Source organism: Kordiimonas lipolytica (assembly GCF_001550065.1).
This window is the reverse complement of record NZ_LRUB01000011.1, coordinates 172,294-287,636: the sequence shown is the minus strand read 5'-3', so window position 1 is coordinate 287,636 and position 115,343 is coordinate 172,294. Positions and strand designations below refer to the sequence as shown.

The 115,343-nt window shown below is 55.3% G+C and carries 104 protein-coding genes (2 of these 104 only partly in view); 47 read left to right on the top strand and 57 right to left on the bottom strand.

Going from position 1 to position 115,343, the window contains the following annotated elements; translation table 11 throughout:
- The 3 genes from KORM41_RS05870 to rplM form a co-directional block, all read right to left on the bottom strand.
- A protein-coding gene (locus KORM41_RS05870; RefSeq protein ID WP_068145956.1) for a DUF2059 domain-containing protein crosses the window boundary here: on the bottom strand, nt 1-178 show its 5' portion. Its footprint begins 317 nt before the window's first position; the window shows 178 of its 495 coding nt (coding positions 1-178); its start codon is at nt 176-178; its stop codon lies beyond the left edge, outside the window.
- Nucleotides 179-339: 161 nt separating this feature from the next.
- On the bottom strand, nt 340-819 hold the full coding sequence (gene rpsI / locus KORM41_RS05865) for a 30S ribosomal protein S9 (protein ID WP_068145954.1): 480 nt from the start codon (nt 817-819) through the stop codon (nt 340-342).
- A gap of 5 nt (nt 820-824) precedes the next feature.
- On the bottom strand, nt 825-1,283 hold the full coding sequence (gene rplM / locus KORM41_RS05860; protein ID WP_068145951.1) for a 50S ribosomal protein L13: 459 nt from the start codon (nt 1,281-1,283) through the stop codon (nt 825-827).
- 279 nt (nt 1,284-1,562) lie between these two features.
- Between rplM and KORM41_RS05855 the strand changes: the two genes are divergently transcribed.
- Together KORM41_RS05855 and KORM41_RS05850 are read left to right on the top strand one after the other, a co-directional pair.
- Complete coding sequence (locus tag KORM41_RS05855) at nt 1,563-2,573, top strand: NADP-dependent oxidoreductase (RefSeq protein ID WP_068145948.1); 1,011 nt, start codon at nt 1,563-1,565, stop codon at nt 2,571-2,573.
- A gap of 12 nt (nt 2,574-2,585) precedes the next feature.
- Entirely contained in the window at nt 2,586-3,725 is a 1,140-nt protein-coding gene (locus KORM41_RS05850; protein ID WP_068145946.1) for a nitrilase-related carbon-nitrogen hydrolase, read from the top strand.
- Nucleotides 3,726-3,734: 9 nt separating this feature from the next.
- On the opposite strand, the gene cutA is transcribed toward KORM41_RS05850, so the two are convergent.
- Nucleotides 3,735-4,076, bottom strand: a complete 342-nt coding sequence (gene cutA, locus KORM41_RS05845; protein ID WP_068145943.1) for a divalent-cation tolerance protein CutA — start codon at nt 4,074-4,076, stop codon at nt 3,735-3,737.
- Nucleotides 4,073-5,101 (bottom strand): COX15/CtaA family protein, encoded by a 1,029-nt coding sequence (locus KORM41_RS05840; protein ID WP_231727163.1) that lies wholly within the window; start codon nt 5,099-5,101, stop codon nt 4,073-4,075. The genes cutA and KORM41_RS05840 overlap by 4 nt, the downstream gene beginning before the upstream one ends.
- Nucleotides 5,102-5,205: 104 nt before the next feature.
- On the opposite strand from KORM41_RS05840, the gene KORM41_RS05835 reads away from it, so the two are divergent.
- The gene (locus KORM41_RS05835; protein ID WP_068145937.1) at nt 5,206-5,571 is read left to right on the top strand and encodes a truncated hemoglobin; all 366 of its coding nucleotides are present in this window, start codon (nt 5,206-5,208) and stop codon (nt 5,569-5,571) included.
- Here KORM41_RS05835 and KORM41_RS05830 read toward each other — a convergent pair.
- The 7 genes from KORM41_RS05830 to panB all read right to left on the bottom strand — a co-directional run bounded on the left by KORM41_RS05830 (nt 5,568) and on the right by panB (nt 12,740).
- Entirely contained in the window at nt 5,568-6,368 is an 801-nt protein-coding gene (locus KORM41_RS05830; protein ID WP_231727168.1) for an ABC transporter permease, read from the bottom strand. The two genes, KORM41_RS05835 and KORM41_RS05830, sit on opposite strands and share 4 nt — an antisense overlap.
- The gene (locus KORM41_RS05825) at nt 6,313-7,047 is read right to left on the bottom strand and encodes an ABC transporter ATP-binding protein (RefSeq protein WP_068145931.1); all 735 of its coding nucleotides are present in this window, start codon (nt 7,045-7,047) and stop codon (nt 6,313-6,315) included. The genes KORM41_RS05830 and KORM41_RS05825 overlap by 56 nt, the downstream gene beginning before the upstream one ends.
- Complete coding sequence (locus KORM41_RS05820) at nt 7,047-7,949, bottom strand: ABC transporter substrate-binding protein (protein ID WP_231727162.1); 903 nt, start codon at nt 7,947-7,949, stop codon at nt 7,047-7,049. The genes KORM41_RS05825 and KORM41_RS05820 overlap by 1 nt, the downstream gene beginning before the upstream one ends.
- 153 nt (nt 7,950-8,102) lie before the next feature.
- Nucleotides 8,103-9,554 carry a ribosome biogenesis GTPase Der gene (der, locus tag KORM41_RS05815; RefSeq protein WP_068145924.1) on the bottom strand — a complete coding sequence of 484 codons (1,452 nt, stop codon included), beginning with the start codon at nt 9,552-9,554 and terminating at the stop codon, nt 8,103-8,105.
- 30 nt (nt 9,555-9,584) lie between these two features.
- Entirely contained in the window at nt 9,585-10,931 is a 1,347-nt protein-coding gene (locus tag KORM41_RS05810) for an outer membrane protein assembly factor BamB family protein (protein WP_068145921.1), read from the bottom strand.
- A complete protein-coding gene (locus KORM41_RS05805) occupies nt 10,928-11,677 on the bottom strand; it encodes a tetratricopeptide repeat protein (protein ID WP_068145918.1) in 750 nt (249 codons plus the stop codon). Before KORM41_RS05805 ends, KORM41_RS05810 begins: the two co-directional genes overlap by 4 nt.
- A 211-nt stretch (nt 11,678-11,888) precedes the next feature.
- The gene (panB, locus tag KORM41_RS05800; protein WP_068145915.1) at nt 11,889-12,740 is read right to left on the bottom strand and encodes a 3-methyl-2-oxobutanoate hydroxymethyltransferase; all 852 of its coding nucleotides are present in this window, start codon (nt 12,738-12,740) and stop codon (nt 11,889-11,891) included.
- Between the two features lie 235 nt (nt 12,741-12,975).
- Between panB and KORM41_RS05795 the strand changes: the two genes are divergently transcribed.
- Nucleotides 12,976-14,010 carry an acyltransferase family protein gene (locus KORM41_RS05795; RefSeq protein WP_068145910.1) on the top strand — a complete coding sequence of 345 codons (1,035 nt, stop codon included), beginning with the start codon at nt 12,976-12,978 and terminating at the stop codon, nt 14,008-14,010.
- A 106-nt stretch (nt 14,011-14,116) separates the two neighbouring features.
- Here KORM41_RS05795 and guaA read toward each other — a convergent pair whose 3' ends face one another.
- Both guaA and aspS read right to left on the bottom strand, forming a co-directional pair.
- Nucleotides 14,117-15,664 (bottom strand): glutamine-hydrolyzing GMP synthase, encoded by a 1,548-nt coding sequence (guaA, locus tag KORM41_RS05790; RefSeq protein ID WP_068145908.1) that lies wholly within the window; start codon nt 15,662-15,664, stop codon nt 14,117-14,119.
- A 93-nt stretch (nt 15,665-15,757) separates the two neighbouring features.
- Entirely contained in the window at nt 15,758-17,542 is a 1,785-nt protein-coding gene (gene aspS / locus KORM41_RS05785; protein WP_068145903.1) for an aspartate--tRNA ligase, read from the bottom strand.
- A gap of 172 nt (nt 17,543-17,714) precedes the next feature.
- Here aspS and rnd point away from each other — a divergent pair, with 172 nt between their 5' ends.
- Entirely contained in the window at nt 17,715-18,878 is a 1,164-nt protein-coding gene (gene rnd / locus KORM41_RS05780; protein WP_068146135.1) for a ribonuclease D, read from the top strand.
- 52 nt (nt 18,879-18,930) lie between these two features.
- Here the strand turns inward: rnd and KORM41_RS05775 are convergent, their stop codons facing one another.
- From KORM41_RS05775 to KORM41_RS05750, 6 genes are all read right to left on the bottom strand, one after another.
- Nucleotides 18,931-20,289, bottom strand: coding sequence for a glutamine synthetase family protein (locus KORM41_RS05775; RefSeq protein ID WP_068145900.1), 1,359 nt, complete (start codon nt 20,287-20,289; stop codon nt 18,931-18,933).
- Between the two features lie 87 nt (nt 20,290-20,376).
- Nucleotides 20,377-21,885 carry a Ppx/GppA family phosphatase gene (locus KORM41_RS05770; protein WP_068145897.1) on the bottom strand — a complete coding sequence of 503 codons (1,509 nt, stop codon included), beginning with the start codon at nt 21,883-21,885 and terminating at the stop codon, nt 20,377-20,379.
- A gap of 5 nt (nt 21,886-21,890) precedes the next feature.
- Nucleotides 21,891-24,113 carry an RNA degradosome polyphosphate kinase gene (locus KORM41_RS05765; RefSeq protein ID WP_068145895.1) on the bottom strand — a complete coding sequence of 741 codons (2,223 nt, stop codon included), beginning with the start codon at nt 24,111-24,113 and terminating at the stop codon, nt 21,891-21,893.
- Between the two features lie 64 nt (nt 24,114-24,177).
- Nucleotides 24,178-24,843 (bottom strand): P-loop NTPase family protein, encoded by a 666-nt coding sequence (locus KORM41_RS05760; RefSeq protein ID WP_068145892.1) that lies wholly within the window; start codon nt 24,841-24,843, stop codon nt 24,178-24,180.
- Between the two features lie 33 nt (nt 24,844-24,876).
- A complete protein-coding gene (locus KORM41_RS05755) occupies nt 24,877-25,947 on the bottom strand; it encodes an AI-2E family transporter (RefSeq protein WP_068145889.1) in 1,071 nt (356 codons plus the stop codon).
- A gap of 25 nt (nt 25,948-25,972) precedes the next feature.
- On the bottom strand, nt 25,973-27,094 hold the full coding sequence (locus KORM41_RS05750; protein WP_068145886.1) for a DUF2066 domain-containing protein: 1,122 nt from the start codon (nt 27,092-27,094) through the stop codon (nt 25,973-25,975).
- Nucleotides 27,095-27,259: 165 nt separating this feature from the next.
- On the opposite strand from KORM41_RS05750, the gene purM reads away from it, so the two are divergent.
- On the top strand, nt 27,260-28,372 hold the full coding sequence (gene purM, locus KORM41_RS05745; protein WP_068145883.1) for a phosphoribosylformylglycinamidine cyclo-ligase: 1,113 nt from the start codon (nt 27,260-27,262) through the stop codon (nt 28,370-28,372).
- A 3-nt stretch (nt 28,373-28,375) separates the two neighbouring features.
- Nucleotides 28,376-29,026: a phosphoribosylglycinamide formyltransferase gene (gene purN / locus KORM41_RS05740; RefSeq protein WP_068145880.1), complete on the top strand. Its 651-nt coding sequence runs from the start codon at nt 28,376-28,378 to the stop codon at nt 29,024-29,026.
- Nucleotides 29,027-29,044: 18 nt separating this feature from the next.
- Here purN and KORM41_RS05735 read toward each other — a convergent pair whose 3' ends face one another.
- From KORM41_RS05735 to ndk, 3 genes are all read right to left on the bottom strand, one after another.
- Nucleotides 29,045-29,548, bottom strand: a complete 504-nt coding sequence (locus tag KORM41_RS05735; RefSeq protein ID WP_068145877.1) for a hypothetical protein — start codon at nt 29,546-29,548, stop codon at nt 29,045-29,047.
- A gap of 83 nt (nt 29,549-29,631) precedes the next feature.
- Complete coding sequence (locus tag KORM41_RS21710) at nt 29,632-30,696, bottom strand: EF-hand domain-containing protein (protein ID WP_068145872.1); 1,065 nt, start codon at nt 30,694-30,696, stop codon at nt 29,632-29,634.
- A 251-nt stretch (nt 30,697-30,947) separates the two neighbouring features.
- Complete coding sequence (gene ndk, locus KORM41_RS05725) at nt 30,948-31,370, bottom strand: nucleoside-diphosphate kinase (protein WP_068145870.1); 423 nt, start codon at nt 31,368-31,370, stop codon at nt 30,948-30,950.
- 149 nt (nt 31,371-31,519) lie between these two features.
- On the opposite strand from ndk, the gene KORM41_RS05720 reads away from it, so the two are divergent.
- Both KORM41_RS05720 and KORM41_RS05715 read left to right on the top strand, forming a co-directional pair.
- Nucleotides 31,520-33,424, top strand: a complete 1,905-nt coding sequence (locus KORM41_RS05720; protein ID WP_068146132.1) for an ABC-F family ATP-binding cassette domain-containing protein — start codon at nt 31,520-31,522, stop codon at nt 33,422-33,424.
- A 53-nt stretch (nt 33,425-33,477) separates the two neighbouring features.
- Nucleotides 33,478-34,332 carry a DUF417 family protein gene (locus KORM41_RS05715; protein ID WP_068145866.1) on the top strand — a complete coding sequence of 285 codons (855 nt, stop codon included), beginning with the start codon at nt 33,478-33,480 and terminating at the stop codon, nt 34,330-34,332.
- On the opposite strand, the gene KORM41_RS05710 is transcribed toward KORM41_RS05715, so the two are convergent.
- The 4 genes from KORM41_RS05710 to KORM41_RS05695 form a co-directional block, all read right to left on the bottom strand.
- Nucleotides 34,256-35,131, bottom strand: coding sequence for an alpha/beta hydrolase (locus KORM41_RS05710; RefSeq protein WP_068145860.1), 876 nt, complete (start codon nt 35,129-35,131; stop codon nt 34,256-34,258). The genes KORM41_RS05715 and KORM41_RS05710 overlap by 77 nt on opposite strands.
- Nucleotides 35,132-35,253: 122 nt before the next feature.
- Nucleotides 35,254-35,715, bottom strand: a complete 462-nt coding sequence (locus tag KORM41_RS05705; protein WP_082719778.1) for a GNAT family N-acetyltransferase — start codon at nt 35,713-35,715, stop codon at nt 35,254-35,256.
- A complete protein-coding gene (locus KORM41_RS05700; protein WP_068145858.1) occupies nt 35,712-36,161 on the bottom strand; it encodes a DNA polymerase III subunit chi in 450 nt (149 codons plus the stop codon). Before KORM41_RS05700 ends, KORM41_RS05705 begins: the two co-directional genes overlap by 4 nt.
- Before the next feature lie 5 nt (nt 36,162-36,166).
- Nucleotides 36,167-37,627: a leucyl aminopeptidase gene (locus KORM41_RS05695; RefSeq protein WP_068145857.1), complete on the bottom strand. Its 1,461-nt coding sequence runs from the start codon at nt 37,625-37,627 to the stop codon at nt 36,167-36,169.
- Nucleotides 37,628-37,905: 278 nt separating this feature from the next.
- On the opposite strand from KORM41_RS05695, the gene KORM41_RS05690 reads away from it, so the two are divergent.
- The 4 genes from KORM41_RS05690 (at nt 37,906) to rsmA (ending at nt 43,359) form a co-directional block, all read left to right on the top strand.
- Nucleotides 37,906-40,086 carry an LPS-assembly protein LptD gene (locus tag KORM41_RS05690; protein ID WP_068145853.1) on the top strand — a complete coding sequence of 727 codons (2,181 nt, stop codon included), beginning with the start codon at nt 37,906-37,908 and terminating at the stop codon, nt 40,084-40,086.
- A gap of 99 nt (nt 40,087-40,185) precedes the next feature.
- A complete protein-coding gene (locus tag KORM41_RS05685; RefSeq protein ID WP_082719776.1) occupies nt 40,186-41,472 on the top strand; it encodes a peptidylprolyl isomerase in 1,287 nt (428 codons plus the stop codon).
- 13 nt (nt 41,473-41,485) lie between these two features.
- Nucleotides 41,486-42,502 (top strand): 4-hydroxythreonine-4-phosphate dehydrogenase PdxA, encoded by a 1,017-nt coding sequence (gene pdxA, locus KORM41_RS05680; RefSeq protein WP_068145848.1) that lies wholly within the window; start codon nt 41,486-41,488, stop codon nt 42,500-42,502.
- Nucleotides 42,499-43,359 (top strand): 16S rRNA (adenine(1518)-N(6)/adenine(1519)-N(6))-dimethyltransferase RsmA, encoded by an 861-nt coding sequence (gene rsmA, locus KORM41_RS05675; protein WP_068145844.1) that lies wholly within the window; start codon nt 42,499-42,501, stop codon nt 43,357-43,359. Before pdxA ends, rsmA begins: the two co-directional genes overlap by 4 nt.
- A gap of 16 nt (nt 43,360-43,375) precedes the next feature.
- Here the strand turns inward: rsmA and gmk are convergent, their stop codons facing one another.
- The 7 genes from gmk to fabD all read right to left on the bottom strand — a co-directional run bounded on the left by gmk (nt 43,376) and on the right by fabD (nt 49,592).
- Nucleotides 43,376-43,993: a guanylate kinase gene (gmk, locus tag KORM41_RS05670; protein ID WP_231727161.1), complete on the bottom strand. Its 618-nt coding sequence runs from the start codon at nt 43,991-43,993 to the stop codon at nt 43,376-43,378.
- A gap of 67 nt (nt 43,994-44,060) precedes the next feature.
- Nucleotides 44,061-44,948, bottom strand: a complete 888-nt coding sequence (locus KORM41_RS05665) for a YicC/YloC family endoribonuclease (protein WP_068145839.1) — start codon at nt 44,946-44,948, stop codon at nt 44,061-44,063.
- 87 nt (nt 44,949-45,035) lie between these two features.
- Nucleotides 45,036-45,941 (bottom strand): endolytic transglycosylase MltG, encoded by a 906-nt coding sequence (gene mltG / locus KORM41_RS05660; protein WP_197420981.1) that lies wholly within the window; start codon nt 45,939-45,941, stop codon nt 45,036-45,038.
- A 143-nt stretch (nt 45,942-46,084) separates the two neighbouring features.
- Entirely contained in the window at nt 46,085-47,356 is a 1,272-nt protein-coding gene (gene fabF / locus KORM41_RS05655; RefSeq protein WP_068145832.1) for a beta-ketoacyl-ACP synthase II, read from the bottom strand.
- Between the two features lie 109 nt (nt 47,357-47,465).
- The gene (locus tag KORM41_RS05650) at nt 47,466-47,699 is read right to left on the bottom strand and encodes an acyl carrier protein (protein WP_068145829.1); all 234 of its coding nucleotides are present in this window, start codon (nt 47,697-47,699) and stop codon (nt 47,466-47,468) included.
- 196 nt (nt 47,700-47,895) lie between these two features.
- Complete coding sequence (gene fabG, locus KORM41_RS05645; RefSeq protein ID WP_068145827.1) at nt 47,896-48,633, bottom strand: 3-oxoacyl-[acyl-carrier-protein] reductase; 738 nt, start codon at nt 48,631-48,633, stop codon at nt 47,896-47,898.
- 20 nt (nt 48,634-48,653) lie between these two features.
- Entirely contained in the window at nt 48,654-49,592 is a 939-nt protein-coding gene (gene fabD / locus KORM41_RS05640; RefSeq protein WP_068145825.1) for an ACP S-malonyltransferase, read from the bottom strand.
- Nucleotides 49,593-49,834: 242 nt separating this feature from the next.
- Here fabD and rpsF point away from each other — a divergent pair, with 242 nt between their 5' ends.
- From rpsF to KORM41_RS05620, 4 genes are all read left to right on the top strand, one after another.
- The gene (rpsF, locus tag KORM41_RS05635; RefSeq protein ID WP_068145822.1) at nt 49,835-50,242 is read left to right on the top strand and encodes a 30S ribosomal protein S6; all 408 of its coding nucleotides are present in this window, start codon (nt 49,835-49,837) and stop codon (nt 50,240-50,242) included.
- Nucleotides 50,242-50,472: a 30S ribosomal protein S18 gene (gene rpsR / locus KORM41_RS05630; protein WP_068145818.1), complete on the top strand. Its 231-nt coding sequence runs from the start codon at nt 50,242-50,244 to the stop codon at nt 50,470-50,472. Before rpsF ends, rpsR begins: the two co-directional genes overlap by 1 nt.
- A 24-nt stretch (nt 50,473-50,496) precedes the next feature.
- Complete coding sequence (rplI, locus tag KORM41_RS05625; RefSeq protein WP_068145815.1) at nt 50,497-51,114, top strand: 50S ribosomal protein L9; 618 nt, start codon at nt 50,497-50,499, stop codon at nt 51,112-51,114.
- Nucleotides 51,115-51,371: 257 nt separating this feature from the next.
- Nucleotides 51,372-52,898 carry a replicative DNA helicase gene (locus KORM41_RS05620; RefSeq protein ID WP_068145811.1) on the top strand — a complete coding sequence of 509 codons (1,527 nt, stop codon included), beginning with the start codon at nt 51,372-51,374 and terminating at the stop codon, nt 52,896-52,898.
- Between the two features lie 51 nt (nt 52,899-52,949).
- Here the strand turns inward: KORM41_RS05620 and KORM41_RS05615 are convergent, their stop codons facing one another.
- The 4 genes from KORM41_RS05615 to KORM41_RS05600 form a co-directional block, all read right to left on the bottom strand.
- Nucleotides 52,950-53,234, bottom strand: a complete 285-nt coding sequence (locus tag KORM41_RS05615) for a hypothetical protein (protein ID WP_068145807.1) — start codon at nt 53,232-53,234, stop codon at nt 52,950-52,952.
- A 126-nt stretch (nt 53,235-53,360) separates the two neighbouring features.
- Nucleotides 53,361-53,699, bottom strand: a complete 339-nt coding sequence (locus KORM41_RS05610; RefSeq protein WP_068145804.1) for a ferredoxin family 2Fe-2S iron-sulfur cluster binding protein — start codon at nt 53,697-53,699, stop codon at nt 53,361-53,363.
- Nucleotides 53,696-54,853: a cysteine desulfurase family protein gene (locus tag KORM41_RS05605; protein ID WP_068145801.1), complete on the bottom strand. Its 1,158-nt coding sequence runs from the start codon at nt 54,851-54,853 to the stop codon at nt 53,696-53,698. The genes KORM41_RS05610 and KORM41_RS05605 overlap by 4 nt, the downstream gene beginning before the upstream one ends.
- 19 nt (nt 54,854-54,872) lie before the next feature.
- The gene (locus KORM41_RS05600; protein ID WP_068145797.1) at nt 54,873-55,991 is read right to left on the bottom strand and encodes a cysteine desulfurase family protein; all 1,119 of its coding nucleotides are present in this window, start codon (nt 55,989-55,991) and stop codon (nt 54,873-54,875) included.
- Between the two features lie 169 nt (nt 55,992-56,160).
- Between KORM41_RS05600 and KORM41_RS05595 the strand changes: the two genes are divergently transcribed.
- The gene (locus KORM41_RS05595) at nt 56,161-56,808 is read left to right on the top strand and encodes an alpha/beta hydrolase (RefSeq protein WP_068145794.1); all 648 of its coding nucleotides are present in this window, start codon (nt 56,161-56,163) and stop codon (nt 56,806-56,808) included.
- A 5-nt stretch (nt 56,809-56,813) separates the two neighbouring features.
- On the opposite strand, the gene KORM41_RS05590 is transcribed toward KORM41_RS05595, so the two are convergent.
- Both KORM41_RS05590 and KORM41_RS05585 read right to left on the bottom strand, forming a co-directional pair.
- Nucleotides 56,814-57,395 (bottom strand): PAS domain-containing protein, encoded by a 582-nt coding sequence (locus KORM41_RS05590; protein ID WP_068145791.1) that lies wholly within the window; start codon nt 57,393-57,395, stop codon nt 56,814-56,816.
- A 77-nt stretch (nt 57,396-57,472) separates the two neighbouring features.
- Nucleotides 57,473-58,633 (bottom strand): anhydro-N-acetylmuramic acid kinase, encoded by a 1,161-nt coding sequence (locus tag KORM41_RS05585; RefSeq protein ID WP_068145788.1) that lies wholly within the window; start codon nt 58,631-58,633, stop codon nt 57,473-57,475.
- 122 nt (nt 58,634-58,755) lie between these two features.
- On the opposite strand from KORM41_RS05585, the gene tyrS reads away from it, so the two are divergent.
- Nucleotides 58,756-60,006: a tyrosine--tRNA ligase gene (gene tyrS, locus KORM41_RS05580; protein ID WP_068145785.1), complete on the top strand. Its 1,251-nt coding sequence runs from the start codon at nt 58,756-58,758 to the stop codon at nt 60,004-60,006.
- A gap of 84 nt (nt 60,007-60,090) precedes the next feature.
- Here tyrS and KORM41_RS05575 read toward each other — a convergent pair whose 3' ends face one another.
- Nucleotides 60,091-63,390 carry a YhdP family protein gene (locus KORM41_RS05575; RefSeq protein WP_156431908.1) on the bottom strand — a complete coding sequence of 1,100 codons (3,300 nt, stop codon included), beginning with the start codon at nt 63,388-63,390 and terminating at the stop codon, nt 60,091-60,093.
- A gap of 101 nt (nt 63,391-63,491) precedes the next feature.
- On the opposite strand from KORM41_RS05575, the gene KORM41_RS05570 reads away from it, so the two are divergent.
- From KORM41_RS05570 to KORM41_RS05550, 5 genes are all read left to right on the top strand, one after another.
- Complete coding sequence (locus KORM41_RS05570; RefSeq protein ID WP_068145778.1) at nt 63,492-66,416, top strand: bifunctional [glutamine synthetase] adenylyltransferase/[glutamine synthetase]-adenylyl-L-tyrosine phosphorylase; 2,925 nt, start codon at nt 63,492-63,494, stop codon at nt 66,414-66,416.
- Nucleotides 66,417-66,449: 33 nt separating this feature from the next.
- A complete protein-coding gene (gene bcp / locus KORM41_RS05565; RefSeq protein WP_068145775.1) occupies nt 66,450-66,914 on the top strand; it encodes a thioredoxin-dependent thiol peroxidase in 465 nt (154 codons plus the stop codon).
- Nucleotides 66,915-66,922: 8 nt separating this feature from the next.
- The gene (locus KORM41_RS05560) at nt 66,923-67,750 is read left to right on the top strand and encodes a ferritin-like domain-containing protein (RefSeq protein ID WP_068145772.1); all 828 of its coding nucleotides are present in this window, start codon (nt 66,923-66,925) and stop codon (nt 67,748-67,750) included.
- A gap of 137 nt (nt 67,751-67,887) precedes the next feature.
- A complete protein-coding gene (locus tag KORM41_RS05555; RefSeq protein ID WP_068145770.1) occupies nt 67,888-69,147 on the top strand; it encodes a M23 family metallopeptidase in 1,260 nt (419 codons plus the stop codon).
- A complete protein-coding gene (locus KORM41_RS05550) occupies nt 69,125-69,580 on the top strand; it encodes a bactofilin family protein (protein WP_068145768.1) in 456 nt (151 codons plus the stop codon). Before KORM41_RS05555 ends, KORM41_RS05550 begins: the two co-directional genes overlap by 23 nt.
- A gap of 75 nt (nt 69,581-69,655) precedes the next feature.
- Here KORM41_RS05550 and prfB read toward each other — a convergent pair.
- The 3 genes from prfB to KORM41_RS05535 all read right to left on the bottom strand — a co-directional run bounded on the left by prfB (nt 69,656) and on the right by KORM41_RS05535 (nt 74,595).
- Nucleotides 69,656-70,784, bottom strand: a protein-coding gene (gene prfB, locus KORM41_RS05545) for a peptide chain release factor 2 (RefSeq protein ID WP_156431907.1) whose coding sequence is annotated in 2 segments (ribosomal slippage) — nt 69,656-70,714 and nt 70,716-70,784 — 1,128 coding nt in all. Because the reading frame shifts where the segments join, the coding sequence is not laid out codon by codon here.
- A 42-nt stretch (nt 70,785-70,826) separates the two neighbouring features.
- Complete coding sequence (locus KORM41_RS05540; RefSeq protein ID WP_068145763.1) at nt 70,827-73,352, bottom strand: penicillin-binding protein 1A; 2,526 nt, start codon at nt 73,350-73,352, stop codon at nt 70,827-70,829.
- 88 nt (nt 73,353-73,440) lie between these two features.
- On the bottom strand, nt 73,441-74,595 hold the full coding sequence (locus KORM41_RS05535; RefSeq protein WP_231727160.1) for an N-acetylmuramoyl-L-alanine amidase: 1,155 nt from the start codon (nt 74,593-74,595) through the stop codon (nt 73,441-73,443).
- A 548-nt stretch (nt 74,596-75,143) separates the two neighbouring features.
- Here KORM41_RS05535 and KORM41_RS05530 point away from each other — a divergent pair.
- The 3 genes from KORM41_RS05530 to KORM41_RS05520 all read left to right on the top strand — a co-directional run bounded on the left by KORM41_RS05530 (nt 75,144) and on the right by KORM41_RS05520 (nt 80,278).
- Entirely contained in the window at nt 75,144-77,951 is a 2,808-nt protein-coding gene (locus KORM41_RS05530) for an Rne/Rng family ribonuclease (protein ID WP_068145759.1), read from the top strand.
- Between the two features lie 150 nt (nt 77,952-78,101).
- Nucleotides 78,102-79,490 carry a M48 family metalloprotease gene (locus KORM41_RS05525; protein WP_068145756.1) on the top strand — a complete coding sequence of 463 codons (1,389 nt, stop codon included), beginning with the start codon at nt 78,102-78,104 and terminating at the stop codon, nt 79,488-79,490.
- Nucleotides 79,491-79,504: 14 nt separating this feature from the next.
- Nucleotides 79,505-80,278, top strand: coding sequence for a DsbA family protein (locus KORM41_RS05520; RefSeq protein WP_068145753.1), 774 nt, complete (start codon nt 79,505-79,507; stop codon nt 80,276-80,278).
- Nucleotides 80,279-80,346: 68 nt separating this feature from the next.
- On the opposite strand, the gene thiS is transcribed toward KORM41_RS05520, so the two are convergent.
- Nucleotides 80,347-81,336 (bottom strand): sulfur carrier protein ThiS, encoded by a 990-nt coding sequence (gene thiS, locus KORM41_RS05515; protein WP_068145750.1) that lies wholly within the window; start codon nt 81,334-81,336, stop codon nt 80,347-80,349.
- 127 nt (nt 81,337-81,463) lie between these two features.
- Here thiS and aroQ point away from each other — a divergent pair, with 127 nt between their 5' ends.
- From aroQ to aat, 4 genes are read left to right on the top strand one after another with little or no spacing between them, the layout of a single operon-like run.
- Nucleotides 81,464-81,922, top strand: a complete 459-nt coding sequence (aroQ, locus tag KORM41_RS05510; protein WP_068145745.1) for a type II 3-dehydroquinate dehydratase — start codon at nt 81,464-81,466, stop codon at nt 81,920-81,922.
- Nucleotides 81,923-81,944: 22 nt separating this feature from the next.
- Nucleotides 81,945-82,430: an acetyl-CoA carboxylase biotin carboxyl carrier protein gene (accB, locus tag KORM41_RS05505; protein ID WP_068145741.1), complete on the top strand. Its 486-nt coding sequence runs from the start codon at nt 81,945-81,947 to the stop codon at nt 82,428-82,430.
- Between the two features lie 9 nt (nt 82,431-82,439).
- The gene (gene accC / locus KORM41_RS05500) at nt 82,440-83,792 is read left to right on the top strand and encodes an acetyl-CoA carboxylase biotin carboxylase subunit (protein WP_068145739.1); all 1,353 of its coding nucleotides are present in this window, start codon (nt 82,440-82,442) and stop codon (nt 83,790-83,792) included.
- 15 nt (nt 83,793-83,807) lie between these two features.
- Nucleotides 83,808-84,467, top strand: a complete 660-nt coding sequence (gene aat, locus KORM41_RS05495) for a leucyl/phenylalanyl-tRNA--protein transferase (protein WP_068145736.1) — start codon at nt 83,808-83,810, stop codon at nt 84,465-84,467.
- Here the strand turns inward: aat and KORM41_RS05490 are convergent.
- The 3 genes from KORM41_RS05490 to KORM41_RS05480 are packed head-to-tail and all read right to left on the bottom strand — an operon-like array spanning nt 84,404 to nt 85,764.
- Complete coding sequence (locus tag KORM41_RS05490) at nt 84,404-84,892, bottom strand: DUF2155 domain-containing protein (RefSeq protein ID WP_082719773.1); 489 nt, start codon at nt 84,890-84,892, stop codon at nt 84,404-84,406. The two genes, aat and KORM41_RS05490, sit on opposite strands and share 64 nt — an antisense overlap.
- Nucleotides 84,889-85,335 (bottom strand): outer membrane lipid asymmetry maintenance protein MlaD, encoded by a 447-nt coding sequence (gene mlaD, locus KORM41_RS05485; protein WP_068145732.1) that lies wholly within the window; start codon nt 85,333-85,335, stop codon nt 84,889-84,891. The genes KORM41_RS05490 and mlaD overlap by 4 nt, the downstream gene beginning before the upstream one ends.
- 33 nt (nt 85,336-85,368) lie before the next feature.
- Nucleotides 85,369-85,764 (bottom strand): NADH:ubiquinone oxidoreductase subunit NDUFA12, encoded by a 396-nt coding sequence (locus KORM41_RS05480; protein ID WP_068145729.1) that lies wholly within the window; start codon nt 85,762-85,764, stop codon nt 85,369-85,371.
- A gap of 490 nt (nt 85,765-86,254) precedes the next feature.
- On the opposite strand from KORM41_RS05480, the gene KORM41_RS05475 reads away from it, so the two are divergent.
- From KORM41_RS05475 to KORM41_RS05465, 3 genes are all read left to right on the top strand, one after another.
- A complete protein-coding gene (locus KORM41_RS05475) occupies nt 86,255-89,920 on the top strand; it encodes a vitamin B12-dependent ribonucleotide reductase (protein WP_068145727.1) in 3,666 nt (1,221 codons plus the stop codon).
- A gap of 235 nt (nt 89,921-90,155) precedes the next feature.
- Entirely contained in the window at nt 90,156-91,994 is a 1,839-nt protein-coding gene (locus tag KORM41_RS05470; RefSeq protein ID WP_068145724.1) for a putative bifunctional diguanylate cyclase/phosphodiesterase, read from the top strand.
- Nucleotides 91,995-92,069: 75 nt separating this feature from the next.
- Complete coding sequence (locus tag KORM41_RS05465; protein WP_068145722.1) at nt 92,070-92,744, top strand: DUF4389 domain-containing protein; 675 nt, start codon at nt 92,070-92,072, stop codon at nt 92,742-92,744.
- A gap of 227 nt (nt 92,745-92,971) precedes the next feature.
- Here KORM41_RS05465 and KORM41_RS05460 read toward each other — a convergent pair whose 3' ends face one another.
- Nucleotides 92,972-93,964: a glycerophosphodiester phosphodiesterase family protein gene (locus KORM41_RS05460; protein WP_197420976.1), complete on the bottom strand. Its 993-nt coding sequence runs from the start codon at nt 93,962-93,964 to the stop codon at nt 92,972-92,974.
- Between the two features lie 147 nt (nt 93,965-94,111).
- Between KORM41_RS05460 and KORM41_RS05455 the strand changes: the two genes are divergently transcribed.
- Together KORM41_RS05455 and KORM41_RS05450 are read left to right on the top strand one after the other, a co-directional pair.
- On the top strand, nt 94,112-94,540 hold the full coding sequence (locus KORM41_RS05455; RefSeq protein ID WP_068145717.1) for a hypothetical protein: 429 nt from the start codon (nt 94,112-94,114) through the stop codon (nt 94,538-94,540).
- Nucleotides 94,530-95,474, top strand: a complete 945-nt coding sequence (locus KORM41_RS05450; RefSeq protein WP_068145713.1) for a sterol desaturase family protein — start codon at nt 94,530-94,532, stop codon at nt 95,472-95,474. Before KORM41_RS05455 ends, KORM41_RS05450 begins: the two co-directional genes overlap by 11 nt.
- Nucleotides 95,475-95,477: 3 nt before the next feature.
- On the opposite strand, the gene KORM41_RS05445 is transcribed toward KORM41_RS05450, so the two are convergent.
- Entirely contained in the window at nt 95,478-96,866 is a 1,389-nt protein-coding gene (locus KORM41_RS05445) for a methyl-accepting chemotaxis protein (protein ID WP_156431906.1), read from the bottom strand.
- Nucleotides 96,867-97,139: 273 nt separating this feature from the next.
- Here KORM41_RS05445 and KORM41_RS05440 point away from each other — a divergent pair, with 273 nt between their 5' ends.
- From KORM41_RS05440 to KORM41_RS05430, 3 genes are all read left to right on the top strand, one after another.
- Nucleotides 97,140-97,550 carry a glycoside hydrolase family 18 protein gene (locus tag KORM41_RS05440; RefSeq protein ID WP_068145708.1) on the top strand — a complete coding sequence of 137 codons (411 nt, stop codon included), beginning with the start codon at nt 97,140-97,142 and terminating at the stop codon, nt 97,548-97,550.
- 133 nt (nt 97,551-97,683) lie between these two features.
- Complete coding sequence (locus tag KORM41_RS05435; protein ID WP_068145705.1) at nt 97,684-100,614, top strand: Tn3 family transposase; 2,931 nt, start codon at nt 97,684-97,686, stop codon at nt 100,612-100,614.
- A 536-nt stretch (nt 100,615-101,150) separates the two neighbouring features.
- A complete protein-coding gene (locus KORM41_RS05430; protein ID WP_197420974.1) occupies nt 101,151-102,479 on the top strand; it encodes an APC family permease in 1,329 nt (442 codons plus the stop codon).
- A gap of 247 nt (nt 102,480-102,726) precedes the next feature.
- On the opposite strand, the gene KORM41_RS05425 is transcribed toward KORM41_RS05430, so the two are convergent.
- The 4 genes from KORM41_RS05425 to KORM41_RS05410 all read right to left on the bottom strand — a co-directional run bounded on the left by KORM41_RS05425 (nt 102,727) and on the right by KORM41_RS05410 (nt 107,214).
- On the bottom strand, nt 102,727-103,179 hold the full coding sequence (locus KORM41_RS05425; RefSeq protein WP_197420973.1) for a potassium channel family protein: 453 nt from the start codon (nt 103,177-103,179) through the stop codon (nt 102,727-102,729).
- 154 nt (nt 103,180-103,333) lie between these two features.
- The gene (locus KORM41_RS05420; RefSeq protein ID WP_068145695.1) at nt 103,334-104,215 is read right to left on the bottom strand and encodes a copper resistance protein B; all 882 of its coding nucleotides are present in this window, start codon (nt 104,213-104,215) and stop codon (nt 103,334-103,336) included.
- A gap of 20 nt (nt 104,216-104,235) precedes the next feature.
- Nucleotides 104,236-105,930 (bottom strand): copper resistance system multicopper oxidase, encoded by a 1,695-nt coding sequence (locus KORM41_RS05415; RefSeq protein ID WP_068145691.1) that lies wholly within the window; start codon nt 105,928-105,930, stop codon nt 104,236-104,238.
- Between the two features lie 351 nt (nt 105,931-106,281).
- Nucleotides 106,282-107,214, bottom strand: a complete 933-nt coding sequence (locus tag KORM41_RS05410) for a site-specific integrase (protein WP_068145688.1) — start codon at nt 107,212-107,214, stop codon at nt 106,282-106,284.
- 194 nt (nt 107,215-107,408) lie between these two features.
- Between KORM41_RS05410 and KORM41_RS05405 the strand changes: the two genes are divergently transcribed.
- The 3 genes from KORM41_RS05405 (at nt 107,409) to KORM41_RS05395 (ending at nt 109,431) form a co-directional block, all read left to right on the top strand.
- Nucleotides 107,409-108,431, top strand: a complete 1,023-nt coding sequence (locus KORM41_RS05405; protein WP_068145685.1) for a DNA-binding protein — start codon at nt 107,409-107,411, stop codon at nt 108,429-108,431.
- The gene (locus KORM41_RS05400) at nt 108,428-108,655 is read left to right on the top strand and encodes a hypothetical protein (protein ID WP_068145683.1); all 228 of its coding nucleotides are present in this window, start codon (nt 108,428-108,430) and stop codon (nt 108,653-108,655) included. The genes KORM41_RS05405 and KORM41_RS05400 overlap by 4 nt, the downstream gene beginning before the upstream one ends.
- A 194-nt stretch (nt 108,656-108,849) precedes the next feature.
- On the top strand, nt 108,850-109,431 hold the full coding sequence (locus KORM41_RS05395; RefSeq protein ID WP_068145681.1) for a glycoside hydrolase family 18 protein: 582 nt from the start codon (nt 108,850-108,852) through the stop codon (nt 109,429-109,431).
- Nucleotides 109,432-109,469: 38 nt separating this feature from the next.
- Here the strand turns inward: KORM41_RS05395 and KORM41_RS21705 are convergent, their stop codons facing one another.
- Nucleotides 109,470-109,637, bottom strand: a complete 168-nt coding sequence (locus KORM41_RS21705; protein WP_156431905.1) for a hypothetical protein — start codon at nt 109,635-109,637, stop codon at nt 109,470-109,472.
- Between the two features lie 203 nt (nt 109,638-109,840).
- On the opposite strand from KORM41_RS21705, the gene KORM41_RS05390 reads away from it, so the two are divergent.
- Both KORM41_RS05390 and KORM41_RS05385 read left to right on the top strand, forming a co-directional pair.
- Nucleotides 109,841-111,022 (top strand): thiolase family protein, encoded by a 1,182-nt coding sequence (locus tag KORM41_RS05390; RefSeq protein WP_068145679.1) that lies wholly within the window; start codon nt 109,841-109,843, stop codon nt 111,020-111,022.
- Between the two features lie 40 nt (nt 111,023-111,062).
- Complete coding sequence (locus KORM41_RS05385; RefSeq protein WP_068145675.1) at nt 111,063-112,196, top strand: acyl-CoA dehydrogenase family protein; 1,134 nt, start codon at nt 111,063-111,065, stop codon at nt 112,194-112,196.
- Nucleotides 112,197-112,294: 98 nt separating this feature from the next.
- Here KORM41_RS05385 and KORM41_RS05380 read toward each other — a convergent pair whose 3' ends face one another.
- On the bottom strand, nt 112,295-113,125 hold the full coding sequence (locus tag KORM41_RS05380) for a patatin-like phospholipase family protein (protein ID WP_082719770.1): 831 nt from the start codon (nt 113,123-113,125) through the stop codon (nt 112,295-112,297).
- A 136-nt stretch (nt 113,126-113,261) separates the two neighbouring features.
- Between KORM41_RS05380 and KORM41_RS05375 the strand changes: the two genes are divergently transcribed.
- From KORM41_RS05375 to KORM41_RS05365, 3 genes are all read left to right on the top strand, one after another.
- Nucleotides 113,262-113,825 carry a DUF1579 family protein gene (locus tag KORM41_RS05375; RefSeq protein ID WP_068145670.1) on the top strand — a complete coding sequence of 188 codons (564 nt, stop codon included), beginning with the start codon at nt 113,262-113,264 and terminating at the stop codon, nt 113,823-113,825.
- Between the two features lie 17 nt (nt 113,826-113,842).
- On the top strand, nt 113,843-114,418 hold the full coding sequence (locus tag KORM41_RS05370) for a uracil-DNA glycosylase family protein (protein ID WP_068145667.1): 576 nt from the start codon (nt 113,843-113,845) through the stop codon (nt 114,416-114,418).
- Nucleotides 114,419-114,518: 100 nt separating this feature from the next.
- On the top strand, nt 114,519-114,977 hold the full coding sequence (locus KORM41_RS05365; RefSeq protein WP_068145665.1) for a host attachment protein: 459 nt from the start codon (nt 114,519-114,521) through the stop codon (nt 114,975-114,977).
- A gap of 71 nt (nt 114,978-115,048) precedes the next feature.
- On the opposite strand, the gene KORM41_RS05360 is transcribed toward KORM41_RS05365, so the two are convergent.
- Nucleotides 115,049-115,343, bottom strand: the 3' end of a protein-coding gene (locus tag KORM41_RS05360; protein ID WP_068145662.1) for an SIMPL domain-containing protein. 467 nt of this gene lie beyond the right edge of the window; 295 of the gene's 762 nt are visible here — the last part of the coding sequence; its start codon lies beyond the right edge, outside the window; the stop codon is at nt 115,049-115,051.

The window sequence follows — 115,343 nt, the reverse complement described above, 5'->3', positions numbered from 1 at the left end:
ACATTTGGTTAATCATCATGGGCTGCAGAGAGCGTATCATCTCATCCATCATGTCGATAGACGGTTGCGTGGTGTTGTCAAGTTCAATGATACGCAGTGCTTTTTCTTCAAATTCATCAGCAGCAACAGCTGCTGACAACCCAATCAGCAACGCTGCAATGACCGCTATGTTTCTCATGGTACCCCCAATATGAATTATCTCTTAATGTAGAACTATCACTATCTGAAAAGAAATGAAGGAAGCAACAAAAAAGGCCGCCCCGTGGGGCAGCCTTTTGAACTCTGAACAATATTGTTTGGTACTCGGTACAAATACTCGAAACAGAAACTCTGTAACGCTTAACGCTTGGAGAACTGGAAGGAACGGCGAGCTTTTGCTTTACCGTATTTCTTACGTTCAACCACACGGCTGTCGCGAGTGAGGAAGCCTGCAGCCTTAAGGGCAGCACGCAGCTCAGGCTCGGCCAGCTGAAGCGCTTTGGAGATGCCGTGCTTAACCGCGCCAGCTTGGCCGGAAAGACCGCCGCCTTTAACGGTAGCGATAACATCATATTGATTTTCGCGGCCAGCAACCTGGAAAGGCTGGTTAACGATCAGGCGCAGCGTTGGACGTGCGAAGTAAGTTTCCTGATCGCGACCGTTTACAGTCACTTTACCGGAGCCAGGCTTAACCCAAACGCGGGCAATAGCGTCTTTACGCTTGCCAGTGGCATAGGAGCGACCAAGGTCGTCAACAACCGGCGTGCGCTCTTCGGTAACGTCGGCGGCAACAGCAGCTGCTTCGCCGGTCAGTTCTTTAAGGTCCTGAAGATCGGCCATGTCGCTTACCTCTTGTTCTTCGGGTTCATTGCAGCAACGTCGAGAACCTGAGGCTCTTGTGCGGCATGTGGATGCTCAGTACCGGCGTATACACGCAGGTTGCGCATTTGTTGACGGCCAAGCGGACCTTTAGGGATCATACGCTCGATCGCTTTTTCAATAACGCGCTCTGGGAAACGGCCAGTCAGGATCTCGCCTGCAGTAGCAGACTTGATACCACCTGGGTGGCCAGTGTGACGGTAGTAAACTTTGTCAGCAAGCTTCTTGCCGGTCAGCTTCACTTTTTCAGCGTTGATGACGATTACATTGTCACCGCAATCCATGTGCGGCGTGTAAGTTGGCTTGTGCTTGCCACGGAGAACAACTGCAACGGCTTGTGCCAGACGACCCAGAACTACGTCTTCTGCGTCTACAACGAGCCATTTCTTCTCGATCTCCGAAGGTTTTGCGGAATATGTTTTCATCGCAATTTTGCCTCGGTTACCGGTAAACCGGTGTTAAACTCTCAATACCTTAAAAGCGGGACAAAACCCGCACTTCGGTTCGTGGCGGGCAATATATGCGGATTTCACCGCTAGTCAACAGCTATTTTCAGCCATTTTTGCAATTTTATTAAGTAAAAACAATGAATTAATAAAACGGTAATTAAATACCCCATCATTTTATGACCTTCCCTTGCCCCTTTTCATGGCTGACCCATATCAGGAACGAGTCAAACATCCAAACTTGGGGACAGCACAGTCATGGAAAACCAACAAATCCTTCTCGCCAGCCGGCCAGACGGCGTGGTGATACCGGAAAACTTTGAGCTGGCGACAGCCGCGGTGCCGGAGCCCGGCCAAGGCGAGATGCTTCTACAAACCATCTACATGTCGGTTGACCCCTATATGCGTGGCCGCATGAATGATATGAAAAGCTATGTACCGCCGTTCCAGATAGGCGAACCGCTGCAGGCGGGCATCGTGGCGAAGGTCGTCAAATCCAATGGTGGCAAGTTCCCAGAGGGTACCTACCTCACAGGCATGGGCCTTTGGGCGAACTATATGGTTACGGGCGGCGAAGGCTTCCAGCCGGTTGATCCTGATCTCGCCCCCCTCTCCTACTATCTTGGTATCCTTGGCATGCCGGGCATGACAGCCTATGTGGGCCTAAAGGGCGTGGCGGAACTCAAAGAAGGTGAGCAATTGTTCGTCTCTGCCGCATCAGGCGCTGTCGGTCAGGTCGTCGGCCAGATCGGCAAGAACATGGGCTGTCATGTTGCCGGTAGTGCAGGCTCTGATGACAAGGTCGCCTACCTGAAGGACGAACTGGGCTTTGATGAAGCCTTCAATTATAAGACCTCGGATATCCATAAAGCCACGCGTGCCGCCAACCCGAACGGCATTGACGTCTATTTTGAAAATGTCGGCGGCCCCCAGCTTGAAGCTGTGATCAACAACCTGAACTTCAACGCTCGAGTAGCACTGTGCGGTATGATCGCCGTCTATGACAACAAACTGGAAGACATGCCGCCCGGCCCACGCAACCTCGCTATCCTGGTTGGCCGTAGCGTGAAGATGCAGGGTTTTATCGTCTTCAATTATCCTGACCTGTGTAAGGAATGGATCCAGGTTGGCGCAGGCTGGCTCAAGGAAGGCAAGCTCAAGTACCGCGAAAGCGTGGCCGATGGCATTGAAAACGCACCTCAAGCCTTTATGGGCGTGCTGAAGGGGCGGAATTTTGGCAAACAGGTGGTACGCCTCGCGGACGACTGATAGGCTTCATCCATGCTGAAGCGTCACAAAAAGAAACTGATAGCGCTGGCGGTCCTTGTGGCCGCCGGCTTTTATTTGTTCTGGCCTGGCTTAAAGCCCAATCTGTCGGAAGCACCCGCCTTGCACCTTAAGGTGACCGCCAGCTACGGGACCGACACAGGCAGCGGCAATGTTGTGGGCATCGAGCCCTATATGGAGCCACTGGATTATGCGACTCCCGACCGATTCCAGGCCAAGATCGACGGCTATTTGGCTGCGGCGAAGCAGAAAGGCTGGCTCAAGCCCGGCACTATTGTGCTGTTGCCAGAGCATATAGGCACCTGGCTTCTGGCAGCGGGTCAAGGCAACCGTGTCTATGACGCCTCCAGCAGTTCCGAGGCCATGCTGCCGATCATCACCCATAACCTGCCACAGTTCCTCAAGAACCTGTTTATCTTCGATGATCCAGATAACACGTCCGCGGCGCTGATCCGCACCCGGACGCGCGCATCGGCTGATGCCCAGCTCAAAGTCTATGGTGCGCTTTCAAGGAAATACGACATTACCCTTGTTGCGGGGTCAAGCGCGCTCATGACGCCCGGCGTTTACCCCGACAGCCTGTCATACGGCCATGGGCCCATCTTTAACGCAGGTTTTGTGTTCGGTCCAGACGGCGTGCCGCAAGAAGACGCCGTCCGCAAAGTTCATCCCATCCCGTCTGAAACCGGCTTTACGACGGGATCAAAGCCCGAATTCCTGCCAACCTTCTCGCTGGCTGACTACAAGTTCGGTGTCATGATCTGCGCTGACAGCTGGTTTGATGACACCACTAGCTATATGGCAGGCGAAGGGGTCGAACTATTGCTGGTGCCCAGTTTCCTGACAGACACAATGTGGGACGCACCCTGGCAGGGATACCTGAATGACGCCCCACCGGGCGACGCCTGGAAGGCGGATATAGGCAAGATCACTGAAGGCGAAGCCTGGGTGAAATACGCCCTGCCCGCCAAGGCTGAGCGCCACGGCATCCAATGGGGTATGAACGTGTTTCTGAAAGGAAGCCTGTGGGACCTCAAGGGATCCGGTCGTGCCTTGATCCTGGAAGGCGGCACGCTGCATATAGGCGAAGGCGGCGATGACGGCGCCGCCCTCTATAACTTGTGGTTGAAATAGCCTATCAGGCTAGTCGATCTGGCGCTCGATCCAGGTCATATAATCGGCGTTTCCGCCAACGATTGGCATCACAGTAATGCACGGCACTTCGTAGCTGTGCAGTTCCTTGATGCGAGCTACAGCCTTTTCCGCATTCCTGCGGGCCGTTTTCATGAAGATGGTCACTTCATTTTCCAACTGAATAATGCCGTCCCACTCATAAATAGAGCGCGTGCCCGAGTTTACGTTGGCGCAGGCCACAATGCGCTCTTTCACAAGTGCCGTGGAAATATGAACCGCAACGTCCTCGCTTTCGGCCATCACATAGATGGTGACATACTCTGATTGCTGGTTTTCTTGATGGTCGCTCACTTGGCGATCCTCCCTCGCTGTTTATGCATCAGATTTATTATTGCAGCCAGCACGAGCACGCCTCCACCTTGGTGGGCCGTACCCCAACTGACCGGTACTTCTTTCAGAAGCATTATGATGCCTAATAACATCTGCACGCCTACCGCTCCGATCAAGAGGTAAACTGCGTTTTTTGTCTCTCGCGGGGCGTTTTGCGCCATAAAACCGATGACTACAACGAGAATGGTAAGCACATAAGCGCCGATCCTGTGGTCAAACTGCACCGTGATGGCGTTATCCAGCATGTTAAGCCACCAAGGCTCCATGAACCAAAGGCCTTCTGGCACAAAGGTCTCGCCCATCAGTGGCCATGTATTGAAGATGTGTCCCGCCTTCAGCCCCGCGACCAGCGCGCCCATCACCAGTTGCAGCACCAGAACAAGCATGGCTGTGTGGGTCAGGCGCTTGAGCAGCGGCGTGCCGCCCGCGGGTTTGGGGTTCAAAAGAGACAACGCGGTCCAGAAAAGCGCGGCGAAGATCAGAAGCGCCAGCGAAAGATGCGCTGTCAGGCGGTAATGACTGACCGCCGGCTCGTCCACAAGGCCGGACATGACCATGTACCAGCCCATCAGCCCCTGAAGGCCGCCCAGCACGAACAAAGCGGCCAGGCGTGGCTTATAGCCGTCTGGCACCCTACCCTTGGCCCAGAACCACACCATGGGCACAAAGAAGAACAGGCCGATCAGGCGACCAAGCAGGCGGTGCCCCCATTCCCAATAGAAGATGCCTTTAAAGTCCTCGACGCTCATGTGATAGTTCTTGAGCTTATATTCCGGGCTTTGCTGGTATTTCGCGAACTCTGCTTGCCAGGCATCGTCACCGATTGGCGGCAAAACCCCGGTTACAGGGCGCCAATCAACCATCGACAGGCCCGATTCTGTCAGCCTTGTCGCGCCGCCAACAACCACCATGGCAAACACCATGAAGGCCATGAACAGCAGCCAGCGACCTACCGCGCGGCGGTCTTTATCTTCTGTTTGAAACATCATGCCGGTTTGCTAGCGCCATTAGGTCCAAAGGGCAAGAGACATTGTGCCGCATTCCTCTATCTGCTTATAATACAATGGGGTCTAGTATTGTGGAGACATTTATGACTGCCGGAATGTCCGTCAAGGTCACAGACAAATTGGACAAAGTTGTTTCGCGTTTTTATGACCTGTTGGTCGCAAACCCTTTAATCTCCGAATTTTTCAAAGACCCAGATGTCAACGCCCTGAAAAGAAAGCAAGTCTGGTTCTTTTCTTCTTTGCTGATGGAAACCAACCAAGGCACACATGACTATATGCGGCAAGCCCACAAGGGATTGGTAATGAAGCGGAAACTGACCGACGAGCATTTTGATGCGCTATTAGAATGCCTGGTACAGGCTTTGGATGAAAGCGAACTCACGCCAGATGAGGCAAAGACGATAGTGCAGTCGGCCGAGCACCTCAGGGACGCAGTCCTGTATCGCTAGCGACGTTTTCGCATCACAGCCCATTCGAGAACGGAAAAGCTATAAAAAATAGCCACGCCCGCAAGGCTCAGAAGTAACAAGCCAGCAAACATCTTTTCAACCTGCAGCCGGTTGCCTGCTTCAAGAATGCGCCACGCAAGCCCCGTCGCGCCGCCGGATCCAGCAACGAATTCTGCCACTACGGCGCCAATCAACGCTAATCCGCCGCTTACTTTCAGGCTTGCAAGCAGATAAGGCAGCGCAGTGGGCCACGATAGGCGCCAGAAGCGTTGCCAGCGGCTGGCACCATAGAGGGTGAAAAGATCATCAAGGTGTCGGTCCACGCTCCTGAGCCCTGCCGACATATTCGCCAAAATTGGGAAAAACGCTGCCAGCCAGGCAATGATGACAAGCGCGCGATCAACATGATCTATCCCGACCCAGATAAGCACCAAGGGCGCCACAGACACGATCGGCGTTACCTGAAGCACAACCGCAAAGGGATAAACAGTCATCTCGAAGGAGCGCGACAAGGAAAACAGCAGTGCCAACAAAACACCGCTCGCAATAGCGCCAGCCAGCGCCGTAAAAGTAACCCGAAGGGTTTCAAGCAGGGCTGCCATCAAGCTGCCGAAATTCTCCCAGAATGACGCTGCCACTGCCTCAGGCATGGGAAGAATAAACTTAGGTATTTCATATAGTTCTACCAAAAACCTCCACAAAAAGATCATCAAGGTAAAAGCCAGCAAGGGTAGGATCACTTTACGCATTTTCCATGCTCCCGGCCTCCAGGAGGGCGCCAACCTGGCGCGCGGCATCAAGGAAGGCTTGGGAGGACCTCTGATCCTGTGCTTCGAGCGATCGATCAAGTCCAGGAGTGACCTCACCTGCGATCCGACCTGTATCCATCACCAATATCCTGTCAGACAGATAGACCGCTTCATAAATGCTGTGGGTCACAAACAGGCCAGACCAGCCCTGTTCTGCCTTGAGCTTCAGCATCAGGTCATTCATGCGAAAGCGCAGTATCTCATCAAGGGCGCCGAAAGGCTCGTCCATCAATAGCAGCGTTGCGTCGGCAGCCAGCGCCCGTGCAATCGAAACCCGCATCTGCTGCCCACCCGATAGTGCCTGCGGGAAGCGCGTTTCCAGGCCTGAAAGCCCGACATACGCAAGGAGCCGGTTCAAATGGCCTTCAGCCAGTTCCTGGCCTCTCAGCTTCAGGGGAAGGTGGATGTTTTCCGTCACCGTCGCCCAAGGCATCAAGGCAGCGTCCTGAAAAACAAAACCGGTCTCTGGCGTCGTGCCATCCTTCCATTTCATCGAACCGCTTTGTGGCACAATCAAGCCAGCTATCAGCCTGAGAATCGTGGATTTTCCGCATCCGCTCGGCCCAAGGAGCGATACAATTTCACCTTCTTTGAGGTCAAAACTGACATCGTCCAATACTTGAGCGCCACCCTCATAGGCGAATGAAAGCTTGGATACGCTGAGCATCAGTTGACGTTCTCTGGATCTACAAATTCAAGGGTATAGGCACGCTTAACATCCAAGCCTTTCTCAAGAATACCCAGGCCAGACATTTCGTCGTAGAATTGCTGCCATCTGGCATGGCTCATCTGCCCGATACTATCGGGATCGCCAACCATCTGGTTTCGGCGCATCACCGCAATGCCGTTAGCGATCAACGCCGGCGTCATTTCAGGATTATCCCTTAGAATCAGGTTATTAGCAGGTGTTGGGTCACCCCACAGATAGTCACGCCAGCCTTCGATGGATGCCGCAATAAAGGCAGCTACGACAGGTTTGTTGCTGGCGATATAGTCACCCCGCACCATCACCATGGCTGAATACCCTGGATACCCCGCATCGGACAGCAGGAATACTTTTGGTGCCACGCCCGCCTGCTCCGCAGTAAACGGTTCGGATGAGACATACCCCTCCTGTACTGTTTCCGGGTTAGCAAGCCATGGCGCCAGGGAATAGGTATATTTGCGAATGTCCTTGTCTGCATAGCCAAACCGGGCCTTCAGCCACGGCCAGACCGTCGCGATGGCGCTATCAGCGAGGAAAACCGGGCGTTCTTTGAGGTCAGCAAGCCCGCTGGCCACCACGTGCGGATGCACCATCATCACCTGCGGGTCTTTCTGGAAGGCTGCCATCACCACTTTCACGTCAGCACCAGCGGCAATCAAGTTGATTGGCTGAAAGCTGTTGGATGCCATGGCTATATCAAGGGCTCCGGCGGCCATCAGGCGTGGATTGTCGGTTTGCGGGCCGCCTGGACGGATGGTCACATCAAGGCCGCGCGATTTGTAAAAACCCTTTGCCAGCGCCTGATAAAAGCCACCATGCTCCGCCTGAGCCTTCCAGTCGGTTGCAAAGGTAATTTTTGTCAATGGTTCTTTGGCCTGCGCAGCCACAGCCCACGCGCAAGTCAGAATGGCCAAAAGGCCTATGATTGAATGCCTTATCATGGGCATAACTATAAGGGGAACTGGGGCCGCGTCAAAAGGAAAGCGGCCCTGCCTGATTGGCTATGGCAAAGCGCCCTACTGGCGCTTCCGCCGACGCCCCTCGTATGGGTTGGCACCCTTTTTCATGATGATCCTGATCGGCGTCCCAGGCAAATTGAAGTCGCGACGCAATTCATTTTCCAGATACCGCTTATAACTATCCGGCAAATCGTCAGGACGATTGCAGAACATCAGGAAGGTTGGTGGGCGTGTCTTGATCTGCGCGCCGTAGCGGATTTTGATGCGGCGGCCTGCGACAGATGGTGCGGGATGTTTTTCAAGCGTGTCAGCCAGCCACTGGTTGAAAGCGGACGTTGGTACACGTGCATTCCAAACCTCGTAGGCTTCCTCAACAGCAGGCATCAAGTGCTGAATCCCCTTGCCGGTAAGAGCCGAGAATTTCACCACTTTCACGCCCTTGAGCTGCGGCAGGCTGCGGGTCAATGCATCCATCAGCTGGCGTTGGGAACCCAGCCGGTCGTCAACCGCGTCCCATTTATTGAGGGCAATAACAAGAGCCCTACCCTCATTCACTACGCGCTCTGCAATTTTCAGGTCTTGTTTTTCAATGCCTTGTTCGGCATCCAAGAGCAGCACGACAACTTCAGCGAACTGTACGGCCCTTAGAGTGTCGCCAACCGAGAGCTTTTCGAGCTTCTCGGTGATGCGTGCGCGCCTCCTGAGGCCAGCCGTATCGAAAAGCTTAACAGGCATGCCTTCCCATTCCCAGTCAACGGCAATGGAATCGCGCGTCAGGCCGGCTTCGGGGCCGGTAATCAGACGGTCTTCACCGACAAGCTCATTGATCAGCGTGGACTTGCCTGCGTTCGGTCGCCCAACAATCGCAAGCCTCAGCGGACGCTCTTCCTCGCTTTCCGCCTCGCGGTCGACGAATTCATACTCCAGGTCGCCTTCGGAAGGGCCAAGGTCGACATCATGAGCTTCCTGCGCGTGGTCTGCGTCTGCCTCATCCTCATAAGGATCAATGCCAACCTCCTTGAGGCTGTCAACAATGGCGCGATACAATTCCGCAAGCCCTTCGCCGTGTTCCGCAGACAGGCCAATCGGTTCGCCAAGGCCCAAGGTGTAGGCCTCATAGATACCGTCAACAACAGCGTTGCCTTCGCACTTGTTTGCAACAAGAATTACAGGCTTGTCACCGCGTCGAAGCCACTGGGCAAAATGCTCATCCATTGGAGTAACGCCCGCGCGGGCATCATATAGCATCAGCGCGATGTCGGCTTCCTTGAGCGCGCGTTCGGTCTGGCGGCGCATCCGGTCAGACAACGATCCTGGTTCACCTTCTTCAAGCCCGGCCGTGTCAAACACTGTGAACTCAAGATCAGCAATGGAGCCTTGCGCTTCGCGGCGGTCGCGCGTAACGCCCGGCGTATCGTCAACGATAGCAATCTTCTTGCCAACCAATCGGTTGAACAGCGTCGATTTGCCCACGTTGGGGCGTCCAACAACGGCAATTGTGAAGGTCATGGTCTTTTAACTTCTGTTAGAAGTGGCCTATCAACGATAGGCCACCAGTTCGCCAGCGTCTGTCAGCACAATAAAGGTACCGTCCACAACGATTGGCGGTGTTGAGGACCCGGCGGGCAGCTTGATGCCGCTCAGGACTTCGCCAGTATATGGCGACACGCTCATGGCATAGCCGTGCGAACTTGTCACCAACAATCGGTCGCCAGCGAGCACAGGGCCATTCCATTTGATCAAATCGCGACGTTTTTCCTGGTCCTGGAAGCGCTGCATCTGGGTAACCCAACGGATACGACCATCCCCGAGGGCAACACAGATTACCTGCCCGTCAATCGTGACAAGGAAGCCGAAGTTACCTGCAATAATGGGCATGTTGACGCCCGCCACATCCGCTTCCCAGGAACGTTCACCGGTCCGCATGTCAATGGCTACCATACTACCGGCATGACTGAGCGCATATACCTTGCCGCGGTCGATCACCGGGTTGCCGTCGATATCGGCAAGCGTTGCCAGCGGCGTAAGACGACGAGAGGAAGACAGGGCATCCTGCCACAAAATCCTTCCGTTCCCGCCCCTGAGTGCGATCAGCTCTCCCGAAGACAGCGCCATTACAACCGTCGCGCCATCAAAGGCGGGAGAGGCAGAGCCAAGCATACCGGCGCTTTCCGCAATACCAACCTGGTCCCAAACAAGACTGCCGTCATCAGCGTCCAGTGCCAGCATCTGGTTATCATGTGTCACAGCATATACGCGGCCACCCCCTGCGGTCGGTGCGCCGCGAAACGGTACCAAGCCGCTATAGCGCCAAAGTTCACGGCCATTGGATGCGTCAAGCGCCACAACAATGCCGTGACCCGATGTCACATACAGCGCGCCACCTGCGTAGGCAACGCCGCCACCAAAACCGACTTTGCTGCGCTCTTCGTCGGTACCAATCTCTGTTTTCCAAAGTGTCCGTCCGTCCGATAGTGAAACAGCGGTAACATCGCCTTTAACGTCGACGGCGAAAACTTTACCGTCGGCAGCAACCGGGCCGGTCACCATACGGCGGTACTTCTCGTTACCGGGGCCGATATCACGGCGCCATGCCAATGAAAGGCTGTCACCCAATGAAACATGTTGCGGCGTGTGGCTTGGGTTACCGCCTTCAACAGCCCAGTTGCTGTTGGCATAGGGTCGAGGCAGTACGACGGGCAGTCCACTAATCGCAGAATCAGCATCCAGGGTTTGGGTCGACGTAAGAATGGCAATACGCTCCCTACCCTCGTCATCATACTTTTGTTTGGGTTTCTCGCTCTTGAACCAGCTGCAAGCAGACAAAGCGAAAGCTGTGGTCAGGATCAGGCCTGACTTGATAATTACACGCGCCGGTGTGCTCACTGGCTATCTCCCTCGCTGGCTGTGTTTTCTGCCTCTTCTGCCTCTGGTGCAGTCTCTGTATCGGCTGAGGTTGCAGCAGCTGCAAACTGCTGGGCCTCGATGAATGTACGGAACTGGCTAGCTCTGGCCTGAATGGTGCGTGGCGTCTCTGCGTCATCTGCGAGGAGAGTGAATTTAACCAGCGCGCTGTCATTGTCACCCTGCTGCAGGTCAATGAGTGCCAACTGTTCCTGGGCAGAGAAATACCATGCCCTGCCTTTTACAGCGATGGTCGCCAGCTTGCCGCGTGCGGCGTCCAGATCATTCTGGCCAATCATCAACATAGCAGACTTCAACGTCGCAAGTTCACGAAGTGCAGCAGAGCCTGTATCGCTGGCTGCCAGTGCATCATATGTGGCAATAGCGCCTGAAGCGTCGCCACCATCAACGAGCGCTGCGGCCTGGCGCAGTTGCGCAAGAGCTACATAGCCGCCGCCAAGTTTCGGCATTGCTTCGCGCCAGATTGCAACCGCATCGGCACCTTCAACCTCGGAAGCTTCCATCGCAGCCTGGAAAGCTTCAGAATGCTGACTCTCAATGGAGGAAACCCGCCAATTATAGATTTCGCGGCCGGCAACAACCAATACAATGCCAACGGCTGCGCCGATAACATATTTACCGTAGTTCTTCCAAAGAAGGTTCATTCGCTCACGACGGACTTCGTCGTCAACTTCCTGTGCGATCAGATCGGAATTAATGTCCGACACGCCAAACTCCCCAGACAAGGCCATCCAACAACTCGGGACAGCTCGGTTTAATCCATTTTTTGGGCAAGGCCCGATAATTGGCCGCTACCATAGCCAAAGCGCCCCATGGACGCAAACCAAGAAACGCCCTTGATGGCCTCAAAGACGCTTCTTCGCTAATGAACAGCGGATTGTGGTTATTTTTCGGCAGATAGCTGCTGGTTTCACCCGGTCAGCTGTTCGCGCCGCGCATCTTGTAGGTATGTTCTTCGCCCGGGAAGGTGCGGTTGCGCACTTCATCGGCGTATTCAGCGATTGCCCCTTCGATATCCCGTCCAATTTCCGCGAATCGCTTCACAAACTTTGGATTGATGGCAAAGAGCCCCAACATGTCTTCCGTCACCAAAATCTGGCCATCGCAGGCATTGGATGCCCCGATGCCGATCACTGGAACAGAAACCTCTTCCGTTACCTTACGTGCAAGCGGCTCTGCCACGCCTTCAAGAACCACAGCGAAAGCGCCTGCCTCCGCGATGGCCTTGGCATCCTCGATAATAGGGCCCCATTCATCAACGCTACGTCCGCGGGCACCATAGCCGCCATGTGCATGCACAGACTGCGGCATCAAGCCAACGTGGCCAAGCACCGGGATGCCACGACGAGACAGGAATCGAACGGTTTCTGACATTTCAACGCCGCCCTCCAGCTTGACTGCCCCTGCCCCGGTTTCTGACAGAACGCGGGCCGCATTCCGAAAAGCCAGTTCTTTCGATTCCTCATAGGATCCGAATGGCATGTCGATCACCACCAGCGCCTGTTTGGCGCCGCGGCACACGGCGCGACCATGACGGATCATCATCTCAAGGTCCACGCCAAGCGTACTATCTAGGCCGTAAAGCACCATGCCCACGCTGTCGCCAACCAGCAGCAAATCGCAGTGCTGATCAAGCCGAGCCGCCATTGGCGTAATATAGGCTGTCAGGCATACAATTGGCGTGTCGCCTTTGCGCGCGGCGATATTCTTCGCGGTCTGCTGGCGCTTTGGGCGCGCGTCGACAGTGACTTCTTTACTGGTGGTCGACATGGATGCCTCCTGTTCGGTGCCAATGTTTGGAGCTATATCTAGTGCTCACACGCCCAGAAACCAACCCATAAATTGAGAAACACGCTTTCTTCCCGCCGGTCTGGCAGGTACCTAAATTCAGAATCAGAGAATTTTGAGGGTATGCCCGCGCCCCGGTTCCTGTCATAAAGTTCATTCTGGCCGCCTAAACGATTAGCAAGTTCAGCCTGTTCATTAATTCCGGATCAAACAGGAAATGCAGTATCTGCTCCGCTTCATATTGGCTTCCTATGTGGTCCTTTTCCACACTGGGAGCTACTATTTTCCGAACGCTGGTCCTTTTGCTGTATTCGGTTTTTATACCCTTTCGGGCTATCTGATCACCAAGGTCCTGAACGAACGCTATTACGCGAAATCCAGTCCGATGCGAGATTTTTTCGTGAACCGCTTCTGGCGTCTTTATCCCACCTATTTCGTGGCAGCTGGCCTTGGAGCTGTTCTCGCGTGGCTGGCAGCTGATCAAGCGGCCTACTGGAATAATGTGATCCGATTGCCCGACCCTGAAACCGAAATGGGGTGGGTCCTTACGAATATTTCTATTATGGGGCTGCACTTGGGCATCCCTGTATCCAGTCCCATCCGATTTGCACCACCAGCCTGGAGCACAGCCATCGAGATATATTTTTATATCTTCTTGTTCTTTGTTGGGGCCCGGTCCGAACAAATAACCATCAAGTGGCTCAAACTATCGATTCTGACGTGTCTGGTGTGTGGTGCATATCTTCTGGGTATAGCAAACCCGTCGTTGTCACCTGGTGATCTAATATACAACAGCGTATTCGGTGTTTCCCTGTGTTTCGCCCTCGGCGCAGCCACATATTTTCTAGGGAAACGACGGAAAACGACGCCGTCAAAAATCTGGGGAGATTTTGCATTTCTATGCTGCGTGACCCTCCCGATTGTTCCCTGGCGCTCAGTCTTAACGTCCGAAACCCTCTTGATGTTCCTTCATTACAGCGAAAGCATCAGTGTTGCTGTATTTCTCTATTCTGTCGCAGACACCCAGCTTGGCCGCTGGAGCACATGGCTAGGCGACATATCCTACCCCCTCTTTCTAGTTCACTGGCAAGTTGCGATCCTGCTGACGGCAACCGGCTTGTCTCTCATAAAAAGCGATGTCGGGAGCATGCTAATTATATATATCGCAGCGGTACTTGTTTCCGCCAGCATGGTATACCTGATCGAACAGCCCCTAAAGGCCGTCAGAAAGCGGATACGGGAAAGAAATTAGTCTTGTGCTGAAACGCAATCATTTTCATGGCCAGCGGCGCTCATTGCCTTAAAAGAAATGACCTACCGGGGGCACCCGATAGGTCATAAAATTATTGGCCTAAGCCCTATTCCCACTCAATGGTTCCCGGAGGCTTCGATGTCACATCATAGACCACTCGGTTGATGCCGCGCACTTCGTTAATGATCCGCGTCGCCACACGGCCAAGGAATTCATGCGGGAACGGGTAATAGTCCGCCGTCATGCCGTCCGTCGAGTTCACTGCGCGGATTGCACAGACATGGTCGTAAGTGCGCGCGTCGCCCATAACGCCAACGGTCTTGACCGGCAGAAGCACGGCAAATGCCTGCCAGATGCTGTCATAGAGGCCAGCATTGCGAATTTCCTCAAGATAGATCGCATCGGCTTTCCGCAGGATATCCGCCTTTTCACGGGTAATCTCACCCGGAATACGGATCGCGAGGCCTGGCCCTGGGAATGGATGGCGCCCAACAAAGTCTTCGTGCAGGCCGAGCTCGCGGCCTAGCGCCCGAACTTCGTCCTTAAAGAGCTCACGGAGGGGCTCAACCAGCCCCATGTTCATGCGCTCTGGCAGGCCACCAACATTATGGTGCGATTTGATGGTCACAGATGGGCCACCGATGAAGGAAACGGACTCGATCACGTCAGGATACAGTGTGCCCTGCGCCAGGAAGTCTGCCCCGCCAACTGCCTTGGCCTCTTCCTCGAACACGTCAATAAAGAGCTTGCCGATGGTTTTGCGCTTCACTTCCGGATCGGTCACGCCAGCCAGCGCACCCAGGAACAAGTCACTTGCATCGCGGTGCACCAGGTTGATGTTATAGTGCTCGCGGAACAGGCTCACCACCTGCTCGCTCTCGCCCTGACGCATCAGGCCATGGTCCACATAAACACATGTCAGCTGGTCGCCAATGGCTTCATGGATCAGGACAGCAACAACAGAGCTGTCTACGCCGCCGGACAGGCCACAGATGACCCGCTTGTCGCCCACCTGCTCGCGGATTTCCTTGATCTTGGTCTCGCGGAAGCTGGCCATTGTCCAGTCGCCCTTGCAGCCACAAATCTTGGTGACAAAGTTGCCAAGGAGCTGGGCGCCGTGCGGTGTGTGCACCACTTCAGGGTGGAACTGAACCGCATAGAAACGCTTGTCTTCGTTTGCGATGGCGGCAAATGGTGCGCCCTCGGACGTTGCGACAACCTTAAAGCCTTCCGGCAAGCGGTCTACATGATCGCCGTGGCTCATCCAAACCTGCTCGCGGTCGCCCACGTTCCAGACACCTTCGAACAACGCGCAGCTCTCCTTAACGTCCACGAACGCACGGCCGAACTCCTGATGGTCTGAAGTGGTCACGTTGCCGCCCATCTGAGAAACCATCGTTTGCTGGCCATAACAGATGCCCAGAACCGGAATACCCATGGTGAACACGCGCTCAGGCGCCCGCGGCGTATCGGCGTGGGTCACGCTGGCCGGTCCGCCCGACAGGATAACGCCCGCGGCACCAAAAGTGTCCAGCACTTCGTCGGCTTTGTTGAAGGGAACGATTTCACAGTAAACACCCGCCTCACGCACGCGCCGTGCGATCAGTTGGGTGACCTGTGAACCGAAATCAATGATCAGAATGTTTTCATTCATCAACCGGTCTCGCTTTTATCGGTCATATCTAACCAATGGCATCAACATTGGCACTAGTCAAAATGGGGCCTCGAGGGCCCCATCTTTCAAATCTTATTCGCCGTCTTTCTTAGGCGGCTCGACGCACCGAATGTGCAGTTCTCGAAGCTGTTTCGCATGAACCGTGCTTGGCGCGCCCATCATCAGGTCTTCAGCTTTCTGGTTCATCGGGAACAGAATAACCTCGCGAATGTTGGGCTCATCAGCCAGCAGCATCACCATGCGGTCAACGCCTGGCGCCAGACCACCGTGTGGAGGCGCGCCGTATTTAAACGCATTCAGCATGCCGCCGAACTCTTCCTCAACCGTTGCTTCATCATAACCCGCGATGCCAAACGCCTTGATCATGATGTCAGGACGGTGGTTCCGGATAGCGCCCGAAGAAAGCTCGATGCCGTTACAGACGATGTCATACTGGTACGCAAGAATCTCAAGCGGATCTTTTGCCTCAAGCGCTTCCATTCCGCCTTGAGGCATGGAGAATGGGTTGTGCGAGAAATCGATCTTCTTGTTCTCTTCGTCATACTCGAACATCGGATAGTCGACGATCCAGCAGAATTTGAACTCGTCACTTGGGATCAGTTCAAGGTCTTCACCAACCTTCGTCCGTGCAACACCCGCAAGCTTGGCAGCACCGGCTTCCTTGTCACATGCGAAAAAGACGCCGTCGTTGTCGCCCAGTCCAAGCTGATCGATAAGCTGCTGTGTGCGTTCCTCACCAAGGTTCTTGGCGATCGGACCGCCTGGCACACCTTCCTTGATGTTGATGTAACCAAGGCCTGCGAAACCTTCACGCTTCGCCCAGTCATTGGTGCTGTCGAAGAACTTGCGTGATTTCAGGCCCGCCCCTGGTGCTGGGATGGCGCGCACAACACAGCCACTGTCGACCATCTTGGCGAAAATACCAAAGCCGCTGTCGCGGAAAATTTCTGTGACATCCTGGATTTCGATCGGGTTCCGAAGGTCCGGCTTGTCGTTACCATATTTCAGCATCGATTCCGCGTACGGGATGCGCGGGAATGGCGCTTCAGTGATCTTCTTGTCCGAGAACTTCTTGAACACATTCACAAGCACTGGCTCAATGGCATTGAACACGTCGTCTTGCGTGACGAAGCTCATCTCGATATCGAGCTGGTAGAACTCGCCCGGGCTACGGTCAGCGCGCGCATCTTCGTCACGGAAGCAAGGCGCGATCTGGAAATAGCGGTCAAAGCCCGACACCATGATCAACTGCTTGAACTGTTGTGGCGCCTGAGGCAGCGCATAAAACTTGCCCGGATGCTGGCGTGCCGGCACCAGGAAGTCACGAGCACCTTCTGGGCTTGATGCCGTCAGGATCGGTGTCTGGAACTCTTTGAAGCCCTGACCCGTCATCTGGTTCCTTAGTTCGGAAATCACGTCGGAACGCAGGATGATGTTGTTGTGGATGCGCTCACGGCGCAGGTCCAGGAAGCGGTACTTCAGTCGAATGTCTTCTGGATACTCTGTATCCCCAAATACTGGCATCGGCAGGTCGCCGGCAGCAGAAAGCACTTCCATCTCATCAACATAAATCTCGACCTCACCTGTTGGCAGGTCCTTGTTTACAGTATCTTCGGTCCGGGCTTTCACGCGGCCATCGATGCGGATTACGCTTTCCGCACGCACGGCTTCGGCATCAGCAAAACATTTGCTGTCCACATCGAACACACATTGCGTCAGGCCGTAATTGTCGCGCAGGTCAATAAACAGAAGACCGCCGTGGTCCCGTTTACGGTGTACCCAGCCAGACAGGCGGACGGTTTCGCCGACGTTTGCGTGGCGAAGCTCGTTACAAGTATGTGAGCGATATGCGTGCATGGTTTCCTACGTTCTTTTTAGCCTCGAAGTACGATTTATACGTACAAATTTGGCCCGGAAAAGCGCATGAATGAAAGCGAATGTCAAGACCGTGTTCGAAGGATTGCAGAGAAAGGGTGACGATTGGCCTCTGGTTGTGTATTAGATGCGCCAAACAGAAACGGAATTTTACATGCAACCAATTACCACTACCGACGAACTTGCCAGTCTTTGCGAACGCCTCGCAGCCGCTGAGTTTGTCACCGTAGATACCGAGTTCCTTCGCGATAATACATATTATCCCAAGCTTTGCCTTGTCCAGCTTGCAGATGACGATGGCGCCTTCGCTGTTGACCCACTGGCGGAAGGAATTGACCTGCAGCCGCTCATGGACCTGCTGGCCAATGAGAGTGTCCTAAAGGTCATGCACGCCTGTCGTCAGGATATGGAAATCTTCCATCAGATGATGGATGGAGCACTCCCTGCCCCAATCTTCGACACGCAGGTCGCCGCCATGGTGTGCGGCTTCGGCGATTCGGTCGGCTATGAGACGCTTGTGACCAAAATCACCAAGGCGCAGCTTGATAAATCGGCGCGTTATACGGACTGGTCCAAACGGCCCCTGACAGACACGCAGCTGCACTACGCCCTTGGCGATGTGACCTACCTCCGGGATATCTACCGCACGCTTAAAGCAGAGCTCGAGCGCGAGAACCGGGTTTCCTGGGTGGATGAAGAAACTGCCATGCTGCGCGAGCCTGAGCTTTACTTCGTTGACCCGCAAGAAGCCTGGAAGCGCCTTAAGGTGCGTACCAACAAGCCGCGTTTCCTTGGTATTCTCAAGGCGCTGGCCGAATGGCGGGAACTGCAGGCACAGGAACGCGACCTGCCGCGCAACCGTGTCGCGAAGGATGAGACCCTTTTTGAGATCGCGGCCCACCCGCCGAAGGATGTAGCGGGCCTTGACCGCATTCGCAGTATACCGAAGGGCTTCAGCCGGTCACGGGCTGGAAAATCATTGATGGAAGCGCTTGAAAAAGGGCTCAACATACCGGAAAGCGAACTGCCACAGATCGAACGTGCCAAGCCACGCCCGGCTACGCCACCAATGGCGGACCTCCTGAAAGTGCTTTTGAAGATCAAATGTCAGGAAGCCAAGGTTGCCGCTCGCATGGTTGCCAACAGTGCGGACCTTGAAAACTGGGCGGCTGTGCCGACCACGGACATCAAGGCAATGCATGGCTGGCGCTATGAAATTTTCGGTAGGGATGCCGAAAAACTGATGCGCGGCGACCTGGCTTTGACCGCCCACAAAGGCGATATCGAGGTTGTTGAGCTCGAATCCGAGAAAGACTGATCCAGGAACACCTAAGCGGGAGGGCCGGTGCCCTCCCCTTTGATTTCTCGTTCTAAGTGGCCCGCCAGTACCAGTCGAGATCCCGTTCGCTGACTTCTGAATGGAAGCTTTCCTCTTCGAAGCGTCGACATTTCAGGAAATAGTCATGGTAGCGCGCCCCGAGATAGCGCGGCAATATTTGGCCAGCTTCAAAACGGTCCAGCGCCTGTGGCCAACGTGACGGCAGCGTCGCCTTCTCTTCGCCAAGAACGGTTTCTTCCTCCACCATCGGCCCGGGCTTCACCTTCGCGTCGATTCCGTGGTGGATGCCTGCAACAATGGCGGCGGCAACAAGGTACGGGTTAGCGTCCGCGCCTGATACCCGATGCTCCACCCGCATGTTGGCAGCGTCAGCGAGCGGAATACGAAGCGAGACACCCCGGTGGTTCGGCCCCCAGGTAGGCGTCAGCGGCACATAGCTACCCTTCTGAAAGCGGCGGTAACTGTTCGCATTGGGGGCAAAGATGGCCATGCTCTCTGCCATTGTAGCCTGAAGGCCACCCACAGCATGCTCAAACACATCTGACCAGTTGTTGCCGCCCTTACGGCCGAACACGTTATTCCCGTCCCTATCCAGCAAACTGATATGGGCATGCATGCCCGAGCCCGCACAATCGGCATAGGGCTTGGCCATAAAGGTTGCCACCATGCCGTGCTTGCGCGCCACTCCCTTGATAGCACGTTTGAGCAGCATCGCCTGGTCGCAGGCCTTAACGATGTTGGCCACATGGGTCAGGTTTACTTCAAACTGGCCCGGGCCGTATTCTGACAGCACGCCTTCCGCCGGCAGGTTTTGTTCAGCGCATACGGCATACAGCTCTCTCAGGAAGTCATCGAAATCATATAGATCCTCGAACCCTGTCGCCTGTGCGCCGGTCAGTGGGGTCCAACCATTAGGCGTTTTGGCTGGCCTGAGTGGCAGGTTTGGTTCTGTCAGGTAAAACTCAAGTTCCAAGGCCACAACGGGCGTCAGTCCCATGTTCGCCAGCGGCTCCAGCGCATTCACCAGGGCTGCACGCGGGTCGGCGGCGAACAGGCTGCCGTCTTTTTCGTGCTGGCTCAAAAGTACCTGTGCGGTCGGGCGTGGCGCCCACGGCACAAAGGAAAAGGTGCCCGGCACTGGCTTGCAGATGCGGTCTGGATCACCATCCTGCGGGCCCTCGACAACCGTATCGACCAGCTGGCCCTTACTGTCCATAAGGGCAGAAGATGTCGGCAATGGGATACCTGTTGTATACAGTTTCTTGAGCGCGTCGATGGGCAGCTGTTTACCCCGCACCATCCCCACCATATCGGGCATCATGCAGTCGATCACTTCAATGTCCGGGTGGGCTGACAGGCAGGCCAGGACGTCTTCAGGTAAATTTTCCATTGTCGCTTACTCGATTTTTACGTTCCCGAAAACGTGATCACATTCTTGATGGGAGCGCAACTGAATTCGGATACGAACAGCTCGAAGTTAGCTCAAGTCTTTAGGGAATTCGATGACGGCCCGGCGGCCCATAAGCTGCCCAAGCTGGGTCAGGCGTTTCAGAACAACTTCGTTGGCAATATCCTTGTAGGTTTTCGGTACGCCCAGATAGACCTTGGTTTTCGACACCCTAAGCCTGCTGTGTAGAAGCGGGTCTGCTGTGCCGCCCGACAGCCGCTGAGCGAGCCGCAGTGCAGCCCCCATCATTCGGGCCTCAAGGATTTCGTTGATCTTCAGCAGCGGCAGAATATGCGCTACATGACCGAGGTCGACTGACGCACCATAAGCCTGGTTCATGGCCACTGCCAGATAGGCCCGGTCCCTGTGCGACACCCCAATAAAATGACCGTGCAGCACCGATTCTACTGCCTTCTCGGCTCGGAAGTCCGGGTGCCCGCGCCAGGCGATGTCGCTCAGAAGGCAGATCGCACGATGCAATTTCTCCCTGAGCGCAGGGTCCGGCACCTTGTGCCAGAACAGCGGGCGGGTCCAATCATAAAGGAGGCCGCTATGTTCTGCGAACCGGGAGCGTTCAGCCGCCAAAACATGGCAGGTAAACAGGAACGGATCCATACCCCGCTCGTCTTCACGTATCAGGTCATAGATGAGGCCTTCCCTGATCCCATAAGTCGAAACAACGGCAAGCTTGGCCCGCATGATGGCCATCACTTCCATCATGATGATGGCCGCCGTTGGCATAACCGCGCGTCGGCGGCTGGTCAGCATCGTTGCAAAGGGTATGTCATCCGGCAACAGGCGGCTGATCCGCTTGCAATAATTGGTGAACTCAGACCGCGTGTTCCGGTATCCCTGCAAAATCGGCAATGGGTTGGATTTTTCGCGCATCATAAGTTTCGCGATGTTCCGCCATGCACCGCCAACAAGATAGAGGTTCTGGCCTCGGCATTCAGATAGCCAGGGAATGTCTTCGAACAGTCCCTGCAAGTATTTCCGGATTTTGCGCCGATTATCCCCGAACATGCTTTGCAGCCGCAATGGGCCGATCGGCAGGCTGATGGTCTCGAACACTTGCCCGTCTTCAATGCGCGCCAGCTCCAGCGAACCGCCGCCAAGGTCACCCATGATACCGGTTGCGTGCGGTTCGGCGGAAATAACACCGTGTGCGGCCAGCCTGGCTTCTTCAAGGCCGTCAATGGTCTCTATCTCGATGCCGCATTCCTTGCGCACCCGGTTGATAAACGCCTTGCGGTTTCTTGCGTCCCGCACAGCAGCCGTTGCCAGCACTTCGATGCGTTTAACCTGCATCTGTTCGCACAGGGCCCTAAACCGTTTCAGGGTCGACACCGCGCTATCCATGGCATCCTTGCCCATTTTGCCTGTGGTGCCGATCTCAGCACCCAGGCCGCACATGACCTTCTCGTTGAAGATGACATCCGGGACCCGCTTAAGGCCCGAAAACACCACCAACCGGACAGAGTTGGAGCCAATGTCAATTACTGCGATATAGTCATCGGCCCGGGCCGCCGCTTCAAACATATGGGTCAGTCCTCGATACTGTAATCAATCACAGGCGTGATCTTCTTGTCACCGCCCAGTGCCTTGCCTCTCCCGGACAGGGACGAGTTGGTCATGAAATAGTGGTGGGCGATAAATTCCTTTTCTCCTTCACGGGGCTGGTTGCGCGTGAAAGAGCCATCCGGTGCCATGGACCAGGACTGTGTATTATCCTTGAAGTTGGACGCCATCACCTGCCCCATGATCTGGTCGTGAACCGTGGGGTTCTCGATTGGCACAAGGCTCTCGACGCGGCGGTCGAAGTTCCGGGGCATCCAGTCTGCACTGGAAATGTAAACCTTTGCTTGGCGAGATGGCAGGCCATGGCCATTCCCGAAACAGCTGATCCGTGCGTGTTCAAGGAACCGCCCAACGATCGAGCGAACCCGAATATTTTCGCTTAGCCCCGGAATACCAGGACGCAGCGTACAGATGCCGCGCACGACAAGATCAACCTGCACGCCGTTCATCGACGCCTCATAAAGTTTGTCGATGATCTTAGGGTCCAGAAGTGAATTCAGCTTAACCCACACGGCGCCCGGTCCACCGTTGCGGGCAATCTCAATCTCATTGTCGATCAACTTGATCAGATGATCACGCATCATGAAGGGCGACATGACCAGCTTTTCCATACCCTCCGGCTCAACATAACCGGTGAGATAGTTGAACATCTTGTTCGTGTCGCGGGCTAGAGCGGGATCAGCCGTGAAGAACGACAGGTCCGTATAGAAGCGCGCGGTAACAGGATGGTAGTTTCCTGTACCAAAGTGCATATAGCTCTTGAGTTTGCCACCTTCTCGGCGCACGGCCATAGAAACCTTGGCGTGGGTCTTCAGATCGATAAAGCCGAACACAACATGCACGCCTGCCCGTTCAAGGTCACGCGCCCATTTGATGTTCTGCTCTTCGTCAAACCGGGCCTTCAATTCCACAACCGCAGTCACAGACTTGCCAGCCTCAGCCGCTTCAACCAGCGCCTTGATGATCTGGGACTGCGACCCTGCGCGGTAGAGAGTCTGCTTGATCGCGACAACATCTGGGTCCCGCGCCGCCTGCAAGAGGAAATGGTGCACAACTTCAAAAGATTCATATGGGTGATGAACCACAAAGTCTTTCGTTGCAATAGCCTTGAAAATATCGCCGCCAAAATCGCGCACCCGTTCCGGATAGCGTGGATTGTAAGGCACAAACTTTAGGTCGGGAAAATCATCAACAATCAGTTCACCCGTTTCATCAATCCCCAGGATACCGTCAACGATAACGACCGTTTCCTCATCTGCATCCAGCCGACTGATCACCAGGTTCCTGAGTGATTCCGGCATCGCGCTGTCCATCTTCAGCCGGATCACCTTACCCCTGCGCCTGCGCTTGAGGGCGCTTTCGAATACGCGAACGAGGTCTTCGGCCTCTTCTTCAATCTCGATATCGCTGTCGCGGATGATCCGGAACACGCCGCAACCATCCACCCGGTATCCCGGAAACAGCTGATCCAGGAACAGTTCAAGCATGCGCTCAAGCGCGATGAAGCGTACTTCCCCACTTGCATCATTTGGCAGACGGACAAAGCGCTCCACATGATGTGGCACCGGCAGAAGCGCCACCATTTCCTTGTTGTCGCGTTTGCGGACAAGTGACAGCGCCATGGTAAAGCCCAGGTTCTGGATGAAAGGAAACGGATGCGCCGGGTCCACGGCGATTGGTGTGAGAACCGGCATCACGTTTTCAAGGAAATAGCCCTCGATCCAGGTCCGCTCCTCTTCAGAAACCTCGTCCTTTTCCAGCACGATGATTCTATTCTTGCGCAACTCGCTGTTAAGGCTGGCCCAAACCTCCTGTTGTTTTGCCATAAGGGTCTCGGCCAGGTCATTCACCTGCTGCAGTTGCTGTAACGGTGACTTCTGGTCATCCGACATCACATCCAGCTTCATGTCGCACTGGCCCCTGAGCCCAGCAACACGCACCATATAGAATTCGTCGAGGTTGTTCCCGGATATCGAAAGAAACCGCAGGCGTTCAAGAAGCGGATGGCGCAGGTTTTCGGCTTCCTCAAGCACACGCATGTTGAACTGAAGCCAGCTAAGCTCTCTGTTCAGGTACTTTTCACTGCCCGGCAAGCTTTTGATATGGCTCAAAATATCGTCGCGCGAAGGCAGAGCCTTAGCTGCGGCATTGCCTGTTTGCCCTGTTGCTTTCTGGTCTCCGTCAGCCATGCTGTCGTACGCTCCTACCCGGATACTGTTAAAAGGCCCCGGTAGCCCATGAATGTTACAATTATCAGTCCGATAGTGCCTCGAGGCAAGTTTTAGCCAATGCCTTGCTGATTTTCCGCTTATCGGCGAGTGCATTCCGGTCGATTGCGTCCACCAGATCCTTTGCTGCGGTAAAGGACCGCTCAATCCGCCTGATAATATAATCAACCACTGCAAGATCAACCTGTAACTGCCTGTCAGAAAACAGCTTTACCAAAAGGACCATCAGCAGATGGTCGTCTGGCTCCCTGATTTCCGCAACCGGCATTGTCGCCAGGCGGGACCGTAGGTCCGGCAAGGATACATCCCATAAATTCGGCGCCGCCCGGCCCGTCAGCAACAGATATCCGCCCGTTTCCTTGGCCCAGTTGAATAGGTGAAACAGGGTTTCATCCTTGCGGTCCGGCGCGTCTGCGCCGTCCACTAAAACATTGCTGCCGGGTGGGATAGTGCCCACTTCATCCGCGGCATTGACCTCTAACGCCTCAGCGCGCTTCGCCCAAGCTTTGGCAAGATGGGTCTTGCCACTAGCCGCAGGCCCCACAAGCGCAATGGCATGATGCGGCCAATCTGGCCAGCCGTCGATCATGGCAAAAGCAGCTTCATTTGACGCAGACACGATAAAATCCGCCATTTCAAAGCTGGGCTTGTGCGGTAGCTCAAGCGGTATTTGTTTTGCCTGTTTTACCATTCCAAATCCTCAAAACTCATCACTCTTCCGGGCTTATTCTTTTGCGCTGACAGGCGCGATGGCCTCTGCTATCCCGTGGTGCTCCAAATATACGTCGATCCAGTACCGTACCAGCACCGCTATTGCGGCGGCTGCCGGGACGGCGATCAGAACGCCCACAAAACCCATCACTTCACCGCCCGCGAACACCGCAAACAGAACCCACACAGGGTGCAGGCCAACACGGTCCCCGATCAGCTTCGGTGTGAGGAACGAGCCTTCAATGACCTGAACCACCAGGAACACACTGGCCACCAGGGCCAGCTGCACAGGGTCCATGCCCCACTGCCCGACACCCATTGCAACTGCAACCGCCGCTGCGAACAAAGCGCCCACGAACGGCACAATGGACATAACGCCCGCTAGAACGCCAAGGAGAATTGCAAAATCCAGCCCGACGGCAGACCAGCCAATGGCATACAGAATACCCATGATTGTGCTGACCATCAGTTGTCCACGCACGAAACCGGCCAGAACAGTATCAACATTCGTGGCCAAAGCACGCACCACTTCACTGCCGGAAGGCGGCAGCCAGCTATCCACCTTAGCAACCAGCAAGTCCCAGTCCCTAAGCAGATAGAATGCGACGACGGGAGAAATCAGCATCAGGGACAGGATGTTGAACACCGCCAGTCCGCTTTTCAGAATACTGCCCGCGCCGTCCTTGACACGCGCGAGCAACTCATCGCTGAAGGAGGCCAACATACTATCTACATCGCCAGCAACATCCTGTCCGAACCTGTCGCTGAGCGTCTGCAATACATCGTTTAGCCATGGCCTGAGGCCCGCCAGCGTTTGTGGCAGGCTTTTGGAAATGGCAGCAATCTGCGACTGCAGGATCGGCCAGAAAGCCAGCACAACGCCGACAATCACAAGGAAGAACACGGCAATCACAAGGCCCGCAGCCGCACCGCGCGGTACCTTTAAGGCTTCCAGTCGGTCAGCGATCGGGTCAAGGAAATAGGCCACGGCCAGACCGGCCAGGAACGGTAACATGACGCCTTTTGTCAGATAGATAAACAGCACGACAACGGCTGTTGAGCCGATCCAGAACCATTTGTTCATTGTGTCCCCCTCGTCTTATTCAGGCCTATTGGTCTGCCTCTTCGCCTCTCAGGGCCAGCAGCTGAGAGTCTCCATAGGTGCTGAGCGCCAGGCCCGCGTACCTGAGAGCCAGCACGAGCTGATCTTCCCGGCCGGTATAGCGGAACTGTACTCGGCTGAACGGCAGTCCGATTTCAAGCTGTTCCACATCCCCCACCAGGCTGACGTCGGACAGTCTGGACATCACTTGATTGTATGCCCCAAGCTCAGTTGATGAAACCATCACATCGAGTACACCGCCCTGCCCGGTGTCGACCAACAACTGCGCGCGCCACGCGCTGTCGATCTCATCCAGTGCCGCCTCATACATGGCGGCAATTGCACTTTCTTCGCCTGCCGCGCTGACAATGCTTCCCTCGCCAACGATATTGCCGTCGGTGTTGAGGAAGCGGTAGTCGAGCACACCGCCCCTACCGGGCTCCATATGCCAGCGGGAGGAAAGGATGAGCGCAGAGCGCACATCATAAAGGCGGGCAAGTGCAAGCACATCCCGCGGCTCCAAATGGGCGACCTCTTCATAGGTCAGTCGGGCCCGTTCCTTCATTTCTCCGCGCGGGAAAACATATTGCCGGATGCGGTTCAGCCAGTCGACCCGCGACCGCGCAGCGGCAAGCGTGGCGTCCTCTTCCCACAAAAGGTCTTCTAATCCACGGCTATGGGCATGCACCACAAGAATACCGCGCCCTGTGCCAAGCACATGCGGTACCTTGTACTGGGCCAGAAACTGGCTGACCAGGCCGGGCTCAAACCGCACATCCAGCGTGGCAAGATAGCGCCGGGAAGATGATTGCTCCTCCACTACCTCAATGCCGCTGATCATGGCCTGAATTTCCCGGGCGCTGAGTGTCGGCAGCTTGTCGCGGCCTTCAGGCTGGGTCAATTTCCCAAGCAGTTTCTCATACGCAAGCTGTTCCGCCTTGGCGAGAGCCACGCGCCGGGCTTCGCTTGCGCGACTGGCCGTTTCATCGACTTTAACCGCCTGAATGGTGAAAAGGCGATCGAGCGGATCTTCCTTTTCCTGCGCCCATGCAGCAACACTTGCCGCGAAAACGCCAGCCAATGCTGCAAAAATACAGAAAAGACGGTTATTTCCCAAAAGCTTGCGCATAAATACTTTCATAACTGATCCGGCGCCACTATAACGCGCTTGAAATCAAATGCCATAGGGTCTTAGGCTTGCAATCAAATTAGCCCAATTTGTGGCCACCCGCTGGATGAAATCATAGAATGGCGCCCATGCAACAAGGCGTCAGAAACGCTTGGAAGACGAAACGTGAGCGCCCAAAAAGACCAGAACGATTCATACACCTATAAGCAGGCTGGCGTGGACATCGACGCCGGTGAGGCTCTTGTTGAGAACATCAAGCCACTGGCGGCTTCCACCCGCCGTTCTGGCGCCGACGCGTCTCTGGGCGGCTTTGGCGGCCTTTTTGACCTCAAGGCCGCAGGCTTCAATGACCCGATCCTCGTAGCCGCAAATGACGGCGTGGGCACCAAGCTGAAGGTTGCCATCGACGCTGGCATTCATGACACAGTGGGCATTGACCTTGTCGCCATGTGCGTGAACGATCTGGTGGTCCAGGGCGCTGAACCCTTGCTGTTCCTTGATTATATGGCAACAGGACACCTTGATGTCGCGCAGATGACTGACGTGGTGGCTGGCATTGCTGAAGGCTGCCGCCAGGCCGGTTGCGCTCTCATCGGCGGTGAAACGGCTGAAATGCCGGGTATGTACCAGGGCGGCGACTATGACCTCGCAGGCTTCAGCGTGGGCGCCGCGGAACGGGGCACCCTTCTGGATGGCTCCACAGTTGCCGAAGGTGACGTGCTTTTGGGGCTGGCATCTAACGGCACACATTCGAACGGCTATTCCCTGATCCGCCGGATCGTTGAAGACAAAGGCCACAAGTATTCTGACGCATCCGGCTTCGGCGCTGGTACGCTGGGCGAAGAACTGCTGGCGCCAACCAAGATTTATGTCAAAAGCTGCCTCGCGGCTGTGAAGGCCGGCTACGCCAAGGCCTTCTCCCACATTACTGGCGGCGGTTTCCTTGAGAACATCCCACGCGTCATGCCAAGGGACACGCTGGCTGAAGTCTACACCGGCACATGGGAACTGCCTGGCGTGTTTAACTGGCTGCGCGAGCAAGGCAACATCAAGGCATCTGAAATGTCCCGCACCTTCAACTGCGGCATCGGCATGGTTGTTGTTGTGGCGGCAGAGCACGCAGACGCGGCGAAGGCCCTGCTGGAAGAGCATGGTGAAACGGTCTACACCGTCGGCCACATCACCAAAGGCGACGGCAAGCCGAAATGCCGCGTGAGCGGGAAAGCCGGCACCTGGGGCGCAGACGCTGACTGGTCCGCCATCACAGGCGAAGGATAAGGCATGGCTAAACTACGTCTTGGTGTAATGATTTCTGGCAGCGGCACGAACCTGCAGGCGTTGATTGACGCCTGCTCAGGCCCGGATTACCCAGCGGAAATCATGGTCGTTATCTCAAACCGCCCAGGTGTACGCGGGCTGGAGCGTGCCGAACAGGCTGGTCTCAAGGCGGTAACGATTGATCACAAGGCTTATGAGGACAAAGAGACGTTCGAAGACGCCCTGCATGATTGCCTGAGCGAGCATAATGTAGAACTTGTCTGCCTTGCAGGCTTTATGCGGCTTCTTACATCCGGCTTCGTCAACCGCTGGCGCGACCGCATGATCAATATCCACCCGTCCCTGCTGCCGTCCTACAAGGGGCTGCACACCCATGCCCGCGCGCTCGAAGACGGTGTTCGCTTTGCTGGTTGCACCATCCATTATGTGCGCCCGGAAATGGATAATGGCCCGATCATCATGCAGGCGGCTATCCCGATTGATGCGGATGAGACCGAAGAAAGCCTGATCGCCAAGACGCTGACCTATGAGCACAAGATGTACCCGGCTGCCGTTAAGCTGATTGCACAGGGCAAGGTAAGGGTCGCTGGTAATAAGGTGGCCTTCAAGGACACTGACATGGGCGATACAGGCATCATCAGCCCGCTGCCCTAAAGCACTGTTATAATAGGATTATTCGAAGACCGTCTCGACCCTGACAGGCGGTCTTTTTCGTTTGCCATGCACGATCAAATGGGCAATCCAGCCATTCAGAAGTGTGATCATCGCAAAATAGCCAAGAAAGTACACGTCCCGAACATACAGGGCCTTTGCAGCAACATCGCCATCTGTAATCACGATTAGCATGACAAGGAATGCCAGAAAGCTAGCCAGAATATAGGCTGGCTTGGAAAAGCGAGGGAATTTAGAAATCCCGTATCCTAGAGGCACCCCCAATACCATCATTAAAACAAGTCCAGTAACACCGACGCCTAGCGATATACTGAATAGCGTTTCAGCCTCCAGAAAGAAGCCAGCGATGAGGTTTATACTGCTAGGCTCAAGTTCGGTCTGGCCTAGCAAAACAATCAGATTGCTGATCAGCCAGTAGAACAAGCCTACAACAGTTGCAGACCCAAGAGGAGCGACAAACCCCGCCAAAATCGCTCGTTTCCAATGCCAATCGTGCTCGTACATCTGTCGCTGTTCCTCCCACAATGCCAACCTTGCCCCAAAATGAGGCAATTATTGGGGCAAGAGGCGATCGAGAAGCGTTTTTGTTAGTCGCCAATAAAATCCCCCAATCCGCGATTGTACCATGCGACAAATTCGGCGAAATCAAGTGAGCCGCTGCCATCCAGATCAAGTCGGTCGAAATGCTTCGGCTGGGGTGCAATAGCGCCACCCGGAAATTCCCCAATCATGAAGCGTTTTAATTTTTCAGCCTTGATGAAGAGCCGCCCTTGCGGGTTGGTGGAGTTCGGATTCTTACAAGCCTCTGGCAACTCGCCCCATACAGTATTTGTGGTGTCATTCTGCAGCGTTGCGTTCTTCCCTCGCCACACGCTAACATCTTCCTTTGTCTCGTCATAGGTCAGCAGTCCATCGCCATCTGCATCTTTCAGCATGAAGTCACGCTGGATTTCATAAAGTACCGGAATGCGTTTGCTTTGCCCAAGTTCGGTCAGGGTCAATTGGTTGTCTGCATTGGTATCGAGCTCAAGGAACTCCCGGGCGCGTTGTGTGTCGCCGATCTCACCAAGCGCCTGGAAACAAGTTTGCGCCAAGCCTTCCCGATGTAATGCTCGGGCATCTTCGGTTGGGATAATGACACCGACCCCAACCTTCATCATCACAGTCTCGCCTTCCGTGCCCAAACCATCGGAAACTGTTCCTCGGCTTACTATGCTTTTGACAAACTCATCTTGGGTCAAACGCTCGTCACCGTTGGTATCGCTTTTGTCGAAATAGAGATGTAACAGCGGGTTTTCCTGCTCCCACCCCGCAGCCATCATGCGGCTAAAGGCTTGGTTTGCCTTGAGTAATTCACTATGTGACGCCGTCAGGCGATCATTTTGCTCTAGGGACGAAATTGCAACATAGGTTGCGCCTACGGCTGCGATACAGGACGCGAACAGCGCGCCATACAGCCAATGCCTGCGCCCCCGTGAGAAGCCGCCACGATCCAGATAAACGTCAATGGCACACCTTAGCACCTCGCTTGCCGTTCGCTCGTCTGCCTTACAGGCATCCATGAACTGCTGCTTGGTTTCATGAGGCACCCTGATCTCGATGGCTTCAGATTTCTTTTCAGGCCGCGTCATCTCTTCATTCTGCTTCGACATTCAAATTCCCCCAAATTTCCAGAAGGTTAGTTCAGTGAGCCAATGAAAGGAACGCTAATGTTGCCCTGGACTACAATCACGTATTTTCCTGCCGAGAACATTCCATAATCGTGTCCTGGCAGCCTGAAGCTCCTGTCCGGACATGGCCAAAAGCTGTCCAAAACGAAAAAGGGCCGCCCAAATGGACGACCCTTCTATTGCAGGAAACCCTGCGTGCCCAGTTAGCTCCCAGGCAGAATTCTTGTGGCTGATTAGCCTACGATCTCGTTGCCAGAGAAGAACTGAGCAATCTCGATCGCTGCGTTTTCTTCGCTGTCGGAACCGTGTACGGAGTTTTCACCGATGGACAGAGCGAATTCTTTACGAACGGTGCCTTCCGCAGCTTCAGCTGGGTTGGTGGCGCCCATTACTTCACGGTGCTTCAGAACGGCGTTCTCGCCTTCCAGCACCTGAACAACAACAGGAGCGGACGTCATGAACTCAACCAGTTCGCCGAAGAAAGGACGCTCAGCGTGAACAGCGTAGAAAGTTTTCGCTTGGTCTTCAGTCATGCGGATACGCTTCTGAGCAACAATGCGCAGGCCGTTTTTCTCGAAAATGGCGTTGATCGCACCGGTCAGGTTACGGTTGGTTGCGTCTGGTTTAATGATGGAAAAAGTACGTTGCACAGCCATGTGACTATCCCTTTAAAAAGTGGGGTTGAACTTGATTCGCGCGCCTTATAGCACAAACGAGGGCAAAGCCAAGCTTTGTCTGTGCCTGAGTGCCATCATGGCGCTGTATGGCGTTGCCTTTGCCCCTGCCCTGTGATACCTCGCCTGCCATGTTACACATCAACGACATAACCTACCGGATCGGCAACCGTGTCCTCTTTGAGGAAGCGACCGTTGGCGTGCCCGCCGGGCACAAGGTTGGTTTTGTCGGCCGGAATGGTGTCGGTAAGTCCACACTTCTCAAGATGATCCTTGGTGAGCTCAGCCCCGAAGCGGGCGAGATCAAGGTTCGGCCGACGGCGCGGGTCGGTCATGTGGGCCAGGAAGCGCCAGACGGGCCTGAAAGCCTGCTTCAGACGGTGCTGATGTCCAACAAGGAACTCACGGCCCTGCAAGCCGAGGCCGAAACTGCAACAGACCCGCACCGCATTGCAGAGATACACACACGGCTCGCTGACATTGGCGCGCATACCGCAGAAGCGCGCGCAGCCACAATCCTCTCGGGCCTAGGCTTTGATGAAGAAGCACAGGCGCGGCCGTGCCAGAGCTATTCAGGCGGTTGGCGTATGCGTGTGGCGCTGGCGTGCGTGCTCTTTAACGAGCCAGACCTGCTTCTCTTGGACGAGCCGACCAACTATCTCGACCTTGAAGGGGTGATGTGGCTTGAGAATTTCCTCAAGAACTATCCCTATACCGTGCTGATTGTCAGCCACGACCGCGACCTGTTGAACAAGGCCGTGACACACATCGTGCACCTGGAGAACCAGAAGCTGAATATCTATACCGGCGGCTATGACCGGTTCGAGGAGTTGAGGCGCGAGCAGATGGAACGCCAGATGGCGCTGAAGTCCAAGCAGGAAGCCGAACGCCGCCATATCCAGAGCTTCGTGGACCGTTTCAAGGCAAAGGCATCAAAGGCCAAACAGGCCCAAAGCCGGATCAAGGCGCTTGAGCGCATGAAGCCCATCGCCACCATGGTCGAGGAACACACGGTTCCATTCCAGTTTCCAAAGCCTGATCCGCTCTCGTCGCCGCTGATCGCGCTGGAGGGTGTTAGTGTTGGTTATGAGGCCGATAAGCCGATCCTGAAAAATCTTGAGCTCCGGATCGATATGGATGACCGTATCGCCCTTCTGGGCGCGAACGGTAACGGCAAATCCACCTTCGCAAAGTTGCTCGCTGAAAAGCTGACACCGATGGACGGCAGCATGCGCCGCCCCCGGAAGCTTACCGTTGGTTATTTCGCCCAGCATCAATTGGACGAGCTGATGCCGAAGGCCAGCCCCTTTGACCATCTGGCGAAGCTGATGCCCGATGCGATCGAGGCCAAGGTACGCGCGCGGCTTGGCTCATTCGGATTCGGCATTGAGAAAGCGGACAGGCCGGTGGAATCACTGTCTGGTGGCGAAAAGGCGCGCCTGATGTTCGCGCTGGCCACCTTCCACGCGCCGCAGCTTCTGATTCTCGACGAGCCCACCAACCACCTGGATGTGGACAGCCGCGAGGCCCTTATCCATGCGGTAAATGATTATGACGGCGCCGTTCTTCTGATCAGCCACGACCGCCATCTGGTGGAAGCCTGCGTCGACCGGCTCTGGATCGTTGAAAAAGGCGATGTAAAGCGTTTTGAGGGCGATCTCGAAGACTATAAGCAGCATCTATTGAAGGAACGCTCAGGCGAGCGATCTGAAAAGCGCGGGCAAAAGCCTGACAATCAGAAGAAGACCGCACGGCAGAATGCGGCTGAGCTCCGCCGCCAGCTGGCACCCTATCGCCGCAAGGTCGAAAAGGCTGAAGCGGCGCTCGAAAAGCTGCTGGCCGACAAGGAGAAGGTAGACAACCGCCTCGCTGACCCGCGGCTTTATGAGCCCGGCCAGGAGGACAAGGTGACCAAACTGTCAAAAATGGCCGCGGACCTTACAGCCCAGATTTCCGACGCCGAAGACGCCTGGATGGCAGCAGAGGAAGCTTTCACGGAAGCTCAAGAAGCCGTTATGGGCGAAAGCGCCGCTTGACGCCCTTCCCCATCTTCTGCTTACTGCAGGCAATCTGAGGGGAGCCTTTAACCATGACCAGTATCTTCAACCGCCTGCGCCCGGGCGCACAATTCACAGACCTTTTCGTTACGCTGTCGCTGGCGACTGTGCTGATCTGGTTTGGCCTGATGAATATCTCGGGCGCATCTGAAAGCGTGGTTGCCGGTTGGCTGGATGCCCATCCACTCCTGTCCAGGTTCGGTTTCTATAACCACGAGATCACAATTGGCCTCGGCTGCCTTCAGGCTCTGTCGGGCTTGCTGATCGTGCTGCATTCCGTACCAGAACGCGTGAAGCGCTACGCATACTGGTTCGTTGTTGCGATGTCGGCTTTTTCCCTGACACTGCTTTTTACCAACCCAGTCTGGATGAAAAGCCTTGGCGGTTTCCCAGCCATCGGTTCGGGTCAGGGCCTGATCAAATATATCGCCATCGGCGGCCTGGCCCTTTGGCGGTTACGTGTGCCGCACGCAAGCACTGTCATGCTGGTTGGGCTGATCGTCGTCCTTGGCTGGATCGGCGGCATGAAGTTCACCATTCCCGAAGCTGACGGTATCGCGCCGCTATTGAAAACCAGTCCGGTGTTCAACTGGTGGCTGCCGGTTTACTTCAGCAAGATGGGCGCGTCCTATGTGATCGGCGTTACTGAACTTGTTACCGTCTTGCTGCTGACCGGCTATTGGTGGAACAGGCATGCCTTTATGGGCGGCCTTGCATTTGCCGCCATGACCTTCATCGTCACGCTCAGCTTCATGGTGACCTTCAGCTACACATGGCACGGCGGCATGGGCGGTTTCCCATACTTGACGTCTAGCGGGCAGTTTCTGCTGAAAGACCTGCTGCTGCTGGCTGCCTGCTGCGTTCTGGGGAGCCGCTCGCAAACGTAATGCCCCAGCGGGCCCTGATATCCGACCGCACATCCTCCCGCCACGGAAGATCATAATGGGTGCCCCCCGGCACAGTCACAAAGCTGTCGTCCGCGCCAAGAACCGCCTTTAGCGCCTTCCCGGACTGATAGTCGATGATCTGGTCGTTCGTGCCGTGATAGATCACAATGTGCCCACTGGCCCTGGCCAGCTTCTGGTCATTCCGAAGTGGGTATTCAGAAAGAAGCTCAATTGGCAGGAAGGGATAGCGGCGCTCAGCTACATCAATCACGGATTTCATCGGAGCGAACAAAATGGTGTCACGCACGTCCCGGACAGCCGATACATGGCTGGCGAACGTGGTACCCATGGAATAGCCAAACACACGCACATCCCTGCCTTGGTATTGCTCAGCCGCCCAGTCGTACCAGGCTTCTGCGTCCGAAAGAAGCGCGGCCTCTGAAAGCACGCCGCGGCTCTTGCCGAAACCCCGATAATCCATTGAAAGCACGTCAAACCCCAGCTCAAGGAATGGTTCGGCGATCTCTTCCGACCAGGCAATATTACCCATATTGCCCTTGTAATAAATCACCACGCCACGCGCTGGCGTGGACGTCTTGAACAGGACACCATGCAGCGTTGCGCCCCCTTGTCCCTCAAGCCGAACTTCTTCATGCGGCGTGTTGAACGCATAAATATGCCCGTCAGGGACGGGCGCGAAGTGGAACATCAGCTTTTCTTGATAGTGGTAGATGGCAGCAGCCAGCCCCACATACAGGAAGACGGCGACGGACGATACTCTGGCAACTGCTTTCAACATAGGACACACTACTCTCTGCTTGAGGGTTCAAACGTGTCCTCCCCTTCAGTGTCAGGATAGTGCCTATCGGTAAAGAAACTGTAACCTGATGGCTGCAATGTGCGCCCAATGGCCCTACGCTATTAGCCGTATAATGCCTTGTATATCTCGGGAGAGAGCTTTTCCATCAACCGGTCGGGTTTAGCGGGTTCAGAGAAGCCAAACTTACGGTACAGAGCGTGCATATCGGCCGTAGCCAGCATGATGCGCCGAAGGCCCTGGAGTTCAGGATGCCCCATGATCACTTCCATCAACCAGACACCCAAGCCATTACCGCGCTCGCTTTCGTCAATATAAACGTCGGCAAGGTAGGCGAAGGTTGCCTTGTCCGTGATCATGCGGGCGCATCCCACCTGCCCTTTGTCGGTATGAAATAAGCCGAATGCCAGTGAATTGGTAAAGCCCTTTACGACCGTCTCCATAGGAATCCCTTGAGACCAATAGGCATTAGACAGCCAGCTGTGAACCTTTGGAAAGTCGAAATCGATGATATTGGTGCAAATATGGTAAGGCAACTTGTCGTGCTTGACACAGAAATCGCTCACGCCTTTTGCTCCCAACCGCCCTGCTCCCGCTGCTGCCAATAAGACATTTCTATACCCTTGTCCTTGAATGCCTTCCAGTCGGCCCGGGCTTCGGCAACAATGCCTTCATCCCGGCCATCGAACATATAGAGGCACCGCTCATAGGCATCCATGTCAGGGCATTTGACAGCGTCGATCAACACCAGGATTTTGGCGTCGTTCGGGTTTTCGTCAGCAGTTGTCAGATAGATCGGCTGCTCCGACGGATCGTGGCAACCTTCCTTGTCATGGGGAATAAAGCTTGCGGGATCGTAATCCCACAAGACCTTGTCGATGGTGTCCATCAGGCCCTTGCCGGGCAGCTTGACCACGGCGTTCTGACCCGTCTCATACACCTTGGCCATCAGCTGGGGCAAAGCTTGCTCCAGCGTCTGGCGTTGCAGGTGATAGAAACGGATCTCCGCCATGCGTTCTAACCTTCGTGGTTATCTGCGACGAACTTGTCCAGAAGGCGCACTCCGTAACCGGTACCGCCTTTCTCAGACAGCGGCAGGTCCTTATCGGACCAGACAGTCCCGGCGATATCGATATGACACCATGGAACATCGTTAGTGAAACGCTTCAGGAACTGTGCTGCGGTAATGGAACCAGCGCCTCGGCCGCCGATATTCTTCATGTCAGCGGTTGGGCAATCGATCAGCTTGTCATAGTTCTTGTGAAGCGGCAGGCGCCAAACCTTGTCACCAGTATCAGCGCCAGCTTTCGACAGGCCTTCAGCGAGATCGTCACTATCGGTAAAGATACCGGCGTGCTCGTGACCAAGGGAGATGATCATCGCGCCAGTCAGTGTGGCAAGGTCGATCATGAACTTCGGCTTGTAGCGGTCCTGACAGTACCAGATGGCATCTGCAAGCACCAAGCGGCCTTCGGCGTCCGTGTTCAGGACTTCGATGGTCTGGCCGGACATGGACGTAACCACGTCACCGGGCCGCTGCGCATTGCCGGAAGGCATGTTTTCAACAAGGCCCACGATGCCAACAGCATTCACTTTCGCCTTGCGGCCAGCCAGTGCTTTCATCAGACCAACGACCGTTCCGGCGCCGCCCATGTCCCATTTCATCATGTCCATGCCTTCGCCGGGCTTCAGCGAGATACCACCGGTATCGAACGTCACGCCCTTGCCAACGAAAGCGATGGGCTGCTCATCCTTATCAGCACCGTTCCAGCGCATGATGGCAAGTTTGGATTCCTTTTCGGACCCTTGGCCAACGGCCAGCAGCGCGCCCATGCCAAGCTTGGCCATTTCAGCCTCACCAAGGACTTCCACATCAATCCCGTCTGCGGACAGTTCCTGGATGCGCTCTGCAAAGCTTTCTGGGTGAAGCGTGTTGCCAGGCTCTGACACCAAATCACGCGTCAGGAAAACACCGTCCACCACAGCCTTTCGGCCAGCGAACGCGTCTGCAGCTTTTGCGTCAGCTGTTGCCACAACCACTTTCTTCAAAGTCGGTTTCTTGGCTTCAGGTTCCTTTGTGCGGTATTTGTCAAACCGGTAGGAGCGCAGAAGTGCGCCCTCTGCAATAGCGGCTGCATCAAAGCCTTCCGCAATAATTGTCGCTGTGTCGCTGCCCGAGCCCAGAAGCCCTGCCGCTGCCGCGCCGCCGAGCTCGACCATATCCAGCGCTTTCATCCCATCTTTTTTTCCCAGTCCCAGAAGCAGTACCCGCTCAGCGTCCAGGCCAGCAGGAGCAATCACCTGCAGTTTCTGGCCATTACCGCCAGTAAAGCGGGAAGACTTCATGGCTTTTGTCAGGGCGCCACCGGCGGCTTTGTCAGCCTCGGCTGCAAGCCCGGAAAGCTCTTTGTCCTTCTCAACCAGAAACACCACGGCGCCTGATGCTGGCAGATCCAATGCAGAAAACTCGATTTGCATGGGGAAATCCTCTTTTTGCTTTTCTTTCTTTGCGGCCGCACACGGTGAATATCTGTGGTGCCGCCCTCCCCCAACCTAATGCCTTGTCTTGGTTTCAGTTGCAAGCATCGCTCGCGAAATCGCCACATTTTTGAGAAAGATACAGGTCGTAGCATGTTTTTCCGTCAGCGGGTGATCAGAAAAGCCGCAAGGTCGTTGCGATAATGGGCCACACCAGCTATCAAGGCTCAAACAGTTTAGGGTGGGAAACTCCAGCAGTGTCAATTCAGTCGGCTTTCATGAACGGTCTCGCGGCAGCATGCCTTTTAGGTTCGACCGCCCTCACTACGCCCGCTCTTGCGCAGGACATCGTAAAACCTGGCGAAACAGTGGAATTCGAGGCTGATCAAATCAGCTATGATGCCGACACCGGTGAGATTGTTGCGCTAGGCCAAGTTCTTCTGAAGCGCGACGGCTATACCTTGAAAGCCGGCGAAATCCGCTACAATGAAAAGACCGGTGAAGCAGAGGCGTCTGGCGCAGTAGAGCTTGTTGCACCGAACGGTGACCGTATCCTGGCCCCGCATATTAGCCTGAGCGACTCGCTCAAACGTGCTTTCGTCGAAGATATTCGGCTAATCATGTCAGACGGCGCGCAGGTCGCTGCAGCGAGCGGCGAGCGTAACGACAACGAGACAACGCTTGAGAAAGCCGTCTACAGCCCCTGTAAGGTATGCGCCGACGGCAGCGGAAAACAGCCCTTGTGGCAACTCAAGGCCGTCAGGGTAACCCACGACCGGGAAAAACGCCGACTGTACTATAAGGATGCCACGCTCGAGATTTTAGGTATACCGGTTTTCTGGACGCCCTACTTCTCGCACCCCGATCCCACGGTTGATCGTGCCAGCGGCCTGCTTCCGATGGATATCCAAACAACCCGAAACCTTGGGTTCGTTATCGGCATTCCCTACTATCACGTCTTCAGCGACAGCAGCGATGCCACCATCACTCCAACATACACGTCGAAAGAAGGACTGCTTCTTGAAGGCGAGTATCGCCAGCACCTTGGTTTCGGCCAGTTCGAAGTTGATGGCAGCATTACCCACACGGACAAGCGGGACGACATCACCAACCTGCCAACTGGCAGCAAGGAATTCCGCGGACATATAGGTTCAGAAGGCCAGTTCAATCATTCAAAACGCTGGCGGTCCACCTATCGCCTCAACTGGGCATCAGATGATACTTACCTGCGCCGCTACGATATATCTGATGCCGATACGCTGATCAGCGAATATTTGCTGGAAGGCTTTTATGGACGATCATATGTGTCTGCCCGCACAATCGGGTTTCAGGGTCTGCGCATCGAGGATATTGCCGGTAAAACTGCCTTTGCGCTGCCACTTATTGACGCCGAATATATTCCAAACTTCAAGCCACTAGGCGGCACCGTGAAGCTACGCGGTAATGCGCTTGCCCTGCACCGTACAGACGGCCTGGACACCCAGCGGGTATCGCTGTCTGCCAACTGGCAGCGGCGTTGGATCACGCCCAAGGGCTTTGTGATCGATGCTGACGCATTGGTGCGCACTGACGCCTATAATCTGGACGATGCCAATGAACCGGATGATGTTGCATTCGCAGGCACCTTCGGTAGCGCGTCGGGAAGCGAATGGCGCAATCTTGCCCGCATCACCGGCACGGTGACCTGGCCGCTGGTGAAATTCACCGAGAACGGTTCACATACTTTGGAACCTATCGCGGAAATCACCGTTTCGCCCCGCCGCGGCACACCCGATAATATCGTAAACGAAGACAGCCGCGCGTTTGAGTTGAATGACCTGAACCTGTTTTCGGCCGAACGCGCCTCGGGCTATGACCTATGGGAGGAAGGCAGCCGCCTGACCTATGGACTCCGATGGCGGTATGATGGCACCGACTGGTCCACCGATGTGATGGTCGGTCAAAGCTGGCGCCTCAGCGGCACCGACCTTGTCTTTGCAGACGGGGCCGGCCTTGAAGGTGATGTATCGGACTTTGTCGGTCGGACGCTGATTACCTACAAGAACTGGCTTGATTTCGAACATCGCTACCGCCTGGACGAACAGTCCTTCGCGGTGCGGCGCAACGAGATCAACGTCTCAATGGCAGATGAAAAGCGCGGGCTCACCGTCGGCTACCTAAAACTGGATAGGGACCTGAACTTCATCAACCGCGAAGACCGCGAAGAAATCCGCGCCAGCGCCTTCTACCAAATTAAGGAAAACTGGCGGCTCAGTGGTGGTTTCACCCACCGTTTGACTGGCGCAACTATTGACGGCGTCACCGAGGATTCTGGTGGGGTTGAATATGACGTTGGGGTGTCCTACACCAATGAATGTATCGATCTAGGCCTAACGGTGCGCAAGACCTTCACGCGTGACCGTGACGTCGAGCCGGGAACGTCCATTCTGTTCCGGCTTAAATTAAAGAATTTGGGCTAGTGCATTAGGGTAAAACCGTCTAAAAGGCTAGCTTGTTGGGGAGCCCAATCGGGGCGGAACGAACTTTTTTATACATTGAAGAGACAGCAAAGTTTGGGCATGGCGAGAGTATTGAATACAGCAAAAAATTGGGTGCAGCGTACAATCATGGGGGCAAGCGTGGCACTTTTGGCCGCAACAGCCACCTATGGCCAGCAGCCCATTAACAGCATCGAAGTTCTCGTCAATGACGAACCGATTTCCAGCTTCGACATCAACCAGCGCCTTCGCCTTGTGATCGCTGTATCCGGCGGTGTCCAGTCCGAGCAGGAGTTCCTGAAAGTACGGGAACAAGTTATTCAGTCCATGGTGGACGAGCGCCTGCAGCTTCAGGAAGCCGCCACAGTGGAACTTGAAATCCCTGATGCCCAACTGGAAGAGTTCTTCGCTCGCCGGGCTCAAGGACTTGGTCAGTCCCCAGAACAGTTTGGACAGGCTCTTGCCGGGATCGGTTCCAGCAAACAAACCATGCTGGACCAGATGGAAGCAGAACTTGCGTGGTCCCAGTTGGTTCAAGGACGTCTTGGGTCCTTCGTCAGTGTCTCGGATGAAGAAGTTGAAGCCTATATCCAGCGTATCTACGACAACCGAGGCAAGTTTGAATACCGCCTTGCAGAGATTGTTCTGCTGGTGGATTCAACCGAGCAGGAAGCAGCGGTCAAAGCCAATGCCGAAGAGCTTGTCTCCCGTATTCGCGGCGGCGCCTCCTTCCCGGCCATTGCTCAGCAGCTTTCCGCGTCGTCTACCGCAGCGGTGGGCGGCGATATTGGCTGGATCGTGGCAGATGATCTTGATGGCCCCTACCAGACAGCCGTTGAAGAAGTAAGTGTGGGCGACGTTGCATCGCCTATCCGGACGCCAGGTGGTTACCTGATTCTCGCGGTTCGTGATCGTCGTCGTATTCTGACAGCCGACCCTCTGGATACACAGTTTTCCCTGCGCCAGCTTCACCTGACCGCTGAAAAACTGCAGGATGATGAGGCTGTTGCCAAGTTCAAGGGCGTTGCCGAAAACCTGCACACCCGCGAAACCACTTGTGGCCAGGTTCAGCAGTTGGCGACGGAGGCCGGCGCTGACGGGCCGGTCGAGATTGGCGTTCTGCGTCTTCGCGATCTACAGGGCCAGCTGCGTAGCGCTGTTGAAAGCGCTGAAATCGGCAGTGCCAGCGAATTGATGGAAATGGAAGATGGCCTCCGCGTTCTGTTCGTTTGTGACCGACAGGAACCACAAGTGCAGGAACCGGATTTCGATGCTGTCTATAACCAGTTGGAACAGCAGCGCCTGTCCATGATGGGCCGCCGCTACCTGCGTGACCTGCGTCGCGACGCCATTATCGACTACCGTTAATCGGACAAAACCAATGTCAGACAATCAGGCTTCCCAATCGGATACACGGCCGCTGGCCGTCACCATGGGGGAGCCTGCAGGCGTAGGGCCAGAGCTGATCGCGCGCCTTTGGCGCGACCGAGAATCATTGAGCTTGCCACCATTCCTTTATGTCGGCGCTGTTGAAGCTTTGCGCGTAGCGGACCCGGACTTGCCCCTTCAGCCTGTCTCCCTTGCCAAAGAAGCGCGTGATGCTTTCTCCTGCGCCCTTCCTGTGATCGACGTCAGCCTGTCTGAGCCGGTTAAGCTGGGCGAATTGAATCCAGCAAACGGGCCAGCCGTTGTTGGTGCGATTGACGCAGCATGTGATCTTGCCCTTAAAGGCGAGGTCAGCGCTATTGTTACTGCGCCAATCCATAAGGCCGCGCTGTATAAGGCGGGATTCACAGCGCCAGGGCATACAGAATATCTCGCGCGGCGCTGCGGCATGGTTGACACCGCCTCTGTAATGATGCTTGCAGCCCAGGACCTGCGCGTGGTGCCCGTGACTATTCATATTGCGCTCAAGGACGTGCCTAAAACCTTGACAGCCGATGCTATCATTCATGCCGGCATGGTAACCGACCATGACCTGAAAACCCGGTTTGGCATTGAAAAGCCACGTATCGCCGTGGCTGGGCTCAACCCGCACGCTGGCGAAGACGGCGCCATGGGCATGGAGGAGGCCACCCACATCACGCCCGCTATCTGGGCGCTTCGGGATGAAGGCGTGGATGTGACCGGTCCCCTGCCCGCCGACACGCTGTTTCACGCGGAAGCGCGCGCACGCTTTGACGCCGTTCTCTGCATGTATCACGATCAGGCCCTGATCCCGCTTAAGACGCTGGATTTCTGGGGGGGCGTGAATATCACGCTTGGCCTACCGATCATCCGCACGTCACCTGACCACGGCACGGCGCTTCAGCTTGCCGGTACGGGCGAAGCACGGACCGAAAGCATGCTCGCGGCGATCCGCAAAGCTGCTGAAATGGCCGAGAAAGCTGCGTCATGACCGATACGCTTCCACCCCTGCGCGACGTGATCCGCGAATACGACTTGCGCGCCAAAAAGTCTTTCGGCCAGAATTTCCTGCTGGACCTGAACCTGACCCGCAAGATTGCCCGAATTCCCGGCGATATTAGCGACAGCGTGATCTATGAAGTGGGCCCCGGCCCCGGCGGACTGACCCGTGGCTTGCTCGCCGAGGGCGCCAAACGCGTCGTCGCGGTCGAGATGGACCCCCGCTGCCTCGACGCGCTGGCAGACATATCAGCCGCCTATGACGGTCGCCTGACCGTGCATCAGGGGGATGCCCTAAAGATGGACGAACAGGAACTTCTGGCCCCAAAAGAAGGTGAGAAAATGCGCATCGCGTCCAACCTTCCCTATAACGTGGGAACACTGCTGCTGATCAAGTGGCTAACGCTTGATGAATGGAAGCCCTGGTTTACCTCACTCACGCTGATGTTCCAGCGAGAAGTCGCTGACCGTATCGTCGCCCAGCCGCGCACCAAGGCCTATGGGCGACTCTCCGTCCTGGCGCAATGGCGCGGCAAGGTACGGATCGCGCTTAATGTGCCCGCAGCGGCCTTTACGCCGCCACCCAAGGTCGCAAGTGCTGTCATCCATTATGAGCCAACCGAGCCAATCGATCCGGAGGTAAAGCTGAAAGATCTTGAACTGGTAGTCGAAAAAGCCTTCGGCCAGCGCCGCAAGATGCTGCGGGCCAGCCTGAAATCTCTGCCAGTAAATGCGCAGGAACTGTTGGCGATGGCAGAGATTGAAGAAACAAAGCGGGCCGAGGACTTGCCGGTGGAAGATTTTGTCCGCCTGGCAAAGTGCTATGGCGCGATGAAATCAAATCCTTAATAGGTAAAGCTGATACCTATTCCACGTCCCTGTTGGCTCGTTCGTCCATCAAACCACGGACAAATTCAGACATGCCAGGACGACGTTCACGGCGGTAGCGTTCAGCCCGGACAATAGCCTTGAGGTCTGCGTATGTTTCCTCAAGGTCGTCATTCACCAGAACATAGTCATATTCCGCCCAGTGGCTGATTTCGCTCTCGGCTTTTGCCATCCGCGCTGCGATCGTTTCAGCACTGTCTTGCCCGCGGCTTTTAAGGCGACTTTCCAGCGACGAAATAGACGGCGGAAGGATAAAAATTCGAACAAGGTCGATTGCTTTGGAACTGGACATCAGCTGCTGTGTGCCCTGCCAATCAATATCGAAAATCACGTCCTTGCCCCACAACAGTGCTTGTTCTACGGGCTCTCGCGGCGTGCCATATTTGTTACCAAACACCGTCGCATACTCAAGAAGCTTGTCGTCTTCGACCATCTCATCAAACCGCTCGTGGCTCATGAAATAATAGTCTTTGCCGTCCACTTCCCCGGGGCGTGGTTCACGGGTGGTCGCAGAAACAGACATCACCACGTCCTTGTCGTCTTGTAACAAGCGACGTGTAAGCGTGGTTTTCCCGGCACCTGATGGCGACGACATGACAAGCATAAGCCCCCGACGGCTATGGACAGACTTGTGTGGCATTCATCCCTCTAATATTCTGTTTTTATTCAATATTTTGTATCTGCTCACGGAACTGATCAATCAGTGCCTTAAGCTCAAGGCCTATTTGCGTCAGGGCGGTGTCGCTGGATTTGGAACACAAGGTGTTGGCTTCCCGGTTGAATTCCTGACACAGGAAATCCAGCTTGCGCCCCACTGGCTTATCGCTTGCGAGCAGTGCGCTCGCTTCAACCACATGGCTGTCCAGTCGGTCAAGTTCTTCCTGCACGTCAGCCTTGACTGCCATCGTGGCCAGTTCCTGCGCAATGCGGTCTTCCGGTACCGGCTTATCAATACTCTCAAGCTTTGCCAGTTGCTGACGGAAACGTGTGTGCATGGCCTCCAGCCGGTCACCGGACACGGCACGGGCCTCGGTGGCCAGTCGTGCTATATCCGCCAACTGCGTTTCCAGAATGGTGCCCATGCGCGCGCCCTCGTCTGCGCGGGCAGCCTTCAAATCTGCCACGACAGCTTTGAGGTCTGTCAGCAGCACACCTTCAAGCGCTGTGCGCTCTTCTTCTGTCATGTCGCGGGATGTGAGGTCCACCACGCCTTTGATGGACAAAAGCCCATCAATGCTGGCCTTCTCCACCCCCGGCACGTCTGCGAAGCGCGATGCGACGTCAATCAGCGCCTGAAGGCGTTCTTCATTCACCACGAAGCTGGCATCGTCGCCGTCGCGTTCAACATTCAAGCTGATATAGACGGACCCACGGGCGAGCATGCCGGATACGGCTTTCTTGATGGCCAGGTCAAAACCGTCAAGGAAGGATGGCAGCTTGGCGCGTACCTCAAGCCCCTTGTTGTTGACGCTTTTGACTTCCCAGTTCCAGCGAAACCCAACGTCTGCGCCGGCCCCACGGGCAAATCCTGTCATGCTGTTAAGCGGCATATACTGCTCCTAATGGCTCCTCAGGGGCTGCACTATAATGCCCCGAGCGCCAATGGGCAGCCCTAATTTGTCGTTTAGTGGAATTTCCTACCGTGAGTCGCGTTCAATCTGGCGCCAACGCGCCACGTTGCGGTTGTGTTCGTCCAGAGTGCTTGCAAAAGCGTGGCCGCCAGTACCATCCGCTACAAAGTAAAGGTATGGCACATCAGCCGGATTCATAACAGCTTTGATGGACTCCCTGCCCGGGTTGGCTATGGCCGTCGGCGGCAGGCCGGACACGCGGTAGGTATTATAGGGCGTCATGGCCCTTAGGTCGGCCCGGCTGATGGGACGGTCGAGCGCCGTACCGCCTGTGATGCCATATATAACTGTGGGGTCCGATTGCAGGCGCATGCCTTTTCTAAGCCTGTTGATGAACACAGCTGCCACAAGGGGGCGCTCGCTCGGTACAGCGGTCTCTTTTTCGACAATCGAAGCCATAACAAGCGCCTCCTCGACGGATGCAAACGGAAGGTCTGCGTCGCGCACTTCCCATGCCGCTAGCAACGCTTCTGTCATGGCATTTTTCATGCGTTCAACGACGGCCACGGCACGATCGCCCCGTTCATAGAAATAGGTATCAGGCAAAAGGCTGCCTTCGACCGGTGCCGTGAGCCCGTCAAGATCAAGGCCGTAGGCGCCCTTCAAAATATCCATCACTTCGGATACCGACTGCCCTTCAGGGATTACCAGCCGATGCAGGTACACGTCTCGCTTTCGAATCTGCGTAAGCGTTTGTTCAAGAGTTTGCCCGGGAAGCACTTCATACTCGCCAGAAAGCAGACTTCGGTCCATGCCTTTCAGGCGGACAATCAAATTGAAGTGCCAGGCTGCCCCTACAAGACCGACATCGTGAGCCAACCGGGAAACACGCTTCACCCCCATACCTGGCTCAATATACAGATACTGTGGTTCCGCGCGCAGGGAGGGTGTGTGCGCCAAATGGCGAACCATCCCTGCCCCCGTTGCTATTAAAACAACAAGAACACCAAGGCCCAGAATACAGGCATGAAAAAACCGGCTTTCGATCATGCCAAGCAGCCTATCAGGCAGCGCGCAATCTCAAAAGCCGGTCTTTAATTCTTCAAAGCGCTTAATCAGTCGCCGTTGTATTCCCGCATCACCAGCGACGCGTTAGTACCGCCGAAGCCAAAGCTGTTTGACAGTGCAGCCTTTACATTCCGCTCTTGCGCCTCAAGCGCCACAAGATCAATACCGTCGCAGCCCTCTGCCCGCTCATGCAGGTTCAGGGTTGGCGGCACCACATTGTCAGTGATGGACTTGATGCAGAAAATGGCCTCAACTGCGCCCGCAGCCCCAAGAAGGTGACCGATAGAGGACTTGGTAGAAGACATGGCAATCTTGTCGGCCGCGTCACCGAGCAGGCGCTTCACCGCACCGAATTCGATCGGGTCGCCGACCGGCGTGGAAGTGCCGTGAGCGTTAATATAATCCAGATCACCTGGCGCCATGCCGGCCCGCTTGAGTGCAGCTTCCATGGCGCGGTAACCACCGTTGCCATCTGGCGCTGGGGCTGTCACATGGTAGCCGTCACCGGACATGCCGTAACCAACGATCTCAGCATAGATTTTCGCGCCGCGCTTTTTCGCGTGTTCAAGTTCCTCAAGTACAACGACACCAGCGCCTTCACCCATAACGAAGCCGTCATGGCCCTTGTCCCAAGGGCGGGACGCGGCACTCGGATCGTCGTTGTAATGCGTAGACAATGCTTTCGCCTGACAGAAACCAGCATAGCCGATGCCGCAGATAGACGCCTCTGTGCCACCGGCAACCATTACGTCCGCGTCATCAAGCGCGATAATACGTGCAGCATCACCGATTGAGTGTGCGCCCGTTGAACACGCTGTTACAGCGGCGTGATTCGGGCCTTTGAAACCATACTTGATGGACACATTGCCCGACGCCAGGTTGATGATGGACCCTGCAATGAAGTGTGGGCTCACACGGCGAACGCCGCGCTCATGCAGCACGAGAGACGTGTCAGAAATCCAGCGCAGGCCACCAATGCCCGCACCGATCATGACACCCGTGCGCAGGCATTCTTCTTCCCCAGGCTCTTCCCAGCCGGCGTCGCGGACGGCCTGGATGGCTGCTGCCATGCCGAAGATGATAAAATTATCAACCCGGCGCTGATCTTTTGGCTCCATCCATTCGTCTGCGTTGAAAGTGTCGCCCGAGCCATCGCCCAGCTTCACTTCACAACCGATTTTGCAAGGGTAGCCTTCGGTATCGAACAAGGTCACCGGCCCAGCGCCAGAATGTCCCTCAATCAGTCGTTTCCAGGTGCCGTCTACGCTATCGGAAAGCGGAGACACCATACCCAAACCAGTAACAACGACACGTCTCATCGGTAATCCTTTATTTCTATCATTCAGCCCAAAGTCTGACAGAAAATGAAAAAGGGCAACAGCCTAACCAAGTGGCCCGGCCGTTGCCCTTTCTAATAGCAGATTCAGCTTAGGAATTCGCGCTAATAAAGTCGATAGCGTCTTTCACAGTCTGAATTTTTTCAGCTGCATCGTCCGGAATTTCAATACCGAACTCTTCTTCGAACGCCATAACCAGCTCAACGGTATCAAGGCTGTCAGCGCCCAGGTCGTCGATGAAGCTAGCTGTGTCGGTTACTTTATCTTCGTCAACACCCAGGTGCTCGACTACGATTTTTTTCACCTTATCGGCGATTTCGCTCATTGCTCTTTTCCTCGTTTTTAACCCGATAAAAAAAGGGGATTATCCCTTAATCAAAACCCCTTGTTGCGGAAATCCTAGCAATCTGAGCCAGATCGCCCGCATCGAGGGCGCTAGTAACACAGTTTCTTCCCTTTGAGAAGCCTCTGTTATGCTTTTGTCGCCGTAGCCACAAAATCGTGATTTGGGAAAATCCCAATTAAGTCATTGCCAGCCCGCCGTTCACGTGGAGCGTTTGGCCGGTAACATATTTTGCTTCTGGGCTCGCCAAATACAAGACCGCAGATGCAATATCTTCGGGCTCCCCTAGATCGCCAGATGGAATTCCACTGGTGATGGCAGCTTTTTGCTCGTCTGTGAGCACATCAGTCATTGGCGTGCCGATAAAGCCTGGCGCGACACAGTTCACTGTAATACCGCGGCTTGCGAGCTCTGCCGCCAATGCCTTGGACATGCCAATCATGCCCGCCTTTGACGCGCAATAGTTGGCCTGCCCCGGATTGCCGGTCACGCCAACGACGCTGGTGATATTCACCACACGGCCCCAACGAGACTTCATCATGCCCCGCATCAGCGCCTTGATAAGACGGAAGGATGATTCCAGGTTAACCTGCATCACGCTGTCCCAGTCGTCATCTTTCATGCGCATGGCCAGATTGTCTTTTGTGATACCAGCGTTATTGACCAGGATATCCACGCCGCCCATGGCTTCTGCAGCGTCCTTGGCAAGCTGATCGACGCTCGCACGATCAGAAAGGTTCGCTGCAATCACATGTACGCGATCGCCAAGCTCTGCTTTCAGTTCTTCAAGCTTTTCGGCACGTGTGCCGGAAATGGCCACTTCCGCGCCTGCAGCGTGCAGGCTTTTGGCAATCGCGGCACCAATGCCGCCGGTGGCGCCAGTTACAAGCGCCTTCTTGCCTTCAAGATTAAACATAATAACTCCCCTGACTGGCCTTAAAGCGATGCCGTGAAGGCTTCGATGTCGGCCGGATCCTGAATATTAGCTGTATTGAGGTCCCGGTCAATACGGCGCGCAAGGCCCGAAAGCACTTTGCCTGCACCGATCTCAACCATCTCTGTAATGCCAAGCGATCCCATGGACGCCACGCTTTCCCGCCAGCGCACAGCACCAGTAACCTGCTCAACGAGCAGATTGCGGATGCCGTCAGGCTCGCTCACCGGCGCTGCCAGTACGTTTGCGATCACAGGCACCACTGGGCGCTCAATGGTCACATCGGCAAGCGCAGCTTTCATTTCGTCAGCAGCAGGCGCCATCAAAGGGCAATGGAAGGGCGCGGATACCGGCAGCAGCAAGCCGCGTTTGGCGCCCTTAGCCTTGGCAATCTCAATCGCGCGCTCGACCGCAGCCTTGTGGCCTGAAACCACAATCTGACCGTCTGCGTTATCATTGGCTGCAACGACCACCTGGCCCTTGGCCGCTTCTTCTACAACTGCGTTTACGTCCTCAAGGCTGAGGCCCAGGATCGCAGCCATAGCCCCCTCGCCCACCGGCACAGCGCGCTGCATTGCCTGTCCGCGCAACTTCAACAGGCGGGCAGCATCAGCAACCGAGAAAGCTCCGGCTGCAGCCAGCGCTGAATATTCACCAAGCGAATGTCCAGCTACATGGCTTGCAAGCTCGCCCACTTTCAGGCCGCCGTCCTCAAGAACGCGGATTACCGCTAGCGAATGCGCCATCAGCGCCGGCTGGGTATTTTCCGTCAGGCGAAGATCGTCTTCCGGGCCTTCCCACATGATTTTGGAGAGATTTTGAGAAAGTGCATCGTTAACTTCCTCGAAAACTAGACGGGCTGGCTCAAACGCTTCAGCCAAAGATTTTCCCATGCCGACATACTGGCTGCCCTGGCCTGGGAATACGAGTGCGCGGGTCATTCATGAACCTCCGATTTGCCTCAAATCACAGGAGGGAATGGCACAGGCCGTAGCGGAATGGCAAGCCTTTAAGGCAAATAATTGCACCGGCCCAAGCTTTCCCTTGCTTTTGACCAGTTGCAGCGGTATAGAGGCCCGTCTCGAGTCTCGGGCTCAAGCCCTCAGGCACGGGATTTTGTTAAGGAAAGCTGGAGGCGCCCGTCAAAGCGGCTGGCGAACAATCAGCACTAAAGGAGCAAAACATGGCTTATTACGAGCATGTTTTCATTGCGCGTCAGGACATCACTGCGTCGCAAGTTGAAGGCATTACTGCCGACTTCTCCAAAATCATTGAGGAGAACGAAGGCAAGGTCGCAAAGACCGAATACTGGGGCCTTAAAAACCTCGCATACAAAATCAAAAAGAACCGCAAGGGTCACTATATTCTTATGAATCTGGACGCCCCTCACGCAGCGGTTGCTGAGATGGAGCGCCAGGCGCGCCTGCATGACGACGTTCTGCGTTTCATGACCATCCGCGTAGACGAGCTTGAGGAAGGTCAATCGATCGTTCTTCGCTCTAAAGCAGACAAAGAGCGCCGTGGCCCACGTGGTGAAGGCCGTGGTGACAATCGTGGTGAAGGCCGCGGTGACAAGAGGGAGGCACGCTAATGGCTGCTCGTCGTCCATTTTTCCGCCGTCGCAAAACCTGTCCGTTTTCCGGCGAAAACGCACAAACCATCGACTATAAAGGCGTAAAGCTGCTGCAGAAGTATGTTTCTGAGCGCGGCAAGATCGTCCCTTCCCGTATCACTGCCGTTTCTGCGAAGAAACAGCGTGAACTGGCGAAGGCGATCAAGCGCGCCCGTAACATCGCGCTGCTGCCGTTCATCGTTCAATAATCGCTCAATCCTAGGAGACATAAAATGGAAGTCATCCTGCTGGAACGTGTCGAGAAACTCGGCCAGATGGGCGAAATTGTTACCGTAAAGGACGGTTTTGCCCGTAACTTCCTGCTGCCGCAGAAGAAAGCCCTGCGCGCAACTGAAACCAACAAAGCAGCTTTTGAAGCTGACCGTGCCCGCCTGGAAGCAGAAAACCTTGAGCGCCGTAAAGACGCTGAAGCTGTTGCTTCGAAGATGGCTGGTCTGAAGGTTATCATGATCCGCGCTGCTGGCGAATCCGGCCAGCTGTACGGTTCTGTATCAAGCCGCGACATTGCTGATGCTGTTACTGAGGCTGGTGTAGCTATTAGCCGCGCACAGGTTGTTCTTGACCGCGCCATCAAAACTCTCGGCCTGCATGACGTTGTTATCCGTCTGCACCCAGAAGTTTCTGAAACTGTTGTTGTGAACATCGCGCGCTCTGCTGACGAAGCTGAGACTCAGTTCAACACCGGTTCTGCTGTTACCGCAAGCGACGCTGACGTTGAAGTTGTTGAAGAAGAAGTTGTTGAAGAACTCTTCGAAGACGAAGCGCCAGAAGAAGCAGTTGAAGAAGTTGCAGCTGCAGCCGACGAAACTGAAGAGGAAGTTGAAGCCTAATCGCTTCTCCCTCTCTGCAAAGTATGAAAAGGCGGGTCCCTGTGGCCCGCCTTTTTCATTAGACAGCCACCTTTTTCCTGACTTATCCCCAGACTTAACAGGGTGTGGAAAAGTCTGTTGGGGAAAAGCCGAATTGGCAGTTGGATCATGCGTCAAAACCTGTATGGTCGCCCCTACCAAGCTCATGGGGGCACAAGACCCCTGGGGAGGAGGCCTGGGCTTAGGGTTGGAAACCGCACCACGGAGGGTTGCTTTTTATGGAAGCTGTCAAGAATGACGCTGCCAACGATGAAGGCGGCGAGCTGAACTATCGCCAGCCGCCTCATAACCTGGAAGCCGAACAGGCACTTCTGGGGGCTATTCTCGTGAATAACGAGGCTGCGCAGAAGGTTCAGGGCTTTTTGCTTGCTGAGCACTTCTACGAGCCCGTGCATGGCCGCATCTATGAAAGTGTCCTGAAACTCATGGACAAGAACCAGATCGCGGACCCGGTCAAGCTCAAACCCTACTTCGAGAATGATGAAGCGCTCACGGACGTGGGCGGGGCGCGCTATCTTGTGCGCCTGGCGGCTTCGGCCACCACCATCATCAATGCCGAAGACTACGGTCGTACCATCTATGATCATGCCATGCGCCGCGCGCTCATACAGATCGGGGAGACGATGGTGAACGACGCGTATGACGCACCCGTTGACGTTGAGGCCTCGGAACAGATCGCGGACGCTGAAAAGCAGCTGTTCGATCTGGCTGAAATGGGCCAGGCGGAAACGGGTGCGCAGGCATTCTCAAAGGCGCTCCGTACGGCTGTCGAGAATATCGAAAACGCCTACAAGGATCCTGACAGCCTTTCCGGTGTCACCACCGGTCTGGCTGCACTGAATGACAAGATCGGCGGGCTGCATAACTCGGACCTTATGATTCTGGCAGGACGGCCAGCCATGGGGAAAACCGCGCTCGCCACCAATATCGCATTCAACGCCGCCAAACGCTATGCGGACGATCGCCTGGCGGGCATCCCGCCGGAGAAATCCAAAGGCGCTGTTGTATGCTTTTTCAGCCTCGAGATGTCGGCCGACCAGCTGGCTGCTCGTATCCTGTCGGACCGCGCCAACCTTGTGTATGACGGGCCGGAGCCGATCCAGTCGCACAAAATGCGTCAGGGTAGCCTGGACCAGCGCCAGTTCGAGGCCATCGCCCGCGCCGCGATCGAGCTTGAGGACGTGCCGCTTTTTATCGACGATACCCCTGCCCTGACCATCGCGGCCCTCAGGAACCGCGCTCGCCGGCTGAAGCGCCAGCACAACCTGGGCCTTGTGGTGGTCGATTACCTCCAGCTCCTGCGCGGATCGGGCAAAGGCACGGCCGCCGACAGCCGGGTTCAGGAAATTTCAGAGATCACGCGGGGCCTCAAGGGGCTGGCAAAGGAACTTCACGTGCCTGTCCTGGCGCTATCGCAGCTTAGCCGGGGTGTGGAACAGCGGGAAAACAAACGCCCCATGCTGTCTGACCTTCGGGAATCCGGCTCGATTGAGCAGGACGCGGATATGGTGATGTTCGTTTTCCGTGAGGAATACTACAAGGAAAAAGAAGAGCCGTCCCAATCCGACCAGGAAAAGCACGTCCAGTGGCAGGCCGAGATGGAAAACCTTTACGGCAAGGCGGAATGTATCATCGGCAAGCAGCGTCACGGCCCCGTGGGAACCGTGCATTTGGCGTTCGAGAAAGACTGCACACGCTTTACCGACCTTATCGAAGAAGATCACCTGCCCGAACGGTTCGATTAGCGTTTCAAACAAAAAACAAGAAGGCGGACCGTATGGCCCGCCTTTTTCATTTTAGTCGCATGTGATTTCGGTGGTGCTGCCGTCTTCGCGTTCTATCACCACCGTGCCACCATTTTTCGTGCAGTTGATGGTGCCGTCCTTTGTGTGGACCACGATACTGTCACCCCGGCTTTCAATCTCAATATCATCGCCGGACACGCTGACCTTGTCACCGCCGGCAATCACCAGAAAGCCATCATGATCATCGTCATGATCACTTGAGGTCAGGCTAGCGCTCACTACTGCAAGCACGGCAGCGCCGCCTGCCAGTGCCATGAAAAGCTGATTTCTTGTCATAATTTTCCCCTCGCTGTTCGGTCATTCTTCTGATTTTCGACCTACGAAGAAAATATGGGGAAAAGCGAAACAGATTTCAACTGTCCTCTTGTAGCCGGGCAGCAAAGCCCCACCAGCGCACCGTTCCTAGAACCCCATCATATTGCGGTGTTCTTTGGGCACCCTGAAGACTATTCCGTCGAGGTCTGCAGTGATCACCACCTGACACCCCAGGCGGGATGTTGCTGATAGCCCAAGCGCGAGATCGAGCATCTCTTCCTCGTCATCACAGGCTTGTGGAAGGCGGTCGAAGTGTTCTTCATCAACGATCACATGGCAGGTAGAGCATGCCATATTGCCTTCACAAGCGCCTTCCATCTCAATGCCGAGTTCATGGGCAAGCTGAAGCGCCGTAACCCCCGGTTCCGTCTCGACAGATTTTTCCTCGCCATTCGGCAGTTGGAATGTCACTGTCACCTTGCTCATGGCTTCAGGCCCCCCATAGCATTCACCGCACCAACAAGGGTGTCTGCGGCAAAATCAATTTCATCATCAGTCGTGAAGCGGCCAACCCCGATCCGAAGCGCGGACTTTGCCTGCGCATCTGTCCGCCCGATTGCCTGCAACACATAGGAAGGGCCGCTGACCGCGGACGCGCAGGCAGCCCCGCTTGAAACGGCGAGCGAGCGGATATTGGCCAACAATAGATCGCCATCAAGCCCCGGGAAGCTGACATTCAGGTTGCCGACCCAGCGCGCCTCTTCATCGCCGTTTATAAGAAGATTCGGCAAGGCCTTGAAAAGCTTTGATTTCAGCCGGTCCAATATCTTGGCCAGTCGGTCTTTTTCCTGCGCCATTTCTGCCTTGCACAAGGCTGCGGCCGCACCCAAGCCAGCCACCAAGGCTGGAGCCTGCGTACCTGAGCGGATACCGCCTTCCTGGCCGCCGCCCGACATTTGCGGCGTTAGCGTGGTTTGCCGCCCGTTACGCTTGTAAAGCGCGCCCACGCCTTTGGGCCCATATATCTTGTGGCCGGAGATGCTCATCAAGTCGATGTTCATCGCGTCCACGTCCAGCTGTATCTTGCCGAAAGCCTGTGCGGCATCGGTATGAAATAGCGCACCCTTTTCCCGGCAGATAGCACCAATCTCAGCCATGGGCTGGATGACGCCTATCTCGTTATTGACAGCCATCACGGAGACCAGCGCTGTCTCTGTTGTTACCGCTTCAGCAAGTTGGTCCAGGTCAATCAGGCCGTTGGGCTTCACCGGCAAGTAGGTAACCCGGCATCCTGCCTTTTCCACAGACTTGGCTGCTTCCAGCACACATTTATGCTCTGTCACCACGGTCACAAGGTGAGGTTTCTTCTTGCCCCAGACATCCATGATGCCCTTAAGCGCCAGATTGTTGGCTTCCGTGGCACCAGAAGTGAAATAGATTTCGCCCGTTTCCGAACCAATCACATCCGCAACCTGCTCGCGCGCAACATCAAGCGCCGCCTCGGCTTCCCATCCGAAACGGTGCGTGGACGAATGCGGATTGCCGAACTTGCTTGTCAGGTACGGCATCATCGCATCGAGCACCCGCTCATCCATGGGCGTAGTGGCCTGATAGTCCAGATAGATGGGTGTTTTCACCATAAAGCGGTGTCTCCCGCGCTTATCTTGCCCGCGTGCGACTATAGATGGATTTCCAGGCCGCAACAAATGCGTCGACATCGGCCTCTGTGGTTTGGTAGCCGAGCGACACCCGGATCGAGCATTCGGCCTGCTCGGGCGCAAACCCCATCGCCGTCAACACATGCGAGACCTTCACCTTGCCTGATGAACAGGCAGAACCAGATGACACACAAATGCCATTGAGGTCAAAATGCATGACCTGTGTTTCGCCCTTTACGCCCGGCATGATCAGGCAGCTGGTGTTGGCAATTCTCTCTGCCCCGCTGCCGACGACAATCACATCGTTCGCAATTGCCCGTATCTCGCTTTCGAGCCTGTCACGAAGTCCTTTGATGCGGTCCATATCCCCAAGGCCGACCATGGCTTCCATGGCTCCTGTACCAAAACCTGCGATACCGGCGACATTCTCTGTACCGGACCGGCGCGACAGTTCCTGCCCGCCCCCCGCGATCAGGGATTTGAGCGGTGCCGTTGGCCCCAGCACGATCGCGCCCACGCCTTGCGGGCCACCCAGCTTGTGAGCAGACAGCGTCAGGTAATCGACACCCAGTGCCTTGAAATCGAGCGATATTTTGCCTGCAGCCTGCACTGCGTCAGTATGCATTCGGGCGCCATGCTCCTTGGCAACAGTTGCTATTGCAGCCACATCCTGCAGCGCGCCCATTTCATTATTCGCAAGCATGACCGAGACCAGCGCCGGCTTTTCCGCTTTCGCCAAAAGGCTTTGCAGGGAGCCCATATCAACCACACCCTGATCTGATGTCGGAATGACATAGACAGGGAGGCCACTTTCCTTGGCGGCAGCAAAGCCACAATCATGTTCAATCGCAGAAATCAGGATGGATGCGGCCCCCGCGCCCCGAATCACCGTGTTCGAGGCTTCCGTGCCGCCGGACGTGAAAACCACATCCCGTGGCCGCGCGTTCACCATTGCCGCTACCTGTGTCCGCGCTTCCTCAACACGCGCGCGGGCATCCCGACCCGCCGCATGGACAGACGAAGGGTTGCCAACAGTGCGCATCGCGGCGGTCACTGTGTCGATCACCTCATCCCGGATCGGGCTGGTGGCGTTATAATCAAGGTAAACTAAGCGCTTCATAGAGCCATCACATAGGGCCTATAAAGGGCTCGATCAATTCTATTTTTCACCAAAGGCATGAGATTGCTTGCGAATCGGTACTAAAACTCTATATACGGGGATCAGGATACATGATGGGTGCCCGTGCCCAACAAACCATCATTAACCACAAGATTTATAAAGATCGTCAATGCCCGAAATCATATTCAGTGGACCAGCTGGCCGCCTTGAAGGCCGATACCAGCCCGGTAAAACCGAAACGGCGCCAGTAGCGCTGATCCTGCATCCGCACCCGCAATATGGCGGCACCATGGACAATAAGGTCACTTATTATCTGTATCACGCCTTTGCCCACCGCGGCTTTGCGACACTCCGCTTCAATTTCCGCGGTGTTGGGCGCAGTCAGGGCGAATTCGACAATGGTACCGGCGAGCTTTCCGACGCGGCAGCCGCGCTGGATTGGCTGCAGTCGATGAATGAAAATTCGACCGGCACCTGGATTGCCGGTTTCTCCTTTGGCGCCTGGATCGGCATGCAGCTTTTGATGCGCCGTCCAGAAATCAAGGGCTTCATTTCCGTCGCGCCGCCAGCAAACCTGTATGACTTCTCATTCCTGGCGCCCTGCCCGTCGTCCGGCCTGATCATCCAGGCTGACCAGGATGACCTTGTAACGCCAATTTCAGTGCAGAAGCTTGTTGAGAAGCTGAAAGCGCAGAAGTCCATTACCATTCATCATGACAATATCAAGGGGGCCAATCACTTCTTTGAAAGTGAGCTTAACCAGCTGATGACATCGGTGAACAACTATCTGAACATGCGTCTGACATCCGGCGACTAAGCCGCTCAGACCATCCCAGTCGAGGAACCGGCCATTTCGTTATCATACGGAATGGCCGGTTTTTCATTGGGGACACCATAGCCAATATCAAAATAATCGAACTCAACGATCCTGGAATGATTTCGCTGGAGATCAATTGAATAACCAAGCGGCGTATCACGGTCCGGCGTATCGGTCAGGCCTAGCTGGAAGGTTACTGCGCCATTTTCGTCGCGCGCGGGCAGCCCAACCCCACGTATATCCACCTTGTGACCATTCGACAGCGTGGTCTGACGTGTGATGCTCATGCCGCAGGGATGCGAGCAAATCGGGGCCATTGCCTTGGTATAGAAATCCTTTTGCTCACCGTGATAAACGCCAAGGAAATCACTGCCTACGCCTAGATCAGGAATGAAGGCATCAAGTGCCGTTCCAAGAAGCCTGACCGTCATCACCTCTGGGCCTTGCCACTGCAACAGGTAGAAGCATGGTGCGACTTTCGGGATATCCTTGAGCTGGATCGCCGAACGCAACGGAATATCGCCGGCACTATCCGCCAGCGACTGCCAATATGCGACAAAGTTCTGGAAATCTTTTTCACCCAGCAAGCAACGCTCCCATCCCCCGATTAGAAACTGACGTTCTTATAGCAGACCAATAACAAAAAAAGGTTAACTAATGTTAACTAGCGCCTCAACCGCCGCCCTCTGGGTTCGTGCATAACGCCCCCAAGGGTTGGCTCATTGCATCCTGTGGTGCTTGGCAGGCTCAGCGCCAATCCGCGCACCGTGCGCGCGGCAAGAAATGCGAAGGCCTCGGCTTCAAGCGCATCACCCCGCCAGCCCAGCACTTCCACCGGGTCCACCAGCACCGGCATGCGCCTGCGAAGGCGTCGCATCAGGGTCGGGTTGTGCCTCCCGCCTCCGGCCACATACCAGGCCTCTGGGGGACTGGGGAAATGACTCTGCGCAGAGATCACCGATTCCACCACGAAATTTGTCAGCGTTGCGGCACCGTCTTCTGCGGACAAGCCGCGGACTGCCTGAATGTTGAAATCATCCCGGTCGAGTGTTTTGGGTGGTTTCTCATCGAAATAAGGCGATGCCATAAGACCCATCACCACTTCATCATGGCTCAGACCACGTGCCGCCAGGTTGCCGTCTGTATCCACCGGTTTACCAGTATGGATTTCCGCCCAGTCATCCAGCATGGCGTTGCCCGGGCCCGTGTCGAACGCCATGATCTCGGGGTCTCCGCCTTCTGCGCCAAATCGCACCCATGTCACATTCGCGACACCGCCAATATTCAGCACGGCCACAACATTGTGGCGCCGCGCGCGTGCCAGAAGCGCCGCATGATAAAGCGGCACCAGCGGCGCGCCTTCGCCGCCGGCCGCGACATCAGCAGTTCGGAAGTCATTCACAACCTTGATACCTGTCAGGCCCGCCAAACGGCCACCGTCCCCCAGTTGCCAGGTCCAGCCCCTGTCGGGCCGGTGGGTCAGCGTCTGGCCGTGAAATCCGATAAGATCAATCTCATCTGGCGTTTGCCCTGTGACAGCCAGAAGTTCAAAGACAGCCTCTGCGTGCCAGTCCGCAAGGTCGTCATCCAATTGTTTGATGGCTTCGGGCGGGTTTTCCGCACTGGCACAGCCTGCAGCCAGAGACAGGCACTCTTTCACCTTGGAGCGCATTTCCGGCGTATAGGGCATTGTCAGGGATGGCCCCAGGCGCTCAATTCGCACGCCATCTGTATAGATCATGGCTGCATCGATGCCGTCCATCGAAGTCCCGCTCATCAGGCCAATCACACATTTGATTTCGCCCGGTTCACCCAAAACTGACATAAAACACCTGTCTCCTGAACTTTTGCACCCGCTTGGGGCTTTGCCTTACCGCCACCGTATGCTACATCAGCCCGCTCTTAAATAATTTTATTAGTGCCACACCATCTATTTGGACCAGATAAATGACCAACTTGAAATCGGAATTTCTTCAAGTCCTGACCGAACGGGACTTTATCCACCAGGCAACCGACCTGGAAGGATTGGACGCAAAACTGTCTGAAGGCCCGGTTTCAGCTTATATCGGCTTCGACTGCACGGCTCGCAGCCTGCATGTCGGTAGTCTCGTTCAGATCATGATGCTGCGCTGGCTGCAAAAAACCGGCCACAAGCCGATCGTTCTGATGGGCGGCGGGACATCCAAGATCGGCGACCCATCAGGCCGCGACGAAAGCCGCCAGTTGATGACCGAAGAGATCATCCAGGACAATATGGCCGGCATTCGCACCATCTTTGACCAGCTGCTGACATTCGGTGACGGCGCAAGCGATGCCGTGATGGTCAATAACGGTGAATGGCTGGATGAACTGCACTACATCCCGTTCCTGCGCGAGATCGGCCCACACTTCACCATCAACCGGATGATGACATTCGACAGCGTGAAGCTTCGCCTTGAGCGCGAACAGCCACTGACGTTCCTTGAGTTCAACTACATGATCCTGCAGGCTTATGACTTCATGGAACTGGCAGGCCGCTATGACTGTGTGCTGCAGATGGGCGGGTCCGACCAATGGGGCAATATCGTCAACGGAATGGAACTCGCCCGCCGCAAGGCTGGCAAGCACCTGTTCGGCCTGACGACACCGCTGATTACAACGGCAGACGGCAAGAAGATGGGCAAAACCGCCTCTGGCGCCATCTGGCTTAACGAAGAGCAGCTGCCCGCTTATGACTTCTGGCAGTTTTGGCGCAACACGCAGGACGCAGACGTTGGCAAGTTCCTGCGTCTGTTCACCGAACTGCCGATGGACGAAGTCCGTCGTCTTGAAGCTTTGGGCGGCTCTGAGATCAACGATGCCAAGGTGATCCTTGCCAACGAAGCAACAAAGCTGTGCCGCGGAGAGGACGCCGCCAGGGCCGCAGAAGCAACTGCCCGTGAAACCTTTATCAAAGGCGGCGCAGGTGCTGATCTGCCGACTGTTTCAGTGCCCGCCGCTGCCCTTCAGGCAGGCTACAATGTTGTGGATCTGTTTATTGAAGCAGGCCTGGGCAGTTCGAAAAGCGAAGTCCGTCGCCTGATCAAACAGGGCGGCGCCAAGCTGAATGATGTCAAAATCGAAAGCGAAGATGACACTGTCACGGCTGTGGCGCTCAATGATGGTCAGATCAAACTGTCCGCCGGCAAGAAGCGCCACGCGCTTGTGAAGGCAGAATAGAAGCAATACAAGCGCTCAAATCAAAGAAGCCTCCGCCCATATAGATGCGCGGGGGCTTTTTTTGTTTCTTCTTTCTTATTGATGCTAAAGCTGTGGCTCGTCTGACGGTGGCGTTTCCGGCACTGGGCTCGGCTCCTCAGCCTCAGGCTCTGCCGCTTCCTCACCTGGCCCGCCACCGGCCGGTTGCGCCTCGCCTTCTGGCGGCGCTGGTGTCTCTACGTCCGAAATCTTACCCTTCCTGCCCTCAAATAGCAGGCGCAGGAAACCTGGCGCGATGCCAGATACTGGGTTGATCGTGAACTCAGGGTTTTCAAGCTGGCCCTTCACCCGGTAGGACACACCGAAAACACCCTTGCCCTCACCGCCTGTCAGCAGCGTGCCAAGGATGGGGATTTTGCCAAGAAGCGAGTTCAGCCCATAAGCAGGCACAAAAACGCCGTTCACGTTGATCTTGTCTTCCCGCGCGGAAATCTGGCCTTCCATGGTCATGCCCATCGTCGGGCCGTTGGCCTTCAGGCCAGACAGATCTAATATGCTGTTGGTATAGTCAAACGGCACGTCAATCTTATCCAGCGTCACAGGCCCATCAGAAAGATAGTCGTTGAGCCCGCTGACAACCCCTTCCTTGACGCCAGGCCCAAGATTCTCCTTTGAGACCATCAAAGCATCGCGAACTTTTGCTTCGCCTTTCATATGCAACCGATCACCCCAACCCGATGTCATGCCGGACATGCTAAGTTCGCCGTCCCGTATGTGGGCAAACAGCCCAAGCCCGCGAAGGATATGCCCAGCATCGGGGCTGGCCAGCGTGATAGACTGTCCTGCAGGATCATCAGTCTCGCTCACCGTCATCGTCACTTGCTTTTCCGTGCCCGGCACAAATCCGGAAAATGACAACTCTTTCGGTTCGCCGGTGCGGAACCGCGTTTGCAGTGTAGCCTTCTCCAGTGTCTCGCCGTTCAACAGCAAAAGCCGGTCCGCCAGCAACTTGATGTCTGTGTCGCTACCTTCTCTCTCCGCGTCGGGTTCAGCGGTGCCTTTTGGCTTTTCCGGACCATCGTCGAGGCCTTCGAGAAAAACCCCAGCATCAAAAGCAGTAGCCACAATATTGACCTGAGTTGGTACATTGGGGCGCTGCACAACTGTACCGGCTAGTTCGTGCCTACCCATTTTCCGGATGGTGAAATCACCATCCATCATGCCGCTTTCGCGACTGCCCCAATCAAACGAGGCGACAAGGTCGACATCCTCTCCCTGAACTACCAGGGGCGCCAGCGAAGTGCCGTCATCTTTGAACACTAGTGTGCCGGTTACCATCGCCGGACTGGACGCCGGCTTTTGCCAAGCCAGTTGCGAAGCCTTCAACACAGCACCCGTGGCATCAGCGGTGAAATAGCCCCGGCTGAACTTGAAATTCCGCCCGATGAATGTGGCCTCACCAACCGCCTTGCCAGCCAGGAAGTCCGAAATATCAATACCGAACGCCTGAATATCATTTTCATCAAACTCGCCAACGAGTACCACTTCAGTTGTTTCGGCATCATCGCTCACCCTGCCCGCTGCGAAATCTTCCCGCCAGTAAAGGCTCATCGGTACGCCATTCAACCGGCCATCCCCGGCCAGCGACAGTCGGTCACCGTCAAGCTGGAGCATCATGGCCCCCTCTCTTAGCCCTTCGCCGCCCAGAAGGTCCGCGACAGATGTTTCCCTGAGCTGCGCCTCAACGGTATAGATCACGTCTTCCTTCGGCACGCCCTTGACGAGAGGCAGCGTCACTATCACGTCCACGTCGGCCGTGCCATCGACCCGCGCGGGATCAAAGTCAATCTTCTGGGGCACATTAAGCGGATCGTAGGAGATCAGGTCCATGATCGTAGGCACTGCACCAGATAGCTTGATATCAAACCGACCGATACCTTCCCCTGGATGATGGATATCGACCATGTGCGCGGTCGATCCAGCCACAGACATCCCAAGCACCGATCCACCTTGCAGTGCGATGTCAAACTCTTCATGTGTCAAGCGGCCGCTGCCCACAGCACCCTCAATCGGGGGCATATCCCGCAGGTACCTGGTCTCGATACCTGTAAAATCGAAATCCAGCTGGAAAGCACTGCCTTTGGCAAAGGCACCGCCTTCTTTTGGTGACCAGTCCACATGGAAGCTCACGTCATGTGCAAGCCCCTTGATCATATTGTCGTCAACCCACACGCGGGCGCCCCTCGGGCTGCCGTCCGGATAGGTCGCGATCGGCCAATAGCGCTTGACTTCGGCGATTGTCGCGGCCTGCGTTTCAAATAGAAACTTGACGCTCGGTTCATCAGCATCCTCGAACCACTGCAGAACGCCGCTACCCGTTATCTCCCGTTCACCCGCCTGCAAGGAAAGCTCTTCAACAACAATCATGTCTTCAGAGGCGACGTAGTAACCATCAATCGCGCCAAAGCTGATCGGCGCCGGGTCAGGAAAACGCACCGGATGACTGATTAGGCCTTCATCAATTCCGACATGGAACCGCGCTGATCTCAGGCCCACATTCGAAGCCAGTTCGAAGTCCAGCCCCAGCGTTACCGGGAAATCCAGATACGTAACCACTTCCGGCATGGTCGCCTGGAAGCTAAGGTCACTTGGTTTCATCTGACTGAATGCCACAGAGACAGATAGTTCCCCAACGTCCGGCTCTGCCTCTCCCTGAAGCTGAAGCTGCACCGGCCTGTTGCCCAGAACCACATCCGCAAGCGCAGCAAGTGTCAGCTTGTCATCTGCTGATGCCAGTTCAAGGCGCGGCACTGAAAACCGGGCATTCTGGAATTCCTCGCCTCGTACAATCTCAACGACGGAACTGGTAAGAATAATACTGTCCAAATCGGGGGCCTGGTCCATCAGCCGCCGGGCAAACCGACTGAAAGCTTCTGTCACCGGGCGGAAAACCGCGGGTTTTGGGAAGCCGCTTTCGCCGAACAAGTCGGCAAATGACCCGTTCCCAGTGGCGTCAGAAAAGCCTGCAAGGTCTGTTATCAGCACATTCGGTGCTTCAAGTTCAACAGAGGACAGGCCGACATCGCCAAGAATGCTTGAAAAGGTCACGCCTACCCGGGCGCGCGGCACGCGGGTAGTCATGCGGTTGGCCCTATCCGTCAGCCGCAGGTTGGTGATTGATATCCAGGGACGTACACTACGCCAGTCCCACCCAACTTCCGTCTGGTCGAACTCTATCTGCCAGCCGGGCAGGAAGCCTTCGGCTTGTTCGATCAGTTCCTCGCGGGCGATGCCAAGATCGATGGGAGCAAACAAAAGGCGCGCAAACAAAAGGCATGCCAGCAGCACAGATGCTGTAGCAAGCCACACGCCGGTTCTACCCATGAAACCCAAAGTCTTTTTCAAAGATGACGTCCGATCGCCTTAATTGCCCTTGATTTGAGTAGGCAAGGTATGAACACTCGTGTCTGTCCGCAAACAAAAATTCAGAAAGTTGGCCCTTCTGTATGTCACATCCGACACATACACTACCGAAAGCTTATTATCAGGATAAAGCTGACGAAATTTGGGCAGCTTTGATTGATACTGATTCTGCGCTCAAAACAAACGAAGACGCCCGTGCACTGGCGAACGCGCTTTTTGGACACAGTAGCTTTCTCTCAAGCATTGCTCGCCGCAGACCCAGACTCGCGGCAGATTTTCTTAAAGGGGAACCGGACGCGCATTTTGAAGCCATTCTGGCGGACCTCAAAGCGGAGCGACCGGAAGGCGAGAAAACACCAGACCTTATGGCCTTCCTGCGTGAAAGCAAAAGTGCCGCAGCGTTCCTTACCGCGGCAGCAGACGTCGCCGGATGGTGGAGCCTTGAACAAGTCACCGCTGCCCTCAGCCGCTTCGCCGATGCTGCACTTGAAATCTCGCTCGCCCACCTTTTGCATGCCCGCATGAAAGTAGGCGAACTGGCTTGGCCAAATGGCAACGTGCAGCCCGTCAGCCCAAAGTTGGCGCAAAATTGCGGCTACTTCATTCTTGGGATGGGAAAGCTGGGCGCCTTTGAGCTCAACTATTCTTCTGACATCGACCTGATCGCACTCTATGACGCCGAAAGGGTCCACTACACCGGCAACAAAACGCTGAAGCAATGCTTCATCCGGCTGACGCAGGAACTGATGCAAATCATGGAAACCCGCACGATGCACGGTTATGTGTTCCGTACAGACCTACGCCTCAGGCCTGACCCGGGCGCAACACCGGTCGCACTGTCCGTTGAAGCCGCCGAAACCTATTACCATTCCATGGCCGTAAACTGGGAACGGTCTGCCATGATCAAGGCACGCGTGGTTGCAGGCGACCAGACTTCCGGCAATGCCTATCTGGAGACCATGGCACGCTGGATCTGGCGCCGGAACATGGATTTCGCGGCCCTCAATGACATTGCAGCGATCAAGAACCAGATCAATCGCCACTACGGCCAGACCCAATCGGCCTTCCGGGGCTATAATGTTAAGCTCGGCTATGGCGGCATTCGGGAAATTGAATTCTTCACCCAGATCAACCAGTTACTGCACGCTGGCCGGCACCCCGCGCTCCGGCTCAGGGGCACGCTTGATGCCCTGGATATGCTGGCGATGGACCAGATCGTTGACGGCAAGATCCACAAGACCTTGTCAAACGGGTACCGGTTCCTGCGCACCCTTGAACACCGCATTCAGATGATGAATGACGAACAGACCCACGATATCCCAGACGACGATAATCGGTTCGACTGCCTGGTATCCTTCATGGGGTACCCTGATGAAGCCAGCTTCAAGGCCGCCGTCATGGAACACACCAAGGCGATCAGCACCATTTATGACGCCCTGCTGCCGGAGGACGACACAGTAAGGAGCGACGGCTATTCGGAAGGCGACCTGCCTGCAACACTTGAAAGGCTGGGTTTCGATGACCCAGAAAATTCAGCCGCCGTCATTGAAGGCTGGCGCCGCGGCCGACACCGGGCACTGAGGACGGAACGCGCCAAACGCTTGCTGGAACAGATACTGCCTGGGCTTCTTGATGCCTTTTCCGGTACGGAAAACGCTGGAAGTGCCTTAACGCGATTTGATAGGTTCATCTCCCAACTGCCTGCTGGTGTTCAACTTTTCTCACTTCTACAGTCCAACCCTACTCTATTTCAGCTTTTGGCACGGGTGATGGGCCTAGCGCCCGCCCTTGCCGAAGCCCTTGGCAAGAAACCGGACCTGTGGGACGCCGTGCTGGAGCCCGGCTTTTACGCACCGTTGGAAAGCGAGGAGGAACTGAGGGAAAAGCTTGAGGAACTACTTGATAGCGCGCACGACTATCAGGATATCCTTGATATCGTGCGCCGCTTTGTGGCTGAACACCGCTTCCGCATTGGTGTGCAGCTTCTGGAATCGCTTGCCAGCGTTCGGGAAAGCGGCGAGGCTCAGACCCGCCTTGCTGATATCACGCTGAAAGCCCTGACCAAACGGGTGGAGGAAGAATTCGCCGCCAAGCACGGTCGGTTCGAGGACGGCGGCATATCGATTGTTGCCATGGGCAAATATGGTGGCGGCGAGCTGACCCATACATCAGACCTTGATGTGGTGTTCCTTTATCATGTGCCAGACATGGACAGCATGTCTGACGGCGACAAACCCCTGATGCCAAGCCAGTATTTTTCCCGCCTGGGGCAACATATCATCACAGCGATCACGGCCTTGACGCCCGAAGGTCGGCTTTATGAAGTGGATACGCGCCTCAGGCCATCCGGTAGCCAAGGGCCTCTGGTGGTCACTCTCAAGACCTTCGCAGACTATTACACCGGCGCCGCCTGGGCCTGGGAACATATGGCCCTCACCCGCGCACGTGTCATTCTGGCGCCAGACAGCATGCGCCAACCGCTTATTGACACCATCATATCCGTGCTGACCGCACCGCGGGACGCAGATGAGCTCTTGCGCGCCGTCAATGACATGCGCGGCAAACTGTTCGATCAGTTCGGCACAGCCAACCCGTGGGCCATCAAACACACCCGTGGCGGGCTCGTGGACATGGAATTCATCTGCCAATATCTGATGCTACGCGAAGGCAACCGGGCAAAAGAGATATTCCACCCGCAACTTGACGAAAGTATCAGCCGTCTTGCCGCATCAGGCGCCCTGACCAAGGAACAGGCTGACAGGCTCCACGGTGGGCACGAATATATGCAACAGGTCCAGAGCCTGCTTCGCCTTTGCCTGGGGGGCAGTCCCTCAGCAGATGAAGCGATACCAAGGGCGCTTCGAACCACGCTTTGCCGCGCGACAGGCGCGTCAAGTTTCAACGATCTAAAGGCTGAGCTGATACGTAGGCAATCAGACATATACAGCCTGTTCCAAACTATGATAGAGGAACCTGCAAACGCCCTACCGGCCACCGATCAGGGATGATCAAGGCCAAAGACCATAAACGGAGGACAAGACGTGAGTGTTGACGTTGGCGATAAAGCCCCTGCCTTTTCCCTGCCCGCTGATGGCGGCGAGACCCTTTCGCTGAGCGACTTCAAGGGCAAAAAGGTGGTTCTGTATTTTTATCCGAAAGACAGCACGCCCGGCTGCACCACAGAAGCCAAGGATTTTTCTGCATTGATCAGCGACTTTGAGGCTGCTGGCGCCGTGGTTCTCGGCATGTCGAAAGACAGCGTACGCCGCCATGACAACTTCATCGCCAAATCAGAGCTGAAGGTTCGCCTTGTATCAGACGAAGAAGGCAAAACCATCGAAGATTATGGTGTCTGGGTTCAGAAAAAATTGTATGGCCGCGAATATATGGGTATCGAACGCGCCACCTTCCTGATCGATGGTGAAGGCACGATCCGCGAAGTATGGCACAAGGTGAAGGTTAAAGGCCATGCTGAAGCCGTTCTTGAAGCCGTGAAAGCAATCTAATATAGCCGATGTCCAACGACTGGAAAAATATTAGTGAAGCCGCTGTCGCCGTGCTTAACACCGCTAGGCCGAGGGAAAAAGCCGAGACGGCCCGCCTTGCTGCAGCCAAGTGGCGGAGCGGCACACTTCCACTCAAGTTCACCACCCAGCCTCCCCTGCGCCCCGCGCGCCCGGACAAGCCTGTGCTGATGATGCCAGCGGACATGCCAAAAAGGCGCAAAGGCGGTACAGAGGGCAACCGCCGCGCACTTCTTCATGCCATTGCCCACATTGAACTGAACGCGATTGATCTGGCGTTTGACCTTGTGGCACGCTTCGGCGACCTGATGCCCAAGGCATTCACGGACGACTGGGTCCAAGTGGGTGACGATGAAGCACGCCATTTTGCGCTGGTCAGCGCCCGCCTGAAGGCACTTGATTGCTACTATGGCGACCTGCCGGCCCATGACGGCTTATGGCAGTCCGCCATGGACACCAAGGACAGCCTGCCCGCGCGCCTTGCCATTGTTCCTATGGTGCTTGAGGCCCGCGGCCTTGATGTCACCCCGAAAATGATCGAGCAGTTCAAGCGCAGCGGCGACGACGTGTCTGCCGATGTACTGCAGACCATTTACGAAGAAGAAATCGGGCACGTCAGCGCAGGAACCCGCTGGTTCAAGCATCTTGCCAAACAAGGTGGACTTGACGACAAGGCATGGTTTCAGGAACTGGTAACCGAGTATTTCAACGGCAGCCTGAAGCCACCGTTCAACAAGCCCGCCCGCAACCGGGCCGGGATGCCCTGCTCCTTCTACGAGCCACTCGCGGATCTTCTATCGGATGGACAAGAGGCTTGACCAATTGCCCGAAATTCGGTGGAATGGCAAAAAACTACTATAAATTATACCTTTATTAGCTTGACGCATGCCTATATAGAGGAATGGCTTTCGAGCAGGGACCAACAGGGTGAGGACACGCACTGCGTGGATGGTTTTTGAGTAACGATCTGACTTTATTAGAGAAATTCCAGATCTTCCGGCAAAAATATTTTCCGGAGCGCCAGCTGTTTTTGCGCAGCGAAGGCCGCGTTCGCTTTGTAACCTTTTCCAGCAATTTCCAGATGGCGACCTCATCGGCCGTACTAGTTGCGCTTGGTTGGGGGCTTGTGACCTCCTATCATTATCTGACACGCGACCAGGTGCTTGAAGCCAAAAACCGCACCATTACCACCATGTCTGCGCAGTATGAATCGCTTTCAAACGACTTTTCCGCGCTTGAGATGGAAGTGGAGCGTAAGGCAGAGCAGCTTGAGACCCGTCAGCGTTTGCTGGAAGAAATGGTTGGTGTTGACGGAAATAGCGCGCCTAGGCCTGTGAATGCTGAACCAGAAGCGGCGACCAGCGATAAAGCGCCAGCTCCCAACACGTCAATGACAATTGGCGAAAAACCAAGCTTTCTCGCCGAAATTCTTGGCGCAGGTACCGCACAGGCTGCGATCCTTTCAAACACAGATCGCCGCAAGAATCTTCTTGCGCGGCTTGAGCAGATGCAACACCGGCAGCAGTATCTGGCGCACGCTCTCCTGAGCGATGCCGAAGCGCAGATTGCCAAGATTGACCAGGTGCTTGAACCCACCAAGCTCGACAATGAACAGCTTCTTCAAAAGGCTGAGACCATGGTTACTGCCATGGGCGGCCCTTTTGTACCTGAGCAGGATTTTCAGCCTGTTTTCGATGAAAACGACCACGACACCTTCCTGCAACTGATCAATACACGCCAACGCCTTGAGATGGTCACAATGGTGCTCAATAGTGTGCCCGTCGGCCAGCCAGCGGAGAAATATTACCTCTCCAGCAAGTTTGGTCGACGTAAAGACCCGCTTAAAAAGACCTGGGCCAGCCACTATGGACTTGATCTGGCTGGATGGCCAGGCACTGCGATTAACGCGACGGGTCCAGGAACCGTTGTTCATGCCGGCTGGTTTGGCCCGTACGGCAACATGGTTGAAATAGACCACGGCAACGGCTTCAGGACACGTTACGGCCACATGCGCAAGGTACGGGTCAAAAAGGGAGATGAGGTAACTTTAGGACAACGCGTCGGCGACATGGGAAAAACCGGAAGGGTTACAGGCACCCACCTTCATTATGAAATCTGGTTCGATGGCGAAGTACGCGATCCAATGCCTTTTATGAAAGCAGCAAATGATGTTCTCGAAATCCAAGGAAGAAATGAAGAAACCAGTCAGCAATAGCACGCCGACGCCCCGCTCGGGCGCAGCGACCCCCCCTTCCCTCATTGCTTCAGACGTCCAGATCGATGGTAATGTTCGCACAGGTGGCGAACTGCAGCTCGACGGCCATATTACAGGCGATGTTTCGTGTGGCGGCCTTGTTATGGGCGAAACCGGTGCGGTTAAAGGCACCATCTCTGCCGACAGCGTCACCATTCGCGGCACAGTGAAGGGTGAAATTCGCGCCCGGTCCGTACGTCTTGAGAAGACCGCCATTGTCGAAGGCGACGTGATCCACGAAAGCCTGTCCGTTGAAGCAGGCGCCAAGCTGACAGGCCGGTTCGCGCATTCGTCCAACCCGTCTGAGGGCAAGTCAGCAGTAGCAGGAACTACAGCCAAGGATGAGACGGCAGAGACACCGTCTTTCGTAAAGGCAAAGCCAGCCGCTGAATAAGCTGGCTATCTGATCGTTTAAAAAAGGCGCCTCACTGGGCGCCTTTTCTTTTTTGGTTTAGGTGTAACCGAATAATCAATCGATGTCGGAGACTTCCGCGTCTGTCCCGTGCACCCGTGCCGCAAGCGCTGCCGCCATGAAGCGATCAAGGTCTCCGTCCAGCACCTTATCAGGCTGGCCAGATTCCTCGCCTGTACGCAGGTCTTTCACCATCTGATAAGGCTGCATCACATAGGACCGGATCTGGTGACCCCACCCGATCTCTGTTTTGGTCGCATTAACCGCATTGGCTTCTTCTTCACGGCGCCTCAGCTCTGCCTCATAAAGGCGGGCTTTCAGCATGCTCATGGCAGCTGCCCGGTTTTTGTGCTGCGACCGCTCTGCTTGGCACTGCACCACAATGCCGGATGGTTGGTGCGTGATCCGCACTGCACTATCTGTGGTGTTCACATGCTGCCCGCCCGCGCCAGACGCCCGGTAAGTATCAACCTTCAGATCGCTCTCGTTAATATCGATTTCGATACTGTCGTCGATCACAGGATAGACCCAGACCGATGCAAAACTGGTGTGGCGCCGCGCGTTGCTGTCATAAGGCGAAATCCGCACCAGGCGGTGAACGCCGGATTCGGTCTTCAGCCAGCCATAAGCATCCTCGCCCTTCACCTGGATGGTCGCCGACTTGATGCCGGCTTCTTCGCCCGGCATATATTGAACGGTTTCAACCTTGAACCCGCGCTTTTCAGCCCAGCGCATATACATGCGGTGCAGCATAGATGCCCAGTCCTGGCTTTCCGTGCCGCCGGCGCCCGAATGGATTTCAACGTAGGTGTCGTTGCCGTCTGCCTCGCCGGACAGCAGCGCCTTCAGTTCGGCGTCCTTGGCCTTTTCGGCCAAGCCCTTGATCTGCTCTTCGGCTTCGGCTGCCATATCCTCGTCGCCCTCCATCTCAGAGAGTTCCAGGATTTCAAGCGTGTCCGCGAGATCAGTCTCAATGCCCTGCACAGCCTTGATGGCGTCATCAAGCTTGGTCCGCTCGCGCATCAATTTCTGTGCATTTTGAGGGTCGTTCCAAAGATCAGGGTCTTCAGCGAGAGCGTTCAGCTCCTCAAGCCTGAGTAAAGCCTGATCCCAGTCAAAGATGCCTCCTCAGCAGTGCCATTGACTGCTGGAGTTGGTCGACGGTTGCCTGAGCTTCCGCACGCATAAATACTTCCTTCGTTACTTAATTTGCTCAGGGTGAACCGGATCAGTAGATACCGCCGGTACCCTTACGAATTGTGCTTTTGGTTTTACCGGTTTCAAGCGAGCCGTCAAGTACTGCATATTGGCCAACACGGGGTTCGGTCCCCGGCTTGAAGGCTTCCAGGATCACATCTTCGTCTTCGAGGGTAGCAGGCTGGCCGGTTTTGGCATTGACGCGCACCAGACGGATACCGGAAGGCATCCGGAACGGCACACCGGGCTCACCTTTGAGCGCGTCTCGCATGAAATCACGGAAGATAGGCACAGCCACGCTGGAGCCCTCTTCATACTGTCCAAGGGACCGTGGGCGGTCAAACCCGGTGAACACACCAACGGCGAGATCGGCTGAAAAACCAACGAACCAGGCATCGGTAGCATCATTCGTTGTACCGGTTTTGCCCGCAAGCGGTTTACCAAGAACGCGAATCTTCCGCCCCGTACCATTTTGCACAACGCCTTCCAACATGGACACCATTTGATAGGCAGTCTGCGGGTCCAACACCTGCTCGCGGTCGTCAGGAATCTCGGGCTCAAGCGTCGTCTGGTCCCAGCGGATGGTGCATTCAACGCAGTCACGTTCATCATGCTTGTAGATGGTACGGCCGCGCCGATCCTGGATTCGGTCTATCAGGGATGGCTTGATCTGCTTACCGCCGTTCACCAGCATGCTATACGCGCCCGTGAGCTCAAGAAGCGTCACCTCAGACGCCCCAAGCGAGGACGCAAGCGTCGGCTCCATTTTCTCTCCGATACCGAACTTCTCGGCATATTTCAGCACCGTGGGCATGCCCAGGTGCTGGGCCAGCCGGATTGTCATCAGGTTCTTGGATTTCTCAATGCCGAACCGAAGCGTGCTGGGTCCATAGAACTTGTTGGAACTGTTCCGCGGCTTCCACTTGCCCTGCCCTTCACCCTGGTCGATCACAAAAGGTGCGTCGAGCACCAGGCTCGCGGGCGTGAAGCCGTTATCGAGTGCGGCAGCATAAACAAAGGGTTTGAAGGCAGAGCCTGGTTGGCGCTCGGCCTGAACCGCGCGGTTATACTGACTTGCGTCATAGTCAAAGCCGCCTACCATGGCCAGAACACGCCCGGTATGCGGGTCCATCGCCACCAGCGCGCCTTCAATTTCGGGTATCTGCCTGAGGCCATACCGCGTCACAGGCCCCAGCGGTTGTCCCTTTTCATCAAGGAAGCCCGTGATTTCATATTCGTCGGTATAAATGCGCTCCACAGCAACCACGCTGCCAACCGCCAGCACCTGTGCCGGGTCGGTGATCTTCGGGCCTAGCCGCTCACCTTCACGCCAGGGTCGAGCCCATTTGATTTCATCCAGATGGATAAAGCCGTAGCTACCGTCCTTTAGGCCGATGATTGCACCGTCTGCCCGCACTTCATGGACTGCTGCAAGCTGCCATTCCTGATAGCCGAGGGGCCGTTTGATTTCCTTGAGCGAGTCCCGCCAATTATTGTCGACCACGATCTTGCCAATAGCCCCGCGCCAGCCATGCCGGCGGTCATAGGCCACAAGGCCATCCCTCAGCGTCCGCTCGGCAATCGCCTGCAGGCGAGGCTCGAGCGACGTACGCACAGACAAACCGCCTTCATAAAGCTGCTTGGTGCCATACATGCGCCCGACCCGGCGGCGCACTTCTTCTTCGAAGTGTGCGGCTTCAAACCGGGCTTGGTCGGTTTCAGTCGCCATCACAAGGTCTTCGGCGATCGCTTGCTTGTATTCATCATCCGTTATGTAGCCAAGGTCCAGCATGCGCGACAGAACCCAGTTCCGCCGCCCCACAGCACGTCCCTTGTGGCGCACAGGGTGGTAATTGTGTGGTGCCTTCGGCAATGCCGCGAGATAGGCCATCTCGGCAATCGTCAGCTCATTAAGCGCCTTGTTGAAATAGTTTTGCGCCGCTGCGGCAACACCGTAGGACCGGTTGCCGAAGTTGATCTCGTTCAAATAAAGCTCAAGGATATGGTCCTTTGAGAAGGCCCGTTCGATCCTCAGCGTCAGGATCATTTCCTTGATTTTACGGTCCAGCTTCTGGTCAAGCGTCAGAAGGAATGTCCGTGCAACCTGCTGGGTGATGGTCGATCCGCCCTGCAGCGGCCTACCCTTGATCACATTCAGCACGTTTCTAATGTTGCCCCGCACCATGCCCATGTAATCAAGGCCATTGTGTTCGTAGAAGTTTTTGTCTTCGGCGGACATGAAAGCGTGGATCAGTTGGTCGGGTACCGCATTGATCGGCACGAACACGCGCGGCTTGCGCGCATATTCGGTCAGCAGGCTACCGTCGCCCGCATGCACCCGGGTGACCACAGCAGGCTCATATTGCGCAAGCTGACGATAATCCGGCAGGTCACGACCGTAATAGATGATCGCCCAAACGATCAGGATACCAACAGAAACCGTACCAACAGCGCCCAAAATCAGGCCGTACTTCAGTAACCGCCGCCACAAAGGCTTCTTGGCCTTTTGTGCGACTTTCTCTGTCGTGTCTTTCTGATTGTTGTCTGTGTCAGCCATAGTATCTCAAACGCCCACATAGCGCGGGTAAAATGCAAAAAATGTCCCATGCCATAGATGGCAACAGAATGTGTCGCAGATAAGGCAATTAGCGGCCTAGCGCTACCATTTGCTCGAAATACCGGTCAATTGCCCGCCGCACAGCCTTGGCGATGCGGCGCTGGCCGTCACGGCTATTGAGAAAACGCGCATTCTGCTTGTTGGTAAGGTAGCCGGCTTCCAGCAGAACAGACGGAACGTCTGGCGCCTTCAACACGCCAAGGTTTGCGAACCTATGACCGCGCCTGAGCATCGGCACATCCCGCTCAAGCTCAGAGACCAGAATAGCTGCAAACTGCGCAGAAAAGTTCATGGTTTCACGCTGCGCCAGATCGATCAGGATCGATGACACCTCGTCATCTGCCTGCTCAAGGTTCACGCCTGCAATCACATCTGATTTGTTCTCGCGCGCTGCCAACCGAGCCGCTTCCTTATCCGATGCCGTCTCTGACAGGTTATAGACACTGGCACCCGACACATTCGGCTTACTGATAGAATCCGCATGGATACTGATGAAAAGGTCTGCACCATGCCGTCTCGCGATCCGGAACCGCTCACGCACCGGCCAGAATATGTCACGGTCGCGGGTCATCCGAACGTCATAGCGGCCCGTTGCGTTAAGTTCGTCTCGCACTGCGCGCGCTATCGCAAGGACAATCACCTTTTCATGGACACCAATAACACCCAGGTTGCCTGGATCAGGCCCGCCATGGCCTGCATCAATAACAATAATCCGCTTGCCGGTTACGCTGCGGCGCGGACTAACCACATCAGGCGTCGCCTTGGAAACCATAACCGGTCGCGCCTTCTTGCTGTCTTTTACAGCAGTGAGGAACTGGGTTCGCGATGTGGTTTCCAGGTCAATGACCAACCGGTGGCCATAACCGCCACGCGGCGCCAAGTGAAAAGACTTTTTGACAATGGCCGGGGCCTTAAGATCCAGTACGATACGGTAAATGCCCGGTGCAAATAGCCCGTGACGGAAGCCGTCGACGGCCCCTTCCCCTTTGACCTTGTCGCTTGCGCGCCAATCGGCCTCTGGCAGGTCAATCACCACACGGTAAGGATCAGCAAGCAGGAAGATGCTGGGTTCGGCCTTTTCCGACACATCTAGCACAAAACGGGTCACTTCCCCGTTCTGGCCAAAGCGGATGCCGGAAATATCGATATCTTTTGCAAGAAGCGCACTCGTTCCAGCAAGCATAAGGCTGAGGCACAGAAACAGTCGCATTATTCTACGCAAAACCACACTCTTCCCCGAAAAAACAGGTCAATTCATAGTGACTATTGTCATCATAGTATGAATAACGGCTTAATCGCTCAAGAGAAACAAATCCCATCCGTCTTTCCTGTCCTTATACAGTTTTATTGCCGAGATGGAACAATTTCGATTGTAAAGCATCTTGGGTTTCACTATTTTAGCTTTGCGAGTTTATCGATCGGCCGCTTTAGGCGGCAGGTCGCGGTCTTGACGGGACGCTCTCGCGGTCTCAAAATTTAAAATGAGATCGCCATCGACCCCAAGGCCAAATAAGGACAAGAACCGGCAATGGCCAAAAGGCTTTGCGCATCGAAAACAGATTTTTCACGTCGTACACTACTCAGTGAACGGCGGCGTTTTGCTTTGGCCGGTACCTTTCCGGGGACTGCCTACTCCACACCTACAGTAAAATCATACCCATTGGACCCTGCCTGCGCCCCCCTTCGAAAAGAGGGCGTGCCCGCGCGGCAGCCAGTCCGGAGAACAAATATATGTCGACAAGAATGCTTATCGACGCGCGTCACCCAGAGGAGACACGCGTTACTGTTATCAAAGGTAGCCGCGTAGAGGAATTTGACTACGAATCAGCAACAAGACGCCAACTAAAAGGGAATATCTACCTCGCACGCGTAACCCGTGTGGAGCCTTCCCTGCAAGCGGCCTTTGTTGAATATGGTGGCAATCGCCACGGCTTCCTTGCTTTCAGCGAAATCCACCCAGACTATTATCAAATCCCGGTTGAAGACCGTGAACAGATCCTGGCGGAAGAAGTCCAGGCTGTTGCGGAAGAATCCGAGGCAGATGACGTTATCGTCGCGGCTCCTGAGGACGAAGCCAATGAAGACGGTAGCGAAACCGAAATCCAGGCTGGCGACGAAGACGAAAAAGACGCGGAAATCGAAGAAGCCGCTGCCCGTCGTCGTGGTCTGAAGGCGCTCAAGCGCAAATATAACATTCAGGAAGTAATCAAACGCCGCCAGGTGCTTCTCGTTCAGGTTGTGAAAGAAGAACGCGGCAACAAAGGCGCTGCGCTGACCACTTACCTGTCGCTCGCTGGCCGCTACTGCGTGCTAATGCCAAACTCTACCCACTCGGGCGGTATCAGCCGTAAGATTTCAAGCGCCACAGACCGCAAGCGCCTGAAGAAGATGATTTCTGACCTGGAAGTGCCTGAGGAAATGGGCCTGATCGTCCGCACCGCGGGCATGAAGCGCACCAAGACCGAAATCAAGCGCGACTATGAATATATGATGCGCCTGTGGAACGGCATCCGTGAAAAAACGCTCGAATCCGTTGCCCCTACCCTCGTGTATGAGGAAGGCAACCTGATCAAGCGCACGATCCGCGACCTTTACACGCGTGAGGTTGACGAGATTCTGGTGGAAGGCGAAGAAGGCTACCGTGCAGCCAAGGACTTCATGAAGCTCCTGATGCCTAGCCATGCCAAAAAGGTTCAGCACTATAAGGACCGCATTCCGCTGTTCCATCGCTATCAGGTGGAAAACCACCTTGAGGCCATGTTCCAGCCTGTGGTGCAGCTGAAATCCGGCGGCTATATCGTTATCAACCCGACCGAGGCGCTGATTTCGATCGACGTCAACTCCGGCCGGTCCACCCGCGAACATAATATCGAGGAAACAGCCCTCAAGACAAACCTTGAAGCAGCAGAGGAAGTTGCACGCCAGCTTCGCCTGCGCGACATGGCTGGCCTTGTGGTGATCGACTTCATCGATATGGAAGAGCGCAACAATAACCGTGCTGTAGAGCGCCGCATGAAAGACGTGCTGAAGTCTGACCGTGCGCGCATCCAGGTGGGGCGCATCTCTTCGTTTGGCCTGATGGAAATGTCTCGCCAGCGCCTGCGCCCTAACCTCCTTGAAGTTAGCATGGAAACCTGTGAGCATTGCTCCGGTACAGGTATTGTTCGCTCAGTCGAATCCGCCTCACTCATGGTTCTGCGTCAGCTTGAGGAAGAAGGCATTCGGGGCCGTAGCTCAATCGTTCGCGTCATGGCCAGCCCAGAGGTTGCGATCTATCTACTGAACAAAAAGCGCAGCATGCTCTCTGAGCTCGAATCACGCTATGACTTCACCATCGAGGTTACTGGAACGCCATCCTATGGCCCTTCCGAGATCGAAATCACACGTGAAGCCATCACACCGGGCGCCAAGTCTGACGCCCCTACAGAAAGCGCCGTAACGCCAGACAGCCTGCCCGCAGAACCCGAGGTCAAGCAGGAAACCAGCGCACCACAGCGTGATCGTGACGAAGAAAGCTCTGACGACGATAAGCCGCGCCGCAAGCGCCGTCGTCGCCGTCGTCGCCGTCGTGGCGATCGCCCGCAGGATGGCCAGGACCAGCAGACACAGTCGCAGCAGGATGAAGGCGAAGGCGACGATTCCGACGCCGAAGGCCAACGCAATGACGAAGGCGATCAGGATGAAACCCGCGAAGGTAAACCGCGCCGTCGCCGTGGCAGTCGCGGTGGCCGCCGCCGTCGTAGCCGTGATGACCGTCCAGCAGTAGAGGGCGAAGAACCCCCAATTGCAGCAGAGGAAGGCGCATCTGAATCTCAACCGGCTGCCGCTGAAACTGCCCCAGACGCGACTGAGGCCAAAACGGAAGAAAAGCCGAAGCGCCGCACGCGTACCCGCAAGAAGGCTGAGCCGGAAGCGGAAGCCGCGGCAGAAGCCAAGCCAGAAGCAGCGGACGCCACGGCTGAAGAAAAGCCGAAGCGCCGCACGCGCACCCGCAAGGCTGCTGAACCAAAAGCGGAAGCCGCGGCAGAGGCCAAGCCGGAAGCGGACGACGCCAAAGCAGAAGAAAAGCCAAAGCGCCGCACGCGCACCCGCAAGGCCGCTGAGCCAAAAGCGGAAGCCGCGGCAGAGGCCAAGCCGGAAGCAGCTGACGCCAAAGCAGAGGAAAAGCCGAAGCGCCGCACGCGGACCCGCAAGGCCGCTGAGCCAAAAGCTGAAACAGCGGCAGAAGCCAAGCCGGAAGCCGATGACGCCAAAGCAGAGGAAAAGCCGAAGCGCCGCACGCGTAAAGCCGCGCCAAAGGCAGAGCCTAAAACTGACGCCAAGGTCGACGGCAAAGCGGACAGCAAGGCGGAAGCCCCTGCCAAGGCAGAGAAAGCCAAGCCTGCGGCGAAAGCCAAGCCAGCCCCAAAGCCTGAGGACAAGCCTGTACAGAAAATCTCTGTGACGTCCGACGGTACTGATCAGGCAAGCGCTCCGGTTGCTCCGGAGGCTGAAGGCGGCCCGAAACGTAAAGGTTGGTGGCAGCGCACATTCGGCTAAGGCTCGAATAGTTTGATGGAAGGCGGCGAGGCCACAGCTTCGCCGCCTTTTCTGTTTAATAAGGCCTTTATCCTCACGGCGTTGTCAGTGGATGTTCATTGACGATTAAGCCGCCACCCCATAGCGTGGGCGGAAACTTGGAGACGAGACTTGCTACGCTTCAAACGACACATCATCGCCCTGGCTATGTTCCTGCTGGCTTTCCCGCTATCGCCTGCGCGGGCGCAATCCATTTTGCGCGATGCTGAAACCGAAGCGTTCCTGCATGAAGCATCTGATCCGATCTTCCGGGCTGCGGAGCTGACACCCGCCTCCGTCCATATGTATTTGCTGCATGAAAACTCCATCAACGCGTTTGTGACGGGCGGCCAAAATATCTTCATCCATTCCGGGCTGATTCTGGAAGCCGATGATGTCACCGAATTCCTGGGCGTGATTGCCCACGAAACCTGTCACATTGCGTGTGGTCACCGTTTGCGGACAGGTGACGCCGCGATGAACGCAGGCACAACCTCCATTCTTTCGATGGTTCTTGGTGCCGCAGCAATCCTCGCAGGGGGCGCAGATGCAGGCATGGGCATCATGATGGCCGGTCAATCCATGGCGCAGGGCCAGTTCCTTGCCTACAGCCGCGGCCAGGAAAGCGAGGCCGACTTGGCCGGCGCCCGGTACCTTGAAGAGGCTGGCATCTCCGGCGAAGGCATGATCCGCTTCTTTGACAAACTGCGTGACCAGGAAATTCTGGCACAGGTGCGGCAGGACCCATATGTCCGGTCACACCCCCTGAACCGCACGCGTATTCTGCAGTTGCAGGAAGCGGTCGAGAAAAACCCACATTTCAAAGAGCCCGCCAACCCTGTTCTGGAAGAAAAATTCCAGCGCTTGAAGGCCAAGCTCATGGGCTATCTGTATAACCCGCGCCAGACATTACGTATTTACCCACCCAGCGACACCAGCATCCCTGCGCGTTATGCCCGGGTTTATGCCTATCACAAGGCCCTTGAGTGGGATCTGGCGCTGGCGGAAGCCCGCGCCCTTGTGGAAGCCGAACCCAACAACCCATACTTTTATGAAATCATGGGACAGATTCTGTTTGAAAACGGACGCGTGCGCGACAGCCTGCCGGTCTTCCAGCAGGCCGTTGAGCTTGCCCCCCATGAACCACTGATCGCGACAGCCATGGGACAGGCCATGGTGTCACTCGAAGACAAGGCCCTGATGGAGCGCGCCATCCCCATCCTTGAAGCTGCAACGCGTGAAGACCGCGGCAACAGTTTCGCCTGGTTCAATCTTGCCAAAGCCTATAGCTGGATGGGCCGCGACGCCGAAGCAAGCCTCGCGACCGCAGAGCGTTTCTATTCCGGCGGAAATCCAATCTTGGCGGTGATGCATGCACAGCGCGCCCTCGAAGGCTTTAAGACCGGCAGCCCGGAATGGCTCCGGGCACAGGATATTCTCTATGTGTCGCAGGAAGCGGCCGAAAAATTCAGAAAACAACAACAGCAACAGCGCCGCCGGCGTGTTGCCTTTGACCAATAACAGGACATAATTCAGTGAAGATTACGCCCATCGCATTTGCCCTTGCGGCCACCCTGCCCCTTGCCGGCCTTACGGATGCTAACGCCCAGGATACAGCTATCGATCCAGCCGAGCGCGCCAAGATCGAACGCGTGCTTGAAGACTATCTTATGGAAAACCCGGAGATTGTTGTTAAGGCCATCCGCGAACTCCAACGCCGCCAGACGGTTGCGCAGATGCTGCCTGCTGTGCAGATGTACCGCGATTTCCTTGAGAACGAAGAAGGCGCGCCTGTTATGGGCAACCCTAATGGCGATGTAACGATTGTTGAATTTTTCGATTATCGCTGCGGTTTCTGCCGCCGGCATTTTCCGGCGGTGATGAAGCTGGTGCGTGAAGATGGCAATATCCGCCTTGTGCCGCGTCAGTATCCAATCCTGGACCGTCCCGGCCAGACGCCGGTTTCCTTTCTTGCCGCCAAAGCAGCATTGGCTGCCCACAAACAGGGCAAGTTCGAAGAATTCCACATCACGATGATGGGCGACAGCGTTCAGCTGACCGAAGACCGAATCTACCAACTGGCTGCGACCGTTGGCCTCAATGTTGACCAGCTCAAGGCTGACATGCAGGACAAGCTGATCGAAAAGAACGTCAAAAACAGCCTGGCTATCGGCCAGGATATCGGCTTTGACGGCACACCCGGCTATATCATTGGGGATGACATCATCGTTGGCGCGGAAGGCTATAACCGGTTGGTTGAAGCCGTATCCAGAGCCCGCGAGGAAAAGGCCGGTACAGCCGGAAACTAATAGCCAGCAAACACCGCTACAAAAAAGGCCGCTAACTGCGGCCTTTTTCTTACCATCATGTCCCTGCCCTAAATCAGGCCAGAGAGCGGTGAGCTTGGGTCTGCATAGCGTTTCTTCGGCATACGGCCAGCCTGATAGGCCAACCGCCCGCTTTCAACGGCCAGCTTCATGGCGCGCGCCATTTTGATAGGGTCTTTCGCTTCAGCGATCGCGGTGTTCATCAGCACGCCGTCACAGCCCAGTTCCATGGCAACAGCGGCGTCTGACGCCGTGCCGACGCCCGCATCCACCAGCACGGGCACACTCGCCTGTTCGATCATCAGCCGGATTTGAACTGGATTCTGGATGCCCAGGCCGGATCCAATGGGTGCGCCAAGCGGCATGATCGCCACGCAGCCCATGTCCTCAAGCTTCCTGGCCGCGATCGGGTCGTCAGAGCAGTAAACCATGACCTTGAAGCCGTCGCGGATCAGCTCCTCTGCGGCGATGAAGGTCTCCTGCATATTGGGATAAAGCGTTTTCTGGTCACCCAGAACCTCAAGCTTCACCAGGTCCCAGCCGCCCGCTTCCCGTGCGAGCCTGAGCGTCCGAAGCGCGGATTGGGCATCGAAACAGCCCGCTGTATTGGGCAGATAGGTGATTTTTTTGGGGTCCAGATAATCCACCAGCATCGGCTGGTTCGGGTCTGACACATTCACCCGGCGCACAGCAACGGTAACGATTTCAGCACCAGAGGCCTCAACAGCCTTTGCTGTTTCTTCGAAATCCTTGTATTTGCCGGTGCCCACGATCAGGCGCGAGCTGTACTGTTTGCCCGCCAGGGTCCAGGTGTCTCTAGGCTCTTGCGTCACTGTTTCCAGTCCTCCGCCAATAAAATGTACAATCTCTAACTTGTCGCCGTCTTCGAGCGTTACATCGGCAAATGTCGATTTGGGGACGATCTCCAGATTGCGTTCAACCGCAACTTTGGTGGGGTCAAGCCCCAGACTTTCGAGAAAGCTATCAAGCCGCTCTGGCGACCCAATTGTCTTCAATTCCCCATTCACTGTAATTTGCATCTGAACTGCCAAACCTTTACGCGCAAATTGAAATTCCGCAAAAAAATACCGAAGCGGCTTTGCATGCCATGCTTATGGCATTATATAGGTGGCATCAAGCGATCTGTCGAAACATTTGGATTCGATTATGAGTGAAGCGCAGCAAAAAAACATCATGGTCATCAATGGCCCTAACCTTAATCTGTTGGGGACCCGTGAGCCGGAGACCTATGGCAGCCTCACGCTGCCTGAAATCGGCACCATGATCAAAGACCATGCGAAGAACCACGGTCTGAATGTGGATTTCCGACAGAGCAACCATGAAGGCACACTTGTTGACTGGATTCAGGAAGCCGGTGATAGCGCCGACGGCATAATTCTTAATGCCGCGGCCTATACCCACACTTCTGTCGCCATCCGGGATGCAATTGCTGCCATCAACACACCAGTTATTGAAGTGCACTTGTCCAATGTTTTCGCGCGGGAGGAATTCCGTCACCACTCTTTCGTGTCCGACCAGGCCGCGGGAGTGATTTGCGGGTTTGGCGCAACCGGATATGTGCTTGCGATTGACGCGTTTGCCAGTATGCTGCGCGGCAATCAGTGACCAGGGGTTAAAGGCTACTTACATGTCTAAAATTAAAGAATATAAAGAGCTTGTGCGCGAGCTCGCCGAACTTCTCGACAAATCCACACTGTCCGAAATCGAGGTGGAAGAAGAAGATCTCCGCATCCGCGTTGCACGCGAAGTGCCTTCCAGCATCAATTATGCAGCACCAGCGATGGCTGCTCCGGCTCATGCTCCGGCACCCGCTGCGGCTCCAGCGGCAGCGCCTGCCGCGGAAGCAGCCGCACCTGCAGCAGCGGACCCCGCTGACCATCCCGGCGCAGTACCTTCCCCGATGGTTGGTACAGCCTACACTTCCCCAAGCCCAGGGGCCGACCCGTTTGTGACGGTTGGTTCCCAGGTGAAGGAAGGCGATACGATCCTGATTATCGAAGCCATGAAGGTAATGAACCAGATCAAGGCACCGAAATCCGGTACCGTGAAGCAGGTCTTGGTTGCCGACGCCCAGCCGGTTGAGTTCGGTGAACCTCTTTGCATCATCGAGTAGGGACACCTTTTGATGATTAAAAAAGTTCTTATTGCAAACCGGGGCGAGATTGCGCTCAGGATTCATCGTGCCTGTCACGAAATGGGCATCAAGACGGTGGCTGTGCATTCCACAGCTGACGCAGATGCCATGCACGTGCTGCTGGCTGACGAATCCGTCTGTATCGGCCCGCCATCATCCACCGACAGCTACCTGAACATCCCAGCCATCATTTCGGCGGCTGAGATTACAGGCGCCGACGCCATTCACCCAGGCTATGGCTTCCTGTCTGAAAACGCGCACTTCTCCGAGATCGTCAAAGAGCACGGTATCGCATTCATCGGCCCATCAGCCGAGCATATCCGCATGATGGGTGACAAGATCACCGCCAAGGAAACCGTGAAAAAGCTGGGTATCCCGGTTGTTCCGGGGTCCGAGGGCGGTATCACGGACGATGACGAAGCCAAGCGCGTGTGTGACGAAATCGGCTATCCCGTGATCATCAAGGCCTCCGCCGGTGGTGGCGGCCGCGGCATGCAGATTGTTCGCTCAGCCGAAGAGCTGTCGACCAAGCTGAAAACCTGCCGTACCGAGGCAAAGGCGGCCTTCGGTGACGATGCGGTCTATATCGAGAAGTTCCTCCTGAAGCCACGGCACATTGAGTTCCAGCTCATCGGCGACAGCTTTGGCAACTGTATCCACCTTGGCGAACGCGACTGTTCGCTCCAGCGCCGCCACCAGAAGGTGCTTGAAGAAGCGCCCTCACCTGTCATTGACAGTGAAACCCGTGAGCGCATGGGCGGTATTGTTGCCAAGGCAATGGCCGAGTTTGGCTATTGCGGTGCAGGCACCATCGAGTTCCTCTATGAAGACGGTGAGTTCTATTTCATTGAAATGAACACCCGTGTTCAGGTGGAACATCCGGTGACGGAGATGATCACCGGCATCGATATCGTGCGTGAACAGATTCGCGTCGCTTCGGGCGAAAAGCTCAGCTACACGCAGGACATGGTGCGTTTCTTTGGCCATGCCATCGAATGCCGCATCAATGCCGAACATCCGTTCACCTTCATGCCAAGTCCAGGCGTTGTGACCCAATATCACCCACCAGGTGGTCTGAACGTACGCTGTGACAGTGCCGTCTATGCCGGATACAAGATTCCGCCATACTATGACAGCATGGTCGCTAAGCTGATCGTTGCGGGCTACACGCGCGAAGGCTGCCTGCTCAGGCTTCGCCGGTCGCTTGAGGAATATGTGATTGACGGTGTGACCACCACTATCCCGCTCCATCAGGCCCTGATGGACGATCCGGACTTCCAGAAAGGGGATTACGATATCCACTGGCTGGAAAAATTCCTTGAAAAGCACAACGCAAAATAAAGTATATTAGGGGTTATGCCGCACGACAGTATAACCCCTAATCTTTTATTGCAGGCCTATGCAGCCGGGGTCTTCCCCATGGCTGAAAGCCGCGAAGACGAAGAACTGTTCTGGGTTGACCCCGAAGAACGCGGCATCATCCCGCTTGATAGCTTTCATATCCCGAAATCCCTTGCCAAAATTGTGCGCCAGGACCGCTTCACCGTCACTGTGGACCAGGCCTTTCAAAAGGTGGTGCAGGCATGCGCGCGCCCTGCCCGTGGCCGCAACACCACCTGGATCAGCGAACGTATTGAATATCTCTATACAGACCTTCACGAACGCGGCTTTGCCCATTCTGTGGAATGCTGGCTGAAGGATGAGCTGGTCGGTGGCCTTTACGGCGTGTCTCTTGGCGGTGCCTTTTTCGGGGAAAGCATGTTCCACACAGAAACAGATGCCAGCAAGGTGGCGCTGGTGCACTTGGTGGCGCGGCTTAAGGCCGGCCGTTTCATCCTTCTGGACACCCAGTTTGTAACGGATCACTTGAAGCAGTTCGGCGCGTGCGAGATGCCGCGGGACGAATATCAGGCGATGCTCAAGGCCGCGCTGATGATTCACTCAGCAAATTTTTATGGATTGGGGGCGTCGACGGACGGCTCTACCGTCCTGCAGTTGATCACCCAGACATCATAAACCGAATGCTCAAGCGGATTAAGGGCTGGGCTTGACGCAACCATCCAGCCCTCGAACACGCGTTCACGCTCTTCATCGCGCTTGATGTCGTCGATCTCCAGATACGCAAAGGTCTCTGGCGGTTCGATGGGCGGCCGGGTGCGGCAATAGCGTGCTTTAAGGGCCAGCGTTCCGAACCGTGCCTCTTCGCCAATCGGCAATTCAATTTCCGTGATGCGTGCGGTAATTTTGTCGAGCGCCCGAAGCACCACCACATTGTGGGCAACATTGTCAGGGTGGTCTGCAGCGCTGTCCCGCGGGGCTTCCTGTGCGGTCCCCGCGCCGGATTTCTGGATGGGAACCTGGGAGGCGTCTTGGGCAGCCACGCTATGGCCGCCAAGGCCGATAAGAAACGCCAGCGCGATATGCCGCAGGCCGGTTGTCATTCTTTGCTGTCGCCGGTTGCGAACTTGCCGAACAAGCTGATCAGGTCAACCGCGTCCTGGGTTTCCTCGATCTCATCACCGTCAGCGAGCGTCTCCAGCATGCCGCCTGGCAGCAGGCGCAGGTATTTGCCGCCCAAGAGGCCTTCCTGGCTTACGGCAGCAGCCGTATCGCTTGGCAGTTCAACGCCCTGCTCCACAGAGAAGCGGACAACGGCCTGGAACGTCTGGGTATCTAGTGTGTTTGAAAGCACAGACCCAACCTTGACGCCAGCAAGCCGGACGTCGGACCCAACGCCGATACCGTCAATCTGGTTAAACTTTGCCACCAGCGTGTAGCCGCCCGCCATGGCGCCGTCCGTGCGCTCATAGGCGAACATAAGGAACCAGCCTGCGATCAGCAGAACCAGCGCGCCAATAAGAGATTCAACAAGATTGCTCGACATAAACTACTTTCGCTGGCCGGGAGTGATCTACCCTTATGGGCGCCACGCCTCATAATCTGCTGTTGTTGCTGCGCGCTGAGCCGCATTTACGGCGCCAGCAGGCATATAAGCCTTTTCCGTACCTGTCAGGTTCGGCTGGTGCTCTTTTTCCCAAGGTTTGGTTTCAACGGTCTGCTCGGTCGGTAATACATCAACGGTGTAATGCAGCCAGCCGTGCCAGTCTGCTGGAACACGGGACGCTTCAACAGGCCCATTCTTGTAGATGACCCAGCGACGATGGCCGTTCTTTTCCTGATAATAGACATTACCCTGACTGTCTTCGCCGACTTTCACACCCTTGCGGCTCGTGAAAAGGCGCGTGCCGAAAGTGGCAGAGTTCCACCAGGTGAAGATCGGTGACGAAAACAGTTTAGAAATCAGACCAGTCATTACTTTTTTCCATCAATTACGGGAACATTCGCGCCCGTTTAGCACGTTTGGCCCCCAAGGAAAAGCCGCAACAACACCCATATTTCGCAATTGTGACATTTCCGGGGCCATTCCCAATCAGGGCCTTCTGATTCGGCTTCCCGCCCGGGCGAAGCGAAGCATGAAGGAATTGTTACAGGACCATTTGAATTTTTTTTATCGAAGTGAAAATCACACCCCCGTTTGGAAAGACTCATGGCGCTACAATGAGTCGTCCCCCGCACTTGATAAAAAGGGCCAATGTCAACCGCATTAAAGTGAAAAATAGGGCTTGTCCCCTCTGCCTTTTCCTACATAGGATTGGGCCAACTCAAGGGAGCGGCTACTAGATATAGTAGCTGGCAGAGAAATAGGGGCTGGACGGCGCGCGCCTGGGCAGGGGCTGTATTGCAGGCGCAAAAAGCTGCGAGAATCCAGTAAAACATGAGCGATAACCGAACGGGGGAACCGCATGCGTATTGAACGCCGTTTTACCAAAGACATGTCATGTCCATATGCTGGACAGGAGTGGCGTACTGCAGTCAGTGAAATCAGGAATCCGGACGGTTCGATCGTCTTCCATATGGATAATGTGGAGGTTCCCACAAACTGGAGCCAGGTAGCCACGGATATCATCGCGCAGAAGTATTTCCGCAAAGCCGGCGTTCCGCAGGCCCTCAAGCCCGTAGAAGAAGAAAATGTGCCAAGCTGGCTGTGGCGCAAGGAAGCGGACACGGACGCGCTTGAGAGCATGCCTGAAGACAAGCGCTACGGCAGTGAAGCAAGCGCCAAGCAGGTTTTCGACCGCCTCGCAGGCACCTGGACCTACTGGGGCTGGAAAGGCGGCTATTTCGATAGCGAAGCCGACGCCAAGACTTTCTTTGACGAAATGCGCTTCATGCTGTCGAACCAGATGGCGGCGCCAAACAGCCCGCAATGGTTCAACACCGGCCTGCACTGGGCTTACGGTATCGATGGTCCAGCCCAAGGCCACCACTATGTAGACTTCGAAACCGGCAAGCTTGTGAAGTCCAAAAGTTCTTATGAGCATCCACAGCCGCATGCCTGCTTTATTCAGGGCGTGTCCGACGACCTGGTGAACGATGGCGGCATTATGGACCTCTGGACCCGCGAAGCCCGTCTTTTCAAATACGGCTCGGGCACCGGCTCCAACTTCTCAAATATTCGTGGAGAAGGCGAAAGCCTCTCCGGTGGCGGAAAGTCCTCCGGCCTGATGAGCTTCCTCAAAATCGGCGACCGCGCCGCGGGCGCCATCAAGTCAGGAGGCACCACCCGCCGCGCCGCCAAAATGGTTGTGGTTGATATCGACCACCCTGATATTGACGATTTTATCAACTGGAAAGTTGTTGAAGAACAAAAGGTTGCGGCCCTTGTCTCAGGTTCAAAGCTGAATGAAATTCACCTGAACCGCATCATGAAGGCGTGCCATGACGCCAAGCCTGACATGGGCGACAAGGCGTTTGAACCGAAGGAAAACAAGCTGCTGAAGAAGGAAATCATCGCTGCACGCAAGGTGATGATCCCTGAAAACTATGTTCAGCGTGTTATCCAGTTCGCCAAGCAAGGCTACACGTCGATTGACTTCAAAACCTACAACACGGACTGGGACTCGGACGCCTACCTGACTGTGTCGGGTCAGAACTCCAACAACTCCATCCGCGTAACCGACGATTTCATGAAAGCTGTCAATGACGGCGCTGAATGGAACCTGGTCAGCCGCACAGATGGCAGCGTTGCCCGCAAGGTGAACGCCAAGGACCTGTGGCGCGATGTGGGCCATGCCGCGTGGGCGTGCGCAGACCCAGGCATCCAGTTCCACACCACCATCAATGACTGGCATACCTGCCCTGCCTCAGGCGACATCCGCGCATCCAACCCTTGCTCGGAATATATGTTCCTGGACGACACAGCCTGTAACCTGGCGTCCCTGAACCTGATGACTTTCCGCGCGAAGGACGGCAGCTTCAAGGTTGAGAATTTCAAGCACGCCTGCCGCCTGTGGACCATGGTGCTTGAGATTTCCGTCCTGATGGCACAGTTCCCATCCAAGGAAATCGCCAAGCTTTCCTATGAATTCCGCACACTGGGCCTTGGTTTCGCCAACATTGGCGGGCTTTTGATGAGCCTTGGTATGTCCTATGACAGTGACGAAGGCCGCGCACTTTGTGGCGCCATCACGGCCCTGATGACCGGTGAAGCTTACGCGACAAGCGCCGAAATGGCGTCTGAGTTGGGCGCATTCCCAAGCTACAAGAAAAACGCCGACCATATGCTGCGGGTGATCCGAAACCACCGTCGCGCGGCTTACGGCCAGGATGACGGCTACGAGAAACTGCACACCAAGCCTGTGCCGCTCGATATCGAAAGCCTGACCGACCCAGCCATCGGTGTGGCCGCTGGTGAAGCGTGGGATCGCGCGCTTGAAATCGGTGAAGAACACGGCTTCCGCAATGCGCAAGCCACCGTGATTGCACCAACAGGTACTATCGGCCTGGTGATGGACTGTGACACCACGGGCATCGAGCCTGACTTCGCGCTGGTGAAGTTCAAGAAGCTCGCCGGTGGTGGCTATTTCAAGATCATCAACCGCATCGTGCCTCAGGCCCTTGAGGTCCTTGGCTACGACGGTGAAGAGATCAACGACATCACGCTTTATGCCGTCGGTAACAGCACGCTCAAAGGGGCACCCGGTGTCAACCACGAGACGCTGAAGGAGCGCGGGTTCACAACGCGCGAGATCGACGCTGTTGAAGCCCAGCTGAAAAACGCGTTCGACATCAAGTTTGTGTTCAACCAGTGGACGCTGGGTACCGATTTCTGCAAGGAAACGCTTGGCCTGACGGATGAGCAGCTGAACGACTATAATTTCGACCTCTTGGCCGCCATCGGCTTCGACCGGGAAGAAATCGCAGCGGCCAACCTCTTCTGCTGCGGTGCCATGACGCTTGAAGGTGCGCCGCACCTGAAGGAAGTTCACTATAGCGTGTTCGATTGCGCCAACCCTTGCGGCAAGATCGGCAAGCGCTCGCTTTCCTGGCAGAGCCATATCCATATGATGGCGGCGGCGCAGCCGTTCATCTCCGGCGCGATCAGTAAAACCATCAACATGCCGAACTCGGCAGATGTGGATGACTGTATGGCCGCCTATGAGCTCAGCTGGTCGCTCGCTCTTAAAGCCAACGCGCTTTACCGCGACGGCTCCAAGCTCAGCCAGCCGCTGAACGCTGCGCTTCTTGACGACGAGGATCTTGAGGAAGAGCTCGAAGACCTGAATGTTGCCGAGCGCGCCGAAGTGATCACCGAGCGGATCGTCGAGCGCATTGTCGAGGTGGAACGCGAAGCTGGCACCAAGCGCAAGCGTCTGCCCGAGCGCCGCAAAGGCTACACCCAGAAGGCCATCGTTGGCGGGCACAAGGTTTACCTGCGGACTGGCGAATATGATGACGGCAGCGTGGGCGAGATCTTCATCGACATGCACAAGGAAGGCGCAGCGTTCCGGAGCCTGATGAACAACTTCGCCATCGCGATTTCCATCGGCCTCCAGTATGGCGTGCCGCTGGAGGAATTCGTGGACGCCTTCACCTTCACACGCTTTGAACCATTCGGCCGTGTGGAAGGCAACGACACCATCAAGATGTCCACCTCGCTTCTGGACTATATCTTCCGCGAGCTGGCGATCTCCTACCTGGGCCGCGATGACCTCGCACACGTTCAGCCTGCTGACCTGGCACCCGACACAACGGGCCGCGGCGACAGCGGCGATGGCTTGCCGGCGATGGATGAGGAAGTCACCGAAGCGCTTGAGCGCGTTCAGAAATTCGCGTCCTCCGGTTACGTTCGCGGCAGCAACCTTGTGGTTCTGAAGTCGAAAGAAACCAAGGATAGCAAAGAGTTAGAGACCGTTTCTGTTGCCACAGGTACGGCCGGCGTAGCCACAGTGGCTGTAGGTTCCGCCATGGCGAACGGTGCTACGGAAGCAACGGTTGACGCTCGGGTTGCGGCCCGTATGAAGGGATATGAAGGCGATGCCTGCGGCGAATGCGGCAACTTTACGCTGGTTCGTAACGGTACATGCCTGAAGTGCGACACCTGCGGCGGGACATCCGGCTGCAGCTAGGCACATAGAGAATTACCCCACCCACTAACCCGTCCCAGTGGGTGGATATCTCGGGGAAGGTTCTGCCTTCCCCAATTTTTTTGCCTGCGTCAGAACAGCCGGGCCAGAAGCAAAGAAACGTCCAGGCAGAGCCGTAAATTTACTATAATTTTCAACTTGTTGTTTCCTCGGCTCCATCACGAGCCTATAGTACTGCCTGCAACACTTGAGCCTTTACCAAATCTTTACTCACAAGATGTTCAAGTGTCGGGAATGCGCTGGCGCATCGCTCCGCATTCCGAATGTTGTATCTTTTCTCGTGGAGCTGACTGTGGCAGACACGCTTGGAAGCAAGGTTTCTCCGATTGCCAACCCATCGGGCGGTGGCGCTCAATCATCGCGCATCGTCAACACAAGCGCCGTTGCAGAGCGCCTGCCGGTTGGCATCCTTGTGTGCGGCGTAACCTCCGGCAATGTCATTGAGGCCCTGTTTATCAACGGTTTTGCCCGTGAGGTGTTTGACCTCAAGGATGGCGCGCAGATGCCCTGCACGCTGGACAGTGTCTGGAGCGCGAATGAGAATCACGTTCTTTCGGGCCAGATTCTGGAGGTCCACCGGTCCGGGCGCAGCGCCAGCTTTGAATGGTCGATCCGTGTCGGTGCCATTGAACGCTTCCTGTCGTCGCACCTGCTGCCGCTTGAAGATCACGAAGGCCGCATCTATCAGGTTATTTGCACCATTGAAGATCAGACGGCGGAAAAACTGGCAGAACGCAACCTTCTGCATCACGCCTTCCACGACGCCCTCACCGGCCAGCCCAATCGGGTCTTGTTCCGGAACAAGCTTGAAGAAGCCGTTACTGAATGCCAGCGCTCTGGCTCAGGCGCGGGCTGCGCGGTGCTGATCATCAACATCGACCGCTTCCAGCAGATCAACGAAAGCTTCGGGCATTCCTCAGGCGACCGGTTCCTGATTTCCATGGCCTCGACGCTTCGGCGCTGTATCCGCAGCTCAGACACCCTCGCCCGCCTCTCAGGCGACGAGTTTGCCATTCTTGTGTCTCACTTCAACGACATCGAAGAAGTGGAAATGATCTCCCGCCGTATCCATGACGCCATGGCGCTTCCCTATGATCTGGACGGCAATGAGGTTTTCACCAGCGTCTCGGTTGGCGTTGCCACAACCATTTCCAGCTCCACTCACCCGGAAGACCTGATCCGCGATGCCGATTTCGCCATGCACCGCGCGAAGTCTGCTGGCAAGGCGCGCACAGAGATTTACCAAAGCGATTCGCACCAGCGTGCACGCTCCCAGTTCCATCTGGAAACAGAGCTTCGGCGCGCAGTGGAACGGGGCGAGCTGGAGCTTAACTACCAGCCTATTATCGACCTGAAGACAGACGAGCTCCATGGGTTCGAGGCCCTCACGCGCTGGGTTCATAAAGACCGCGGCGCCGTCTCCCCTATTGAATTTATCCCGCTGGCGGAAGAAACCGGCGTGATCGTTCCCCTTGGGCGCTGGGCAGTCGATTCTGCCTGTGCTGCCGTTAAGTCCTGGCTTGATGAAATGGGCCCAGAAAAAACGGTTCCGGTGAATGTGAATGTCTCAGGCGTTCAGTTCGCGCGGGACGATGTTGCCGGCATGGTGGAAAAGGCGCTCAAGGAACATGACCTTCCAGGCCACCTTATCCGCATCGAGCTGACGGAAAGTGCCATTATGGCCAACCCGACCCGTATTTCCGAAACGCTGTCCCGCATCCGTAAGTTGGGTGTGAAAGTAGCGCTTGATGACTTCGGCACGGGCTACAGCTCGCTTAACTATCTTCACCAGTTCCCGATCGACATTATCAAGATCGACCGCAGCTTCATCAACCAGCTGGAAAAGGACAATGCGCCTTTCAAAATTCTGGAGATGATCGGCATGCTGGCGACCAACCTTGGCCACGAAGTGGTGGCCGAAGGGCTTGAGGACGTGGAGCACATCGAAATGCTGCGCAGTTTGGACTTCAGCTTCGGTCAGGGCTACTTCTGGTCAAAGCCGGTTGATACATCATCGGCCACAGAAATAGTCCGCGGCAAGCTGCCTTGGGCCTGAAGCCCTTGAAGGCACCATAACGGTGCACCACATATGGTTTAAAGACATTCACTCCGCCGACAGACAGGGAATGATATGAGCGAGGAAACCAGCAAAACATCCGATAAGGAGCCTGCCAAGAAGGCCGCTCCCAAAACCACGGCAAAAAAGCCTGCGGCTAAGGCCGCTACTGCGAAGAAGGCGCCTGCGAAAAAAGCGGCTACAACGCGGAAAACATCAAAGGCCGCGCCGAAGAAGCCCGCTGCGTCGAAGACCACAACCAAATCAACGGCGAAAAAGACCACAAGCCGGAAAGCACCTGCCAAGAAACCTGCGGCAAAGGCTGCTGCAGCCAAGACGCCAAAGCCCGAGCCCAAGGTTTCCAGCATTGCGGATGAGCAAGAGCGTATCTCTGAAGCTGCTGATAAGCCCGAAAGCACGGATACGGCCGCACGCGCAGGCGATGACAACGGCTTTGATGCTGAAGAATTCAAAGAGGCCATTAAACGAAAGGACTGGGGGTCACATTTTTCCAGGCTTCTGTTTGTGGTGCTCTATAGCGCGATTGGCTTTATCGCCGTTCAAGCCATCATCGTCCTGGCGCTTGCCCAGTTGGTGCTTATTGTGCTGAACGACAGCCAAAATGACACTGTCCGCAGTGCCATGACCATTCTTGGCCGCTATATCAGCGAAATCATGGATTACCTGAGCTTCGCAACCGATGAACGGCCCTTCCCGCTTGGAAAAGAGCTGCCAACAGACAGCGACTAGACGCAATATCTCTGTTTCACGCATACAAAAGGCGCCAAACGGCGCCTTTTTCTTTGAAGCCTGATGCAAGTCATCCTGGCTACATATAAAGGCCAGCCTGTTCGAACAAAACCTCGGCGCCCAGCCGAATAACGGCTGCGGCAACAATGGCGGTAAACAGTCCTTTGATAAGGTCAAACATGGTGCGATCTTACCTCAATGCCCAGGCTACAGCAAGCCTGCCAACCTCACTGAGCTTCTTGACCCTTCTGCCTTTGTAAAAACGCATCGCGGCTCCTTAATGCCACATCGGCATGATCAGAAAAGGCGCCGTCAATGCCAAGCGACCAGTAGGCATCCAATTCTGCTTCCATATCGGCGAAACCGTCCCCCACTTGATCGGCTCGGAACGTCCAGGGATGCACCTTGTATCCAAGCCGGTGCGCCTCCTCCAACACGCCAGTAGACTTGCCGTCACCGTCCATCAAGAGCTGCTTGTAGGGGCCAATTCCGGCGATAATGTTCCCGTACTTGTCAAGCGGTACATCCAGCCTGTAGCGGCCGGTGGATGGGTCTTCCGCGCCTTCAATCAGCCAGATGAGTGGCGCGCTGGTGTGGGGTGCAACCTCCACAAGGTAATCACCGCTAAAACACTGGAAATAAACGGGAATACCCGAACCCTGTGCATGCCTGAACACCTCAAGCAAGGCGGGCGTTGGGTCCAGCCCCATTGCTTTATAATCCAGCGGGTGTTTCATCTCGATATAGAGCCCCACCTGGCTGTCACCCCGCTCGGACTCCACGAGCGCGAAGATTTCCTCAATGGTCGGGACCACCTCTACCCCATCATAATCGGTGCCACGGGTCGGGCGCGCCTGCCGCGCCTTCAGCGTCCTCAGTTCGCTCAAGGTGAAATCAAAAACCCACCAGTCGGTCTTGCCGCGAATCTCCCGGCGCCTGTCCGCAAACTCGGGATGGTCTGCCACATTTGTGCTGTCGGACAAGTAAACGTCATGCCGGGCCACCAGCTTGCCGTCTTTGGTCATCACCAGGTCCGGCTCGATATAGTCGGCACCCATTTCGATTCCCATTCGGTAAGCCATCAGCGTATGCTCAGGCCGGTAACCACTTGCACCACGGTGGGCGATAACAATTGGATCAGCATCACCCGCATGAACCATCGTCATGCCTCCTGTCGCCATAAGGATCAGGCCGAAAAAAGCCTTTATTCTCAATTTCATAATCATACGCCCTTCGTGCATTTTGCAAACAGCGAAAGCACCCTGCCCTGAAAATGTGACAATCAGGTTTCCTTCGTGACCCAACCAACCAATTCAAGACTTGACGGTCTATTAATTCAAGGGCCTTTTATAGGTGGAGGATCGATTATGGATTTGGGACTAACGCTCGGCTCGCTTGTAGCCATTGTGATACTTGCCTTTCTGGCGTCAAAAATGTTCCCCAATAAGGGCCGCTTGGATGAAGAGCGCGTCTCGAGGAACCTGAAGCGCTATGAACCAGACGTGGATATCGACGATATTTTCATCGATGCCACAGGGAAATATGCGCTCGTCGGCCTTAAGGCCCCCGCTGAAAGCCTCGGTCTCTTGCGGCTTCTTGGTGACAGGGTGGTGTGCCGCTTGTTGACCGCCGCAGATATCCGTTCGGTTTTCAAGGATCACGCCCGGATCACGCTGGTTCTCAACGATTTCACTCAACCCGAGATCACCTTGACCATGTCGAATGACACGCTGAAATCTGTGGCCGATCTTCTTGACGCCTTCACCAACAAGCTGGAGTCCGCACATGCCGCTTGATCTACCGAAACCAACCGAGTTTGCGGTTCCAGCCTTCGTCTTTTTCGTGCTGGTGGAAATGATCTATGGCTGGAAGACGGGCCGAGCGAAATTCGAAGGCAAGGATTCCCTCACGTCTCTGTTCATGGGGCTTGGCAGCACGGTATCCGGCGCCATTACCGCGTCGCTTACCTTTGTCGTGGCCTATTGGGTTTGGGAAAACTTCCGCATTTTCGATATGGGGGCCAGTTGGCCGGTCTTTGCACTGGCCCTCGTGCTGGATGACCTGGCCTATTACTGGATTCACCGCTTCGGGCACCGCTCGCGCTGGATGTGGGCAGCCCATGTGATCCATCATTCAAGCCAGCACTATAACCTGACGACGGCACTCAGGCAGACCTGGACCAGCCAGCTCACGCCAAGCTTCCTGTTCAAATGGCCCATTTTCATCCTGGGCATTGAGCCGGCGATTGTATTCTTCTGCGCCGGGCTGAACCTGATTTACCAATTCTGGTTCCACACCGAGGCAATCGACAAGATGCCACGCTGGTTCGAGGCGGTTTTCAACACGCCAAGCCACCACCGGGTGCACCATGCCAACAACCCGAAATATCTTGATTCCAATTATGCTGGCATCTTCATCATCTGGGACCGGCTGTTCGGCACGTTTGTGCCGGAAGATAAAAACGAGCCCTGCCGCTATGGGCTTGTGCGCGACCTGGGCACGTTCAACCCGCTTCGTGTTGCATTCCATGAATGGTGGGGCATTGTGACAGACGTTTGGCACGCCAAGGGCTTCAGGAACAAGCTGATGTTCCTCATCGCCCCGCCTGGCTGGACGCCGGACGGCAGCCGGAAAACCAGCGACATGATCAAGGCAGAATGGCGCGAACGCCAGGAAAAAGCAGGCCATGAAGGCGCAGCGTCAGTCGCGTCTCCCGAAAAGGCGGCCTGACGGTTACGACATCACGCCAACCCGGAAACCGCCCCAGTGCCTGCCATTTACGGTGATTGGGGCGGAAATGTCTTTCATCAATACAAACTTGCCCTCGCCCATATCGCGGCGATAAGGCTGAATCTTGAAAGGGTCCCGGCTTCTACCAGCCCTTAAAGCAACCTTGTCGTCGTACATCCGGCGATTGCGGGCATTGGCCGCGTTCCAGGCCGGATCATCCTTGCGCTGAGGGTGCGAGAATTTTTTGTTGTGCGTGGGAAGATAGCCGTTCCGATCGAACGCGGCACAGATAACGATCTTGTCGTTTGATGCGACGATCTTTTCCTGCATGTCAAAAAGCAGCCTGTCTGTCAGTTCCGTAAATCGGGTTGTCACCTGCTCAGGGTTCGTGCCGGGAACTGGAACATAGTTTTCATCAAACAGGTCGTCTTCGGTCACGTCACCCTTCTTGACCGCTTCCTCAAACAACCCGCTGATCAGGGCTGCTGTATCTCTCGCGATCTGGACATATTGCGTATCCGCCGTCTCCACCTCAGTCCCTGCCGCGATCTGAACCAGTTTTTCACCGAAATCAACCAGATCGTTCAGCCGTTGGTCAGCGCTACGAAGCTTCTTGTCGGCAAGCACCGTGCCTTCCGCAACTTTTTCAAGCTGCTCGTCAACCACAACGCATGCCTCGGACATAGAGACAGTTGCCGCATCAATCCGCTGGTTGCAGTCAGCCGCAACGGAGGTCACACCCCGCATTTCCTCAAGGCTTTCCACCAATCCGTCAATATGAGACTGCGCTGTCTCGGCACATTCTGCGCCCTCATGAATGTCGCCTATCAGAGCCTTTACCTGGCTGGACAGTTCGCTCACAACATCGTTGATACGTTCTGTCGCGGCCCGGGTCTCGCCTGACAGTTTCTTTACTTCACCGGCCACAACGGCAAAGCCACGGCCTGCATCTCCTGCGCGGGCAGCTTCGATGGTGGCATTCAGGGCCAGAAGGTTGGTCTGGCTGGCAATCGCATCGATCGCAGCAGAAACCTGCCCTACGGTCTCGAGCGCGGCCGACAGGCCCTTAATGCGTTCCTCCAGCCCGTTAACCGTGCCGATAAGCTTGTTTGTCTGTGCAGCTGTGTCGCCAACAGCCTCACTTGAACGGTTGCTTACCTGTTCGATCTGGCTCAAGGCATCGCCGATATCGCCAGCAGCCCTTGATACTTCCTCGCGCCTCTGGTTCATCTCCTCGACAGACGATTTGAGGGTACTTGCCGTTTCGGCCTGTGCCGTAAAAAATGCGCTAACCTCTGTCACCGCGGCGGCCACGTCGGCGCAATTCAGGCTGAATTCGCTGGCATTTTCGGCGATCTCGACAATCGCGTCTTCAGTTTTCTGCAAGGACACTTCCACTTCCCCGATAATTAGTCGACTCACTATTCAAATAATTAGACCAACTTTCCGAAGATTTGGTTACTAGATTTGAAATCCTCCAATGCGCCGCAGATTGAAGTCTCCGCCCTCCTTTTCTCTGCTTTTTTGGGAATGCAACCAACTCTGCATTGGATATTGGCCAATGGCCGCACCCTCGCTTCGTGCCTGTCCTGAAACGTGTTATTTAAAATCTTACGGTTGTATTTATTCCCCTTAAGGGGGACTTCAGGGCCAACACGCCCCTACATGAAAGGAACGGACATGCTAGAAACCGACAAACCCAAGTGGCCGGAAAACGCAATGGTCGGCTATATCGACATTCAGGCAACAGGATCGATGAAGGCCATTACAGCCAGTCAGATCCAAGCCTACAATGTTATCATTGTCGCGTTCACAGACCCTGACGGCACATTGGATGCAGCCCTCTGGGCTACCGTGGAGCCAATTCTGAAGAATGCGGCTCCTGGTACCTTGAAGCTGCTGTCCTATGGCGGTGCTGGCGCCTCCGCGGCCCCATCCCCGTTAACTGCCGTAAACCTCGTAAATACAGCGAAAACCCTTAGGCTGCACGGCATCGACCTGGATATCGAGGATAACAAGATTACAACCGCAAATTATAACTTGTTTGCGACGACACTTAAGAAGCTGGGGCAATGACCGGGTAGCTGCGAAATTGGCCATATTCATGTTTGAAAGTTCAGGAGGTTGCGGACAGACCGAATCTATTGCCTGACAGCGAAACAGGTTATGCTCTCCCTCTTGTGAACTTGCTCGTGCGGGGAGGAATAATGTGAAACAAGTCTGGGATGATGGTGAACTTGCCGAAAATTGGAACCTGAAGGCCGATGAAGAAATTCTATTCAAAGGAAAATCGGCACACGCACAACTTGGTATAGCGTTGCAGCTTAAGCATTATCAGGCCTACGGTCGTTTTCCCAAGAAGACCTCTGATTTTGCGTTGCAGATAATTCGCCATGTCTCAGATCAACTGGGAATTGTGTCGGAAGGCATATCGTCTTACGATTGGGAAGCCAGAAGCGCCCGGCGGCACCGGCAGGAGATACTCAAATTTCTAGACATTAGGCGAATAACGGCAAGAGATCGGCAGCAACTAATCACATGGCTTTGTAACGACGTGTTTTCCGAAGGAACTGAACCCAACGAAGCTTTTGATCAGGCATGCTCATATCTGTTAGATAGAAAACTGCAGTGCCCGTCCACCAAAGAACTCGATCGCTTGATACGGTCTGCCCACAATCGTTTTCTTCAGAGTGTTCACCGAGACATATCCGCGAGGCTATCTGGCGCTACACGTGAGGCGATCGAGGTGAGTTTGGCCGATCCTGATGTGCCAATAGGCTTCAATGGGTTGAAAGCTGACCCAGGACGGGTCAGCCTGGATAATATATTACGCACATGCAGCCAACTTCGGTTCATTCGGTCCCTGCGACTTTCAACGGCCACCTTCGGCGGTGTCAGTGCAAAATTCCTCAAGCGCTTGAAACAGATGGCCAGCAATGACACCGCATGGGACATGAAGCAGCGTCCGATTGAGCGCCGGCATTCACTTTGTTCAATCCACTATTGTTTCCGCGGACGGGAAATTACCGATGGCCTGATCGATCTCCTATTGGAAACAATTCACAAAATCGACGCAAGCGCGCAACGGAAAGTCATGAAGGAATTAATGGCTGATTTCCAGAAGGTCTACGGCAAGGAACGTTTGCTGTTTGAAATCGCCGACGCTGCCCTGACCGACCCCGATGGAGCCGTCTGCGACGTGGTTTTCCCAGTCGCCAACCCAGAAGTTCTGAGCAATCTGGTGAAAGAATACAAGTCGTCGGGTCCTGGCTATAAAAAGAAGGTGCATACAGTCCTCCGGGCGTCCTACGGCAATCACTATCGCAAGATGCTTCCGGCCATCCTTGATGTCCTCGAGTTTCGTTCAAACAACGCCGCACACCGCCCCCTTCTTGACGCTCTGGACTGGATCAAACGGATGCGCGCCGACAATCGTCGTTTTATCCAGTTGGATGAAGGCTTGCCGGTTGATGGCGTGGTGCCCAAAAAATGGCACGAGGTCATCATCGATCACGATGCCACAAACGGCCCCCGGATTAACCGCATCAATTATGAAATCTGCGCCCTGCAAACGTTGCGCGAACGCATAAGGTGCAAGGAGATCTGGGTTGTCGGTGCAGATCGTTACCGTAATCCGGATGAAGACCTGCCTGGTGATTTTGAAGACCGGCGTCCAGACTATTATGGGCTATTGGACCAGCCCATGGATGCCGGTGAATTTATCGCGCGCGTAAAGAAGGATATGGACCGAACACTCTTTGAGCTGAATGCCGGCATGCCGAGAAACAAGAAAGTTTCGCTGCGCACTAATCACAAGAACAGAATTTGTCTGTCCCCTCTTGAGCCCCAGCCAGAAGCGCAAGGCATCGCGCCGATCAAGGCCGAACTCGCAAAAAGATGGCCGATGACGGGCTTGCTGGATGTGTTGAAAGAAGCGGATCTGCGGATAGGCTTCAGCGATCTGTTCCAAACCTCAGGCAATCGGGAAATACTCGATCGGGAAACCATTCAGAGGCGCTTGCTGCTCTGCCTCTATGCCATGGGTACGAATGCCGGCCTAAAGCGGATCAGTGCAGGCCCGCACGGCGTCAGTTACAAGGAACTCCTCCATATTCGCCGCCGCTTCATCGGCAAAGACGCCTTGCGGAATGCAATAGGTCAAATAGCGAACGCGGTATTTGCCGTACGAAACCCGGAGATCTGGGGCGAAGGCACGACGTCATGCGCGTCGGATTCCAAGAAGTTCGGTGCCTGGGATCAGAATCTCATGACAGAATGGCATATCCGCTATGGTGGTCGCGGGGTCATGATCTATTGGCATGTCGAAAAGAAATCGACTTGCATCTACTCTCAACTCAAGCGGTGTTCCTCTTCCGAAGTTGCCTCGATGATTGAAGGCGTTCTCAAGCACTGCACCGATATGGATGTTGATCGTCAATATGTGGATAGCCACGGGCAAAGCGAAGTGGCGTTCGCCTTCTGTCATATGCTCGGGTTTGACCTGCTGCCGCGGCTTAAAGCCATCAGTCGTCAGAAGCTCTATCTGCCAGATCCAGGTAAGCGCCAAAATTATGGCAACTTGGAACCGATCCTCACACGCCCTATTGATTGGCGCCTTATCGAACAGCAATATGATGAAATCGTAAAGTTTGCGGCGGCCATGAAGCTGGGTACCGCGGATCCAGAGGCCATTCTCCGGCGATTTACACGCTCGAACGTCCAGCATCCCACATACAAGGCGCTCACCGAGCTTGGCAAAGCCATCAAAACCATCTTTTTGGCCAGATATCTGGGGTCTGAGGAACTCAGGAGGGAAATTCACGAAGGCCTAAACGTGGTAGAAAACTGGAACAGCGCAAACTCCTTCATTTTCTTCGGGAAAGGCGGTGAGGTGGCAACAAACCGGCTGGAAGAACAGGAATTGTCCGTGCTCTCGCTGCACCTGCTGCAAATTTGTCTGGTCTATGTAAACACGCTGATGATGCAACGGGTGCTCGCAGACCCCTCATGGAGCCGAACGTTAACGACAGAGGATCGGCGTGCCATTACTCCGCTGATCTATGGGCACATAAATCCTTATGGCATATTTGATCTCGATATGTCCAAGCGGCTCGATTTGGACTTCAAAGTACTAACGTGACGACTGATATACTGTTTGCCATCGACACACTACTTTGCCTTACAGGCATCAATTCGCTTGTACTGGGGCTTACTCCATATGCGAGGATATTTCGAATTTTATTCGCAACCGGAGTTTTAGATGCTCAGCAGAAAAATTGGCGCTGCCACGTTCACAGGATCATTGGCTGCTTTGTTTCTGTCAGACACAACCTTTGCCCTTGATCCTGTTTTAGCCCTGACCCTACATGCTGTTCAAGGATGTCATTGAAATCGATGCAGAGTACGCTAGCCATAAGGTCAAGAGGCTTTCAGGAATATATGCGTCATTCGCCATCAGGGAAGATGGTTCGGTCCCCCGGCACCATGAAACGCAAACAAGCTGCGCAAACAAAAGAGAAACTTATGCACCCATAACTTTCGCTGGTGACCGAAAGACATATTGCAACAAGCGCGTTGATCAAACCTTGCCTTGACGGCTGCGATAACTATCTTGACAATCGAAGCAATATATATCGGCGATACCCGAGTCGAGCAATGAGAATGACGAGGAACCCAATGAACCACGACCACGGCAGCAACAGCTACAAAAAGAACTCAATTACGCTCGGCGGGGCGGTTGCGATGGGGACCGGGGTCATGATCGGTGCGGGGATATTTGCTTTGACCGGGCAGATTGCTGAGCTTGCCGGGCCGCTCTTTCCAATCGCCTTCTTTATCGGTGCAATCGTCACCGGGTTCAGTTCCTATAGCTACATCAAGATGTCAAATTCCTGGCCATCGGCAGGGGGCATCGGAATGATTTTGCAAAAGTGTTACGGTCCAGGCGCCGTTGCGGCGGGAGCGGCTCTTCTGATGGCGCTCAGCATGGTCATCGCCGAAAGCCTCGTCGCCCGGACCTTTGCCACATACCTCCTGCGCCCTTTCAATATTGGAGGAGGGCCGCTTGTACCCATCCTCTCCGTTGGTGTGATCCTCTTTGCATATCTTGTAAACATTGCGGGCAACAGGTCAATCGGTCTCTTTTCGATCGTTATGGCCGCGATCAAGATCGGCGGCATAGCGCTTTTCGGGATCGCGGCCTTGTGGTCTAGCGGGTTCAGTTTCGCCGCCTCCTCCCAGAGTGCCGGCAATTTTGGTGCAACGGGTTTCGTCGCCTCGGTCGCGCTTGCCGTTCTCGCGTTCAAGGGATTCACAACAATTACCAACAGCGGTGCCGAGATTACCGACCCCAACCGCAATGTCGGTCGCGCGATCATGATTTCCATTGTATTGTGTGTTGTCGTCTATCTGCTCGTCGCATTCGGAGTGGGATCAAGCCTCACCATCGACCAGATCATCGCCGCCAAGGACTATTCGTTGGCCGAAGCAGCAAAACCAGCCTTGGGGCAGGTCGGATTCCTGCTGACGGTTCTGCTGGCGGTCGTCGCAACCGCGTCTGCGGTTCTGGCCAGTGTCTTTGCCGTCTCGCGAATGCTGGCCATGTTGACGGATATGAAGATGATCCCGCACAGCCATTTCGGCATGTCCGGACCGATCCAGCGGCATACGCTGGTCTATACGGTGGTGATCGCATCTTTTCTGGCCGTGTTCTTAGATCTGAGTCGTATAGCGTCGTTGGGTGCGTTCTTCTACTTGACCATGGACATGGCAGTGCAATGGGGTGTCTGGCGTTTCCGCCGGACTGAAATCGGTGCGTCAGGTGTCGTGCTTCTTGCGGCGCTCGGGTTCGATGCGATCGTTCTGGTCGCCTTCACTGCTCTGAAACTGCAAAGCGATCCTTCTATCGTTGTTTATGCAGTTATTGCGATCATCAGCGTCTTTCTGTTCGAACGAGCCTACCTATCGCGTTGGCTTGCGCCGCAAAATGACTCTGCCCGCAGTTGACGGATCATGTCACACTAAATAGTCACGATGAGCGACGCGCGGGAATTACAATGATCATCGGTTTTACGCTGGGCTTCGCCGTTGGCGGGTTCCTACGCGCATATCCACCATCTGCCCCTGCGGACGATACAGGACGCTTGGGCAATCGAAGCCCCTCTGATCCAGCGTGAAGTAAATCCCAGTCGCCCTCTTATTCGGCATTCTTGCGTTCAAGGCCCCTGATTGGCGGAACCAAAACATGGATGTCTCACTCCTTGTCTTCGGGCTCGACGCAGGGTTGCCAGTCCCATAGACGATTCATCGTTGCAAACAGGAAGGATGCTGACCAGGCAATCAGCAAGAGCCCGTTGAGGGCCTCGACACCAGCGAGAAACCGCAGATGCCCGGTTGGGACGATGTCTCCGATTCCAAGCGATGTGTACATGACGGTCGAGAAATAGAAGTAGTCAAGCAGGTTTGCCGTTGCCGACCCCTCGAAGCCACCTATACCAAGCTGTGCCTCGGCAATCCAGAAACCGCCTGCGAATAGCGCGATCTGAAACAGATGGGTGAGAAACAACAAACTCACGATGGAAAGCACGCGGGTATGTGGTCGCAACGGAACGGACGCCATGCGTCCCGAGCAGAATCCCAGAGACATCACATGCAGATAGGCTGTGGCGACGAAGAGTGCGACAGAAATGGCTATCGAAACTAACAATTCACGATCCTATTATTTACATAAGTTCAGACTTGATCGTAAGGAAGTGTGTCGCCGAGACTTCCCCCAGGTTGAGGCATGTAATAACAGATGATAGTATCACGTCGCCCAATTAACATGTCGGAGGTAAAAAAGCGTGTTGCTTTAATTGTCTCTAAAACCAAAGCCGAAGGCCGGTAACAAAAGACAATGAACTTGGATCGACACCGTCGTCACGAAGAATTTTCGCTGTACTACCTAGTTTCCGATTCCACTCAAGTCCTACATAAGGTGCAAACTCTCGGCGAATTTCGTAACGCATCCGCAGCCCCAACTGAATGTCATTGATACCTTTCCCAACATCATATTTTCTCGCTTCGCTTAAGGAAAAATTTGTCTCAAAGCGCGACTGCAAAATTAGTCGCTGCGAAAACAATAGATCGTATGTGGCCACGACGCGCCCTGAAATATCACCCCCATCACTCAAAAAAATCGCAGGCTCCAACTCAAACCAATAGGGTGCCAACCCTTGCAAGCCAATTACCGCAAATGCTCTGTCACCAGATGACCCCGTACCATATGCTACGTCATAACGAGCACCTACCTGAAAATCCCAGAATGGCGATACGGCTCGACTGTAAAGTGTTTGAAGCTCCATCTCCCCATTATTAGAGGATAACTCGTCGACCCCTTCAAACTTGAACCAAAATTTACTGTAATCAGTACCCCGCCAACCCTGCACATCCCAGCGAAGAACGTCGCTGTCACCATTGTTCCGATATTCAAACTGATCAAAAATAACTTTACTAACAGAAATCATGTCGGTGTCTTCCCAGCCATCCATGTGGCGGTATTCATACCCTCCGGAATTGGCATTTGGGTCGCGAGCGTCAGGGGGTATTTTCCCTCCTTGCATGGAAGGCTTGTCTTTGGCTTCTTTGTTCATTGTTGCTTCTACTTGTGGCATCGGCATTTCCTGCGCCAACAAAGAAGGTTCAGAAAATAGAAATATAGCAGCTGGGAGGATAGCTATTTTTTTAAATTTTGTATGAGACATAATCCGTTTCCTTTGCCTTTTCACGCTACCACGACTTCACGAAACATACCGGCTGCCATATGGTACAATAGATGACAATGAAAGGCCCAGCGGCCCTCTGCATCTACCGTTACAAGCATGCTGACGCTTTGCGCGGGCTGAACGGAAATGGTGTGTTTCCGAACTTGAAATGTGCCGTCCGGCGCTTCCAGATCAGACCACATTCCGTGCAAATGCATTGGATGGGCCATCGTGCTGTCATTATGGAGGATTACGCGAATGCGCTCTCCCAACGGAAAATGTAACGGTTTGGCTTCGTTTAGTTTTAGACCGTCAATCGACCAGATAAAGCGCTCCATGTTACCAGTTAAATGCAGCTCAATTTCGCGACTTGGCTGTCTCGTATCTTCCGGCTGATCAACACTTTTCATGTCAGCATATGTTAGAACTCTGCGGCCATTGTTGCGCAGCCCTGGTCCGGGGTCATCCAAATTCACACGAGGATAATTGATCCGCATGTCCACAGCAGCGCCGTACTCGGTCCGTGCATGATTGACCTTGCGCTTTGGCGCTTTCATGGCCATGCTTGCCATGGAACCCTTTTGGGCCATACTACCCATCATGTCTATCGGTTCTAAAAGCACAGGATCATCCAGTGATGGCACATCTGCTTCTAGGCCTGGCTTCGGCGATAGGGTACCGCGCGCATAGCCGGAACGATCCATTGACTGAGCAAAAATTGTATAGGCGTTATCATCAGGAATTGTGACAATCACATCATAGGTTTCGCCAGCGCCAATTCTAAATTCGTCAACAACAACGGGAAAAATGCGCTGACCATCGGTTGAAACGACAGTGAGCTTTAATCCCGGTATGCGGACATCGAAATAAGTTGCCGTACCAGCACCTATAAAGCGTAAGCGAATACGTTCTCCTTTTTTTGCGGTACCAGTCCAGTTACCGTTGGGCGAGTGACCATTCATCAAATATGTATAGGTAGCGGCCGATATATCGCTGAAATCCGTTGGACTCATACGTGTTTTGTTCCAAATACTACGTTTAGAAAGGGCTTTACTTAAGCCCACCTGAGCAATGTCATCAACGAAATCGCCTACAGTTTGCCGCTGGTAGTTGTAGTATCCCCCCATTTTTTTCAATTTCAAATAGACATCAATCGGCTCTTCGTCGGTCCAGTCACTGAGAATGACTGGATAGTCACGATCAACGTGCTCATTCTCGGATGGTATCCGTGGCTCGACTATCAACGCACCATATAGGCCTGTTTGCTCGTGCAGTGTGTGCGCGTGATACCAATATGTGCCATTTTGTACCACTTTGAATTTGTGTACAAACGTCTCACCCGGTTCAATGCCGGGAAAGCTAATACCGGGTACGCCGTCCATTTCAGCGTCAAGAATGATCCCGTGCCAATGGATTGTTGTCATTTCACTTAGCTTGTTGGTGACATGAATTGTAACCATGTCCCCTTCTTTAACTCTCAAAATCGGTCCGGGGAGGGTGCCGTTTGCTACTGTAGCAATACTAGGCTTCCCGGTAAAATTCACTGGTTGAGGTGTAATTTCAATATGAAACTCTTTTCCTGTCAGTTCCTGCGTGCTGTTTTTTGCCCATGAAACGTTGCTGAAAAAGCCAGTGGCGGCGACAGCTGTCACAGTTGCAGCAACCCCCTTAACAAATTGCCGTTTCGAGAGAGTCGTATCCCGGTCTTTACTCATTAACGCCTCCTAATAGTCAGAAGTTTGAGCCTCCTGCAAACTCAGGGGGCAGTTTTAATGTTCAATTGTCACTGGTCAGGGGGGGGGAAGTCAACAAGGCTGTTGGCAGTACGAAAATCCGCCAAGCATATGCCAATGAAGGGGCGCTTACAGTCATACCCTCAAAAAGGGATGCTCGAAACCCCGTGTCCCTTGACACCAATCTCTATGCCATGCGCAATATCGTCGAGCGCTTCTTCTGCAAAATGAAAGACATGCGCCGGCTCGCCATGCGTTTCGAGAATCAGGAAGAACTTCCTGAACCTGATCTATATCTTCGCCATCAGATGCTGCTACAATTGAGTCCACATCCTAGTATTTTAGGAGGCCGGCCTCAATCTTCTGTTTTTTGTAAGGGTCTGCAGTGTCCATGTAGCGCAACGCCGATTTCACGTCCCGCCAGCCCACATATTCCATTAGAGACTTGATATCCCAACCGTTTGAGTTGGCCCATGAGGCAAACCCACGACGGAGTGATTGGCTGCTATATTGGGCGCCCTCTATGCCAGCCCCGGCCAGTTCCTTCCGCAACAGCGGCACGATGCTATTGGCGTGCATCCCAGTGTTTCGCATATGGCCCCAGCGATCGACACCTCGGAACAGGGGCCCCGTCTTAATGCCGGATGCACTAAGCCACTCCTGGCACGCTTTCACCGGGCACAGGCGGCTTAGAGCCGGACATCGGTATGTCGTGCCACCATGGCTGTGATCAGTTTTAGAGCGCCCCAAATGGAGTGTCATTCCCGCACCAGCACCAAACTCAATATGCTGAACGTCGATCCGGCATAATTCGTCGCTCCTGAAGGCGCGCCAAAAACCGAGCAATATAAGAGCGCGATTACGCAGTATTCTCAACGTCTCACCAGACGTAGTGGCGCCGACCTCAAGCTCAGCATGCCAGTAGCCTTCCAGGGCTTCAAGCTGCGTGAGTTGTAGTGGCGCGGCTTGCTTCTCCCGGTAGGGATGTAATTCAGCAATACCTTTCAGCGTGCGCTTGACCAGATTTGTCTTGGTCGGGTCGGCAAATCCATGGTCAACGTGCCAGCGACCAATCGCGGCGAGGCGTTGCCTGAGTGTGTTGAGGGACAGGCTGTCCGCATAGTCGGCCAAATAGTGGGCGACCCTGTCGGCTGTCGCGGGCAGCATGCCGCCCCACTGGATTTCGAAATGCTCGACCGCCGACGCATAGCTCCGGCGCGTGTTGTCACGGGTCGCGGCCTGTACATACTCTTCGATACGGCTCATGAAGGGTCGCTTCGTCTGTTCTGTCTATGCCTGATGTATCATACCGATTTTTTCACCTTATCAGTATTTTATCGGTTAACATGTGATAATCTTCCATTATCAAATTTCAGGAAAATAGATTTATTACCAGCTCGTGCTTATAATATAGTATGTAAATACATAGTACATAATATCGTATGATATAGGAAAACATGATGGCACGCAGTGGAATCGACAAGCAATGCGTCAAACAGGCACGGCAGGCGCTCATCGCCCGAGGCGAAAACCCGTCGATCGACGCTGTCCGTGTCGAGTTGGGTAATACGGGCTCCAAAACCACCATTCATCGTTATCTCCGGGAGTTGGAAGCCGAGGATGCAGCAAAGATCGATGCAAACGCCTTTCTGAGCGATACCTTGCGCAACATGGTGGCCAACCTTGCTGACCAACTGCAAAAGGAGGCGCAGGCTGTCGTTGACAAGGCCAGAACGGATCATGCCGAACAGATCGCAGCATTGTTTCGTGAGATTGCCGACCGGGAAACCCAGCTTTCGGAACGCGACAAACAGCTACAGGAAGTTTCTGCGGGCCTTGCGGAAGAAAAAGAGGAGCATGCCAATACCAAGGCAGCTTTGGAGAGTGCTGTTGATGACAAAAGGGAGCAGGAACTTCGCATAAGAGACCTGGAAGCGCGCTTGTCCGAAAAAACATCGCAAATTGCCTCGCTAGAGGAGAAACACCAACATGCCCGCGAAAGCTTGGAGCATTACCGTCAATCCGTAAAGGAGCAGCGGGACGCTGAGACCCGCCGGTTTGAGCATCAGATGCAGCAACTGCATGTGGAAAAGCGCGAGCTGACCCAGAAACTTGGTGAAAAACAGGAAGATCTGTCCAAACTGGCAAGGGAAAACAGTGTGCTAACAACGAGGCTGGCCGATGCTCATACTGCCTTGGAAACCCTAAAGAGTGAAAATCAGGCCCTGGCATCAGAGTTGGCGAACAAATCGGAGGAGCTGCGGCGGTTTGCGGACATAGGAACGAAATATGCTACGCTTCAAGGCTCATATGATGATCTCTTGACCAGCCACCAACACATTCAGGAAGATGTGCGTACCAAGGAAGTGGCATTGGCCGGCCTCAAGGCGGAAGTGACAACCGTTACAAAACTTCTTGCCAGGTTCGAAAACACGCCGAAAGGACAAACGCAAAAGAATAAAAGGGGGGAGCCCATGGAATGAGCACGAAGTCAACGATATCTACCGGCGACGGCTATCATTTGTTCGAGGAAGTTACCTTGGATGATGAACCGTTGACACATGTCCTGCTCGAAGTAGAGCGCCCCAGCAAGTTTGCTGTAGAAAAGCAGTTTCCGAACTATGATGCCAACGTGACGGTGGCTATTCCCAGCACGACCATGGATGAAATAGCATTGGCGTGGATCAGAAAGAGGCGCTTGGTGTGATTCTGTGCCAAATTAGAAAGGGCGACGTACAGGAACTGCCGTCGAAACATGTTAATGTTCTATTTTTGTTCGATCGCAGGTCGTTTTTCGCAAGAACCCGGTCAACTAGCCGACCGAGGGCGCGCCTGCATGTGTACCCTTTTTGTTCCCAAATATGGCCACTTTCGCAGTTACCCGGTCACTAGGCCAAGCTGGTGAAAGATGATCTTCTGCTGACAATGGCCCCGATTTTGGCAGGCACCCCAGACGCGCCCACGCTCAATATTCCAAACGGTGGCATCTCGCTGGAGCTCATCTACAGCCAGCCATTGTTCGACGCCGTGTTGGTGCAGGCCTACAATTCGGGAACGAGCTTCACATACCCGCTTCCCGGCGATCCAAAACAGCAAGTGGCTGAAGACGATGCCAATATCGTGTCAGCCGCCTACAACGCGCTCCAGCAGAATGGGAAAGTGAATAGTGCCACCAAAATCGTCATCGGCATTCCCGCCAATGCGGGCGCTGCACCAACGGCATCAAATCTCTGGGATGTGAAAGATTATACGAACGTGCCACCGGTAATCGCCAACAACCTGCTGGATATTGCAAAAGGAAACAACGGCATCGACCCCAGCCAGTTTGGCGGCATGATGACCTGGAGCCTCAATGCTGACGCTGACCCATCGGCCTACCCCGGCTATGACGGCATTGAAAACGGCCCGGCGGGCTATTTCGCTGAAAATGTCGCACCGCTCGTCACCGCCTTGCCTGCACAAAAAGCAAAGGCGGCTGAATAAATCGTTGAAGGGGTAGCTTGCGGGCTGCCCCTTTGTGTTCAGCCTTGCCGCTTGCGCTTGCCCAGAAGGTCAATCAGTACTGCTGAAACAGCGCCAATCGCACCACCCACAACCGTCTCTAGAATGGCGGGATACGGCAGCCACGCACCAACAATCGCACCAAGAACAAAGCCGACAAACAGAAAAAAGCCTACGCGTGTACCCATAACGGTGTCCCTTCAAAATGGTTCGTCGCCTTCATATATGGCTGGGTGTGGCCCGTCAAATGTCACTTTTTTGTGCAGGTGCGAAAAGAATTCTATTTTGCACTTGCGAAAAGCAGGATTTTTGGCACATTGTCCGCAACCAAATTTAGGGAAAACGCCCCGGTTGCAGAGGGCGGCCCAACCAGATTGAAGGAGAGCCCCGTATGTCTCAGGATGCAATTGTTATCGTTGGTATGGCCCGGACCCCAATGGGTGGCCTCTTGGGTGACCTGTCCACAGTTCCTGCGTCTGACCTTGGCGCTGTTGCCATCAAGGGCGCGCTTGAAAGCGCCGGCATGGACGGTGAAGCCGTTAATGAGACGATCATGGGCTGCGTTCTGCCCGCTGGCCAGGGCCAGGCCCCTGCCCGCCAGGCCAGCCGCAAAGCCGGCATTCCTGACGCCACTGGCGCTGTAACCATCAACAAAATGTGCGGGTCCGGCATGCAGGCGATGATGCAGGCGCACGACAGCATCAAGGCTGGCAGCAACAGCATTGTGGTTGCAGGCGGCATGGAGAGCATGTCCCTGGCGCCGCATATGCTGCCAACAGGCCGCACAGGCGTGAAATACGGCAACGCCCAGATGATTGACCATATGGCGCTTGATGGCCTGACCGACGCCTACGCGGGCGAGCCAATGGGTGTCTTCGCCGAACTCTGCGCCGCTGAATACCAGTTTACCCGCGAGGCCCAAGACGCTTATGCAATCCGTTCGCTTGAGCGTGCGCAGCGGGCGATTGAAGACGGCAGCTTCGAAGGCGAAGTTGTGCCAGTAACTGTCAAATCCCGCCGCGGCGACGTGGAAGTGAACACAGACGAGCAACCGCCGAAAGCCCGGCTCGACAAAATCCCTGGCCTGCGCCCTGCCTTCAAGAAAGACGGCACCGTAACGGCTGCGAACGCCAGCTCCATCTCTGACGGCGCGGCAGCACTTGTAATGATGACTGCCGGGGAAGCTGAAAAGCGTGGCCTGACGCCGCTTGCCAAGCTGGTCGCGCACGCAAGTCATGCCCAAGCGCCTGAGTGGTTCACCACAGCGCCCGTGAAGGCAATGGAAAAGGTGATGGACAAAGCAGGCTGGTCTGTAGCTGACGTTGACCTCTTTGAGGTGAACGAAGCCTTCGCTGTTGTTGCCATGGCGGCGATCCAGGAACTGGGGCTTGATCCAGAGAAGGTCAATGTGAACGGCGGTGCTTGTGCCCTTGGCCACCCGATCGGTGCGTCTGGAGCACGTATCTGCGTAACGCTCATTAACGCGCTCAAGAAGCGTGGTCTTAAGAAAGGCGTTGCCAGCCTTTGCATCGGTGGCGGTGAAGCCACTGCCGTTGCGATTGAGCTGGCATAAGCGCTAGATTGGCCAAAACGATAACCAGAGGGACAAGGCCATGATCCTGACTGAAGAACAACGCATGGTGCGGGATATGGCCCGCGCCTTTGCCACTGATCGCATTGCGCCCAACGCTGCCGCATGGGAAAAAGCTGGCGAAATTCCGGCGGATATCCTGCGCGAAATGGGTGAGCTGGGCCTCATGGGCATGACCATGCCCGAACAGTGGGGCGGCGCGGAAACAGACTATGTTTCTTACGCGCTTGCGCTGATTGAAATCGCGGCCGGTGACGGCGGGCTTTCAACGCTGATGAGCGTGAATAACGCGCCAGTGTGCGCCGCTGTACTGGCGAACGGCACCGACGAGCAAAAGGAAAAATTCCTCAAGCCGCTCGCCCGCGGCGAAATGATCGGTGCTTTCTGCCTCACGGAACCACAGGCAGGCTCTGACGCTTCCATGCTCAAGACCCGCGCCGAACGCACCAATTCAGGCTGGAAGCTAAATGGCTCCAAGCAGTTCATCACGTCCGGCAAGATCGGCGGCGCTGCCATTATCTTTGCGGTGACGGACCCGGCGGCTGGCAAGCGCGGCATCTCCGCCTTCTTGGTAAGCACCGACACGCCAGGCTATACAGTGGCGAGCGTGGAGCACAAGCTGGGCCAGAAGTGTTCCGACACCTGCTACATCACGTTCGACGATATGGAAGTCGGCACTGACTGCCTCCTTGGCGAAGAAGGCGCGGGCTACAAGGTCGCGCTTTCGAACCTGGAGACAGGCCGCATCGGCATCGCCGCCCAAAGCGTAGGCATGGCGCGTGCAGCCTATGATTACGCCCTCGCATACGCCAAGGAACGGACAAGCTTCGGCAAGCCGATCATTGAACATCAGGCCGTTGGTTTCCGCCTTGCGGATATGGCAACCAAACTGCAGGCAGCGGAACTGATGGTGCTGAACGCCGCCGCGATGAAAGACGCGGGCGAACCATGCCTGAAGGAAGCCTGCATGGCCAAGCTGTTCGCATCCGAAGCGGCAGAGAAAATCTGCTCAGACGCGATCCAGACGCTGGGCGGCTACGGCTACCTCAGCGAATATCCGGTTGAGAAGATTTACCGTGATGTCCGGGTAACCCAGATTTATGAGGGAACCTCAGACATCCAGCGGATTGTGATCTCCCGCGAGATCAATCGTTAACGTCCGGCACCCTGAACTCGTTTCAGGGTCCATGGCTAACCTGTTAAGCCCTCTGCTTTCACATGGATGCTGAAACAAGTTCAGCATGACGTTGGAAGCTAGGCTGATTTCTCAGCCAAATTGGCCCGCTCCATCGCGGCCCAGATCGAAGGCAGCTCATCCAGGGCTACCTTTTTGCCAAGGGCGATCAACTCGTGGGCCTTGGTAAAGTCCACCATGTCGATATGGCCAATCTCCGGTGTGATGATAACATCTGGCTGGTCCAGCTCCAGTCGCGCTCGGCTCAGGGCCTGCAAGGCCATGGACCACCCTGCCCGCGCTGTCCTCAGCGCCCGACCGTTTTTCTTGCCATCGGGCGACAGGCCATAGCGGCGGGCACGACCCTCATAATCACCCTGCAGGTCAACCGCGATGATGAAATCAGCCCCCAGGTCGCGCGCAGCACTGACCGGGATCGGGTCAACCATACCGCCATCCCCAAGCAGCATTCGGCCAGTCTCGACCGGCGGCAATACCCCCGGCACCGCCGAAGATGCCCTTAGGGCCGTTACCACATCGCCTTTATCGAAAACCACCCGCTCACCGGTATAAAGGTCCGCTGCCACGGCGGCGAAAGGCTTGGGCATCTGCTCAATCGCCAGCGTCCCGAAATGGTCACGCAGGCGGCGTTCAATCTTGCCGGCGCCAATCAGGCTACCGCTTTTGAAGCCAAACTGGCCAAGGGAAAGCATTTCCTTGAAGGTAAGTTCTCGCGCGATCTCTTCCAGATCGTCCAGCATGTCGGCGGCCACACAGGCCCCAACGATGGAACCGATGCTGGTGCCTGAAACGATATCCGCATGAATACCTTCTGCTTCCAGCACGCGTACCACGCCAATATGGGCCCAACCAAGTCCAGCACCGCCCCCAAGGGCCAATCCAATCCTCACAAATCAATCCTTCTTTGTTTTACTTTAACCAGACATGGGGCCACAGGCCTTGGCGTACAAGACCAGCCTAAACCATTTTCTATATTGCTGGCTGGCCCCCGCGGCTTAGAGTGATGCTAACGGGGAGGACCAACTAATGAAGACAATTCTGACGGCGTTTTGTGCCATTCTCATGACCGCAACCGCGATGGCCGAACCGCCAGAGCGCCCGGCAGTATCCGAAAAGCCTTATGCCATGATGCAGAAGCTCGCAGTCCTTGAAGGCCGCTGGAGCATGGTAACGGAAATGACCGAAGACGGCGGCCAGACCTGGCAGGCGTTTCCTGCCGCAGAAGTAGACCTTCACCTCCGGCACAAGGGCATGATTTTGGCTGAAATCCCAGCAGATACCACAAGCCCCGGCTTCCATATGGAAACCTACATCAGCTTTGACCAATACCGGAATGTCTACCGGAAAGCCGCGATCGATGATGTCTGGGGCATCATGGACATGTATGAAGGCGCGCCAGCGGGTGATAGCATTGTCTTCACCAACATCAAGTCCGGCACCACATTTCCGGTCGGCGACGGCGTCTGGCGCAATTTCCGCCTGACGCTGGAGCTCAGGTCCCCTGTGCGCATGCTGTATATCGACAAATCGGATGACGGCGGCCAAAGCTGGCAGAAGGCCTTTCGCATTACCTATACGAAGCAGGACTGACACGCTATCGTCGCACCATGGAGACGCTTCTTTCGGAAATCCGCAGCTGCAATCACTGTGCGGCCCACCTACCCCACGGCACGCGCCCGGTTTTGCAGGCGGGTAAAGGCGCGCGGATACTGATTGCCGGACAAGCTCCTGGACGCAAGGTTCACGAAAGCGGTGTGCCATTCGACGATGCCTCGGGCGACCGGCTCAGGGACTGGATGGGCGTGGGCTTTGACACCTTCTATGACGCCGAACGCATTGCCATCCTGCCCATGGGCTTCTGCTACCCCGGCACCGGCAAGTCTGGCGACCTGCCACCTCGGCGCGAGTGTGCGCCTTTATGGCGCCAGCGCCTTCTGGAACAGCTACCTGATATTGAACTCACGCTGGTTATTGGCGGTTACGCATTGGACTGGCACTTGCCGGACAGAGCCGAGACGACACTGACCGCAACCGTCAGAAACTGGCGGAAATACCCGGAAAATATCCTGCTGCTGCCGCACCCCAGCCCGCGGAACAACATCTGGCTCAAGAAAAACCCTTGGTTTGAGACGGATCTTCTACCGGAGCTGAAAGCCCGCTGTCGGCGCGCCCTCTTCGGCTAAGGCGAACCAAAACGCCAGCGCCCACATGACCCAAGTCAATACATTCACACCGAATAGGTGTATAATGCTCCCCATAGACCCCTGGATCAGGAGCAAAGCCATGCATACAAAGAAAACCCGGGACTGGATTTTGCTGGCGGATCGCGCGCACGCGAAAATCTACACACGGCATTATGTAAACGGTGCCATGCAGCAATATATCGCCCTTGAGCACCCAGCCGCCCGCAAGTTCCAGCACGACCAAGGATCAGACAAGCCCGGTCGCGGGCACCAGTCGTCTTCAGGTGCCAAGCATTCCTATGAAGACCATGCAGATTTTCCCGAGCAGGAAAGCCAGGCGTTCCTGCAAGGTATTGCTGATGAAATCAATGAAGCTGCCGCACAGGATGAGATGGACCGGTTGATTTTGGTGGCGCTACCAAAAACCATGGCTGTCATCAAGAACGCCCTAAGCCCGCAGGCCCAAAAGAAGCTTGGCGGTGAATATGCCAAAAACCTGATTCACCTGTCAGAAAGCGATTTTCAGGAACAGTTGGCAGATTATGAAAGCCTGAAATAACCAAGGACACCCTGAATGAGGCCGAGCTGACGCCCGGCCTCTACTCCGCACACGAGTTTTGCATGAAAAGCTTAATGCTTGAGATCAGGCATGGCCATGACGGCAAGGCCACCCAGCGTAAAATAGACTTCCTGGTCCTCAGGTTCCGCGACAGCGACAATCCATTGTTCGCCTGAATAACCACGCTCGGGCGCCATTGCCATCGCCGCAGACGCGTGCCGACCCTGCCTGCCGCCTAGGTTCACTTCCTTGAGGCCCAAGAGGTCTGAACTGAAGGCGTTCGCCAGCATTCTGGCTTTAAGGATAAGCTTTTCTGCTGCGGGCTGCATGAGGGCCTCCCGCGTTTTATCATAAAGCGCCGGAGAT

Coding starts and splice junctions, on each gene's coding strand:
- rpsI (WP_068145954.1), bottom strand. CDS start 819: ATGGCCGATCTTCAGGACCTTAAAGAACTGACCGGCGAAGCAGCTGCT.
- rplM (WP_068145951.1), bottom strand. CDS start 1,283: ATGAAAACATATTCCGCAAAACCTTCGGAGATCGAGAAGAAATGGCTC.
- KORM41_RS05855 (WP_068145948.1), top strand. CDS start 1,563: ATGGAAAACCAACAAATCCTTCTCGCCAGCCGGCCAGACGGCGTGGTG.
- KORM41_RS05850 (WP_068145946.1), top strand. CDS start 2,586: ATGCTGAAGCGTCACAAAAAGAAACTGATAGCGCTGGCGGTCCTTGTG.
- KORM41_RS05840 (WP_231727163.1), bottom strand. CDS start 5,101: ATGTTTCAAACAGAAGATAAAGACCGCCGCGCGGTAGGTCGCTGGCTG.
- KORM41_RS05835 (WP_068145937.1), top strand. CDS start 5,206: ATGACTGCCGGAATGTCCGTCAAGGTCACAGACAAATTGGACAAAGTT.
- KORM41_RS05830 (WP_231727168.1), bottom strand. CDS start 6,368: ATGCCGCGCGCCAGGTTGGCGCCCTCCTGGAGGCCGGGAGCATGGAAA.
- KORM41_RS05825 (WP_068145931.1), bottom strand. CDS start 7,047: ATGCTCAGCGTATCCAAGCTTTCATTCGCCTATGAGGGTGGCGCTCAA.
- der (WP_068145924.1), bottom strand. CDS start 9,554: ATGACCTTCACAATTGCCGTTGTTGGACGCCCCAACGTGGGCAAATCG.
- panB (WP_068145915.1), bottom strand. CDS start 12,740: ATGTCGACCACCAGTAAAGAAGTCACTGTCGACGCGCGCCCAAAGCGC.
- KORM41_RS05795 (WP_068145910.1), top strand. CDS start 12,976: ATGCAGTATCTGCTCCGCTTCATATTGGCTTCCTATGTGGTCCTTTTC.
- guaA (WP_068145908.1), bottom strand. CDS start 15,664: ATGAATGAAAACATTCTGATCATTGATTTCGGTTCACAGGTCACCCAA.
- aspS (WP_068145903.1), bottom strand. CDS start 17,542: ATGCACGCATATCGCTCACATACTTGTAACGAGCTTCGCCACGCAAAC.
- rnd (WP_068146135.1), top strand. CDS start 17,715: ATGCAACCAATTACCACTACCGACGAACTTGCCAGTCTTTGCGAACGC.
- KORM41_RS05775 (WP_068145900.1), bottom strand. CDS start 20,289: ATGGAAAATTTACCTGAAGACGTCCTGGCCTGCCTGTCAGCCCACCCG.
- KORM41_RS05770 (WP_068145897.1), bottom strand. CDS start 21,885: ATGTTTGAAGCGGCGGCCCGGGCCGATGACTATATCGCAGTAATTGAC.
- KORM41_RS05765 (WP_068145895.1), bottom strand. CDS start 24,113: ATGGCTGACGGAGACCAGAAAGCAACAGGGCAAACAGGCAATGCCGCA.
- KORM41_RS05760 (WP_068145892.1), bottom strand. CDS start 24,843: ATGGTAAAACAGGCAAAACAAATACCGCTTGAGCTACCGCACAAGCCC.
- KORM41_RS05755 (WP_068145889.1), bottom strand. CDS start 25,947: ATGAACAAATGGTTCTGGATCGGCTCAACAGCCGTTGTCGTGCTGTTT.
- KORM41_RS05750 (WP_068145886.1), bottom strand. CDS start 27,094: ATGCGCAAGCTTTTGGGAAATAACCGTCTTTTCTGTATTTTTGCAGCA.
- purN (WP_068145880.1), top strand. CDS start 28,376: ATGGCTAAACTACGTCTTGGTGTAATGATTTCTGGCAGCGGCACGAAC.
- KORM41_RS05735 (WP_068145877.1), bottom strand. CDS start 29,548: ATGTACGAGCACGATTGGCATTGGAAACGAGCGATTTTGGCGGGGTTT.
- KORM41_RS21710 (WP_068145872.1), bottom strand. CDS start 30,696: ATGTCGAAGCAGAATGAAGAGATGACGCGGCCTGAAAAGAAATCTGAA.
- ndk (WP_068145870.1), bottom strand. CDS start 31,370: ATGGCTGTGCAACGTACTTTTTCCATCATTAAACCAGACGCAACCAAC.
- KORM41_RS05720 (WP_068146132.1), top strand. CDS start 31,520: ATGTTACACATCAACGACATAACCTACCGGATCGGCAACCGTGTCCTC.
- KORM41_RS05715 (WP_068145866.1), top strand. CDS start 33,478: ATGACCAGTATCTTCAACCGCCTGCGCCCGGGCGCACAATTCACAGAC.
- KORM41_RS05710 (WP_068145860.1), bottom strand. CDS start 35,131: ATGTTGAAAGCAGTTGCCAGAGTATCGTCCGTCGCCGTCTTCCTGTAT.
- KORM41_RS05700 (WP_068145858.1), bottom strand. CDS start 36,161: ATGGCGGAGATCCGTTTCTATCACCTGCAACGCCAGACGCTGGAGCAA.
- KORM41_RS05695 (WP_068145857.1), bottom strand. CDS start 37,627: ATGCAAATCGAGTTTTCTGCATTGGATCTGCCAGCATCAGGCGCCGTG.
- KORM41_RS05690 (WP_068145853.1), top strand. CDS start 37,906: ATGAACGGTCTCGCGGCAGCATGCCTTTTAGGTTCGACCGCCCTCACT.
- KORM41_RS05685 (WP_082719776.1), top strand. CDS start 40,186: ATGGCGAGAGTATTGAATACAGCAAAAAATTGGGTGCAGCGTACAATC.
- pdxA (WP_068145848.1), top strand. CDS start 41,486: ATGTCAGACAATCAGGCTTCCCAATCGGATACACGGCCGCTGGCCGTC.
- rsmA (WP_068145844.1), top strand. CDS start 42,499: ATGACCGATACGCTTCCACCCCTGCGCGACGTGATCCGCGAATACGAC.
- gmk (WP_231727161.1), bottom strand. CDS start 43,993: ATGTCGTCGCCATCAGGTGCCGGGAAAACCACGCTTACACGTCGCTTG.
- KORM41_RS05665 (WP_068145839.1), bottom strand. CDS start 44,948: ATGCCGCTTAACAGCATGACAGGATTTGCCCGTGGGGCCGGCGCAGAC.
- mltG (WP_197420981.1), bottom strand. CDS start 45,941: ATGGTTCGCCATTTGGCGCACACACCCTCCCTGCGCGCGGAACCACAG.
- fabF (WP_068145832.1), bottom strand. CDS start 47,356: ATGAGACGTGTCGTTGTTACTGGTTTGGGTATGGTGTCTCCGCTTTCC.
- KORM41_RS05650 (WP_068145829.1), bottom strand. CDS start 47,699: ATGAGCGAAATCGCCGATAAGGTGAAAAAAATCGTAGTCGAGCACCTG.
- fabG (WP_068145827.1), bottom strand. CDS start 48,633: ATGTTTAATCTTGAAGGCAAGAAGGCGCTTGTAACTGGCGCCACCGGC.
- fabD (WP_068145825.1), bottom strand. CDS start 49,592: ATGACCCGCGCACTCGTATTCCCAGGCCAGGGCAGCCAGTATGTCGGC.
- rpsF (WP_068145822.1), top strand. CDS start 49,835: ATGGCTTATTACGAGCATGTTTTCATTGCGCGTCAGGACATCACTGCG.
- rpsR (WP_068145818.1), top strand. CDS start 50,242: ATGGCTGCTCGTCGTCCATTTTTCCGCCGTCGCAAAACCTGTCCGTTT.
- rplI (WP_068145815.1), top strand. CDS start 50,497: ATGGAAGTCATCCTGCTGGAACGTGTCGAGAAACTCGGCCAGATGGGC.
- KORM41_RS05620 (WP_068145811.1), top strand. CDS start 51,372: ATGGAAGCTGTCAAGAATGACGCTGCCAACGATGAAGGCGGCGAGCTG.
- KORM41_RS05615 (WP_068145807.1), bottom strand. CDS start 53,234: ATGACAAGAAATCAGCTTTTCATGGCACTGGCAGGCGGCGCTGCCGTG.
- KORM41_RS05610 (WP_068145804.1), bottom strand. CDS start 53,699: ATGAGCAAGGTGACAGTGACATTCCAACTGCCGAATGGCGAGGAAAAA.
- KORM41_RS05605 (WP_068145801.1), bottom strand. CDS start 54,853: ATGGTGAAAACACCCATCTATCTGGACTATCAGGCCACTACGCCCATG.
- KORM41_RS05600 (WP_068145797.1), bottom strand. CDS start 55,991: ATGAAGCGCTTAGTTTACCTTGATTATAACGCCACCAGCCCGATCCGG.
- KORM41_RS05595 (WP_068145794.1), top strand. CDS start 56,161: ATGCCCGAAATCATATTCAGTGGACCAGCTGGCCGCCTTGAAGGCCGA.
- KORM41_RS05585 (WP_068145788.1), bottom strand. CDS start 58,633: ATGTCAGTTTTGGGTGAACCGGGCGAAATCAAATGTGTGATTGGCCTG.
- tyrS (WP_068145785.1), top strand. CDS start 58,756: ATGACCAACTTGAAATCGGAATTTCTTCAAGTCCTGACCGAACGGGAC.
- KORM41_RS05570 (WP_068145778.1), top strand. CDS start 63,492: ATGTCACATCCGACACATACACTACCGAAAGCTTATTATCAGGATAAA.
- KORM41_RS05560 (WP_068145772.1), top strand. CDS start 66,923: ATGTCCAACGACTGGAAAAATATTAGTGAAGCCGCTGTCGCCGTGCTT.
- KORM41_RS05550 (WP_068145768.1), top strand. CDS start 69,125: ATGAAGAAACCAGTCAGCAATAGCACGCCGACGCCCCGCTCGGGCGCA.
- KORM41_RS05540 (WP_068145763.1), bottom strand. CDS start 73,352: ATGGCTGACACAGACAACAATCAGAAAGACACGACAGAGAAAGTCGCA.
- KORM41_RS05535 (WP_231727160.1), bottom strand. CDS start 74,595: ATGCTTGCTGGAACGAGTGCGCTTCTTGCAAAAGATATCGATATTTCC.
- KORM41_RS05530 (WP_068145759.1), top strand. CDS start 75,144: ATGTCGACAAGAATGCTTATCGACGCGCGTCACCCAGAGGAGACACGC.
- thiS (WP_068145750.1), bottom strand. CDS start 81,336: ATGCAAATTACAGTGAATGGGGAATTGAAGACAATTGGGTCGCCAGAG.
- aroQ (WP_068145745.1), top strand. CDS start 81,464: ATGAGTGAAGCGCAGCAAAAAAACATCATGGTCATCAATGGCCCTAAC.
- accB (WP_068145741.1), top strand. CDS start 81,945: ATGTCTAAAATTAAAGAATATAAAGAGCTTGTGCGCGAGCTCGCCGAA.
- aat (WP_068145736.1), top strand. CDS start 83,808: ATGCCGCACGACAGTATAACCCCTAATCTTTTATTGCAGGCCTATGCA.
- KORM41_RS05490 (WP_082719773.1), bottom strand. CDS start 84,892: ATGACAACCGGCCTGCGGCATATCGCGCTGGCGTTTCTTATCGGCCTT.
- mlaD (WP_068145732.1), bottom strand. CDS start 85,335: ATGTCGAGCAATCTTGTTGAATCTCTTATTGGCGCGCTGGTTCTGCTG.
- KORM41_RS05480 (WP_068145729.1), bottom strand. CDS start 85,764: ATGACTGGTCTGATTTCTAAACTGTTTTCGTCACCGATCTTCACCTGG.
- KORM41_RS05475 (WP_068145727.1), top strand. CDS start 86,255: ATGCGTATTGAACGCCGTTTTACCAAAGACATGTCATGTCCATATGCT.
- KORM41_RS05470 (WP_068145724.1), top strand. CDS start 90,156: ATGTTCAAGTGTCGGGAATGCGCTGGCGCATCGCTCCGCATTCCGAAT.
- KORM41_RS05465 (WP_068145722.1), top strand. CDS start 92,070: ATGAGCGAGGAAACCAGCAAAACATCCGATAAGGAGCCTGCCAAGAAG.
- KORM41_RS05460 (WP_197420976.1), bottom strand. CDS start 93,964: ATGAAATTGAGAATAAAGGCTTTTTTCGGCCTGATCCTTATGGCGACA.
- KORM41_RS05455 (WP_068145717.1), top strand. CDS start 94,112: ATGGATTTGGGACTAACGCTCGGCTCGCTTGTAGCCATTGTGATACTT.
- KORM41_RS05450 (WP_068145713.1), top strand. CDS start 94,530: ATGCCGCTTGATCTACCGAAACCAACCGAGTTTGCGGTTCCAGCCTTC.
- KORM41_RS05440 (WP_068145708.1), top strand. CDS start 97,140: ATGAAAGGAACGGACATGCTAGAAACCGACAAACCCAAGTGGCCGGAA.
- KORM41_RS05430 (WP_197420974.1), top strand. CDS start 101,151: ATGAACCACGACCACGGCAGCAACAGCTACAAAAAGAACTCAATTACG.
- KORM41_RS05420 (WP_068145695.1), bottom strand. CDS start 104,215: ATGTCTCATACAAAATTTAAAAAAATAGCTATCCTCCCAGCTGCTATA.
- KORM41_RS05415 (WP_068145691.1), bottom strand. CDS start 105,930: ATGAGTAAAGACCGGGATACGACTCTCTCGAAACGGCAATTTGTTAAG.
- KORM41_RS05410 (WP_068145688.1), bottom strand. CDS start 107,214: ATGAGCCGTATCGAAGAGTATGTACAGGCCGCGACCCGTGACAACACG.
- KORM41_RS05405 (WP_068145685.1), top strand. CDS start 107,409: ATGGCACGCAGTGGAATCGACAAGCAATGCGTCAAACAGGCACGGCAG.
- KORM41_RS05400 (WP_068145683.1), top strand. CDS start 108,428: ATGAGCACGAAGTCAACGATATCTACCGGCGACGGCTATCATTTGTTC.
- KORM41_RS21705 (WP_156431905.1), bottom strand. CDS start 109,637: ATGGGTACACGCGTAGGCTTTTTTCTGTTTGTCGGCTTTGTTCTTGGT.
- KORM41_RS05390 (WP_068145679.1), top strand. CDS start 109,841: ATGTCTCAGGATGCAATTGTTATCGTTGGTATGGCCCGGACCCCAATG.
- KORM41_RS05385 (WP_068145675.1), top strand. CDS start 111,063: ATGATCCTGACTGAAGAACAACGCATGGTGCGGGATATGGCCCGCGCC.
- KORM41_RS05375 (WP_068145670.1), top strand. CDS start 113,262: ATGAAGACAATTCTGACGGCGTTTTGTGCCATTCTCATGACCGCAACC.
- KORM41_RS05370 (WP_068145667.1), top strand. CDS start 113,843: ATGGAGACGCTTCTTTCGGAAATCCGCAGCTGCAATCACTGTGCGGCC.
- KORM41_RS05365 (WP_068145665.1), top strand. CDS start 114,519: ATGCATACAAAGAAAACCCGGGACTGGATTTTGCTGGCGGATCGCGCG.